A 108,942-nucleotide genomic window follows, 5' to 3' on the forward strand; every position below is an offset into this window, starting at 1 on the left:
GGCGGTACCTAGCTCTTATCCCTCACCGGGCTTAGCAGGCCATTTCTTTGGTTACTTTCTTTGGGCCAGCAAAGAAAGTGACCCGAGCGCCGGTAGGCGATCGGAAGCCCGCGGCAGGCGAGCCAAGCCGCGGGAAGACCACGCAAGAACGACAAGCAAGGCAGCGAGCCCCGAACCCTCACCCGGCCTCTCCCCGCAGGTAGAGCGAGCAGCGCGCTACCGGAAGCTCACCAGCTCCATCGTCAGATTGCCGCCGTCCTTCTGCGACAGCTTCACCGGCAACGGATAGCGGTCCGGCGCATACCATGCGCTGAAGCCGCGATCGGCGTCCGTACGATCCACCCGCACGGCGTCGAAGCCCCCAGCAGGCACGGTCACCTTCTCCTTGCCGGTGACCTTGAACCGCTGCGTCTCCACCTCCTGCTTGACCGCCACCGGCAGCGCAATCTGCGTCTGCCCGTCACGCAGCGCCATCCCGATCGCCAGCGCGGTGGTATTGCGCTCGACCATGCCCGGCTGGGTCGCATACGTGATCGCGCCCTTGCCTTCGTCCACGGTGACCTGGTGCCTGCCCCAGTCCACCGCGACGTGGCGCTGCTTGGACTTGATCGCCGCGTCCAGCCGATAGTCGTAGCTCAAAGCCTCGGGCGCGTCGCCCTTCCAGCGGAAACGCGAGACCTCGTCCAGGTTTGCGCCGAGCAGGGCGGCCAGTCCGGAGGTGCCGCGCACGTGTTTGCTGTATTCCCACTGACCATCGCCAATCGGCTTGAGGCTGACGGTAGCCTCGCCCATCGGCGAGCCGTCCCGCAGCACGCGGTAGGTGGCGGTAAAGGCCTTCGGCGGAGCGGCGAGAGCAAGGCCGCTGGCGCTGGCCAGCAACAGGGCGCCGGCGAGACGCAAGAGGTGGCGGAGGGTCATGCGCCCGAGTGTGCCCGCCGCTGGCTGAACATCGAGTTCAGGCCGGCACGAGCCCGTGTTCGGCAAGCCGCATCGGGGCGGCCAGTGGCGTGCCGTCCAGCCAGGGCGCGCCATTGCGCCAGGCCAGGCGGCCATTGGCGATCAGCGCGACCACCGCCGGCAGCAGGCGGTGTTCCAGCGGCAGCAGCCGCTGCGCCAGGCGGTGTTCGTCCTCGCCTGGTTCGATCGGCAGCACGGCCTGCGCCACCACCGGGCCACCATCGAGTTCGGCGGTGACGAAGTGCACGCTGGCGCCGTGCTCCAGGTCGCCTGCTTCCAGCGCACGCCGGTGCGTGTGCAGGCCGCGGTACCTGGGCAGCAGCGACGGATGGATGTTGAGCATGCGCCCGGCCCAGGGCGCGATCGCCTCGCCATCCAGGATGCGCATGAAGCCGGCGAGCACGATCAGTTCGGCGCCGCTGGCAGCGAGCTGGTCGAACAGGTCCAGGTCGAATGCGCGACGGTCGGGATAGCCCTTCGGATCCAGCACCAGCGTGGGAATGCTCGCGTCGCCGGCCAACTGCAAGGCTCCCGCGGTGGTCTTGTCGCTGGCGACCAGCACGAACTCGGCCGCCAGTTCGCCACGCTCACGCGCGGCCAGCAGCGCGGCAAGGTTGCTGCCGCGTCCGGAGGCGAGGACGGCGATGCGGAGAGGGTGGGGCATGTCTGTCTCGGCTGTTCACCCCGGGGTAGGCCCGTGAGGCCGGCTCGGCACCATGCGCCTACGCTCGGGGTGAATGGATGTCTTGAATCAACCGATGTGGACGCGCTCGTCGCCCTGCGCCTTGACGACCTCGCCGATCACGCGGCTGGCCAGGCCATGCCTGGCCAGTAGCGCCGTGGCAGCGTCGACGGCGTCACGCGGCAGGATCACGGTGAAACCCACGCCGCAGTTGAACGTGCGCCACATCTCCTCGCGCGCGACCTTGCCTTCGCGCATCAGCCAGTCGAACACCGGCGGCAGCACGATGGCGTCGGCGGCGAGCGTCAGCCCCAGGCCGTCGGGCACCACGCGGATGATGTTCTCCTTCAGGCCACCACCGGTGATGTGCGCCATGCCGTGGACGGGCTGGCTCTTGAGCAGCTCCAGCATCGGCTTGATGTAGATCGTGGTCGGCGCCATCAGCGCGTCGGCGAGCGTCACGCCGCCCAGATCGAGATCGAGCGGGCGGCCAGCGCGCTCGACGATCTTGCGGATCAGCGAATAGCCGTTCGAATGCGGACCGGAGGACGCAACGCCGAGGACCACGTCCCCGGCCACGATCGCCTCCCCCGAAAGCAGCTGCGATTTCTCCACCGCGCCGACCGTGAAGCCGGCCAGGTCGTACTCACCCGGCGGATACATGTCCGGCATCTCGGCCGTCTCGCCGCCGATCAGCGCGCAGCCGGCCAGCTCGCAACCCTTCGCGATGCCGCCCACTACCGCCACGGTGGTGTCGACGTCGAGCTTGCCGGTGGCGAAATAGTCCAGGAAGAACAGCGGCTCGGCGCCCTGCACCAGCACGTCGTTGACGCACATGCCGACCAGGTCGATGCCGATCGTGTCGTGGCGGCCCAGTTGCTGCGCGAGCTTGAGCTTGGTGCCCACGCCGTCGGTGCCCGAAACCAGGACCGGCTCCTTGTAGCGGCCGGCCAGGTCGAACAGGCCGCCGAAACCGCCCAGACCGCCCATCACCTCCGGACGGAACGTGCGCTTGACCAATGGCTTGATGCGTTCGACCACGGCATTGCCCGCGTCGATATCGACGCCGGCGGCGCGGTAGGTGAGGGCGTCGGACATGGCGGAGAAGGCCTGGGGGAAAGCGCGCAATTCTACCAGCACGCTTCCCGCGGCGCGGCGCGGCCAGTCTGGATCACGGGGAAATCTCAGAGCCGCGCGCTTGCGCGGCCCCGCGGATGGACGCTGGGAGCGGGATTGGGCAGACTCCCCGGTTATCCGAGCTTCCACGGACGAGCCTTGCCGATGCGCCTGCCACGCCTGCTTTTCGCCTTCCTCCTGCTGGGTCTTCTCGCGCCGGCGGCGTGGTCGCAGGTGCCCGCGGCCGTGCCAGGCTCGCCCTACGCGGTGGTGGTGCCGGTCACCGACACCAGCGAGGCGCAGCGCGATGCGGCATTCGCCACGGCGCTGGCGCAGGTGCTCGAGCGCGTCGCGGGCGGGCAGGACCTGCGCAGCAAGCCCGGTTATGACGACGCGCTGAAGGGTGCGCCGGGCCTGGTGCAACAGTTCCAGTACCAGCGCGCGGGCGCGGGCATCGTGTTGCAGGTGAACTTCGATCCGGGTGCCGTGCGCCGGCTGGTCGCGCAGATCGGTGTGCCGGCCGCGGGCGTCAAGCCGCCGGTGCTGGTGCTGGTGCACGGCAGCGACGGCAGCCTGCTCGGCCAGGACGCGCTGGGCGCGCTGGCGCAGGCCGCCGCGGCGCGCGGCTACCAGTTGGCCTATCCCGACCCGTCGAACGTGCCCGAAGCATCGGCGGTTGCGAACGCCGATCCGACCGCGCTGGCGATGATCACCCAGCACTACCACACCGGGCTGATCCTGGTCGGCAACCTCAGGGGCGGCAGCGCGGACTGGACCCTGGTCTCGGGCGGCAAGCCGCAGCCGTGGAGCGACCAGGCGGTCAGCGCCGACGCCCTGCTGACCGAAGCCGGCAACGGCCTGGCCGACCGCCTGGGCAAACAACTCAACGTGATCGGCGCCGGCATCAGCAGTGGCAAGCTGTGGGTCAGCCGGGTCGAATCGGCGCAGGCCTACGCCAACCTGCTGGCGATGCTGCGCGCCGACCCGTCGGTGCGCGAGGTGAATACGCTCGCCGCCGACAACGATGGCTTCCTGCTCGGCATCAAGGCGAGCACGCCGACGACCGCACTTGCCGCCAGCCTGGCCGCGGGCGGGCGGGTGATCCTGGGCACGCCACACGCAGGGGCGGACGCCAGCCTGCAATGGCTGCATTGAGACGACGCCTGGTGTAGGAGCCCGCTTGCGGGCGATGCTCTCCCCCGCGCATCGCGAGGAGCGTCGCCCGCAAGCGGGCATCTACCCTCGAGGAAAAGGAAACGCCGTGCATCGCTTGAACGAGGCCCATCCGTGACCCACGACCTTTCCCGCCGCTGGCAACTGCTCGCAATCGTGCTGGTGATCGGCTTCCTGATCTGGTTGCTGGCGCCGGTGCTGATGCCGTTCGCGGTCGCCGGCATGCTCGCCTACCTGGGCGATCCGCTGGCCGACCGGCTCGAACGGCTGGGACTGAACCGCACCTGGGCGGTCAGCATCGTGTTCTTCGTGCTGACCCTCTTGCTGGTCGGCGCGCTGGTGCTGCTGGTGCCGCTTATCTCCGACCAGATCGAGAACCTGGTCCACAACCTGCCGCGCTACGTGGACTGGATCCAGAACACCGCGCTGCCCTGGCTGCAACGCAAGCTAAGCCTCGATCCTGACGCATTCGACACCAGCCGGTTGATGGCCGCGATCCGTGCGCATATCGGCTCGATCGGTGCGGTGGCGACGACGGTGCTGGGTACGGTGTCGCGTTCCAGCATCGGCGCGGTCATGTGGCTGACCAACGTAGTGCTGGTGCCGGTGGTGGCGTTCTACCTGCTGCGCGACTGGGACCGCCTGATCGCCTACATCGACAGTGTGCTGCCGCGTTCGGTGCAGCCGACCGTCGCCCACCTGGCGCGCGAGTCCGACGCGGTGTTGGGTGCGTTCGTGCGCGGCCAGCTGCTGGTGATGCTCGCGCTGGGCATCTTCTACGGAGTGGCGCTGACCCTGGTCGGACTGTCGGTCGGCCCGCTGATCGGCATGGTCGCCGGCCTGCTCAGCTTCGTGCCGTACCTGGGCTTCATGGTCGGTTTCGGTGCGGCGATCATCGCGGCGCTGGTGCAGTACGGCGACTGGGCCCATCCGCTGGTGGTCTGCGGCGTGTTCATCGCCGGCCAGTTGCTCGAAGGCTACGCACTGGTGCCCAAGCTGGTCGGCGACAAGATCGGGCTGCATCCGGTGGCGGTGATCTTCGCCGTGCTCGCCGGCGGCTACCTGTTCGGCTTCCTCGGTGTGTTGCTGGCCTTGCCGGCCGCTTCGGTGATCATGGTGCTGTTGCGCTACCTGCTTGAGCGCTACCGCATGAGCGAGCTATACACGGAGGCCGGTGCAGACGACCCGGTGATCGCCGAGGTCGAGGTGACCGTGAATACCGCGGACGGCACCGCGCAAGGCGGTGCGACCGTCCCTGCGCCGCGCGGTCCCGCGGGCGACGGTTCGCCATGATTCCGCAATTGCCGCTCGCGCTGCGTTGGCCGCGCCGGCAGCGTTTCGAGCACTTCCACGCCGGCGCCAATGCCGCCGCCCTGGCGGCGGTGCGAACGCTGGCCGAAGTACCCGGGGCACCCTGGGTGTATCTGCATGGCCCGGCCGGTAGCGGACGCAGCCACTTGTTGGTGGCCGCCTGCCAGGCTGCAAGCGCGGCCGGGCGGCGCGTGCAATACCTGCCGCTGTCGGCCATGCATGAACACATCGGCGCGCTGCGCGGGGTAGGCAGCAGCGAGTTGCTGGCGATTGACGATCTGGGCGTGCTGGCCGGTGAGCGCGCCGCCGAGCACGCCCTGTTCGACCTGTACAACCAGGTGCGTGCGGAAGGTGGGGCGATGTTGTTTGCCGCCGATGCACCCCCGGCGCAACTGGGCGTCGGCCTGCCGGACCTTCGCTCGCGCCTGGGCGCCTGCACGCAGTTCGCGCTCAAGCCTCTGGATGACGCCGAACGGCGCGCCGTACTGCGCGAACAGGCCGCCGCGCGCGGCATTGGCCTGGACGAGCCGGTGCTGGACTGGCTGTTCAGCCACTACGCCCGCGACCTGGCGGCACTGCTGGACCTGCTCGACCGGCTCGACCAGGCCTCGCTGGCCGCCAAGCGGCGCATCACGGTGCCGTTCCTGCGCGACTTCCTGCGCGAGGGCGCTGGGCAGGCGTAGCTGGCGCAGGGTGGCTTCCGCTCGCCATGCTGCATCGCGATGGCGAGCTGAAGCGCACCCATGTGTCATGCCTGGGCTACTTCCTGTTGTGGCCCTCGGCCTGCTTGCCTTCCTCGACCAGTTCGCGCACGCGTTGGCCGCCCTTGTGGCCCAGCTCGGAGTAGCCTTCGGGCCCGAGCTGCTCCTTGCGGATCTCGCCGCCCTTGTGGCCGCCCTTCTGACCGGCCTCGCGGACGGTCATGTCGCCGCTGTCGTGCTGGTTGTCGCTGTGCTTTGCCATAACGATGCTCCTCGGTGGGCGGCCTGAGGCCGCCGTTGATCATTTGCGGCTGTCGCCGCGGCCTTCGGCCTGCTTGCCTTCCTCGATCAGTTCGCGCGTGCGCTGGCCGCCCTTGTGGCCGCCTATCTCGCCGCCCTTGTGACCGGCTTCGCGCACGGTCATGTCGCCTTTGTCGTGCTGGCTGCCGCCGGCGTGCTTGCCGTGGTCGCTCTGGTTTTTCTGGGGTGCCATGTGAAGCCCTCCTCTCGTGGTGTGCCTTCAGTTCGGGCGCTGCTCGCTCTGGCGTGCCTCGACCTGGCGGCCGCGGTTGATCAACTCGCGCACGCGCAAGCCGCCCTTGCGGCCTGCCTCGCGCACGCTGAGCTTCCCGCGTGCCCCGTCGATCGTGCCGTTGGCGGCGTGTGGGGTCTTGTTGCTGTTGGATTGACTGCCTGGGGACTGTTGCCGGCTCATGGGTTATCTCCGTTGGTACATCCGATCGTTCTTGTGCAAGGCTCGGCTGGCCGCCTTCCCGGCGCCCAGCGGAAAACAGCGGGTCCGGCAGGGGTCCACGACCCGCTTCCGCCCATCGGCGCAGGCGTGCCCCGATGGCGACGGACGCTCCCTCGCCCGCAAGGGTGTCGCGACACGTCGCGGGCCCTTCGGACGAGCAGGGGCGTTGCAATGCGGATGCCAGCGCGAGGAGCGTCGCGACGGCGAACCTTGCGTTCGCGCGGCTGGAAAAAACGCCTCGGCTGGAAAGTTCTACAGGGACGTTCGCCTGCTCTGGGGACAGGCAGCGGCCTGCTTGCGTGCGGGCCTGGCATCCGGCCGCACAAACCCGGGTGGCCTTGCGCGCAAAAAAAGAGCGCCACGGGGGCGCTCTTTTTTTCGGACGAGGGCCTTGTTCAGGCCTTGAGCAGCGCCGGTGTCGCCTGTGCCCCGATCGCGTCGGTCATCGCCTTGGCGACGTTGAGGTTGGCGGCGATCAGGTTGCCGCTGGCCGGCAGGCCGTCGCGGCCGGCGAAATCGCCATAGCGCCCACCCGCCTCGTGCACCAGCAGCACACCGGCGGCCATGTCCCAGGGCTTGAGGCCGATCTCGAAATAGCCGTCGTAGCGCGCGGCGGCGGTGTAGGCCAGGTCCAGTGCGGCCGAGCCGGAGCGGCGGATATCCTCGGCCTGGCCGAGCAGGGCGCGGGTCATCGCCAGCTGGGCGTCCAGGTGCTCGCGCTGGCGGTAGGGGAAGCCGGTGGCGATCATCGCGCCGCCCAGGTTATCGCGGCGGGACACGCGGATGCGGCGGTCGTTGAGGTAGGCGCCGTCGCCCTTGCTGGCGGTGAACAGCTCGTCGCGCAGCGGATCGAACACCACGCCATAGATCGGCACGCCCTTTTCGACCAGCGCGATGGACACGGAGAAGTGCGGGATGCCGCGCAGGTAGTTGTGCGTGCCGTCGAGCGGATCGATCACCCAGGTGAGCGGGCTCTTGCCGGTCGCGCCGCCTTCCTCGGCGAGGATCGCGTGGTCCGGATAGGCGCGGCGCAGTTCCTTGACGATCTCGGCCTCGGCCAGCCGGTCGACTTCCGAGGCGAAGTCCATGCGGTGCTTCTCGACCACGTGCAGGCCGTCGATGCGGTTCATGTAGCGCAGGATCACGTTGCCTGCGGCGCGCGCGGCACGTGCCGCGATGGTGACGGCGGGTCTTGGCATGGCTTCGGCTTTGGAAAAAGAGCACAAATGCGGCCGGCGATTCTAGCAGAGCCGGCGTTGGGGCGTCCGAAGGCGGCTATCCTTGACGATCCTGCCTGTTGCCTTAGCCGCCATGACCGACCACGCCGATCTCGCCCGACTGTTCCGCTTCGTGTTGGTGCGCACCTCGCATCCGGGCAACATCGGCAGCGCGGCGCGGGCGATCCGCACGATGGGCTTCACGCGACTGGAACTGGTCGCGCCGGCGGAGTTCCCCAGCCGCGAGGCGGATGCGCTGGCGGCCAACGCGGTGCAGGTGCTGGCCGAAGCGGGCGTGCATGAGTCCCTGGTCGACGGTCTGGCGGGCGCGACCTTCGCGCTGGGCCTGTCGGCGCGCCGGCGCGGCGTCAACCTGCCGGAGCTCACGCCGCGCGAGGGTGCCGCGCAGGCGCTCGCGGCCGCGGCGCGCGGCGAGCAGGTCGCGCTGGTCTTCGGCAACGAACGCACGGGCCTCGAGAACGAGGAACTGGCGCGCTGCCACGCGATGGTGCGCATCCCCAGCGTGGAGGACTACAGCTCGCTCAACCTGGCCCAGGCGGTGCAGGTGATGGCCTACGAGCAGCGCCTGGCGATGTTCGGCGACACGCCGATGACTGCGCCGCCGGAGCATGACGAGCCCCCGGCCGATGCGGCGCACATGGAGCGCTTCTTCGAACATCTCGGGCAGACGCTGGACGACATCGAGTTCCACAAGGGCCGCGAACCGACCACGATCATGTTGCGCCTGCGTCGCCTGTTCCAGCGCGCGCAGCCCGACGAGCGCGAGCTGCGCATCCTGCACGGCGTGCTGGCCGACGCGCAGCGCATGGCCACGCTCGCCAGGCGCCCGTAGGAGCGCACCTTGTGCGCGACCGCGGGCTTCACGGTCGCGCACAGGATGCGCTCCCGCAGGGAGCTCATGGCGCGACCGGCCCCAGTTCCTCCACATACACCAGCTCGCAGGCGCCGTCGCCGGTGTCGTCGCGGCGCAGCGAGGTGCGCCAGTGCCAGCCGTCCGGACGGCTGGCATCGACGAGGAAGCCTTCCAGATGCACCAGCTCGCCCGGGCGCACGTGTTTCATCGCATAGCGCACGCCGTCGTCGGCGGGAATGAGGTGCATGTTGGTCGCCGAGGTCTCGATCTCGCGCCGCGGGATCGGGTAGTCGCGCACGTGCCAGTAGAAGAAACGGCTGGACTGGCGGATATCGATGCTGGCCAGTACCGCACTGTCGGACATGCGGCCCCAGCCCAGCGCCAGGTCGGTCGGCGCAAGCGATGCACCGGCATCCCAGCGGTAGTCCTCGCGCGAAAGCACGCGTGCGGTCAGCGCGATGTGGGCGCGCGTGCGCAGCACGGTGTCGCCACGCTGGAGCAGGGCGCCGTCGTCCAGGTCCACCTGTTCGGGTGCCTGCGCGGCGAGCACGCCCGGCGGCGGGTGCAGCGGGCGTTGCTGCCACCAGCCCAGCGCGCCCCAACCCAGCAGCACTATCAATCCCAGCCACAGCAATCGCTGCATCGGTAATCCCCCTGTGAGAGCGCGTCAGGCGCGCTTGCGCCGCGTGGTGGTGGCGGGCTCGGCAAGTTCCGGCTTGAGCAGCTCGGACGGCAAGCCGCGCACTACCTCGGCGAATCGTTCGAGGAACGGGCCGAGCGATGAACTCTTGCGCCACACCAGTGCGATCCGGCGACTCGGCGCGTGGCCCGAAAATTCCAGCAGCTGCACGTTGTCGGTCCGGGCCACCGGCGGCTTGATCGCCAGCGTCGGCAGCAGCGTGATGCCCACGTTCGCCGCGACCATCTGGCGCAAAGTTTCCAGGCTGGTAGCGCGGAAGCCGACCTTCTCGCCGGCGCCGGCGAGCTGGCACAGCTCCAGCGCCTGGTCGCGCAGGCAGTGGCCGTCTTCGAGCAGCAGCAGGCTTTCGTCCTCCAGGTCGGCCAGCTTCAGGCGGGCCTTTCGGTGGGCCAGGGGATGGTCGTTGGGCACCGCCAGCACGAACGGTTCCTCGAACAGGAACTCCGCATGCAGGCTTTCCTCGTGGATCGGCAGCGCAAGGATGCCCACGTCCAGCGAGCCCTCGCGCAGCATGCGGATGACCTGCTCGGTCTTCTCCTCGATCAGCAGCAGTTCCAGCCGCGGGAAACGCTGGCGCACCACCGGCACCAGGTGCGGCAGCAGGTAGGGCCCGAGCGTGGGGAACACCCCTAGCCGCAGCCGGCCGGCCTCCGGGTCGCGCGTGCGCTGGGCGATGGCGCGGATCTCATCCACTTCGGCCAGCACGCCGCGGGCACGGCGGGCAATCTCGCGGCCGGTCTCGGTGAGCAGCACCTTGCGCGGCGTGCGCTCGACCAGCGCCACGCCGAGCTCGTCCTCGAGCTTCTTGATCTGCGTGGAAAGGGTCGGCTGGCTGACGAAGCTGGCCTCCGCTGCCCGCCCGAAATGGCGGTGCTCGGCCAGCGACACCAGGTAGGCGAGGTCGCGCAGGTTCATGGCTCACTCCGATAGACCATGCCTATGAGTGTGATGGCAACAATCAATTTGAACAATGCCTTGGCGGTGCGTAACCTTGCCCTCATGACGCGCCATCCACGGCGCCCATGATGCTCTCACCGATCGCTCTAACCATCAGTACCTCAAGGAGAAGCCCATGCTCACCATCGGCGACAAGTTCCCCCAGTTCAGCGTCCCGGCCACCGTCTCGATCGAGAACCTGGACACGGCGTTCAGCACGATCGATAACAACACCTACAAGGGCAAGTGGCTGTGCGTGTTCTTCTACCCGAAGGACTTCACCTTCGTCTGCCCGACCGAGATCAAGGGCTTCTCGGACGTCAACGAGCAGTTCGCCGACCGTGACTGCCAGGTCCTGGCCGCCAGCACCGACTCGGAATTCGTGCACCTGGCCTGGCGCAAGGACCACAAGGACCTGCGCGACCTCAAGTTCCCGATGCTGGCGGACATCAAGAAGGATCTCAGCAACGCGCTGGGCATCCTGACCGCCGATGGCGTGGCGCAGCGCGCGACCTTCCTGGTCGACCCGGAAGGCATCATCCGCTTCGTCTACGTGACCGACGGCTCGGTCGGCCGCAACCCGCAGGAAGTGCTGCGCGTACTCGACGCCCTGCAGACCGACGAGCTGTGCCCGTGCAACTGGCACCAGGGCGAAGACACCCTCAAGGTCGCCTGATCGCCTCTGACTTGCAGTAACCGCGCGTCCGGATCCCTCCCCCTCCCCCACGGACGCGCGGTCTCCCCAGCCGGCGGCGAAGCCCGCTTCGCCGCCGGTCTTTTTTTGACTTCAAGAAGGTGTCCCCATGAGTCTTGCCGACCTCAAGAGCCAGCTCCCCGACTACGCCAAGGACCTGCGCCTGAACCTCGATTCGGTGCTGAGCGAGGGCGGTGCGCCGGGGTTGACGCAGAAACAGATCATGGTGGTCGCGCTCGCCGCGGCGATCGCCTCGCGCTACAAGCCGCTGACCAAGGCAGTGGCCGAGGAAGGTGCGCAGCACGCCAGCGCCGAAGAGCTCAACGGCGCCCGCGTGGCCGCGTCCATCATGGGCATGAACACGATCTACTACCGTTTCGTGCACCTGGTCAGCGAGCCCGAATACGGCACGCTGCGCGCGGGGCTTCGCATGAACGCGATGATGAATCCCGGCGGCACGAAGATCGACTTCGAGCTCGCCTCGCTGGCCGTGGCGGCGGTCAACGGTTGCGGCATGTGCGTGGACTCGCACGAGAAGACCCTGCGCAAGCACGGCCTCTCGGCGCAGCCGATCCAGAGCGCGATCCGCATTGCAGCGGTGATCCACGCGGTCGCGGTGGCGCTGGAGCAGGCCGACGTGGCCGGCTGAGTTGCGAGATCGCAGGAAAGTACGGAGCCCGGCCAGTGATGGCCGGGCTTTTTTCTTGCGCGTCGCCCGCCGGAGTCGAGCCTTTCACGTTGCATCGAAGCTGGTCATGCCTTTTGGCACTGTGTCACAAGTCATGCCCGGCCTAGGTTCGGGAAGTTGCCTTCACAGTCCCTGGGGAAAACAAACCATGCGTCGACTCGTCAAACCGCTCGTGCTCACCGCGCTGGCCGCCTGCTGCGGTGCCGCCTTTGCCGCCACGTCCGACCCCGTGCCGCACGGCAAGCTGCCGCGCTGGGCGGTGCCCGAATCCTATGCGCTGTCCTTCAAGGTCGACCCGCGCCAGCAGGATTTCTCCGGTACCACGCGCATCAAGGTGGACCTCAAGCAGGCCTCCGACCATATCTGGCTCCATGGGCACGATCTGAAGGTCTCGAAGGTCACCGTGACCGATGCGGCCGGCAAGACGCACGCCGCCAAGTACGTGGAGGCGGCGCCGAAGGAGGGCGTGGTGCGGGTCGATTTCGCGGACACGCTCAAGCCGCAGGAACTGACCCTGAGCTTCGACTACACCGCGCCGCTCAACCAGCAGCTGCAAGGCCTGTACAAGGTCAGCCACGAGGGCCAGCCGTACGCGATGACGCAGATGGAACCGATCAGCGCGCGCTACGCCTTCCCCGGTTTCGACGAGCCCGATTTCAAGACGCCGTTCGACATCAGCCTGACCATCCCCAGCGACGAGAAGGCGGTGGCCAACACCAAGCAGGTCAAGGAAGTGGCCGCGGGTGAGGGCTGGAAGACGCTGACCTTTTCCACCACCAAGCCGCTGCCGACCTACCTGGTCGCCTTCGGCGTGGGCCCCTGGGACATCGTCGCCGGCCCGGACATCTCGCCGGACGCCTACCGCGCCACCCCGCTGCAGCTGCGCGGCATCGCCGCCAAGGGCGAGGGTCACCGCATGAAACACGTGCTATCGGAAACGCCGAGCATCATCCACACGCTGGAGGACTACTACGCCTTCGGCTACCCGTGGGACAAGCTCGACCTGCTGGCCGCACCGGACTTCTCCGCCGGCGCGATGGAAAACGCCGGCCTGGTGACCTTCCGCGACTGGCTGCTGCTGCTCGATCCGGACTCCCCGGCGCAGTACGTGCGCGGCTCGTTCAACGTCAACGCGCACGAACTGGCCCACCAGTGGACCGGCGACACCGTCACCACCGCCTGGTGGAACGACATCTGGCTCAACGAGGCCTTCGCCACCTGGATGCAGCAGAAGGTGACGATGAAGGTGCATCCGGAGTACCGCGCCGACCTCGACCGCGTGCGCGGCGCGCAGTACGCCATGGACAACGACAGCCTGGTCACCGCACGCAAGATCCGCCAGCCGATCACCGGCAACGGCGACATCGAGACTGCGTTCGATTCGATCACCTACCAGAAGGGCGCCAGCGTGCTCGGCATGTTCGAGGGCTACGTAGGCGAGAAGACCTTCCAGCACGGCATGCGCCAGTACATCCAGGACCACAAGTTCTCCACCGCCACCGCCGATGACCTGGTCGATTCGATCGCCAAGGCCGCCGACAAGGGCGAGGACTTCAAGCAGGCCTTCAAGAGCTTCCTCAACCAGCCCGGCGTGCCCTACGTGCAGACCCAGCTGATGCAGAAGGACGGCCAGACCGTGCTCAAGCTCAGCCAGAGCCGCTACCTGCCGGTGGGCAGCAAGGGCGACGCGAAGCACGTCTGGGGCGTGCCGGTGTGCGTGCGCTACGGCACCGCCGACGGCAGCAAGGTCAACTGCGAACTGCTGGAAAAGGCTGCCGGCACGATCGCGCTGCCGGGCGCTAGCGCCAACACCTGGGTGATGCCCAACGCCAACGCCAGCGGCTACTACCGCTTCGGCATGGACAAGGGCGACCTGGCCCGCCTGGGCGACCAGATCAGCCATCTGACCGACGCCGAACAACTGGCTTATGCCGACGCGGCCGACGCCAGCTTCCAGCATGGCGACATCAACGCGGGCGACCTGCTCGCCGCGCTCAAGCCGCTGACCGCTTCGCGCGTGCGCGCAGTGGCGACCGCGCCGATGGCCAGCTTTGAATGGATCAATCGCCACCTGGCTAGCAACGACGCGCAGCGCAACGCCCTCGATGCCTGGGCCAAGTCCGCCTACCTGCCGCGCATGGAGCTGCTCGGCTACCACCGCAAGGCCAACGAGCCGGACGACGATTCCCTGCTGCGCAGCACGCTGGCCGGTTTCCTCGCGCTCGACGTGAAGCTGCCGCAGGTGCGCGCCGAACTGCTCAAGCAGGGTGATGCGGCGCTCAAGCGCAAGGCCGACGGCCACCTGAACCTCGACGCGGCCGATCCGGATCTGCTCGACACCGCGCTCGCGGTGGCGGTGCAGGAGCACGGCAAGAGTGCGGTCGACGCGCTGATCGCGGAGCTGCCCAAGACCTCCGATCCGGCCCAGCGCAACGCCATGCTGGCCGGCCTAAGCGCGGTCGAGGACCCGGCCCTGGCCGAGCAGGTGCGCAACTTCGCGCTGGACAAGCAGGTCAAGGTCGGCGAGATGTCCGCCCTGCTGCGCGGCAGTCGCGAGACCCGCGCCCAGCGCGACGCCATGTGGAAGTGGGCGGTCGCCAACTACGACCGCATCGTCGAGCGCACCGGCAGCTTCGCCGGTGGCCGCCTGCCGGGACTGATGGGCGGTGGCGGGTGCTCGCAGGAAGAGGCCGATCGCCTGCAGGCGTTCTTCAAGACGCGCGCCAAGGACGTCACCGGCGCCGAGCGTGGCCTGGCGCAAACCACCGAGAACACCTTGCTGTGTACGGCGCTGAAGGCCAAGCAGGACCCGCAGGCAATCCTGCACTGAGGCCAAGGCCTTTTGGCTGAAAGAGACGCCGGGCGGCAACGCCCGGCGTCTTGCTTTGAGCACCTTGCTTTTTGAGCCCTCTCCCCTCCGGGGAGAGGGTTGGGTGAGGGGCCGGGGCTCGCGGGAAGGTTGATCGCAAAAGATTGTTTTCGTATTTGCGTCATTGAACTTGCCGCAAGAGTGACCCCTCACCCCAGCCCTCGCCCCGGAGGGGAGAGGGAGCACACCGCCGCCCCGTTGACGTTCCCCCTAAACTGTCCCGCGCCCACCGGGCGACAGGGAGACCAGGCATGCGTGCTCGATCAGGATGGTTGTTGCTCATGGGTCTGTTGCTGGCCCCACCGTCTGGCGCCCAGCAGGTGCCGCCGACGTTGCGCGACTGGCAGGACTGGGTGCTGCATGAGGTGCCGGCGCATGCCTGTCCGAGGCTGGCGCACGCACCGGGCCAGGGCGAGGCCTGGCAATGCGCCTGGCCGGGGCGGCTGGCGCTGACGGCCGATGCGGCCGGTGGCCGCTTCACGCTCGACGCCCATGCCGACGCGCCGTCGTGGATCGCATTGCCTGGCGACGCACGCCATTGGCCGGTCCAGGTAAGTCTGGACGGTCAGCCGGCCGTGGTGCTGGAGCGCGACGACCAGCCGATGGTGCGCGTATCGCCTGGTGACCATCACCTGCAGGGCGTGCTCCCCTGGTCGACGCGACCGGTGCGCCTGCACGTGCCCGCGGCGATCGGACTGATCGATCTCACCCTGGACGGCAAGCCGGTCGCGCGCCTGCAGCGCGATGGCGACGAGCTGACCCTGGGCGAGGCCGCCGCCGCCCAGCGCGTGGCCGATGCATTGTCGCTGCGTGTCGACCGCCGCCTGGCCGATGGCCTGCCGGCAACACTTCAGACCCGCTTGCGCTTCGACGTGACCGGCAGCGCGCGGGAACTGGTGCTCGGGCCGGCGCTGCCGGACGGCTTCGTGGCCACCGCGCTGGATGGCGAGCTGCCGACCCGCATGGAGAGCGACGGCCGCCTGCGGGTGCAACTGAAGCCCGGTCGCTGGACCGTCACCCTCGATGCCCGCGCCAGCGCGCCGCTCGCGCGTGTTGCGATCACCCTGCCGCCGGCGCCCTGGCTGCGGCAGGAAATCTGGAGCTATGCGGATGATCCGGACCTGCGCGGCAGCCATGCCGAAGGTCAGGCCACCGACGCGGCGCAAGCCGGCGTACCGGAGGACTGGCGCGAACTGCCCGCCTTCATGATGGACGGCCAGGCCACGCTTACCGTGCAGCCGGGCGAGCGTGGGGCAGGGCGGCACGACCGCCTGCGCCTGTCGCGCCGCCTGTGGCTGGACTTCGACGGCCAGGGCCTGGCCGTAGACGACCATCTGCAAGGCGAACTGCACCACCAGCGCCTGGAGGTCGGTGCGCCCTGGCAGCTGCAACGCGCCGAGCAGGACGGCGAGCCGCTGCTGGTCAGCCGCGGCAAGGACGGGCGCAGCGGCGTGGAAGTACGCAGCGAGCAGCTCGACTTCGGCGCGGGCCTGCGCGCGCCCTCCACCGGTACGCTGCAGGTGACCGGGTGGAACGTGCCGCTGGAACGCATCGACGCCATGTTGCAGCTGCCGCCGGGCTATCGCCTGCTCGGCGCGCCCGGCGCGGACAGCTCGCCCGATTCGTGGGTGGCCCGATGGAGCCTGCTGGACGTGTTCGGCGTGGCGCTGATCGCCCTGCTGGCCGGCCGCCTGCTCGGTTGGCCCTGGGCGTTGCTGGCCGCCGGCTTCCTGGCGCTGGCGCAGCACGAGGCGGGCGCGCCGCGCTGGACGCTGGCGTTGTTTTTCGCGTTCGCGCTGCTGTTGCGGGCGTTGCCGGACGGGCGCCTGCGGCGCGTCGCCAACCTTGCGGCCCTGGCCTCGTTCGTACTCGCCGCGCTGTGGACGCTGCCGTTCGTGGCGACGCAGCTTCAGTACGCGCTGCACCCGCAGCTCGAGCCACAGGCTCTTGGCGTCGAATTCGCGGCGGGAACGCTGGATGAGGGGTACAACGTTCCACCTCCCGAACTTGCAGCTCCGCCAGCGCCCTCCGCGGCGGCGCCACAGGTATCGGAAGCGGCGCAAGCGCTGGGAAGCGTGACGGTGAGCGCCGCGAGGCTGTCCTCGATGGATGTGCCGACGGGCGCGCGCAGCGTGGTCCAGGCGGGCCCAGGCACGCCGACCTGGCGCCTGGGCAGCAACTACCGCCTCGGCTGGTCCGGCCCGGTCACGACCCAGCAGACCATGCGCCTGCTGATCGCTCCGGCCTGGCTGGTGAGCCTGTTGCGCGTGCTGATGGTGGGCCTGCTGGCCGCGTTGCTGGCGCGCGTGCTGCCCTCGCTGCTGGCGCCCTGGCGCGGGCGCTGGCAGGGCGGGCGGGGCGCGGCCTCGATGGCGCTGCTGGCGCTGGCGGTGCTGCCCTGGCACGCCCATGCGCAGGCGTTGCCGAGCCAACCGCTGCTCGACCAGTTGCGCCAGCGCCTGGTCGAGGCGCCGGCCTGCGCGCCCGCCTGCGCGAACCTGCCGGAGGCGCGCGCGGTGCTGGCCGGCGATGCGCTGGACCTCACCCTGCAGGCGCACGCCGGCGCCACGGTCGCGCTGCCGCTGCCGGTCACCACGCTGCCACTGGTCGCGGTGACGGTCGATGGGCGTCCGGCCGTACTGGCGCGCCGCGACGACGACCAGTTCTGGCTGCGGCTGGAACCGGGCGTGCACCCACTGGTCCTGCGCTACCGGCTCGGCGGCATCGACAGCGCGCGCCTGCGCTTCCCGCTGGCGCCGCAGCGCGTGGCGCTGCAGATGGACGGCTGGACGGCCGACGGCCTGGACGATGGCCACCTGCTTGGCGACAGCCTCGCTTTCGACCGCCAACAGACCGGCCATGATGGCCAGGTTGCGGCCCCTGCGCAGGACTTCCCGCCTTACGTGCGGCTGACGCGCCGCCTGGTGCTCGGCAACGAATGGACGGTGCAGAACGAAGTCGAGCGCATCGCGCCGCAGGCCGGTGGCTTCAGCATCGCGCTGCCGCTGCTGCCCGGCGAGCATCCGCTGGGCGCCGATGCGCCGGTGCGCGACGGGCGCATCCAGCTCGCCTTCAACGCCGGCACGGACAGCGTCGAATGGACCAGCCGGCTGGACCGCGCCACCCGGCTGCCACTGGTCGCGCCAGCGCTGGCCGAACGCGCCGAGGTGTGGGAGATCGACGCCGAACCGATGTGGCACGTCGATGCCAGCGGCGTGCCGGCGAGCGGCGGCGACGCGCTGCGCTTCCAGCCGCTGCCGGGCGAGCGGCTCACACTGACGCTCACCCAGCCGCCGGCCGTCGCGGGCGGCACCCTGGCGTTCGACCGGGTGGAGTCCCGCAGCACCCTCGGCGAGCGGGCCAGCGAGACTACCCTGCAGTTGCAGGCGCGCAGCACGCGCGGCGGCGAACACGCGCTGGGCCTGCCGGCCGATGCCGAGCTGCTGCAGGCCAGCCGCGACGGCGAACGCCTCCCGCTGGCCGTGCGCAACGGCGCGCTGTCGCTGCCCTTGTTGCCGGGCACGCATAGCTACGAACTGCGCCTGCGTGAACCGGGCGGCGCGGCCATGCGCATCCGCTCGCCGGCCATCGCCCTGCACGCGCCGGCGGCCAACCTCGATACGTTCCTGCAATTGCCGCAGGATCGCTGGGTGCTGTGGACCTGGGGTACGGGTGCTGGCCCGGCCGTGCTGTACTGGGCACAGCTGATCGTGCTGCTGGCCGCGGCCTGGCTGCTCTCCCGTTACGCGCCCACGCCGCTGCGTTTCCGCCACTGGCTGCTGCTGGGACTGGGCTTCTCCGCTTTTGCCTGGAGCGCGTATGCCGTGGTGGTGGCCTGGCTGATCCTGCTCGGACTTCGCGCCCGCGCCGCGGTCGATTCGTGGCGCGCCGGTTTGTTCGACCTGATGCAGGTGGCGCTGGCGCTGCTTACGGCGATCGCGCTCAGTGTATTGGTGGCCGCGGTGCCGGGCGGCCTGCTCGGACAGCCGGACATGCACATCGCCGGCATGGGTTCCAGTGCGCTGCAACTGCACTGGTTCGCCGATCGTAGCGTCGACGCGCTGCCGCGCGCGGGCGTGTTCAGCCTGCCGTTGTGGACCTACAAGCTGGCCATGCTGGCCTGGGCGCTATGGCTGGCCAACGCGCTGATCGGTTGGTTGCGCTGGGGCTTCGAGGCCTGGTCGCGCGGTGGCTACTGGCGCCGCGACCGGCCGACGCCGGCCATGCCGCCGCAACTGCCCGTCGCGGAGACGCCACGCGATGCCTGAAGTGCGCCAACTGCTGGCGGAGGCCGCCGCGCGCCTGGGTGACCGTTCCGAGGCGGCCATCCTGCTCGCGCACGCGCTGGGCAAGTCGCGCACCTGGCTTGTAGCGCACGCGGACGATCCGGCCGACGCGAGCGACGTGGCGGCCGTCGCCGCGCTGGTGGAACGGCGGGCCGCCGGCGAACCGGTGGCCTACCTCACCGGCCATCGCGGCTTCTGGACGCTCGAGCTGGAGGTAACGCCCGCCACGCTGATCCCGCGACCGGAAACCGAACTGCTGGTCGAGCTGGCGCTGGCGAAACTGCCGCGCGAAGGCTCGCCGAGCGTGGCGGACCTGGGCACCGGTAGCGGCGCGATCGCGCTGGCGATCGCACGCGAATGCCCACACGCACGCGTGCTTGCCACCGATGCGAGTGCCGCGGCGCTGGCGGTGGCGCGGCGCAATGCCGCTGCCAACCGCATCGACAATGTGGCCTTCGTCGAGAGCGACTGGTTCGAGGCGCTGGAGGCCAAGCGCCTCGACCTGGTCGTATCCAATCCGCCCTACATCGCGGCGGACGACCCCCATCTGGCGCAGGCTGACCTGCGCTTCGAGCCAGCCAGTGCGCTGGCCTCCGGGCCTGATGGCCTGGATGACATCCGGCGCATCGTCGATGGCGCGCAGGCGCACCTGATCCCGGGCGGGTGGCTGCTTTTCGAGCATGGCTGGGACCAGGGCAATGCGGCGCGCGATCTGCTCGAAGCGGCGGGCTACGACGAGGTGTTCACGGCGCAGGATCTGGAGCAACGCGATCGGGTCAGCGGCGGCCGTAGCCGGTTCATCTAACCCTGACCGCCCGCTTTCGTGGCGCAGTGCCGCGTTCCCGAGCCTTCCTCGCGACCGCTTGGCAAGGTGCCGACAGGCGGAAGGGGGCGCTCTTAGATGCGATGCGCCTGGTCTCCCGCAAGGTCGCCCCCATCCGCCCTTCGGGCACCAAGTGCGGCCGTCTTTGTAGCCGGGCCTTCCCCCGCGGCTGCGGGGGAGGGTGTCGACAGGCGGAAGGGCGCTCTTGGCGGGATGTGTGGGCGGTCTTTCGCAGGTCCTCCCCATCCGGCCTTCGGGCACCTCCCTTGAACGGGGGAAGGACTTGGGGCGAGCCGCTGGGAAAGGGAGGCCGTGATCAGCCCGCGCTGGCGGCAACGCTCGCCAACTGCGGGAAGCGCGCCCGGATCGCATTGCGGATGCCCGGCAGGTCCAGCCCGGCCATGGACAACACCTCTTCGCGGCTGCCGTGTTCCAGATAGACGTCCGGAAGGCCAAGATGGAGCACCGGCTTGACGATGCCGTGTGCGGCCAGGCATTCGGCCACGCCTGAGCCCGCACCGCCGGCGATCGCGTTGTCCTCCAGCGTGACGAACGCATCGTGCGTCCGCGCCAGCTCCAGGATCATCGCCTCGTCCAGCGGCTTGACGAAGCGCATGTTGACCAGCGTGGCATCCAGCTCCGCCGCCACCACCGCTGCCGGTGCCAGCATCGCGCCGAAGGAGAGGATCGCCAGGCCGTGTCCGCGCCGGCGCAGCTCGGCCTTGCCGATCGGCAGGGTGTCGAGTTCCTTGCGCACGGCAGCACCCGGGCCGGTGCCGCGTGGATAACGGATGGCCGCCGGGCCGGCGTACTCGAAGCCGGTCGACAGCATCATGCGGCATTCGTTCTCGTCGGCTGGCGCCATGATGACCATGTTCGGCAGGCAACGCAGGAACGACAGGTCGAAACTGCCGGCGTGGGTGGCACCATCCGGCCCGACGACGCCGGCGCGGTCGATCGCGAAGGTGACGTCCAGGTTCTGCAGCGCCACGTCGTGGATCGCCTGGTCGTAGGCACGCTGCAGGAAGGTCGAGTAGATCGCCACCACCGGTTTGGCGCCTTCGCAGGCCATGCCGGCGGCCAGTGTCACGGCGTGCTGCTCGGCAATTGCCACGTCGAAGTAGCGCTTGGGATATTCCCTGGAGAAGCGCACCAGGCCCGAGCCCTCGCGCATCGCCGGGGTGATCCCCAGCAGCCGCTCATCGGCGGCGGCCATGTCGCAGAGCCAGTCGCCAAAGATGTCGGTGTAGGTCGGCTTGGCCGGCGCGTTCTTCTTCACCACGCCGGCGACCGGGTCGAACGGGCTGACCGCGTGGTACTCGATCTGCGCCTGCTCGGCCGGCGCGTAGCCCTTGCCCTTGGTGGTGATTACGTGCAGCAGCTGCGGGCCGGGCAGGTTCTTGACCGTACGCAGCGCGCGCAGGAGCGCCGGAATGTCGTGGCCGTCGATCGGGCCGGTGTAGTGGAAACCCAGCTCCTCGAACAGCGTCGAGGGCAGGAACATGCCCTTGGCGTGCTCCTCCCAATTCTTGAAGAAGCGGCCGAAGAACGACTGCCGCGGGATCGCCTTCTTGGCCCGCTCGCGCACGGCGTTGAGCCGGCGACTGGCCATCGCGCGCGCCATCATCTTGGTCATCGCGCCGACGTTCTCGCTGATCGACATGCCGTTGTCGTTGAGCACGACCAGCATGTTCGGCTCGACGTCGCCGCCGTGGTTGAGCGCCTCGAAGGCCATGCCGGCGGTCATCGCCCCATCGCCGATCACCGCCACCACCTTGCGGTCGTCGCCCTTGCGCTGGGCGGCGATCGCCATGCCCAGCGCCGCCGAGATCGACGTGGAGGAATGCCCGACGCCGAAGGTGTCGTATTCGCTTTCCTCGCGGCGCGGGAACGGCGCCAGGCCGTCCTTCTTCTTGATCGTGGTGATCCGGTCGCGGCGGCCGGTGAGGATCTTGTGCGGGTAGCACTGGTGGCCCACGTCCCAGACCAGGCGGTCGCGCGGGGTGTCGAAGACGTGGTGCAGCGCCACGGTCAGCTCGACCACGCCCAGGCCCGCGCCGAAATGCCCGCCGGAGCTGGCAACCGACTCGATCAGGTACTGGCGCAGTTCGTCGGCGACGGCCGGCAGCTCGGCATCGGACACGCGGCGCAGGTCGTCCGGCGCGTCGATGCGGGCCAGGTGGGGATAGCGGGTTGGGTCGATCATCCGCATATTGTTGGCCCAGCCGCAGGGCGGGGCAAGGGCGGCGACGTGAACGAAACCGGGCATCGTGCACACCGGGCACACGAAACCGCTCGCAAGCTGGATGCGACCCAAGGCCAGAGATGCCCCCCATGTCCAAGCTATCGCAGGCCTTCCGCAGCTTCGCCGAGGCGACCGCCCGCTATTCGGGCAAGCCCGCTGCCTTCCTGATCGCCGCCGCGGTCATCGTCGTGTGGGCGGTCACCGGGCCGATGTTCGGTTTCAACGACACCTGGCAACTGGTGATCAACACCGGCACGACCATCATTACCTTCCTGATGGTGTTCCTGATCCAGAACAGCCAGAACCGTGACAGTGCGGCGGTCCAGATCAAACTGGACGAACTCATCCGCAGCACGCGCGCGCGCAACAGCCTGCTGGACGTCGACAACCTCGACGAGGAAGCGCTCGAACGCATCCGCGAGAACTACCGCAAGCTGGCCCACAACAAAGAGGAAGAGGCTCGCCAGAGCCGCCGTGCCGGTTCCCGCGCACGCCGCAAGGACGAATCGGAAGAGGCCTGCGAGGAGGTCAAGGAGATCGACCGCGAGCTGGCCAAGGCCAGCGCCGACCACGCCGATGCGGACGAGGCCGCGGAGAAGGACGCCGAGAAGTAGCGGTCAGCTCATTGCCCGCCGCCGGTCGCGCGGCAGGTGGTTGACCAGGAATTCCATCTGGTCGGCCAGGATGTTGCGGTTGGACAGGATCAGGTGTTCCACCCAGCTGGGCCGGTACGGCACGGCCAGCAGCGGCATGTGCGCCTGCTGCGGGGTACGGTTGGCCTTCTTCAGGTTGCAGGCGAGGCAGGCGCTGACCACGTTCTCCCATTCGTCCTTGCCCCCGTGCGAGACCGGTTCGACGTGGTCGCGGGTCAGCTCCCCGCGCGAGTACTGGTTGCCGCAATACAGGCACAGGTGGCGGTCGCGGGCGAACAGCGCGGTGTTGGTCAGTGCCGGCGCCGGGTCGATCGCGTGGTCGCGGCAGTGGCCGGTGCTGGCGATGATCGGGTGAAGGTCCAGCTTGCTGCGTTCGTTGCGGGCACGATTATGGCCGCCGTGGACGGTGAGGCAGGGATCGCCCAGGGTCCAGGCCACCGCCTCGCGCACGTAGAGGCACACGGCGTCCTGCCAGCTGATCCAGTCGAGGATCCGGCCGGCGGCGTCCAGCGAAAGCACCCGGGTCGCGTTGAGGTCCCGGCGTGGCAGATCCATCAGCATGCGGTTTCCTTCAGCCAGTTCATGAGATGCGGCAGAGGTGGTGCAGCGATGCGCTCGTGTTTCGAGCATAGCCCAATTTCGCCGCCCGGCGCGCGGTAAGCATTTGACGCGCTTGGCAGATCGCCGCCGCGAGGGGCCATTCGCCCGGGCGCGTGGCCGCTGATATAGTCACGGATTCGCGACCCGAGCCGGGTTTGGGAGGGGGAGCCATCGGTGGCGACCCCGGCACGGCGGGGCAGAGGTAAGAAGACGTGGCTGAAGTACTTTTCTACGAGCGCCCGGTGCCGCTCAACCGCACCCAGCACAAGGATCTGCGCCTGAAGAGCATCCCCGGCGTGAAGTTCGCCGCCGCGGCGCACTCGGTGCCGCTGACGGCCGCGGAGTTCCCGATGGCCGCGCGCGACGTGCCGATCCTGTTTGCTGGCCAGAGCATCGAAGACGCCGGCCCGATGGCGTTGCTGGGCCTGCGCCAGAACGAGAACCTGCTGGTGGACGAGAACGGCCATTGGGCGCAGGGCATCTACGTGCCGGCCTTCGTGCGCCGCTATCCGTTCATCCTGGCCGAGAAGCCGGCCGGCACCGAGGGCGACGATTTCACCGTGTTCCTGGACGAGTCCTACGAGGGCTTCGGCAGCGAGGAAGGCGAGCGCCTGTTCAAGGAAGACGGCAGCGACAGCGAGATGCTGAGCAACGCCGTCGGTTTCCTGGGCGAGTTCCAGCAGCACGTGGCGCGTACGCATGCGTTCATGGACCTGCTGCGCAAGCACGACCTGCTCGAGCCGCGCAACATCCGCCTGGAGAAGGACGGCAACGCAATCAACCTCAACGGCCTGTTCGTGGTCAACGAGGAAAAGCTGCGCCAGCTCGACGAGAAGACCACGCACGAGTTCCTGAAGGAAGGCGTGATGGGCTGGATCTACGCGCACCTGCTGTCGCTGCCCAACATCGACCGCCTGGCCCAGCGGCTGGACCAGCGCGAGCGCGCCAAGGCCTGAGGCCGGAAAGGCGCCAGGGCCGCCCTCGGGCGGCCTTAGAGAGCGCTAAGCACGTTCTGCAAGGATGGCGCCCATGCGCCATCCTTTTTTTTGCCTGGCCGCCAGCGCCGCCACGCTGGCCATGCTCGGCGGCTGCGCCACCTACCGCCCGGCGCCGGTGGATCCGGCCGCGACGCGAGCGCAGTGGGAGGCGCGCCGGCTGGACGATCCAGCACTGGCGGCACGGTTGCGACCGTGGCTGCCCTCGCGGGATCACGGCCAATGGCCGCCTGAACGCTACGGCCGTGCCGAGCTGGTGCTCGCCGCGCTTGCGCTCAACCCGGACGTGGCCGAGGCGCGCGCGCACCTGGCCGAGGCCAGCGCCGCGGTGCAGACGGCGAAGGCACGCGCCAACCCGACACTGGGCCTGGCGCTGGAGCGCTATACCCAGGCGCAGGTCGACGGCGCGCCGTGGCTGTGGGGCCTGAGCACCGACTTCCTGCTCGATGGCGGCCTGCGCCGGCGCCTGCGCGTGCAACTGGCCGACCAGGGCGTGCGCGCGGCGCGGCTGGACTACGCCGGCAAGCTGTGGAGCGTGCGCAGTGCCGTGCGCGATGCGCTGGAGCAACAGTTGATCGCCCGCCGCCAGGCGGCCCTGGCCGCCCGCACGGTAGCCGCCGCGAGCGCGCTAGAACAGGCCGCCAGCCAGCGCGTGGCGCTGGGCGAGGATGCGCCGCAGATCGCCCTGCAGGCCGTGCAGGCGCTGGCACGGGCGCGCAGCGACCAGGCCGCGGCCGGCCAGCGGGCCGCGGGGGCGCAGGCGCAACTGGCACGTGCGATCGGCCTATCGGTGGCTGCGCTCGCGGGGGTGGACCTGCGCTGGAACGACTTCGACCGGCCCACCGCGCCGCCGCCCGCGCGACTGGATACGCTGGCCGACCACGCCCTGCTGGCCCGCAGCGACCTGGAACGCGCGCTGGTCGACTACGCCAGCCGCGAGACCGAACTGCACCAGCAGGTGCATGCGCAGTACCCGCAGCTCTCGCTGGGGCCGGGTTACACCTATGACCACGGCATCCGCAAACTGACCTTCAACGCCAGCCTCAGCCTGCCCGTGTTCGACCAGAACCAGGGACCGATCGCCGAGGCGCGCGCGCGGCGCGAGGCGGCCGCGGCGCACGTGCGCACAGTGCAGGCAGACATTGCCAGCGCCATCGACGCGGCGCGCGCTCGGTTGGCTGCGGCGCTGCCGGCGCTGGACGCCGCACGGGCGGGGGAGCAGGCGGCCGCCCGCGCGCGCGATCAGGCCGAGCATGCGTTCACGCTCGGCGCCATCGACCGCACCGCCTTGCTGGAACAACGCCTTGCCGCACTCGCCGCAGGCCAGTCGACGCTCACCGCGCTCGATGCCGCGTGGCAGGCCGAGGCCGCGCTCGAAGATGCGCTGCGCACCCCGCTGGATCCGGTCGAGGCCGCGCTCCGGCCCACCGAGGGAGACCGCCCATGAACCGCCTTGCACCGATCGCCCTGCTGTTCGCCCTGTTGGCCGCGAGCGCCGCCGCGACCGAACTGGACGCTGCGTCCCAGGCCCGGCTCGGCCTGCGCGTGGCGAGCCTTGCCCAGGGCGAGATGCCCCCCACGACACGCGCGGTGGCCGACGTGCTCGACCCGGCGCCGCTGGCCAAGGCCATCGACGAACTCGAGGCGGCGCAGGCGGCGGCGCGTGCCTCCCGCGCGGAGCTGGTACGCACGCAGGCCCTGCTCGCCGCGGAGGGCAACGCGTCGCGCAAGGCGCTGGAGGCGGCGCAGGCGCAGGCGGCGGCAGACCAGGCGCGACTGCGCGAGGCGCGCGTGGCGCTGCGCAGCGCCTGGGGCGACGACCTTGCAGACATGGCCCCCGCGCGCCGCGACCGGCTGCTCGACGCGCTGGTGCGCGGCGACCAGGTGCTGCTCCGGGCCGAGCCGCTGGGCCGCCCGGATGCGACCTTGAAGGTGCGTGCCGCCACGCTGCAGATGCCGCATGGGGCCGACGCGCCCGCGCAGGTGCTCGGCCGCCTGCCGCGCAGCACCTCCGGCCTGGCCGCCGGCTGGCTGCTGCAGGCCGATGCCGGCCCGCTGGTGCCGGGCATGGTGCTGACCGCGCAACTGCACGGCGAGGGCAGGCCGGTGCGCGGCGTGTTGCTGCCGCGCGCGGCGATCGTGCGCTGGAACGGGCTGGACTGGGCCTACGTCGCCACCGGGGCCACCCGGTTCGAGCGCCGCGCGGTGCACCCGAGCGCGATGACGCCGGCCGGCTGGCTGGTCGGCACGCCGTTCAGGCCGGGCGAGCGCGTGGTGGTACAGGGCGCCGAGGCACTGATCGCGGTCGATGCCGCGCCCGTGCCCGGCAGCGCCGCCGACGCCTCGGACGACTGACGCCGTGCTCGTCGCGATCGTCCGCAGCGCGTTGCGCGCCGCCGGCTGGGTGGTGCTGCTGGCCGTGCTGCTGCTGGCACTGGGCGTGCAGCGACTGTTCGTCGCGCGCTACGACGTCTTTCCCGATTTCGTGCCGGCGCAGGCCACCGTGCAGGTGGAGGCGCCGGGCTTCACTGCGTTGCAGGTCGAGCAGCGCGTCACCCAGCCGATCGAGAATGCGGTCAACGGCACCACCGCGGTGGACACCGTGCGTTCGCAGTCGATCCAGAGCCTGGCGGTGATCGACGTGGTGTTCAAGGACGGCAGCGATCCCTTCCGCGACCGCCAGCTGCTGGCCGAGCGCGTCAGCGAGGCGGCGGCGAACTTGCCCGCCGGCGTGGACGCGCCGTCGCTCAGCCCGATGACTTCCTCGACCATGGACCTGCTCAAGATCGGCCTGGTCAGCTACAAGCTCGATCCACTGGCGTTGCGCGACCTTGCCGACTGGACCGTCAAGCCGCGCCTGCTGGCCGTGCCCGGCGTGGCCGATGCGATCGTGTTCGGCGGCGGCGTGCGCGAATGGGATGTGCGCGTGCACCCGGACCGCCTGGCAGCCTACGGCCTCACGCTGGAGGACGTGCGCGCGGCGGCCGCCGCGGCCAGCGGCGTGCGTGGCGCCGGCTACATCGACACGCCCAGCCAGCGCGTGGTGCTGGAGGCCGACGGGGCCTTGAGCGACCCGGCTCAACTGGGCCGCACCGTGCTGACCCGCCACGCGGGGCGCAACGTCACGCTGGCGGACGTGGCCAGCGTCGGCGTGGGCGCGGCGCCGGCGTTCGGCGATGCGCGCATCGACGCGCGCCCCGGCATCCTGGTCGCGATGACCAGCCAGTACGGCAGCAACACGCTGGAAGTCACCCGCGCAGTGGAAAAGGCGCTGGACGATCTCAAGCCCATGCTCGCCGCCCAGGGCGTGACGCTGGTGCCCGCGCTGCACCGCCCGGCGACCTTCGTCGAGGTCGCGCTGGCCAACATGCGCGACGCGCTGGCCTTCGGCGCCGCGCTGGTGCTGCTGGTGCTGGTGCTGTTCCTGAAGGACTGGCGCACCGCGTTGATCTCCTTCGTCAGCATCCCGCTGTCGCTGGCGTTGGCCGTGCTCGCGCTGCGCTGGTTCGGCTGGACTATCAACACGATGACGCTGGGTGGCCTGGCGGTGGCGCTGGGCGTGGTGGTGGACGACGCGATCATCGACGTGGAGAACATCGACCGGCGCCTGCGCACGGCCGTCGACGGCATGCCGCGCATCGACACCATCCTGGCCGCCTCGCTCGAAGTGCGCCGGCCGGTGGTGCTGGCCACCGTGGTGGTCGGGCTGGTGTTCGTGCCGATCCTGCTGTTGCCGGGCCTGCAGGGCAGCTTCTTCGCGCCGCTGGCGGGCGCCTTTCTGCTGGCGACCTTCGCCTCGCTGCTGGTGGCGCTGACGGTGACGCCGGCGTTGTGCCTGTGGCTGCTGCGCCCCGGCCGCCGCCATCGCGAACCGCGCTGGCTCAAGCGCATGAAGCTCGCCCAGCACCGCCTGCTCGAGCGCGCGCTGCCGCACGGCCGCGCGCTGCTGGTCGCCGCGCTGGTGGTCGGCGCGCTGGCGGTAGCGGCGCTGCCGTTCTTCGGCGCGGAGCTGCTGCCCGAATTCCGCGAAGGCCACTTCGTACTGCAGATCACCGGCCCGTCGGGCGCCTCGCTGGCGGAAATGGACCGCATCGGCGAGCGGATCAGCCGCGGCGTGCTGGCGATACCCGGCGTCGCCAGCGTGTCGTTGCAGATGGGCCGCGCCGAGGCGGTGCAGGATACCTGGCCGCCCAACCGCGGCGAGCTGCACGTGGAATTGAAGCCCGGCCTCGCGGCGGGCGCCCAGGTGCGTATCGAGAACGCGCTGCGCAAGCTGCTGGACGGCTATCCGGGGCTGGGCTCCGAAGTAGTGACTTTCCTGGGCGACCGCATCAGCGAATCGCTCTCGGGCGAAACCGCGCCGGTCACGCTGAGCCTCTACGGGGCCGACCTCGACCGGCTCGACGCGCTGGCCGCCCGGGCGCAGGCGATCGTGCAGGCGCTGCCCGGGGCCGGCAGCGTGCGGCTGGCCGAATCGCCCAGCGTGCCGACCATGCGGATCGCGCCGGATCCGGACCGGCTGTCCGCGCGCGGCCTGCGCATGACCGACGCGCTCGATGCGATTGCCGCCGCGCACCAGGGCGTGATCGTGGGCGAGGTTTACCGGGGCGTGCAGCCGGTGGCGATCCGGCTCACGCTGGACAACGCGACCGTGCGCGATCCGGAGGCGGTGGGCGCGCTGCTGCTGCCGGCGGCCGACGGCCAGAGCGTGCCGCTGTCGGAGGTCGCCGCCGTGGACCTGGTGAAGGGCAGGGCGAGCGTGCAGCACGAGGGCGGCCGGCGCCGGCTGGTGCTGGCGGTGACCCCGTCCAGTCCGGACGTCGTCGGCTTCGTGGCGCAGGCGCGCGCGGCGCTGCACCGGCAACTGCAACTGCCCGCCGGCTACTACGTGGAGTTCGGCGGCGCCGCCGAGGGCGCGGTGGCCGCGCAGCACGCACTGTTGCTGCACAGCGCGCTGGCCGGCGCGGCGATCATCGTGCTGCTGTTGCTGTCTTTCCCCGACCGGCGCAGCGTGGCGCTGATCCTGGCCAACGTGCCCTTTGCGCTGGTCGGCGGCGTGATCGCCGCGGCACTGGCCGGCGGCGTGCTGTCGATCGGCGCGCTGGTCGGCTTCGTCACCCTGTTCGGCATTGCCGCGCGCAACACCATCCTGCTGATCGCCCACTACGAGCACCTGGTCGCGACCGAAGGGGCGCACTGGAACCGCTTCACCGTGCTGCGCGGCGCGCGCGAGCGGCTGACGCCGATCCTGATGACCGCGCTGGTTACCGCGCTGGGCCTGCTGCCGCTGGTGCTCGGCAGCGGTGAACCCGGGCGCGAAGTCGAGGGGCCGATGGCGATCGTGATCCTCGGTGGCCTGCTCAGCTCCACCGTGCTCAACCTGCTGGTCATGCCGGCGCTCGCCGGGCGCTACCTTCGGTCCGAAACCACCTCGTAGGAGCCCGCTTGCGGGCGATGCTGTTGCCGTGCGAGGGGGGGAGAGCATCGCCCGCAAGCGGGCTCCTACGAAGGGGCTAGCCCTTTATAGTGGCGGCCCGACCAGCGGGAGGACTCCCATGCGCTACCACGGCAGCTGCCATTGCGGCCGCATCGCCTTCGACGTCGAAGGCGAGCTTGACCAAGTGATCGACTGCAACTGCTCGCACTGCAGCCGCAAGGGCTACCTGCTCTGGTTCGTGCCGCGCGAGCGGTTGGATCTGGCCACGCCGGAAGCCGACATGGCGACCTACACCTTCAACAAGCACGCCATCGCGCACCGCTTCTGCCCCGACTGCGGTTGCGCGCCGCTGGCGTTCGGTTCGATGCCGGACGGCACGCCCACTGCGGCTATCAACGTGCGTTGCCTGGAAGATCTCGACGTCGCCGCGGTCAAGCGGGTGCCGGTGGACGGCCGCAGCTTCTAGCGCGCCCGGGCCGGCGCCTTGGCCGGCTCGGCGCGATCACGCGCTGCGCTGGCAGGTTGCGGCGGCCTCTGCGGAAGAGAGTCCTTGCGGTGCAACTGCTCCCGCGCGCGCCGGAGCTCGTTCGCGTGATGGAAGGCCATCAGCCGGGCGCGGATGTCCGGTGGCGCGTAGAGCAGTTCGCAATCAGCGCGTGCCGTGCCGCAGGCAAGCGTGCAGGCCAGGGCAAGCAGCAGGAACGATCGGGGCATGCAATGGCTCCGTGAGGGGAGTCGCCATGCTCCGGCCATCCCTTGCCGCGGCCATCCGCCTCTTGCCCTGTCAGCGGACCGGCTTGACCATCCGAAGCAGGTCGACGCCGTAACCGGCCGCCTCGTAGATCGCCCGGGCGCGTTCGTTGCCCGGGAATACCGCCAGCGTGATCAGCGCACAGCGATGCTCGCGCGCCCAAGCCTCGGCATGCTGCATCAGCGCCTTGCCCACCCCGCGGCCTTCATGCGCGGGCGCCACCGCGATGTTGTTGATGTGGCAGTTAGTGCGGCCGGTGAAGAAATCCTGCGTCTTCTGCAGTTCGATGAAACCGACCACGGTGCCGTCGCCGTCCTCGGCGATGAACAGGAAGTCGTTGGCGGTGCCGTCTTCCAGGTGCCGCAGCAGATCGTTGCGGATGCCCTCGATGCATTCGTGACGCTTGCGCCAGGGTGGCAGCGGGAAGTCCACGAAACGCGGGACCAGTCCCAGGATGAAATCGTCGTCGTCTTCGGCCAGGCGGATCAGCAAGCTCGTGTCGCTCATGCGGCAGTCGTTCGGTTGGCAACGATGGATGCGGTTCTACCACCGAGCAGGTGTGGCGGGGAAGTCCCACCACGTGTCCGGTCGGGCTTTGCTAGGGTGGAAAGCCCCACCATCGCGAAGGAACATCGATGAACGAACGTCCATCCGCTTGGCGCGCCTTCCTGGTCTGCGCAGGGCTGGCCTTTGCCACCACCGCACCGGCCCAGGAAGCGCCGCAGGCGATCAACTCCCCCGCGCTGCCGCCCGCACACGGCTATTCACACGTCATCGTCTCGCCTCCGGGGCGGATGGTGTCGATCTCCGGCCAGGTCGCGATGGACCGCGACGGCAAGGTGGTCGGCGAGGGCGACTTCCGCGCGCAGTGCATGCAGGTGTTCGAGAACCTGCGTGTCGCGCTTAAGAGTGCGGGCCTGGATTACAAGCACGTGGTGCGCACCGACATGTACGTCACCGATCTGAACCATCTGGACGTGCTGCGCGATGTGCGCGCGCACTACCTGCCCGCCGACGCGCCGGCCACCAGCACGCTGGTGAAGGTCGATGCGCTGTTCCGGCCCGAACTGATGATCGAGGTGGCCGCAGAGGCGGTCCTGCCGTCCGGACGAAAACCGCAACGCTGATCACTGTCGTCCGGGGCGCGGGTGGCGCCACTAGAATGCACCGACGCAAACAAGGGACTGACGCGTGGCGAATCTTGCGCTGTTCGACTTCGATGGAACGATAACCACCCGCGAAACCATGGCGGCCTTCATGTACCGCGCCGTGCCTGCACGCCGGCAGGCCTGGGGCAGGCTGCTGCTGGCGCCCTGGGTCGCCGGCTACAAGTGCGGCGTGGTTTCGGGTGTGTCCGTGCGCACCGCCGTGGTGCGCGTCGGCTTTGCCGGCGTGGCGCTCGCGGACGTGCAGGCCCATGGCGCGGCATTTGCCGACGAGGCGCTGCCGCCCCTGCTGCGCCCGAAGGTTATGGCGCGCATCCGCTGGCACCAGCAGCAGGGCGATACCGTGGCCGTGGTCTCCGGCGGGCTCGATGTCTACCTCGCACCGTGGTGCCGCCTGCACGGCCTGGCACTGGTCTGCTCCACGCTGGAACACCGCGACGGTCGCCTGACCGGGCGCTACCAGGGCGCGCAGTGCGTCGGTGAGGAAAAGGCGCGGCGCGTGCGCGCACAGTACGACCTGGCCGACTACGGGCGCGTCTACGCCTATGGCGACACCCACGAGGATCATGCACTACTGGATCTCGCGCACCACCGCTTCTACCGCGGCCAGGAACAGTCGGCGCACGCCTGATCAACCGCCATACATCCCCACCCCGAATCCTTCCCCCGCACGCGGGGAAGGTGCCGACAGGCGGATGGGGGAAGCCTTGCCTCGCCCTGCACCGGCAACGCGGCGATCGAGGATCATGCACTGCTGGATCCCGCGCCCCACCGCTTCTACCGCGGCCAGGAACAGTCGGCGCACACCTGATCAACCGCCATACATCCCCACCCCGAATCCTTCCCCCGCGTGCGGGGGAAGGAACGGGATCAGCGGCTCACTACCGGCAGGGAAGGAACGGGATCAGCGGCTCATGACCGGCAGGCGATGAAGCGGGATCAGCGACTCACGACCGGCAGGGCGATGAAGCTCGCCTTGCCCGGCGCGTGATACACCCGCTGCGTCGCCTTGACGTAATCCGCCGGCTTCGCCTTGAAGATGTTCGGCAGGTAGGTCTGCGGGTTGCGGTCGTACAGCGGGAACCAGCTCGACTGCACCTGCACCATCAGCCGGTGGCCCGGCAGGAACACGTGGTTGGCATTGGGCAGGCTGAAGCGGTAGTCCAGCGGCTGGTTCGCGGCCAGCGGCGCCGGTTTGTCGAAGCCGGTGCGATAACGGCCGCGGAAGATGTCCATCGCCACCGCGAGCTGGTAGCCGCCCATCGCCGGCTGCTCGGCCACCTGGTCGGGGTAGACGTCGATCAGCTTGACCACCCAGTCGCTGTCGGTGCCGCTGGTCGAGGCGACCAGGTGCACTTCCGGCGCCCCGGCGATGGTCAGCGGCGCGGTGAGCGGTTCGGAGACGTAAGTCAGCACGTCGGTGCGGCCGGAGGCCTCGCGCTGGTCGTCGACCAGCCACTCCTGCCAGGTCAGGCCGTTGTCGTAGCCGACCGGTTGGATCGGGCGAGCGCGGAACGGCACCGGATGGCCCGGGTCGGACAGGTATTCGTCGTAGGCAGCATCCTGCGCCGGGGCGACAAAGCCGAGCTTGTTGTCCGGCTCCAGGTACAGCGCGCGGCTGCTCGTGGCGCAGCCCCGTTCACAGGCGAGCGGCCAATGGTCCAGTCGCTGCCAGCGGTTGGTGCCGGTCTGGAACGCGGTGACCGGGGCGATGTCGGCCTTTGGTGCGCCGTCCTTGAGGTACTGCGCCAGGTATGGGCGCAGGATGTGCTCGCGGAAGTACTTCGCCGTGTCGCTGCCGAAGCGGATCGCGCCCAGCGCACTGCCCTCCTCGATCTGTTGTCCGTGGTACCACGGACCCATCACCAGCTTGACCATGTTGCCGCCGGCGTCCTTGGGTTCGATTGCGCGGTACACGGCCAGGGCGCCGTAGATGTCTTCCTGGTCCCACAGCCCGTGCACCAGCATCACCGGCACCTTCAGCGGCTGTTTCGCCAGCAGCGTGTCGACCGCCTGTTGCGACCAGAACGCGTCGTAGGCCGGGTGCGCCACGATCTTGTTCCAGAAGCCCAGCTGGCCCATGCCGTACGCCTCGGCCATCGCGCCGGCCGAGCCGTAGTGCATGAACAGGTCGTACTCGTCGTGGAAGCTGCTCCACCAGCGGATCGAGTTGTCGCGGCTGGCTTCCTGCTCGTAGATGTAGGACAGGTTCTGCTGGCGGAACGCGCCGTTGTGGAACCAGTCGTCGCCCATCCAGCCGTCGACCATCGGGTTCATCGGCACCGAAACCTTCAGCGCCGGGTGCGGGTTGATCAGCGCCATCAGCGGCTCGAAGCCGTCGTAGGAAATGCCCAGCGTGCCCACCTTGCCGTTGGACTCGGGGATGTTCTTCACCAGCCAGTCGATGGTGTCGTAGGTGTCGGTGGCGTCATCCACCGGCGTGGGATTGAGCGGGCCGTGTACCGGGCGGTTCATGACGAAGTCGCCTTCGGAGCCGTACTTGCCGCGCACGTCCTGCACCACGCGGATATAGCCGTCCTCGACGATCACGTCGGTGGCGTTGTCGTAGCCCTGCAGCATCGGCGCCAAGTGGCCGCTCATGGTGTGGCTGGTCAGCGCGTCGGCGTCGTAGGGCGTGCGGGTGAGCAGGATGCCTGCGTGCCTGGCGCCCTTGGGCACCAGGATCACGGTGTGCAGCTTCACGCCGTCGCGCATCGGGATCATCACCTCGCGCCGCTCATAGTCGAAGCTGGCGGTGACGGGGGTGAAGCGCGCCGGTGTTTCGCTTGGATAGCTGGGGTATTTCGCCTGCGGCGCGTCGGCGGCGGACAGTGCGGTGCTGGCGGCCAGCAGCAGGGCCAGCAGGGTGGGGCGAACGGCGAGGCGTGGCGACATGGTGGGCTCCCCTGGGTGAACCGGCCTAGCGTAGTGCGATTGCAGGTTCGAGTGGGCCATCCGGCGCACAAGCCTCTGGCCTCGAGCCAACCAGCCGGACCCCGTCCTCCTCGGTGGGAGGGGGCCGACAGGCGATGAGGTTCCGGACGAGGCGCATACCCGCGGATGCAGTGGCCGCAATCCCCGCCCGGTCAACTCGTCAACGCATGCAGGAACGCATTGCGCCAAGCGGTCAGGTCGTGCCGTTGCAGCACGTCCATCATCGACCGCCAACGCGCGATACGTTCGCGCTGGGGCATGGCCAGCGCCCGCTCCAGTGCATCGGCCACTTCGACGGTATCGGCCGGATTGACCAGCAACGCCTCGGTCAGCTCCTGCGCTGCGCCGGCGAAGCGCGAGAGCACCAGCACGCCGGGGTTCTTCGGATCCTGGCTGGCCACGTACTCCTTGGCGACCAGGTTCATGCCGTCGCGCAACGGCGTGACCAGGCCCACCCGCGCCACGCGGTAGTAGCCCGCCAGCAGGCTGTGCGGAAAGGACTGGTTGACGTAGCGGATCGGCACCCACTCCGGCGTGGCGAACTTGCCGTTGATGTGCCCGGCCATGCGCTCGAGTTCGCGGCGGATCAGGCGGTACTCGGGCACCGCGCCGCGCGAGGGCGGCGCGATCTGCAGCAGGGTGACGTGGCTGTGCAACGCGGGCGAGCGTTCGAGCACGTGGGCAAAGGCTTCGAAGCGTTGCGCCAGGCCCTTGGAGTAATCGAGTCGGTCGACGCCGATGATCAGGTCGCGGCCGTCCAGGCTTTGCTTGAATTCACGCACGGCATCTTCGGACATGGCCTTGCGCGCGACGTCGGCCACTTCCGCGGTGTCGATGCTGATCGGGAATACGCCGGCGCGGAACAGCCGGCCGTTCGCCGCACGCAGTCGCCCGCCTGGCCGCATTGCGCCGCCCACCTCGTGCAGGAAGTAATCCTCCAGCGCGCGCAGGTCGCGCGCGGTGTGCAGGCCGACCAGGTCGTAGCTGGCCATGGTTTCGAGCAACTCGCGATGCTTGGGCAGCGCGATCAGCAGGGCCGCTGCCGGCAACGGCGTGTGCAGGAAGAAGCCGATGCGGTTGCGCACGCCGCGCTCGCGCAGCATCGCCGCCAGCGGAATCAGGTGGTAGTCGTGCACCCAGATGATGTCGTCCGGTTCGAGCAGCTTGGTCAGCTCGTCGGCGAACACCGCGTTGACCCGCAGATAGCCTTCCAGATGGCTGCGCTGGTAGTCGACCAGATCGGGGCGGTAGTGGAACAGCGGCCACAGCGTGCGGTTGGCGAAGCCGGCGTAGAAGTCGTCGTGGTCGGCGCGCGAGAGGTCGATGGTGACGTACTCGATCGCCCCGTCGCTGAGCCGGTGCAGCTCCTCGGCGCTGTGCGTGGCGAGCTTGCCGCTCCAGCCGAACCACAGTCCGCCGCGCTCTTGCAATGCCGCGCGCATGGCCGACGCGAGGCCGCCAGTGGCGGTCTGTTTTGGCATGGCGACGCGGTTGGATACCACCACCAGCCGCCCGGGCTTCTTGCCGGTACGGGTCATCGCTTGTCACCGAGTGGCGCACCATCACACGCGGCCATGCCAGTTCGCTTGCCGGCGGCCGGGTGCAGCTCAAGGTTTGCGGTGTCCTCCACCGTTGTCGGCATCGATCGAAACTCCCTGTGCAAGGTCTTGTCCGTGGCCGAGCGCGTCCCGCACCCGCTCCAGCCAAGCCTGAACGGCGGCCGGGCTAGACAGCGTGAACCGCGCGCGGGTCGGCTCGCGCTGGCCCACCCGCACGCTCGCGCCGCCAGCCTGGTTGACCGCTTCGAAAGCGTGCTCGTCGGTAAGGTCGTCACCCAGGTAAACCGGGGTGCGGCCGGCGAAGGGTGGCAGGCTCATCAGTTCGTCCACGGCGCGGCCCTTGTCCATCCCGACAGGCTTGAACTCCATCACCAGGTTGCCCGGCTGCAGCTCGTAGCCGGACAGGCCGGCGGCGACCGCCTCGGCCGCTTCGCGCAACGCGGGCAGGCGGTCCGGCGCGCGGCGGCAGTGCAGCGCCATGGCGTGCTGCTTGTCTTCCAGTTGCACGCCATCGAGCCGCGCGGCCAAGGCCTGCACGGCCGCACGCATGCGTGCCTGGTCGCCCGGATCGACGGCAAGCTCGCGCTGGCGGCCGTCGCCATAACGCAGTTCGTAGCCGTGCAGGCCGCCGAGCGCCCAGCGCGGGGTGTCGAACAGTCGATCGAGGTCCTTCACCCCGCGACCGCTGACCAAGGCCAGGGCGCCACCAAGCTGGTCGTGCAGGCTTTGCAGCAGCGCGCGCAGCGCGGGCGACACGCGCACCGCCGCCGGGTCGTCGGCGAACTCCAGCAGGCAGCCGTCCACGTCGAGGAACAGGGACCAGCGCTGGTCCGGTCGGGGCAAGGGTGGCGCCGGCAATGGGGCGCTCACGCTGGCGGGCTTGGTTGAAGACATCTGCCCAAGACTAGCAAAGGCGGCGTTAAAGGCCGGACCACGCGAGGGGGAACGTGCGCGCTCCGCTTGCCCCGCCCGCCTGTCGGCACCTTGCCTCCGTAAAAGCAGGAAGGCTCACTCGGAAGGGATGCGTTAGCAATCCTTCCCCGTTCACGGGAGGGTGCCGGAGGGCGGATGGGCGAAGGCTTGCGAAAAAGCCGGCTACTGCTCGTCGTCCGCCGCCTCGATGCGCGGCGCGGGTGTCACCAGCAGCTTGTCGATGCGCGCGCCGTCCAGATCCACGACCTCGAAGCGGATGCCACGCCAGGCGAACACTTCGCCCACTTGCGGGATGTGGCCCAGCGCGGTCATCACCATGCCGGCGGCGGTGCGGAACTCGTGTTCCTCCTCGCCGGGCAGGCGCTCGACGTGCAGCAGTTCGCGCAGGTCCTCGGTGGAGAGCGAACCGTCGATCAACCAGCTGCCGTCCTCGCGCGGCACGATCGGCGGATGTTCCTCGTTGCCTCCGTGGCCGAGCTGGCTGGCGCCGACCACTGCCGCCAGCAGGTCGTTGAGCGTGACCAGCCCCTCGATGTCGCCGTACTCGTCCACCACCAGCGCCATCGGCGTCTCGGCATCGCGGAATTCTTCGAGCAGGTCCATCGCGCGCGCGGTGGCGGGAACGTACAGCGGCTTGGCCAACTGGCGGAACAGCTCAGGCGTGCCCCCGGTCATGCCGCCGATCAGGCTCTTGACCTCCAGCACGCCGAGCACGTCGCTCTCGTCCCCCTGGTACACCGGGTAGCGGGAGTAGGGGGTCTCGCGCATCACGCCGATATTTTCCTCGTGCGGGGCCGACTGATCCAGCCAGGCGATGCGCATGCGCGGGGTCATCACGCTGTCGACCGTGCGGTCGCCCAGGCGCAGCACGCGGTTGACCATGTTGTGCTCGTCGGCGTCGAGCACGCCCTGTTCGGCGCTTTCGGCGACCAGCAGGCGGATTTCCTCTTCGGTGACCCGACCGCTGCCCTGGTCATTCGCCCGCAGCAGCTTGAGCAGCAGCCCGCTGGAGCGGTTGAGCAGCCAGACGAACGGGCCGGTCAATCGCGACAGGAAAAGCATCGGCATGGCCACGAAGCCGGAAAGCCGTTCGGGCGCCGAGAGTGCCAGTCGCTTGGGCAACAACTCGCCGATCACGATCTGGATGTAGGAGATCACCACGAAACCGACGACGATGCCCAGGCCGTGGGCATAGGGCGCCAGCCAGGCCACCTGGCCGCCCTGGAGCAACTGGGCGAAGCGGTCGCCGAGCCGGTCGCCGGCCAGCGCACCGGTGACCAGCATCACCAGCGTGATGCCCACCTGCACGGTCGAGAGGAAGTGTTCGGGCGCCTCGGCATGGCGCAGCGCCACGCGGGCACGCCGGCTGCCCTGGGCCATCTGCTTGAGGCGACTCTTGCGCGAGGCGACCAGCGCCATTTCCGACAACGCAAAGAAGCCGTTGAAAACCGACAGAAGGATGACGAGCGCGATATCGGTCAGCATCGCGGCGGGTGACTTCGGGGTCGCATGGGTGCGCAGTGTACGGGATGGCCGGCAAGCCCGCAGCGGCGCGTGCATGGGTGGTGAAGGCGCCTTTTCTGACGTGGCCGGGGTGGCTCCTGTAACATGTCGCCGGTTTGAACCCACACTCCCGCTTCCAGGCACGCGCATGTTTTCACTGCAGACGATTTTCGGTAAGGGCGACAAGTTCTATGGCCTGCTCGAGCAGAGCGCCGAAGCCGCCCACGGCAGCGCCACGGCGCTGCATCAGATGCTCGCCAACAAGGAGCGGGCACCGGTGATGGCCGATTTCGCCGGCGCCCGTGCCCGCGAGAAGGCGCTTGCCGCCCAGATCAGCGAGGAGTTGGTCAATACGTTCGTCACTGCGCTGGATCGCGAAGACATCGAGGCGCTCAACTCGGCGCTCTACAAGATCCCCAAGACGGTGGAGAAGTTCGCCGAGCGCTACGCCATCGTGGGCGAGCGTGTGGCAGACGTGGATTTTGCCCAGCGCGCATGCGTGCTGGAGGAATCCACCGCGGTGGTCGGCGAGATGATCGGCGAGTTGCGCCGCGGCCTGCGCATCGACCCGGTCAGGAAGCTGCAGGATCGCCTGCAGGCGCTGGAGTCCGAGGGCGATCGCATGCTGCTGGCGCCGTATCGCTCGCTCTACGTCGAAGGCCACGACGCGATGAAGGCGATGCTCGCCAAGGACCTGTTCGAGCTGATCGAGAAGGCGATCGACAAGTGCCGCGACGTCGGCAACATCGTCTACTCGATCGTCCTGAAGAACTCCTAAGGCCTGCGCAGATGAGCCTAGGCCTGGTCTTCGCGGTGGTGCTGATCGCACTCGCCTTCACCTACATCAACGGTTTCCACGACACCGCCAACTCGATCGCCACGGTGGTGGCGACCAAGGTGCTGAGCCCCGGGCAAGCAGTGCTGCTGGCGGCGGTGACCAATCTGATCGGCGCGCTGTGGGGTACCGCGGTGGCCAAGACCATCGCCGCCGGCCTGATCGACACGCACGTGGTCGATGCCGGTCCCCAATTGCTGATCTGCGCGTTGCTGGCCGCCACGGTGTGGAACCTGATCACCTGGTGGCTGGGCCTGCCGTCCAGCTCCAGCCACGCGCTGGTCGGCGCGCTGGTCGGCGCGGCGATCGCGGCGGCGGGCGACAACTTCGGCGCGGTAATCTGGTCCGAGGGCGGTGCGCACTGGTGGGCCGGCAAGGGCGTGATCCCCAAGGTCGTGGTGCCGATGGTGATATCGCCATTGATGGGGTTCGTCATCGGCTTTGTACTGATGGGGGCGCTCTACGCACTGTTCGCCTGGCTGGCTAACCGCAAAGGCGGGTTGCAGCGGCTCGGTCGCACGCCGTTCGTCAACGCATTTTTCGGCAAGGCGCAGATCGTGTCGGCCAGCGCCATGGGCCTGGCGCACGGCATGAACGACGCGCAGAAGAGCATGGGCATCATCGCGCTCGCGCTGGCCGGCGGTACCGCCGCGGGCCAGCTCGACCACCTGCCGCACTGGCTTGGCTTCCTGCGCATCGCCGGTTCCGCCGAAGGCGGCTTCAACGTGCCGGCGTGGGTGGCGGTGGTGTGCGCGCTGACCATGGCGGCGGGTACCGCCGGCGGCGGCTGGCGCATCATCAAGACGCTCGGCCACAAGATGGTCAAGCTGCATCCGATCAACGGTTTCGCGGCCGAGGGCAGTTCGGCGGCCGTCATCCTCACCGCATCGGCGTTCGGCATCCCCGTGTCGACCACGCACAACGTGTCGGCGTCGATCATGGGCGTGGGCGCGGCCAAGCGTTTCAACGCGATCCGCTGGTCGGTGGTCGAGCGCATGGTGTGGGCGTGGATCCTGACGCTGCCGGTCACCGCGTTGCTGGCTTACGGGTTCGTGCGGCTGTTGCACGCCCTCGTCCACTGAGCGGAAGATCGCGCCGTAGGAGCCCGCTTGCGGGCGATGCTCTTCGTCCATGTGCCAAGAGCATCGCCCGCAAGCGGGCTCCTACCAAGAGCCTTCCGTCAGAAGCTGTCGCCACCGCTGGCGATGATCTGCTCGAGCTGATCCCCCAACAGGCCGAGCTCGCCGATCAGCCGCTCGAGCTCGCCGCTGTCGAGGAATTCGTAGGGTCGGTTCTCGCACAGGTGCAGGAAGGGCGAGCCATCCAGGTCCGCCACCGCGAGGAAGCCGGTGCGCTGTTCCCAGTTGAAGCGCAGGCAGCGGCGCGGATCGGTGCCGGCCAGCGGGCCGATCGGCGTGGACAGGCGCAGGTAGCGACGACCGCTTTCGTCCTCCAGCTCGGCCAGGTAGATGCCCTGGTGACGGCCCAGCGGTAGCGCCAGATCGAAGCTGATCAGGTAGGGGTCGTTCTGTCGCAGCGCGTACTGGCTGCCGACGTGGGAACGCACGGCTTCGAAATGGCGCATGGCGGACTCCTTGATGCGGTCCCGATGGTAACCTCCCGCCGCATCGTGCCCAAGTGACGAGCCATGCAGGAAAGCCACGCCCGCGTTTACGCCGCCATTGCCGCCATCCCGCGCGGCCGCGTCGCCAGCTACGGTGCGATCGCTGCCCGCGCAGGCCTGCCGGGACGCGCGCGGCTGGTCGGCAAGCTGTTGGGCGAGACGCCGGAAGGGATGGAGCTGCCGTGGTATCGCGTGCTGCGTGCGAGCGGCCAGGTGGCGTTGCCGCCGGGTAGCCGCGGCTTCCGTGAGCAGTGCCGCCTGCTGCGCGCCGAGGGCATCGAGGTGGTCAACGGCCGCGTGCCGCTGTCGCGCTTCGGGCTGGATGCGGACCTGGACCGCGCGCTGTGGGGCATCCCGATGTAGCGTGGGCTGAAGCCCACCGTCGCCGAACGGAGCGCTGGGCTGAGCTCCATCCGACAGGGCCCGAAACCTACAACTCCCATCCGGCTTTGCCTACCGCTCCCGGCGTGCGTCGCGGACGGGCGCGGAACGCCGCTTTGGTAGCATGTATCCGATGTCCTCCCGCGCCCTCGATCTCCTCCACAGCGTCTTCGGTTACGCCAGCTTCCGCGGCCAGCAACAGGCCATCGTGCACGCGGTGGCCGAAGGCGGCGACGCGCTGGTGCTGATGCCCACCGGTGGCGGCAAGTCGCTGTGCTACCAGATTCCCGCATTGCTGCGACCCGGCACCGCCATCGTCGTCTCGCCGCTGATCGCGCTGATGCAGGACCAGGTCGATGCCTTACGCGAGGCCGGCGTGGCCGCTGCGTACCTCAATTCCAGCCTGGAGGCCGAGGACCAGCGCGAGGTCGAGCGGCGGTTGCTCGCCGGTGGCCTGAAGCTGCTTTACGTGGCGCCGGAGCGGCTGCTCACGGCGCGCTTCCTGGGGTTGCTCGAACGGATCGACGTGGGGTTGTTCGCGATCGACGAGGCGCACTGTGTTTCGCAATGGGGTCACGACTTCCGCCCGGAATACCGCGAGCTGGCGGTGCTGGCCGAACGTTTCCCGCAGATCCCGCGTATTGCGCTCACCGCCACGGCGGACCCGCGCACGCGCGAGGAGATCGTCGAGCGCCTCGGCTTGGGCGGGGCGCACCAGTTCGTCTCCAGTTTCGACCGGCCGAACATCCGTTACCGCGTACAACTCAAGCACAACCCGCGCACGCAGCTGATGCACTTTCTCGATGGCCATCGCGGCGAGGCCGGCATCGTCTACGCGCTGAGCCGCAAGAAGGTCGACGATACCGCCGCCTGGCTGGCCGAGGCGGGCATCGAGGCGCTGCCGTACCACGCGGGCCTGGATGCCCGCACCCGCGCGGCCAACCAGCAGCGCTTCCTGCGCGAGGACGGCGTGGTAATGGTCGCCACGGTCGCCTTTGGCATGGGCATCGACAAGCCGGACGTGCGCTTTGTCGCGCACCTGGACCTGCCCCGTTCGATGGAGGGCTATTACCAGGAGACCGGCCGCGCCGGGCGTGACGGCCTGCCGGCCGAGGCACTGATGCTCTACGGCCTGTCCGACGTGGTCACGATGAGCCAGATGATCGCCCAGTCCGATTCGGCCGACGAGCGCAAGCGCATCGAGCGGCAGAAGCTCGAAGGCCTGCTCTCTTTCGCCGAGGCCACGCGCTGCCGGCGCGAGCTGCTGCTGGGCGCCTTCGGCGAGGACTTCCAGGGACCCTGCGGCCACTGCGACAACTGCCTGGAGCCGCCCAAGACCTGGGACGCCACCGTTCCCGCGCAGAAGGCGCTCTCCGCGGTCTACCGCAGCGGCCAGCGCTTCGGCGCCGGCCACGTGATCGACATCCTGCGTGGCATCGAAGGCGAGCGCATGCGCCAACTGGGACATGAGCGCCTGACCACCTTCGGCATCGGTGCCGACATGGACGAGAAGGGCTGGCGCTCGGTGTTCCGCCAGTTGCTCGCCGCGGGCCTGCTGGAAGCTGACGCCGAGGGCTACGGCACGCTGCGCCTCACGCCCGCCAGCCGGGCGGTGCTGACCGGCGGCCAGCCGGTGCTGCTGCGCGAGGACGCCCGCCCGGTGCGCAGTGCCCGTCGACGCCGTGACAGCCAACTCGTGACGGGTGCCAGCCTTGGCATCGAAGCCTACGAACAGCCGCTGTGGGATGCCCTGCGCGGGCTGCGCACCCGGCTGGCCAAGCAACAGGGCGTGCCGCCGTATGTGGTGTTCCACGACGCCACGCTGCTGGCCATGCTGCGCGCCATGCCCGCCAACGAAGACGAACTGGCGGAAGTCAGCGGCGTGGGCGAGGCCAAGCTCAAACGCTATGGGCGCGATTTCCTCGCGGTCATCAACGCGCCGGAATAGGGCGGCGCTGGAGCTGTAGGCCCAGGCCTACAGTGCGCCGCGCAAGCGGCCTCTACGCCAAATTCACGCGCTGGCGCACAGTTCGCCCGGTCTTTCCCCCGGAACTGCGCGATGGATACCTTGATCTCGCTGGTCGAGTGCGAAGGCGGCGCCTGGAATATCTGCCGTGATTCCGTTGCCCTGTACGGCCAGTTGCGGCTTGGTCCCGCGATCACGCTGGCCAGGCAGCTGGCCCGCGACGAACACGGCCGCACCGGCAGCGACGTCTCGGTGGTGCTCACCGGGTTGCAGGACGGCATCCGGCTGGCCCACTACGGGACCGAGCACGCGGCCGCCTGAGTCGCGGCTGCCCGGCCGGCAGCTCCACGGTCGGACGGCAGAGGGTCGAATCCGGTGTCCACCCGCCGGTATCGCCCACATTTCAGTGGCTTACCGCGCCTGGCAGGCTACGCCAGGCGCTGACGCCACTGTTTCGCCGGGCCGTAGCGGCGCCAGCCAGGCGTCGTGCAGACCCTTGGTCCACCACTGCCAGCCCTCGCCCACATAGCGCGCCCCGCTCGCCGACCTGGCGACCGTGAGCCGGTAGGGAATTCCGTCGATCACCAGCAGGGCGCGGTCGACGTCTCGGTAAGTGGCCTTTACCGCGCGACCGTCGCTGCACTGGTAAGCGACGTCGGTACTGGACCGAACCGGCTGGTAGGCAGCCGGCAGAAGGGCGGCCAGGGCCAGCAGAAGGCGGGAAGGGTGCATCGGCTTCTCCTTCGCTTTGTGAACACGGTCGCGCCCCGGGGGTGTAAAGATGCGGCGCGCTCGTCCCCATGCCTTGATGACAGACGCTTGGTTATAGTGCGCGGATATCCCACCGAGGCATATCGATGGACAGCCCTGGCCAGACTCCCGTTCTTTCCCCCTCCAAGCGATCGTCCGGACCGCAGGGAACCCGGCTGTTCTCCGCCGAGGAACTGCGCCAGGTCGCCCGGGAAGCCGCCCCCGTCCTGCTCGGACGCGCCAGCGCTGCCGCGCCGGTTCTGGAGGGTGCCACCGGCGCGCTCCAGGGCCAGCGGATATCCCTGCGCTCGGGCCGCCAGACGATCGGCCGGCGCGGCGACAACGACATCGTGCTGGACGATTTGAGCGTCTCGGCCTCGCACGCGTGGATCATGAACCAGCAGAACCACTACGTGGTCATGAACACCCTTTCGACCAACGGCACGTTCGTCAACGGCAAGCGCGTCCACGAAGCGACCCTGCGGCACGGCGATCGCCTCCGCTTCGGCCAGGTGGAGTTCACCTTCCTCACCCGCGAGCGCGGTGCCGGTGCTGCAGCCCGGCACGGCTGGGTGGCGCTCGGCGCGGCGGCGCTGGTGGCGATGGGAGTGGCGGCATGGTGGCTGGTCTGACTCCAGCCACGGAGGAGCGCGCGATCCCGCCGACGGTGGGACGCTACCGCATCGAGGGCGTGCTCGGCGCGGGCGCCATGGCAGTCGTCTACGCCGGTTTCGATCCGGAGATCCAGCGCCAGGTCGCCATCAAGTGCCTGCGCAATGCCGTGGCAGCGGACCCGGCCTATCGGGCGCGCTTCGTCACCGAGGCTCGTGCGGTGGGCCACCTGACCCATCCGCACATCGTCACCCTGTTCGACGTGGGCGAGATGGATGACGGCCGGCCCTACATCGCGATGGAACGCCTCTCCGGCGACACCCTCGCCAGCCGCGTGGCGCGTGAGGGTTTTCCTGCGTTGCCGGTGATTCTCGGGCTGGTCGAGCAGATCGCCGGCGCGCTCGATTATGCGCATGCCCAGGGCGTCATCCACCAGGACATCAAGCCGGAGAACATCATGCTCTCCGACGGCTGGCAGCACGCCAAGGTGAGCGACTTTGGCATCGCCGAGCGGCGCGACCCGCGCAGCACCGGCGCGCCCCGGCGCGAGGTCGGCGGTACGCCCGCCTTCATGGCGCCCGAACACCTGCAGGGCGAACGCACCGATGCGCGCAGCGACCTGTTCTCGCTGGGCGTGGTGTTGTTCTGGTTGCTCAGCGGCAAGCTGCCGTGGGAGGAAACCGGCGACGTCCGGCGCCTGCTGGCCGAGCGCCAGCGTGTGCCGCAGCCGGCGCTGCAGCCGCGCGATCCGTTCACGCCCTCGATCCTGCTCGACATCGTGCAGACCCTGCTCGCGCCCGCGCCGCAGGATCGTTACCAGCGCGGCGCCGAGTTGATCGACGACCTGCGCCTGGCCCTGCGCGAATACGAGCGCCTGCACGAAAAGCCGATCGCCACGCGGCTGATCTCGCTGCGCCTGCGCTGGGCAGGCATTCTTGCCTCGGTGCTGAGCCTGACGCTGCTCATCGGCCTGGCGGCGATCTATGCGCGCCAGAACACGGCGGTTACCGGCCTGGCGCAGGACTACGGGCGTTCGCTCGGCCGCATGGTCGCCAGCGAGGCGGCAGAGAACCTGCTGCTGGACGACCGCGCCGCCACGCGCGCGCTGGTGCAGGACATCGCGCGCAACAAGCAGATCTACTACCTGGCCGTGGCCAACCGCTACGGCGAGGTGATCGCGAGCACCCGCGACGACGAGCAGGGGAAGCCGCTGCCGTTGCGGACCAACGAGGCATTCCTGCCGGGCGCGGGCGACATCGCCAGTTACCGGGTGCGGTTGCCCGATGGCGAGGATTCGGGCGAGATGCTGGTGTTCGACGTGCCGGTCAACTACCAGACCGCGCAGGTCGGCCAGTTGCGCCTGGGGATCAGCGATGCTCCCTTGCGAGCCGCGCAGAAGACCACGCTCAAGGCCATCGTCGCGGTCCTGCTGGTGACCCTGGCGGCGGTGACCGGTGCTGCTTACTGGTTGTTCCGTCGCCTGCTCGGCCTGCTGGATGTGCTCGGCGAGGCGCTGCTGCGGGTCGGCCGCGGCGATTTCGGCCACCGCATACGGCTGGTGCGCCATGACGAACTGGGGCGGTTGTTCACCGCCTTCAACCTGATGTGCAACGCCCTGCAGGCGCGCGAGCGACGGCCGCGCCGGCCCACCGCCAAGCCGACCGCACCGCTGGAACTGCCCACCCGCATCCTGCCCACGGCGGAGACGGTTCAGGACAGGGCGTCGCGGGACTAGCGCGGGAGGCCCGCCGTACGACGGGCGGGCTCGAAGGGACCTGGCGCGTCCCTTGACCGGACGCGGCCTGCCCTCTTCAGGAGCAGGCGAGCTGGCGGATGGGTTCCCGCCGCCTCAGAACTGCTTCAACCGCTGCTTGAGCTCGAGCGCCCGTGTGCGATACACCGTGGCCGGCTCGAAATCCGGTTCGATCGCCAGCACGCGATTCCACAGCGAAATGGCCTGGTCCAACTGCTGATCGCGGTAGAGCACGATCGCGCGCTGGTGGTAGACCGACACCAGTTGCTTGCGCAGCGCCCTGGCATCCGCATCCGAAGGAGGCAGCTGCGGGTCGACATCCAGGGCCTGGTCCATCCGTTCCAGCGCCTCGCTGCGCTGACCCTTGTGCAGCAGCGCGAGGCTTTCATTCTGCAGGCGACGCGCCTTGGCCACGCCCGAATCGCCGGCGGCAGGCGTCTCCGGGGCGGTATCACCCGGGGACTGCGCCGGGCCTTCCGGCCGCGAGCCGGCGGCCAGGCGTGAGGCGGGCATGCGCAGCGTCTGGCCCACGCGCAACATCGAGGGGTCGGTCGAATCGTTGTAGCGGGCCAGGATCAGGAACCGCGCGCCGTCGCCCAGGAAGCGTGCGGCCAACGTGCTGTAGGAGTCGCCCGGGCGCACCACGTAGGGGCGCGAGGCATGGCCCAGCGCCTCCTGCGGGTCGACCGTGAGCTGGCGCAGCATCGCCTGCGCGGCAGGGTCGCCCGGGTTTGCCTCCAGATAGCGGCGCAGTTGCCGCTCGCCCTCGGCATAGTGGCCCGACTGCAACTGGCGGTTGATGATCGACGCGAGCGAGGGCGGCGGCGCCTCGTCCGCCGGGGCCGGCGCCGGTGCCGACGCTCGGGCGGGTGTCACCGTGACTGTCGGTTTGCGGTGGCCGGTCATGCGCGCCTTCAATTGCTGCAGTTGGGCACAGCCGCCCAGACCGACGGCCAACAGGCCGACCAGCACCAGTAGTCCCAGTCGCGGGCCCTGCGCGACAAGGCGCGTGTCTTGCGAGTTCTGCACCGATTTCCTCATACCTGTCCGATACCCGTGTCGCCTGCCATGCGATGGCGGGCGAGTCGCTTCCACAGCCGGCGGCCGTGGGCGCGCAACCAGTGGGCCCAGCCTATCCGGGCAAAGATCAAGGAGACATTGTCGCCATCCGCGCCGCCACGCTCTATCGCCCGGGACAGCGCTTCCTTGAGCGCGTGGCGCAAGTTGCTCCGGCGGGCGAACCGGCCGAGTTCCTCGGTCGAGAGCCGCTCCCACACGCCATCGCTGCACAGCACATAGGACTGGCCCGGACGCAATGAAGCGAAGCCGTGCTCGACCTGGGGCGGCTGTGGCCCGCCGAGCCCACGCAGCAGCATGTGCTGGTCGATGTCCTTGCCCATCGCCTCGGCCGCGAGCTCGCCGCGGGCGACTTTCAACTGCGCCACGCTGTGATCCTCGGTGCGTCCGAGGCAGCGCCCACGCTGGAAGCGGTAAAGCCGGCTGTCGCCGACGTGCGCCCAACAGGCGCGCCGCCCGCGAACCAGCAGCGCGACCACCGTCGAGTGTGGCTCGGCGCCCACCAGCCCTTCGCCGCGGCGCCGCAACTCCGCGTGCGCTGACTGGCACAGCGCTTCGAGAAACAGGGGGCCGGGCTGCGCGCGCCACAGGCCTTGCTGCCACAAGCGGCGGGTAATCTCGATCACGCCGGCGGAGGCCAGTTCGCCGGCGCCGTCACCACCCATGCCGTCGGCCAGGACCAGCAGCCGCGCATCGGTGGCCGGATCGTGCAGGCAGATGCAGGCATCCTGCTGCGTGGCGCGCCCGCCGCGCGCGCGGCCAGCCGCGACCGCCGGCACTGCCTGGGCTTCCTCGATCCCCTGATCCATCGTCCGGCCCCCTGCCCGAAGATGCCAAGAGCATAGCGCCTGGATCGCAGCCGTGCCGATGCAGCGAGCGCAGGGAAAAGAGCGCGCCCGGTGCCCTGACCGACACCCAGGGCTCACCCGGGAGATCCGGCGTTGCCGTTCGCGCTACATGTCGAACTTGGCGAGCTCGAAGCCCCGTTGCTGGTATTCGCGCCAGCGATCGCGCGAACCGGTGCGTTCGGCCGGGTCGGCCGCCACCACTTCGAGCACGCGATCGAAGTGGCCGGCCGGGCAGGTCTCGCGCAGGTTTATCAGCAGCGGGCGGTCGGCGGTATCGATGCCCGGCGGCACGATCAGCACCGCGGTGTGCGCGTCATCCTCGTCACCGGCGAGCTGGTGCGGGATGTAGGCATCACTGTCGAAATCCCACAGCAGCTCGTCCACCGCCTCGGCCTGCTCGAAATCGCGGGTGAGGATCAGCGTCGGCTGCTGCGCGGCGTAGGCGCGACGCGCCAACTCGCATACCAGCAGCAGCGGCTGTTCGCGAAAGCGCGGCTTGTCGATCAGGTAGAAGTCGGCGCGGGGCATGGTCGACTCGGCAGGAGGAAGGGAGCACCGGCGCCGCACGCGCGGCGCCGGTGCACGGCGATCAGCCGGCGCGGTCGATCAGCCACTGGGCCAGCAGCGGCACCGGGCGGCCGGTGGCCAGGCCTTTGCGGCCCTCGTCCCAGGCGGTGCCGGCGATGTCCAGATGCGCCCATCGCTGGCCTTCGGTGAAACGCGAGAGGAAGCAGGCCGCGGTGATCGCGCCGGCGCTCTTGCCCCCGATGTTGGCTACGTCGGCGAAGCCCGATTCGAGCTGCACCTGGTAGTCGTCCCACAGCGGCAGGCGCCAGGCGCGGTCGAGCGTGTTTTCGCCCGCGTCCAGTAGTTCGGCGGCCAGGTCGTCGTGCTTGCTCATCAGACCGGTGGCGTGCTTGCCCAGCGCCACGACACAGGCACCGGTGAGCGTGGCGGCATCGACGATCGCCTTGGGCTGGTAGGTCTGCGCGGTCCAGGTCAGCGCGTCGCACAGGATCAGGCGGCCCTCGGCGTCGGTGTTGAGCACCTCGATGGTCAGGCCCGACAGGCTGGTGAGCACGTCGCTGGGGCGGTAGCTGTCGCCGTCGGGCATGTTCTCGGCCGAGGGCACCACGCAGACCAGGTTGAGCTTGAGCTTCATCTTGACCGCGGCGACGAACGCGCCGAGCACGCCGGCCGCGCCGCCCATGTCGAACTTCATCTCTTCCATGCCCGCGCCGGGCTTGAGGCTCAGGCCGCCCGAATCGAAGGTGATGCCCTTGCCGACGAAGGCGTAGGGCTTGTCGCCCTCGGCGCCGCCCTTGTATTCCAGCGCGACCAGGCGTGGCTTGTTGGCCGAGCCGCGGCCGACCGCCAGCAGCGAGCCGAAGCCGAGCTTGTCCATCTCCTCGTGGTCGAGCACGCGGCAGCTGACGCCTTCGTTGCCCTCGGCGAAGGCCTGCGCCCGCGAGGCGATGTAGACCGGGGTGCAGATGTTCGGCGGCAGGTTGGCCAGCTCGCGGGCGAAGCGCACGCCGTCGGCGATCGCCGTGGCCTGGTCGAGGCCGGACTTCGCCTCGTCGCCGGCGGCGAAGGCGACCGACTTCAGCTCCGGCTGCGCGCTCTTCTCGCGCGGCTTGAAGGTAGCGGTGTAGCGGTAGGCCGCGTGGTCGGCGGCCAGCGCCGCGGTGCGCACGCGCCAGGCGGCATCCCGGCCGGGCACGTCCACTTCGGTAAGGAAGGACACGGCCGAATCGACGGGCAGCTTGCCCAACGCGCGGATGGCTTCGAGGGCGACCTTCTGGAAGCGCGCCGCATCGAAACTCTTCTGTGCGCCCAGGCCCACCACCAGCACGCGGCGGGCCGCGATGCCGGCCGGTGCGAACAGCACGCTGACGCTGCCGGCCTTGCCGTTGACGTCGCCGCTTTCGACCTGGCGCTTGATCGCGCCCTCGGCCGCGCCATCCACGCGCGCGGCCGCGCTGGTGAGCAAGCCGTTCTCGTAGACACCCACCACCAGGCAGGGGGTGTCGACGGTTTCGGGCGAGGTGCTGGCGGCGACCAGACTGAACTGAAGCGTCATCGGGAGGGGTCCTGCGAAGTAAGAAAGAGTGCGAACCGTTAGACTTGGCGGTCAGAGCATCCCTAAGCGCCGGCCTGCGGTGCGAGACCTTCAATCCTATCGCATGCTGAGCATCCTCGACCGATACTTCCTGCGCGAGCTGGCCCAGACCGTGGCGGCCACGACCATCGTGCTGGTCGCGATCATCACCGGCACGACGTTCGCCAAGGTCCTGCAACAGGTTGCCGGCGGCAGCTTCCCGGCCAGCGTGATGTTCCCGGTGCTGGGCCTGCGCACGCTGGACGGATTGACCAACCTGCTGCCGCTGGCCGGCTTCCTCGGCGTGATGATGGCGCTGGGCCGCATGTACCGCGAAAGCGAGATGCACGTGCTTGCCTCCTCCGGCATGGGGCCGGGCGGCCTGCTCAAGCCGGTGGCAATCCTGGCCGGCATCATCGTGCTGATCACTGGCGTGGTGTCGCTTTGGCTGGGCCCGTGGGCGGTGCGCACCGCCGATGCGCTGGTGGCCGAGGCCAACCGCTCGGTGATCGCCGCGGGGCTGGATGCCGGCCGCTTCACCGAGCTGCCGGGCAAGGGCGGCATCATCTTCGTCGATCGCTTGAGCCGCGACGGCAGCGTGCTTGGCAAGACCTTCGTCGCCACCGAAAGCACGGACAGCGAGGGCGTCCGCCAGCTCAAGGTGGTCACTGCCGCGGGCGGGCAGCTGTACCAGGAGAGCAACGGCGAAGGCCGCTTCATGGCGCTTCGCGACGGCTGGCAATACAAGATCCCGCTCGGCCGCGACGACTGGTGGCGCATGCAGTACGCGCGCAACGACGTGGCGCTTTCCGACGTGAAGGCCGACGAGGAAGAAGATCCGGCCCACTCGCAGGGCACCTGGGCGCTGGCTACTTCGCCTTCGCCCGACGCGCGAGCCGAGTTCGCCTGGCGCATCCACGCGCCGCCGATGGCATTCGTGCTGCTGATGCTGGCGCTGCCGCTGTCGCGGCAAAGCCCGCGCGAGCCGCGCTACGGGCGCATCCTGCTGGCCCTGCTGGGTTTCTACTTCTACTACCTGTTGCTGGCGCTGGGCCGCGCGCAGATCGGCAAGGGCCACTGGGCCAACTCGCTGCCGCTGCTGCTGGTGCACCTGTTGGCGCTGGCGCTGGCGGGTTGGCTGTTCTGGAAACAGCACGCGCCGCGCAAGCTGCGCGGGCCACGCAAGGCGGTGTGGTGATGGGCCTGACGATCAAGCGGGTCGACCGGCTGGTCGGCCTCACCGTGCTGGGCTCGCTGCTGACCACCTGGCTGGTGCTGACCGGCTTCGACGTGGTCACCCAGTTGCTGCGCCAGCTCGGCTACGTCGGCCGCAACGCCTACACCACGTTCGACGCGATCAGCTTCGTGCTGGTGACCGTGCCGCGGCGTCTGTATGAGTACTTCATCTTCGCCGCGGTGATCGGTGGTTTGATGGGGCTGGGCAGCCTGGCCGGCAACGGCGAGCTGACCGCGCTGCGCGCCGCCGGCATGTCGCGCCTGCGCATCGCCGCCTCGGCGGCCGGCGTGGTGGCGGTGCTGATCGTGGGCGTGACCATCCTGGGCGAGACGGCGGCCCCCTGGGGCGACCAGAAGGCGCAGGTCATCCAGCTGCGCATGAAGGCCAACCACCTGGGCCTGTCCGGCACCACCGGACTGTGGGCACGCGATGGCAACCGCATCGTCAACGCCAAGGCCACGCTGATCAAACAGGTGCAGGGCCACAACGTGGTGCAACTGGCCGACGTGCGCGTGTTCACGCTTACCCCGGACGGCCAGATCGACCGTTTCGACTGGGCGCAGTCGGCGCAGAACGATGGGCGCGAGTGGACCCTCAAGGGCGTGCGCACCACCACGCTCGATGCCGGCGGCACACACACCACCCGCCATGCCAGCGAACACTGGGATACGCAGCTCAATCCGCGCGTGCTCGAGCAATCGGTGACCCAGCCGCAGTACCTGCCGATGCGCGACCTCTACCGCAACATGAGCTATCTGGAGCGCAACGGCCAGAACCCGGGCGTCTATGCAGTGACATTCTGGGGTCGCGTGCTCTATCCGCTCAACACGCTCGTGCTGGTGCTGTGCGCCATGCCGTTCGCCTTCGGCGCGCTTCGCTCCGGCGGCCTGGGCAAGCGCATCTTCGTGGGCATACTGCTGGCGATCGGCTGGTACTTCCTGCAGAAGGCGCTGGTCAACTTCGCCACCATCTACGGCGTGCCGCCGCTGCCGGCCAACCTGCTGCCCGCGGTGGTGCTTGGGTTGGGCGCATGGCTGTACTTCCGCAAGCGGAGCTGATGTTCCTGCAGTGGGGCGGTTTGGACCAAGGGAAAACGCGTATGAGCAAACACATCGCCGAACTGACCTGGGTCCGCGAGGACCAGTCCTTCCTCGACAACCGCTACAGCCGGCGTCACATGGTGCGTTTCGATGGCGGCGAGCAACTGCCGATGTCCTCCTCGCCGGACGTGGTGCCGGCACCCATGTCCGATCCCTCGGCGGTGGACCCGGAGGAGGCCTTCGTCGCCTCGCTGGCAAGCTGCCACATGCTGTGGTTCCTCAGCCTGGCCGCGCGCCGGGGCTTTCGCGTGGACAGCTACCGCGACGCGGCGACCGGCACGATGGGACGCGACGGGCAAGGCCGTACCGTCATGCGCGAGGTGCTGTTGCGCCCGCGCGTGGATTTTTCCGGCGATGACCCGCCCAGCCGCGAGCAGGTCGAGCAACTGCATCGCCAGGCGCACGAAACCTGTTTCCTGGCCAACTCGGTGCGCTGCGACGTGCGCTGCGAACCAGCGTTCGAGTGAACGTTCCACCCGGCCTGGTGATCTTCGACTGCGACGGCGTGCTGGTCGACAGCGAGCCAATCGCCAACCGCGTGTTTGCGCGGATGCTTGCCGAGCAAGGACTGGTTTTCGACGACAGGCAGATGGACGAGCTGTTCCTCGGCCGCACCATGGCGCATTGCCTGGCGCTGGTAGCCGACCGGCTCGGCCGCGCCTTGCCCGACGACTTCGAAGCCAGGCACGACCGGCGTCTGTTCGACGCACTGGCGGCGGAGCTTGCGCCGGTGCCGGGCGTGGTGCAGGTCCTCGATGGCTTGGCGCTGCCGTTCTGCGTGGCCTCCAACGGTGGCCCCGACAAGGTGCGCTTCAGCCTGGAGCGGGTCGGCCTGTTGCCGCGTTTCGAAGGTCGCCTGTTCAGCGCGGCCCAGGTGGCGCGCGGTAAGCCGGCACCGGACCTGTTCCTGCACGCCGCCCGCTGCATGGACGTTGCGCCCGCGGCCTGCGTGGTGGTGGAGGATTCACCGGCCGGTGTTGCTGGCGGCGTAGCGGCGGGCATGAGGGTGCTCGGCTTCGCGTCCCATACGCCGGCGGCGCGCCTGCGTGACGCGGGCGCGCACGACCTGTTCACCGCCATGGACGAACTGCCGACCCTTTTGGCGCAACTGGCGGCTACCGAGCCCTTGTAGGAGCGCACCAGTACGCCACCGCCATCCACCCGGTCGCGCGCAGAGGCACCGGCAGACGACCCGCTAACCTTGCTGCTGTCGCCGGTGGCGCGTAAAGCGGCCGATCAGCAGCGGCACCAGCGCCAGCAGCGCGATGGCAGCCAGCGGCAGCAATACCTCGCGATGCATGAAAAGGCCCAGGCCGATGCGGTCGCTTTCCCTGAGCGCATGGCCCAGGCCGGCGCCGATCGAGGTTTCAAAGATCAGCGCCACGGTGCCGCCGAGCCAGGTGGAGCCGACGAAAAGCCACATCGGGCAACGCAGCCAGGCCAGGCAGACGGTGATCAGCCCGAACGGCGCCACCGGTACGAATCGCAGGAACAGCGTGTAGCTGACCGGATGCCTTTCAAACCCGTGGTGCAACCGCGCCACCAGCGCCGGCGGGTGGCGGCTGCCCGCGCCGAAGGCGTAACGGCTGGCCAGGAACAGGATCAGCGAGCCCAGCGTCAGTCCGATCGACGACCAGGTGGTGCCTTCGAGCACGCCGAAGGCGAAGCCGCCAGCGAAGATGATGATCACCGTCCCGGGGATGCCGGTGGCCATCGCCAGCGTCAGCAGGCCGATGTAGGCCAGCCGGCTGAGCCACGGGTGGGATGCGATCTGCGCGTGCAGCTCACCCTGGTGCGCGACCAGTTGCTCGGGGTTGAGCCGGTCCAGCGCGCCCGAGGCGAACAGCACCACACCGGCGACCACCAGCAGCAGCAACGGCAGGGCGGCGCGCAGCCGGCTCAATAGTGCGCTCCGCCCTGGCCATAGTCGGCGAGCACCGCGCGCGCTTCCTCGCGCAGGATGTCGCGGCGCACGGCAATGCCGCGGCGTTCGAGCTGGCTGACCCAATCGGCGGGCAGCGGGCCTTCGTCGAAGGTGGTAAGCGATTCGACGTCTTCAGCGCGGGCGCCGATAAGCAGCTCGTCGATACCGGCCCACACGGTGGCGCCGTAACACTGGCAGCAGGGCTGCGCGCTGGTCGCCAGGATGAACCGGCCGTTGCCGCCCGCGTTGAGCCGGAAGCTCGCCAGGCGCTGCTGCGCCAGCATGTAGGCCATCATCTCCGCGTGCGCGACCGAGCAGGTCTGCGGCACCACGCGGTTGATGCCGGCGGAAACCAGCCGGCCATCCTCGTGGAACACCGCCGCGCCGAACGGCCCGCCATGGCTGCGCCTGACGTTCTGGCGGGCGAGCTCGATGGCGAGGCCCACGCGCTCCTCGTCGGTGAGGTAGCGCCGGCTCGTATCCGCCACCTCGCCGACCCAGGGCGGCAGGGTGAGATGCAGTTGCAGGGGCAGCAACACGTCAGGCCTGCTTGGCCCAAGTGTCACGCAGCGTCACTGTGCGGTTGAACACCGGCGCGCCCGGGCGGTGGTCGATGCGGTCGGCGACGAAGTAGCCCAGCCGCTCGAACTGGAAACGCTGTTCCGGTTCGGCCTGCGCCGCCGCCGGCTCCAGCCAGCCACGGCCGACGCGCTTGGCGTCCGGGTTGATGTGCTCGATCCAGCTCCTGCCGTCACTCTCGTCGTCCGGCGCCGGTACGTCAAACAGGCGGTCGTACAGGCGTACCTCGGCGGCCACCGCGTGGCGCGCGCTGACCCAGTGGATGGTGCCTTTCACCTTGCGATCGGCACCCGGCAGGCCGGCGCGCGAATCGGGATCGAGCGTGCAACGCAGCTCGATCACGTCGCCGGCCGCGTCCTTGACCACTTCATCGCACTTGATGATGCCTACGCCGCGCAGGCGCACTTCGCCGCCGGAAATCAGGCGCTTGAAGCCCTTGGGTGGCACCTCGGCGAAATCCTCGCGCTCGATCCAGACGGTGCTTCCGAACGGCACCTCGCGGGTGCCGAAGCTCTCGTCCTTCGGATGGTTGGCGAAACGCAGGGTTTCCTCGTGGTTGCCCGTCAGATTCGTGATCGTCAACTTGAGCGGGTCGAGCACGGCCATGCGGCGCGGCGCGGTGGCGTCCAGGTCCTCACGCACGCAGTTCTCGAGGATCGCGTAGTCGATCACGCTGTTCTGCTTGCTGATGCCCAGCCGCTCGATCAGCAGGCGCAGGCCGGCCGGCGTGAAGCCGCGCCGGCGCAGGCCGCGCAGGGTGTTCATGCGCGGGTCGTCCCAGCCGTCGACCAGGCCTTCGTTCACCAGTTGCGCGAGTTTGCGCTTGCTGGTGATGCAGTAGGACAGGTTCAGGCGCGAGAACTCGATCTGCCGCGGCTTGGCGGGCTTCGCTTCAAGCCCAGCGTCGACCACCGACTGCCACAGCGCCGGATGCGCGGTCAGGTCGACGTTGTCCACGCACCAGTCGTAGAGCGGGCGATGGTCCTCGAACTCCAGCGTGCACAGCGAGTGGGTGATGCCTTCCATCGCATCCGACAGCGCGTGGGCGAAGTCGTACATCGGGTAGATCGGCCACGCGTCGCCGGTGTTCTGGTGGGCGATCTTGCGGATGCGGTACAGCGCCGGGTCGCGCAGGTTGATGTTGCCCGAGGCCATGTCGATCTTCGCGCGCAGTGTCTTGCTGCCGTCGGCGAATTCACCGGCGCGCATGCGCTTGAAGAGATCCAGGTTCTCCTCGACCGAACGGTCGCGGTAGGGCGAGTTGCGTCCCGGTTCGGTGAGCGTGCCCCGATATTCGCGCACCTCCTCGGCGGACAGGTCGTCCACGTACGCCTTGCCGTCCTCGATCAGCTTGAGCGCGGCGCGGTAGAACACGTCGAAGTAGTCCGACGCGTGGCGCAGGTCGTGCCAGTCGTAGCCCAGCCAGCGCACGTCGTCCTTGATGCCGGCGACGAATTCGGGGTCTTCCTTGCCCGGGTTGGTGTCATCCAGGCGCAGGTTGCACCAGCCGCCGAACTCGCGCGCAATGCCGAAGTTCAGGCAGATCGCCTTGGCGTGGCCGATGTGCAGGTAGCCGTTGGGCTCGGGCGGAAAGCGGGTGCGGATCGCGGTGTGCTTGCCGCTGGCGAGGTCCTCGCGAATGATCTGGCGCACGAAGTCCCGCGGCATGTTTTCCTGGTTGGCGGCTTCGGCGGCGGGGTTCTCGCTGGACATCGGTGCGGCTCGGGCGGGTACGGGGCGGAAACCGGGGAGTTTACCCTGAGTTGCGAGTGGCCCTGCGTTCTTTTCGTGGGCGGCGGGGAAACCGCTCCCGCGCAACCCTCTCCCGGGAGGAGGGCTTCGTCGGCTTCCCTTCCAGCACCGGGCCTCTTCGCTCGCTCTCCGAGGCGAGGCGGGGCGTTCCGCTTGCCGCTCCGTTCGCCGCGCAGTAGCGTGGCCGCATGCGCATCGCCTACCGAGCCGAAAGCCTGATCGACGCCCATCTGGTGAAGGATGCGCTGGAGCGCGAGGACATTCCCGCGTTCGTGTCCGGCGAGTACCTGACCGGCGCGGTCGGCCAGCTCCCCGCACTCGACTACGTCGCCGTGATGGTGCCCGAGTCCTCCGCCCAGGCGGCCGACGCGGTAGTGCGCCAGGTCGAAGCGCAGCTGGCCGAGGCGCGCGCATCGATCGACGACTGGGACGGCGACGCGCAACTGGCGACCGATACGCCGTGACCGCACAGGCTCCCCTGGCGGCGGCGCCCGGCGCGCCGCCGGCGGCGGTCGGCCGCATGGCGCTGGGCGCGATGCTGCTGTCCACCACCAGCATCTTCGTCGTGCTGGCACAGGTGGCGCCGACCGTCTCGGCGTTCTACCGCATGCTGTTCGGCGGCGCGATGCTTCTCGGCTGGGTGGTGCTGACCCGGCGGTGGGTACGCATCCGCTGGCGCGACCTCACGCTCGCGCTGCTGCCGGCGCTGGGGTTCTCGCTCGACCTGATCTTCTGGCACCGCTCGATCCTCTGGGTCGGCCCCGGCGTCGCCACGCTGCTGACCAACTTCCAGGTCTTCCTGATGGCACTGGTCGGCTGGTGGGTCTACCGCGAGCGGCTGGGGCGATGGTTCGTGCCGGGCTTGGCGGTGGCGCTGGCCGGGTTGTGGCTGCTGGTCGGTGCGCACTGGTCGCTGTTCGACGCGCGGCATCGGCTGGGCGTGTGGTTCGGGCTCGCCAGCGGTGTGGCCTATACGTTGTACCTGCTGAGCTTCCGGCGGGCATTGTCCGGGCACACCGCGCTGTCGGCGGCGCAATTCCTGGGCTTGATGAGTCTGCTGAGCGCGTTGTTGCTCATGGCATGGGGCGCGTTCGAGCGGGACACCTTCGCGCTGGTGACGGCGCGCAGCTGGAGCGCGCTGCTGGCGTTGGGTTTCTTTGGGCAGGTGGTGGCCTGGTTGCTGATGGTGCGCGCGATGCCGCTGCTGCCGGCCTCGATGGTGGGACTGTTGTTGCTGCTGCAGCCGGCGCTGGCGTTCGTGCTGGACGTGCTGTTGTTCAGGCGCCCGACCGGGGCGGGCGACTGGGCGGGGTTGGCGCTGGCGTTGACCGGCATCCTGCTGGGAACCGTGCGCGGCGCCCGGCAAAAAAAGGCGATGCTTTCCCAGTAGGAGCGCACCTGTGCGCGACCGCCATGCATCCCGGTCGCGCACAGGTGCGCTCCTACAAGGGTTACCTCACAGGGGCCACGCAATGCACGACTTCGAAACGCTCATCCGCGCCATACCCCACTTCCCACAGCCCGGCGTCGTGTTCCGCGACGTCACGCCGCTGCTGGCCGATGCGGGCGCCTTCGCGCGCTGCATCGATGCCCTTGCCGAGCCCTGGCTGGGCGAGGGCGTGCGGGTGGTGTGCGGGATCGAGTCGCGCGGCTTCATCTTCGGCGCGGCACTGGCCCAAAAGCTCAACGCGGGCTTCGTGCCGCTGCGCAAGCCGGGCAAGCTGCCGCCGCCGGTGGTCGGCATCGATTACGCGCTGGAGTACGGCCACGACCGGCTGGAAGTGCGCGCCGATGCATTGGCCCACGGCGAACGCGCGCTGCTGGTCGACGACGTGCTCGCCACCGGCGGCACGCTGGCCGCGGCGCAGGCGCTGCTCGAGCGGCTCGGCGTCGAACTGGTGGGGGCGGGCGTGGTGATCGAGCTGGAGGCGCTCGCGGGCAGGGCGCGCTGGCAGGGCAAGGCGCCGCTGCACGCGCTGCTGCGCTACTGAGCAGAGCTTTCGGCCAGCAACGCGACCACCGCCTCGCGCGCCTGCCGGGCCAGCGCACTGCGCTCGGGGGGCACGAGCCCCTGGCTGGAGAGCGGGCTGCCGAACCGCACCACGATCTTTCCAGGGCGCACGTGAAAGCCCGCGGGCGGCAATACCCTGCCGCTGCCTTCGATCGCCACCGGCACCACGGCCACGCCGGCCTCGATCGCCAGCTGGAAGGCGCCGCCCTTGAACGGGCCCACACGGCCGCGGCTGCGCGTGCCTTCCGGGAACGCACAAACGCTGGCCCCGCCACGCACGACCTCGACCGCCGCACGCAGGCGGCGCGCCGAACTGCGTGCGCTGGCGCGCTCGATGAACACCATGCCCATCGCCTGTGCGTACCAGCCGACGAAGGGCACCCTCGCCAGCTCCTGCTTCAGCACGAAGCGCAACGGCACCGGCACGGCGCGGAACAGCGCGCAGATGTCGATCATCGACTGGTGGTTGGCCACGAATACGTGCGGCCGCGACCAGTCGACCCGCTCCAGTCCGTGCACTTCCAGCCGCGCGCCGGCGCCGTGCAGCAGCCCGGGCGCCCAGCAGCGCGAGGCCATCCGCAGCGGCCAGTGGCGTCCGCCGGTGAGCAGGCGCACCAACAGCGCCAGGCAGATCCAGGCGGCGGTCCAGAGCAGGGTGAAAAGCAATTGCAGCGCGTTGAACCACGCCCACGCGAGGCGGCTCATACACGCGATCCGGAAGGTTTCATCACACGGCGTCCCTGCGGGCTGAACCGAAAATGATACGGGTCAGGCCCCTGCGTCGAACAGGCGGTACCGGCCGTCTTGAAGGCCACTGAGACGCCCCTATCTCATGCGCATCGCGGCGGGGGCCGCCCTGTGATTTTCGAAGGATCCACTCATGCGGATGGACAAACTCACCTCGCGTTTCCAGCAGGCCCTGGCCGACGCGCAGTCGCTGGCCGTGGGCCGCGACAACAACATCCTGGAGCCGGCGCACGTGATGGCGGCACTGCTCGACCAGCAGGGCGGCTCGACCGCACCGCTGCTGACCCAGGCGCACGTCAACGTGCCGGCACTGCGCGAACGCGTCGGCGAAATCCTCGGCCGGCTGCCGCAGGTACGCGGGCAGGAAGGCAACATCAGCGTCGGCAACGACCTGACGCGGCTGCTCAACCTGACCGACAAGCTCGCGCAGCAGCGCGGCGACCAGTTCATCGCCAGCGAGCTGTTCGTGCTGGCTGCGCTGGAGGACAAGGGCGAGGTCGGCGCGGCGCTGAAGGCCGCCGGCGCCACCAAGGCCAACCTGGAAGCGGCCATCGACAAGGTGCGTGGCGGCGAGAAGGTGCAGAGCGAGAACGCCGAAGACCAGCGCCAGGCGCTGGAGAAGTACTGCGTCGACCTCACCTCGCGCGCCGAGAGCGGCAAGCTCGACCCGGTGATCGGCCGCGACGAGGAGATCCGCCGCACCATCCAGGTGCTGCAGCGGCGCACCAAGAACAACCCGGTGCTGATCGGCGAGCCGGGCGTGGGCAAGACCGCGATCGTCGAGGGGCTGGCCCAGCGCATCGTCAAGGGCGAGGTACCCGAGGGCCTGCGCGACCGCCGCGTGCTGGCCCTGGACATGGGCGCGCTGATCGCCGGCGCCAAGTTCCGCGGCGAGTTCGAGGAGCGCCTCAAAGCCGTGCTCAACGACCTGGCCAAGCAGGAAGGGCGGGTGATCCTGTTCATCGACGAGCTGCACACCATGGTCGGCGCCGGCAAGGCCGAGGGCGCGATGGACGCAGGCAACATGTTGAAGCCCGCGCTGGCGCGCGGCGAGCTGCACTGCATCGGCGCCACCACGCTGGACGAATACCGCAAGTACATCGAGAAGGACGCGGCCCTGGAGCGTCGCTTCCAGAAGGTATTCGTCGGCGAGCCGAGCGTGGAGGACACCATCGCGATCCTGCGTGGCCTCAAGGAGCGCTATGCGGTTCACCACGGCGTGGAGATCACCGACCCGGCGATCGTCGCCGCGGCCACGCTGTCCAACCGGTACATCACCGACCGCCAGCTGCCTGACAAGGCGATCGACCTGATGGACGAGGCCGCCTCGCGCATCCGCATGGAGATCGACTCCAAGCCGGAGGAACTCGACCGCCTGGAGCGCCGCCTCACGCAGCTGAAGATCCAGCGCGAGATGCTCAAGAAGGAGACCGACGAGGCGTCGAAGAAGCGCCTGGCCGATCTGGAAAGCGACATCGAGAAGCTCGAACGCGAGTTCTCCGACTTGAACGAGGTGTGGAAATCAGAGAAGGCCGCGCTGCAGGGTGCGACCAAGATCAAGGAGCAGATCGAGGCGGCGCGGCTGGAGCTGGAAGCGGCCCAGCGCCGGCAGGACTACGCCCGGATGAGCGAGATCCAGTACGGCCAGTTGCCGGAGCTCGAAAAGCAGCTCGCCGCCGCGCAGGCGGCCGAGAAGCAGGAATTCAAGCTGGTGCAGGACCGCGTCACCGACGAGGAGATCGCCGAGGTCGTCTCGCGCTGGACCGGCATCCCCGTGTCCAAGATGCTCGAGGGTGAGCGGGAGAAGCTGCTGCACATGGAGGAGGCGCTGCACAAGCGCGTGGTCGGCCAGGACGAGGCGGTGCGCGCGGTGTCCGATGCGATCCGCCGCGCCCGTGCAGGCCTGTCCGATCCGAACCGCCCGTACGGCTCGTTCCTGTTCTTAGGTCCCACCGGCGTGGGCAAGACGGAGCTGTGCAAGGCGCTGGCCGAATTCCTGTTCGACACGTCCGAAGCGATGGTGCGCATCGACATGAGCGAGTTCATGGAGAAGCATTCGGTTGCCCGCCTGATCGGCGCACCTCCGGGCTACGTCGGCTACGAGGAGGGCGGTTACCTCACCGAGGCGGTGCGCCGCCGCCCCTACGCGGTGATCCTGCTGGACGAGGTGGAGAAGGCGCACCCGGACGTGTTCAACATCCTGCTGCAGGTGCTGGACGACGGGCGCCTGACCGATGGCCAGGGCCGCACGGTGGACTTCCGCAACACCGTCATCGTGATGACCTCGAACCTGGGCTCGCAGATGATCCAGGACGCGGCCGATTCGGGCGGCGACCCGGAGGAGCAGTACACCAAGATGAAGGCGGCGGTGATGGGCGTGGTGCAGGCGCACTTCCGGCCCGAGTTCATCAACCGCCTGGACGAGCTGGTGGTGTTCCGGCCGCTGGAGAAAGACCAGATCCGTGCCATTGCCAAGATCCAGTTGGCCTACCTGGAGAAGCGGCTGGCCGAGCGCGATCTCAAGCTGGAGATCGGCGACAACGCGCTGGCGCTGCTGGGCAACGTGGGTTTCGACCCCGTGTATGGCGCGCGGCCGCTCAAGCGGGCGATCCAGCAGCAACTGGAGAACCCTTTGGCGAGGGAAATCCTGGAAGGGCGCTTCGCGCCCGGCACCACCATTCACGTCGATGCCGCGGGCGGGCACCTGACCTTCAAGGCCGCCTGACGCCGACCACCACGCCAGGCTCTTGCTCCCTCTTCCCTCCGGGCAGAGGGCCAGGGTGAGGCCCGGGGCTCGCGTGAAAACCTGTCAATGCCAATGTAGGAGCGCCCTTGGGCGCGACCGCGGGCGCGGGCGTGGCATGGCGGTCGCGCCCTAGGGCGCTCCTACACAAGAGCCGCGCGTCGTGGTGGCGCGGACGCGTCGGCAAGCCAGGCGCCTTCCACGAACCGGCGAGGTTCTTCGTCTTTGCGCTCGGCGAAGGTTCGTGGCGAGCCCCGGCCCCCACCCCAACCCTCTCCCCGGAAGGGAGAGGGAGCCGGCTTGAGGCACTACCAGCTGTACCGGATCTTCCCGTACACGTACGCGCCGTTGAACCCGAACGGCGAGAACACGCTGTAGGGCATCGCACCGTTGTTGTCGCTGGCCTCGATCACGCGGTCCGGGTAGCTGTCGAACACGTTGTCCGCGCCCACCGAGAACATCCAGCGGTCCATCGAGTAATTGAGCGCCAGGTCGAACAACCACTTCGAGTCGAACGTCTGGTCCAGTGCAGGGTTGGTCGAGTTGTACGAGGTAAAGCTGCCGTAGCGCGTCAGCGTGCTGTCCAGGCTCCAGCGGCCGTTGGTGTAGAGCCAGTTGAAGATCAGCTTGCTGCGTGGCGTGGTGTCGGCCAGCAGGCCGAACTGGTCACGGCGGTCGATGCGCCTGAAGCTCACCCCCAGGGCGTCCAGCACCGCGGGGTTCGGCCGTACGTCGGTCACCTCGTTCTTGTTGTAGTTGTAGCTGACGGTGGTGTGCAGCGAGGCACCGTCACCCACGTCGAACAGATAGCTGGCGACCAGGTCGATGCCGCGCGTGCGCGTGTTCACCGCATTGGTGAAGTAGGAGATACCGCTGAAGTTGGTGTTGGTGATGCCGTTGGCGGCCAGATAGTCGCGTACCGCGGGGGAGGTGGTGGAGATGGTGCTGGAGAGCGTGACGCGGTCGCGGATCTTGATCTGGTAGAGGTCCGCGCTGAGGTCCAGTCCGTCGACCGGGCTCCACACGGCGCCGAAGGTGAGGTTGCGCGACTTCTCCGGCTTCAGCGGCTCGCCGCCGAGCAGCGTGGCAATGGCGCTGGTGGAGGACACCAGGCCGGTGTTGTAGATGCCTGCAGGCAGGCCCAGCGAGTTGCCTTCGCCGAAATACAGCGAGGAGGTGTACGAGTAGTACTGCTGCGCCAGCGATGGCGCACGGAAGCCGGTCGAGGCGCTGCCGCGCAGGGCGAAGCGGTCGGTGAAGTCGAAGCGGGCCGCCAGCGCACCGGAGGTGGTGGTGCCGAAGTCGGAGTAGTCCTCGTGACGCACGGCCAGCGACGTACCCAGACGGTCGGTGAGATTGGTCTCCACGCTCACGTACTCGGCCACGTCGTGGCGGTCATGCGAGCCGGCGTTGGCCGGCTGGTAGCCACCGAAGCCCTGCGCGCCACCAGAGAAGCCGGACGTGCCGGTGTAGTAGGAGGGCAGGTCGCCGGCGCGGATCTGGTAGCTCTGGCGCAGGTATTCGGCACCGAAGGCGAGCGTCACGTCATTGGGCAGCCAGCCGACCGACAGGTCCTTGGCGATATCCACGTCCAGCGACTGTTGTGCGGCATCCAGGATGCCGTCGTGGAAGCGCGTGGGCGTGCTGCCGAAGTCATTGAGATAGGCGCGGTTGAGCGTGTTGAAGGTGGCGTACGACACCCGGTTGCCGCCGTAGTTGCCGGAGACGTCCCAGCGCCAGCCACCGTCGGTCTTGCCGCGGATGCCCACCACCAGCGAGCGGTCGGTCGCCTGGGCGTTTTCCAGCGGGAGATAACCGTTGGGGTAGAGCGAGGGCACCGCGTTGGCGTTGTCCAGGTTGCGGAAGAACGCCGGCGACACCGAGTCGCGCTTGCCGTAGTGGCCGAACGCGTACAGCTGCGCGCCACCGAGGTCGTACTGCCCGTTGAGCATCAGGTTGCGGTCGGTCACTTCCGGGTCGCCGTAGCGCTGGGTGACGCCTTCCTGGGGACGCGTGCGGTTGGGGCCGGCGCGGTTGGTGTAGTCCTGGTGGCCGGCCTGCGCGGTGAAACGGATCCAGCCGGCGTCGGAAAGCGGGATGCCCGCGTTGGCCGAGCCCTGCCACTTGCGTCCGTCGCCGGCCGAGTACTGGCCGCCGGACAGCGCCACGTCGCCGCCTTCGGCGCCTTTCTTCAGCACGATGTTGATCACGCCGGCGATGGCGTCGGAGCCGTACTGCGCCGAAGCGCCATCGCGCAACACCTCGATATGGTCGATGGCATCGATCGGGATGGTATTGAGGTCGACCGCCTGCGAGCCGCGGCCCAGCACGCCGTTGGTCAGGATGATCGCGCCCGGGTGCCAGCGCTTGCCGTCGACCAGCACCAGCACCTGGTCGGGCGAGAGGCCGCGCAACTGCGCAGGGCGCTGCGAGTCGGCGGTATCGGCAGCCGACGGGCGCGGAAAGGTCAGCGAAGGAATCACCCGCGCCAACGCGGTGGAGAGCTCGGTGGTGCCGGTCTGCTTGAGCAGTTGTGCAGAAACCACGTCGACCGGCGTGAGGGAACTGCTTTCGGTGCGGTTGTCGGCGCGCGTGCCGGTGACGATCACGGTGCCCAGATTCTTCGCGCTCTTGGTGCCCAGGGAGGTGTCCTGCGCGTGGGCTGCGGAGCAGGCGAGCAGCAGTGCCGCGGGGAGCAGCGCCAGGTGGGGGAAACGGTGGGGATGCTTCACGGGGAACTCCTGTCACGGTGTGGCGATGCACAGCCGGCGGTGGCATCGGGATCGACGGACGTATCGACGTCCACAGGGGCGCGCGCAGGCGTGGTGTCGCGTGGAATCCATGCGCGCCTGGGAGGCAGGCTACTCCCGGCGCCGCACCCGCGCCAAGGCGCGCACCATTGAAATCGCGACCGACGACTCGATAATGCGCACCAGCGTTTCAGGGCTGCCTGCCCGGAGTTGTCACCCATGCCCATCTACGAATTCGAGTGCGCCCAGTGCGGGCACCGTTTCGACCGCCTGCAGAAACTGTCCGACCCGGACCCGTCTTCCTGCCCGTCCTGCGAGGCGCCGCGTGTGCAGCGCAAGCTGAGCGCGCCCTCGTTCCGCCTGGCCGGGAGCGGCTGGTACGAGACCGACTTCAAGAAGGATGGCGACAAGAAGCGCAACCTGGCGGGGGACGGCGAGGCCAAGGCTGCTGCGCCTGCGCCCGCGCCGGCAGCCGAGAGCAAGCCTTCCAGCGACTAAGCCAAGCCATTCCTCAGTTGTAGGAGCGCACCCTGTGCGCGACCCGGATGCGTCACGGTCGCGTACAGGGTGCGCTCCTACAGGGGCTGCCTGCCTGCGGCCGACGGGCCGATGCTAAAATCGCCCGTTCGCACGCCTCAATCGGCACCATCCCCGGAGTTCCCGTTCCTATGCGCACGCACTACTGCGGCCTCATCGACGAGTCGCTGGTCGGCCAGACCGTCACCCTGTGCGGCTGGGTCAACACGATCCGCCTGCAGAGCCACGTCGCCTTCATCGACCTGCGTGACCACGAGGGCATCGCCCAGGTGGTCATCGAGCGCGAGAACGCGGACGCCTTCGCGGTGGCGGGCGAGGTCGGCAACGAGTACTGCCTGAAGGTCACCGGCACGATCCGCAAGCGCCTGTCGGTCAACGACAAGCTCAAGACCGGCACGGTCGAGTTGCTGGCCGACACGGTGGAGGTGCTCAACGCGGCGAAGGACCTGCCCTTCGCCATGCACGAGAACCCCAACGAGGACCTGCGGATGACCTACCGCTACCTCGATCTGCGCCGGCCGGAAATGCAGGCGATGATGCGCCGGCGCATCGCGCTGGTGCAGGCGCTGCGCCGTTATCTCGACGCGCGCGGTTTCCAGGACATCGAGACGCCGATCCTGACCAAGGCCACGCCCGAGGGCGCGCGCGACTACCTGGTGCCCAGCCGCGTGCATCCGGGCCAGTTCTACGCGCTGCCGCAGTCGCCGCAGCTGTTCAAGCAGATCCTGATGATGGCGGGCTTCGACCGCTACTACCAGATCGCCCGTTGCTTCCGCGACGAGGACCTGCGCGCCGACCGCCAGCCGGAATTCACCCAGCTCGACCTGGAGTTCGCCTTCGTCCAAGAGCAGGACGTGCAGGACTTCGTCGAGGGGCTGATCCGCCACGTGTTCAAGGAAGTGGTCGACGTCGAGCTGGATGCCACCTTCCCGCGCATGACCTACGCCGAGGCGATGCGCCGTTTTGGCTCGGACAAACCGGACCTGCGCATTGCGCTGGAACTGGCCGACGTCGCCGACGCGCTGAAGGCCGTCGAGTTCAAGGTGTTCGCCGAGCCGGCTAATGACCCAGCCGGCCGCGTGGCCGCGCTGCGCGTGCCTGGTGGTGCGGCACTCTCGCGCAAGGACATCGACGGGCTGACCGAGTACGTCGCGCGCTACGGCGCCAAGGGCCTGGCCTGGATCAAGGTCGAGGACCGCGCCAAGGGCCGCGAGGGCGTCAGCTCGCCGGTCGCCAAGTTCCTCGACGACACGGCGCTGGAGGCGGTGCTCGCTGCCACCGGCGCGCAGACCGGCGACATCGTGTTCGTCGGCGCGGGCAAGTGGAAGACCGTCACCGACTTCATGGGCGCGCTGCGCCTGAAGGTCGGCAAGGACCGCGGGCTGGTCGAGGCGGGCTGGAAGCCGTTGTGGGTCACCGATTTCCCGATGTTCGAGTACGACGACGAGGAACAGCGCTACGTCGCGCTGCATCATCCGTTCACCGCGCCGAAGGTCGACGACATCGCCGATCTCAAGGCCAACGCCGCCACTGCGGTCAGCCGTGGCTACGACATGGTGCTCAACGGCAACGAGATCGGCGGCGGTTCGATCCGTATCCACCGCCCGGAGATGCAGAGCGCGGTGTTCGAACTGCTCGGCATCGGCGCGGAGGAGGCCGAGGCGAAGTTCGGCTTCCTGCTCAAGGCGCTGAAGTTCGGCGCGCCGCCGCACGGCGGCCTGGCCTTCGGCATCGACCGCATCGCTGCGCTGATGGCCGGCACCGAGTCGATCCGCGACGTGATCGCCTTCCCCAAGACCACCAGTGCGCAGGACCTGATGACCGATGCGCCCTCGCCGGTGGCCGAGGCGCAGTTGAAGGAACTGCACGTCAAGGTAGCCGGCTGACGCGGTTGTGTAGGGTGGGCTTGAGCCCACCTTGCCACCTGCCGTAAATCCCCATGGTGGGCTCAAGCCCACCCCACGACGGCTGCCGGATTCTCCATGCCCGACCAGATCATTCTGCTGCACGGCCTGTGGATGCGCGGCTTCGCGCTGGGCCTGCTGCACAAGCGGATGGCCGATGCCGGCTTCGCGGTCGACCGCTTCGACTACATGAGCGTGGTCTCCTCGCAGGAGCGCATCGTCGAGCGCCTGCACCTGCGCATGCAACGCTTTGCGCCCGGGCCGGTGCATCTGGTGGGCCACAGCCTGGGCGGCCTGCTGGCGTTGCAGGCCTGCCGCGAGGCGGCCGACCTGCCGCCGGGCCGGATCGTCTGCCTGGGCTCCCCGCTGCAGGGCAGCGCCGCGGCGCGCGGTTTCGCCGGCTTCGGCCAGGGTGGCGAGGCGCTGCTGGGCCACAACCGCGAACTGCTGGAGCACGGCATGGAACGCTGGGACGGCCCGCGCGAGGTGGGTGTCATCGCCGGCCGCGTGCCGATCGGCCTGGGCGCCATGCTCGCCCACATGGAAGGCGAGCACGATGGCACCGTCGCGGTCGCCGAAACGCGCCTGCCCGGGCTCACCGACCACTGCGTGGTCGAAACCAGCCACACCGGCCTGGTGCTGTCGGCCGACGCTGCCCAGCAGGTGGTGCATTTCCTGCAGCACGGCCGTTTCGCCTCGCTGTAGGGGCGCACCTGTGCGCGAGCGCCAGCTGCCCGGTTGCGGGCGGGTGCGCTCCCGGAGCGGAAATTTGTCGGCGCCACCACGGGTTGGAGTAAAATCGCCCGCTTGTCCATTGTTCAGGTTTCCCGCCATGGGTAGAGGCCCGTCCATCGAAGGCCGCAAGAACGCCGAAGACGCCAAGCGCGCCAAGGTGTTCACCAAGCTGATCCGCGAAATTACCGTCGCCACCCGCGCTGGCGTCGCCGACCCGGCCGCCAACCCGCGCCTGCGCGCGGCGGTGGACAAGGCGCTGTCGGCCAACATGACCAAGGACACGATCGAACGCGCGATCAAGCGCGGCTCGGGTGCCGAGGGCGGCGGGGAGGAGCTGCGCTACGAGGGCTACGGCCCGGGCGGCGTGGCGATGATCATCGAATGCTTCACCGACAACCCCACCCGCACCGTCGCCGACGTGCGCCATGCGCTGACCAGGCATGGCGGCAACCTGGGCACCTCCGGCTCGGTGGCGTTCCAGTTCACCCGCTGCGGCGAGCTCACCTTCGCCACCGGCGGTGACGAGGCGGCCGAGGAAAAGGTGCTGGAGGCGGCGCTGGAAGCCGGCGCCGATGACGTGGTGAACGAGAACGGCGAGAGCACCGTGCTGTGCGCGCCGGAAAATTTCGAAGCGGTGCAACAGGCGCTGGCCGATGCCGGCCTGGAATCGCTGCACGCAGGCGTGGGCATGCGAGCGAACAACCGCGTGGCCGTTCCTGATGACGTGCTCGAACCGCTGACCGACCTGCTCGAGCGCCTCGACGCGCTGGACGACGTGAGCGAGGTCTATCACAACGCACTGCTGCCGGCCGATGGCTGACGACCGGGCCGGCGATGCATGTGCATGCCGCCGGCGGCGTACGTGAGCCGGCGATCGTGTCCCGCATGAACACCCGATCCGAAACCTCAGGCTGCCGCATCCTCGGCATCGATCCCGGCAGCCAGCGCACCGGCTTCGGCATCATCGACGTCGACGCGGTGGGCAAGCTCACGCACGTGCACCACGGCGCACTGGCAGTGGCGGGCGAGGAAACCTTCCCGCTGCGCCTGAAACGCATCTTTGACGAGCTCACCGCCATCATCGGCGATCATCAGCCGGCCGAGTGCGGCATCGAACGCGTGTTCATGGCGCGCAACCCGGATTCGGCGCTGAAGCTCGGCCAGGCGCGCGGCGCGGCGATCTGCGCGGTGGCGGCAAGGGGCCTGGCGGTGCACGAGTATGCGCCCACAGAAATCAAGCAGGCCGTGGTCGGCAGCGGCCGCGGCGACAAGACGCAGGTCCAGCACATGGTGGGCGTCCTGCTCGGCTTGAAGGGCCCGTTGCAGCCGGACGCGGCCGACGCGCTGGCGATCGCGGTCACCCATGCGCACACGCGCGCAAGCCTTGCGCGCGTGGGCATTCCCCGTACGGCCTGGAGGCGGCGATGATCGGACGACTGCGCGGCACCCTGGTTTCCAAGCAGCCGCCCTGGCTGCTGGTGGAGGTCGGCGGCGTCGGCTACGAGCTGGAGGCGCCGATGTCGACCATCTACGACCTGCCGCAGACCGGCAAGGAAGTAACCCTGCTCACCCATTACGCGGTGAAGGAGGACAGCGTTGCGCTGTACGGCTTCCTGCGCGAGGACGAGCGCGCGCTGTTCCGAAACCTGCAGAAGGTCTCGGGCATCGGCGCGAAGATCTCGCTGGCGGTGCTGTCTGGTGTTTCCACTGCCGATTTCGCGCGACTGGTGCAGGCCGGCGACGTGGTCGCGCTGACCAAGATCCCGGGCATTGGCAAGAAAACCGCCGAGCGCATCGTGGTCGAGCTGCGCGACCGGGTCGAAGGCCTCGGTGCGATGCTGCCTGGCCTCTCCGGCAAGGCCTCCGGCGCACCGCTGGATCCGGCAGGCGAAGCCACCGTCGCCCTGCAGCAACTGGGCTACAAACCCGCCGAAGTAACCCGCCTCGTGCAAAAAGTCGCCGCCGAGGGCGACGACGCCGAAGCGATCATCCGCAAGGCGCTGCGCGCCGCACTGGGCCACTGAGCGCAGTGCACGAGCGAGAGACATGAACGACGCATCCCGCAACGCGCCACCGCCGGCCGAGTCCGAATCCGACGAAAAGCTGCACGGCACCAAGGCCGCGCTGATCCTGGGCGCCATCGGCGTGGTGTTCGGCGACATCGGCACCAGCCCGCTGTACACGCTGGCCGAAGTGTTCCGCCCCGAGTACGGCCTGCATCCGTCCGAAAGTACCGTGCTGGGTGTGCTGTCGCTGGTCACCTGGGCGTTGATCATCGTGGTGGCGATCAAGTACGTCACCCTGGTGATGCGCGCGGACAACCGCGGCGAAGGCGGCATCATGGCGCTGATGACCCTGGCCCAGCGCGCGGTCGGCGGCTCGCCGATGGCGCGGCGGGTGGTGATGCTGATGGCGCTGCTCGGCGCAGCGCTGTTCTTCGGCGATGGCGTGATCACGCCGTCGATCTCGGTGTTGTCCGCGGTGGAGGGCCTTGAAGTGATGGCGCCATCGCTGAGCAATTGGGTCGTGCCGCTGGCGGTGCTGGTCCTGCTGTTCCTCTTCTGGCTGCAGAAACACGGCACGGCGAAAGTCGGGGCGTTGTTCGGCCCGGTGATGGGCATCTGGTTCCTGGCCCTGGCGGTGATCGGTGTGTGGAACATCCTGCAGGCGCCCGAGGTGCTCAAGGCGCTCTCGCCCTGGTACGCCGTGCGCTTCTTTGCCTCGCATGGGGTGATCTCGTTCGTCGCCCTGGGTGCCGTGGTGCTGTGCGTGACTGGCGCCGAGGCGCTGTACACCGACATGGGCCATTTCGGCCGCTTCCCGATCCGCGCCGCCTGGTTCTTCTTCGTGCTGCCCTCGTTGCTGCTCAACTACTACGGCCAGGGCGGACTGCTGTTGCACGAGCCGGAAGCGGCGGTCAATCCGTTCTTCCATGCGGTGCCGGACTGGGCCGGCTATCCGATGATCGTGCTCGCCACCGCAGCGGCGGTGATCGCTTCGCAGGCGGTGATTTCCGGGGCCTTCTCGGTGACCCGTCAGGCGATCCAGCTCGGCTTCGTCCCGCGCATGCAGGTGGTGCACACCTCGCGCGAGGCGATCGGCCACATCTTCCTGCCGTGGGTGAACCGCGCGCTGATGGTGATGGTGATCCTGACCGTGGTCGGCTTCCAATCGTCCAAAGCGCTGGGCGGCGCCTACGGCATCGCGGTGACCGGCACCATGGCGATCGACACGCTGCTGGTGATGCTGGTGGCCTGGCGCCGCTGGAACTGGAGCCTGGCGGCGGTGATTCCGCTGACCATCGGCCTGTTGTGCGTGGACCTGTCCTTCTTTGGCGCGAACACGCTGAAGATTCCCGACGGCGGCTGGTTCCCGCTGGTGCTTGGCCTGTTCCTGTTCGCCGTGATGACTACCTGGCGCCGCGGCCGTGAGCTGGTGGTGCGCGAGATCAAGCAGGGCGGGTTGGCGCTGGCGCCGTTCATCGAGAACATGGCCGAGCACCCGCCGTTGCGCGTGCCCGGTACGGCGGTGTTCCTCACTGCCAACCAGTACGCCGTGCCGCACGCGCTGCTGCACAATCTCAAGCACAACAAGGTGCTGCACGAGCGCAACGTGATGCTCACCGTGCAGATCCTGGAAACGCCGGTGGCCGAAGCCGACGAACGCATCGAGATCACGCCGATGGACGGTGGCTTCTACGGGCTGGAGCTGCGCTTCGGCTTCGCGGAAGACCCGAACATCCCGCACGCGCTATCGCTGTGTGGCCGCGAGGGGCTCACTTTCGATCTGATGGACACGACCTTCTTCCTCTCGCGCGAGACCATCGTCGCGGATGCGCGCCGCCCCGGCATGGCGCTTTGGCGCGACAAGCTGTTCGCCTTCCTCGCCCGCAACGCATTGCCGGCGACGGCGTTCTTCCAGATTCCGGGCAACCGCCTGATCGAGTTGGGTGCGCAGGTCGAAATCTAGCGGCATTCGATCGTTTTTCTTTGCCAGTGGAGGAGCGTGATGGAGGTGGATCTGGCTCGGATGGAAGGTGGACTGGCAAATTGTCCGTTGGCCGTTCGCGTGGGGGTGATCGTGCTTGCGTCGTCGGTTGTGTTTGCGATGGCCCTGCTCGCAGGTACGAGCATGGGGCGGGCGCTCTACTACCTGTCCCACTGAAGGGAGCCCGATCGCGCGGCAAGGCGAACAGGGGGAAGATGCCGACGCCGGTTAAAGACGGCTCTTCCGGCGGCCTGCCATAATGGCTGCATGACCGAAGCCCGCATCATCACCTCCGCCGCCCAGCTCGACGACGAGGCGCTGGAGGCCTCGATCCGCCCGAAGCGCCTGGACGACTACCTGGGCCAGCAGGCGGTGCGCGAGCAGCTTTCGATCTACATCGAGGCGGCCAGGAAGCGCGGCGGCGCGCTCGACCACGTGCTGATCTTCGGGCCGCCGGGCCTGGGCAAGACCACGCTCTCCCACGTGATCGCCAACGAGCTGGGCGTCAACGTGCGCTCCACCTCGGGCCCGGTGCTGGAGCGGGCCGGCGACCTGGCCGCATTGCTGACCAATCTCGAGAAGAACGACGTGCTGTTCGTCGACGAGATCCATCGCCTCTCGCCCGTGGTCGAGGAAGTGCTGTACCCGGCGATGGAGGACTTCCAGATCGACATCATGATCGGCGAGGGCCCGGCCGCGCGCTCGATCAAGCTGGACCTGCCCCCGTTCACGCTGATTGGCGCGACCACGCGCGCCGGCCTGCTCACCGCGCCGCTGCGCGACCGCTTCGGCATCGTGCAGCGGCTGGAGTTCTATTCGCCCGAGGAGCTGACCGCGATCGTGCGTCGCTCGGCGCGGATCCTCGGGATCGAGTGCGAGGTCGAGGGCGCGGCGGAGATCGCCCGCCGCTCGCGCGGCACGCCGCGCATCGCCAACCGCCTGTTGCGCCGCGTGCGTGATTACGCCGAGGTTCGCGCGGGCGGAAAGATCACGCGCGAGGCGGCGCAGGCGGCGATGGACATGCTCAAGGTCGACGCCCAGGGCTTCGACGAACTGGATCGCCGGCTGCTCGCCACCATCATCGAAAGTTTCGATGGCGGCCCGGTCGGCGTCGAGTCGCTGGCCGCCGCGCTTTCCGAAGACCGTGGCACGCTGGAAGACGTGGTCGAGCCCTACCTCATCCAGCAGGGTTTCCTGATCCGCACCGCGCGCGGACGCATGGCTGCCGCCAAGGCCTGGCGGCACCTGGGCCGCAATCCGCCGCCGCGGCAGGCGGTGGTGGGCGACATGTTCGACGCTGCGCCCGAGGGCTGAGGCACGTCTCCCCCATCCGCCCTGCGGGCACCTTCCCCCGTGGAACGGGGGAAGGACCAAGGTGCCGCATCCCGAGCCTTCCCCGCGTGCGGGAAGGATCAGGGTGCCGCATCCCCCGAGCCTTCCCCCGCGCGCGGGGGAAGGTGCCCGAAGGGCGGATGGGGGAGGCCTTGCGATCCACTCACACACATTCGGATATCCATCATGCCCCCCTTCATTTGGCCCGTCCGCGTCTATTGGGAAGACACCGATGCCGGCGGCGTGGTCTACCACGTCAGTTACCTGCGTTTCCTGGAGCGTGCCCGCAGCGAGTGGCTGCGCGCGCAGGGCGTGGACCAGTCGGCCTTGCGCGCGGCCACCGGCCTGGCCTTCATGGTGCGCGCGATGGAGCTGGATTTCCTGCGCCCGGCCCTGCTGGATGATGAACTGTCGGTGACGGTGACCGTCAAAGCGTGGCGTTCAGCCAGTATCCTGTTCGATCAAGCGATCGGCCGTGCGGACGGCACGGAGCTGGTCCGCGCCCAGGTGCGGGTCGCCTGCGTGGACTTGAACCGCATGCGCCCGGCGCCGATCCCGGCCGACCTCATCCCCGGCCTTGCCCCCTGATGCTTCGCCCTTTGAAAAGCACGCCCCGGAGAACCCCCAAGCCATGAACGGTGGATTGAACATTTTCAAGCTGGTCGCCGAGGCCAGCCTGCCCGTGCAGCTGGTGATGCTGCTGCTGCTGGTGTTCTCCTTCCTGTCCTGGGTCATCATCCTTCGCAAGTACTCGCAGATGAAGGCGGCGATGGAGAACGCCGAGGCGTTCGAGGAGCGCTTCTGGTCCGGTGGCGACCTGGCCGGCCTGTTCCGCGAGGTCAGCGGGCGCAACGCCGACAACGGCGGCATGGAGACGATCTTTGAATCGGGCTTCCGCGAGTTCGCCCGCCAGCGCCAGCGCAAGACGCACGACATGCGCGTGGTGATGGAAGGCACCGAACGCGCCATGCGCGTGGCTGGAACCCGCGAGATCGGCGGGCTCGAACGCAACCTGGAGTTCCTCGCCAACGTCGGTTCGATCAGCCCGTACATCGGCCTGTTCGGCACCGTGTGGGGCATCATGGGCGCGTTCCAGGGCCTGGGCGAGGTCAAGGACGTCACCATTGCCGTGGTCGCGCCGCACATCTCCGAAGCGCTGATCGCCACCGCCATGGGCCTGTTCGCCGCCATTCCAGCGGTGTGGGCGTACAACCGCTACGCCAACAAGGTCGAGCGCGTGGCTTCGCGCTACGAGGTGTTCCAGGAAGAGTTCTCCTCGGTCCTGCAGCGGCAGATCCAGACCGACGAAGTGGCCTGACGAGGGCAAGCCCATGGCCATGCGAAACGCTGCGCGCCACAAGCGCATGAAGCTCAAGTCCGAGATCAACGTCGTGCCGTATATCGACGTGATGCTGGTGCTGCTGATCATCTTCATGGTCACCGCGCCGATGATGAACGCGAACGTCGACGTCAACCTGCCGCAGGCCAACGCCAAGTCGCTGGCCGACAAGAAGAACCCGGTGATCGTTTCGGTCGACGCCGACGGCAGCCTGTTCCTGAGCCTTGAGGGGGCCAAGAAGGAGCCGGTCGATGTCGCCACCATGCAGGCCAAGGTCGGCGCGTTCGTCAAGGCCAACCCGGACATCAGCGTGCTGGTGGCCGGCGATCGCGAAGGCAAGTATGAGGGCGTCTACCAGGTGCTGGCCGATCTGCAGCAGGCCGGCGTCAGCAAGGTCGGCCTGATGAGCCAGCCGCAGGGGTCGGGCGCGGGCAATGCGGGAAAATAAGGGCACCTCCACGGCGGTCCTGCTTTCCGCCGTCCTGCACCTTGGCATCGTCGGCTTCCTCGCGCTGGCGATCGTGCCGTGCTCGTTCTATGAAAGCCTGTTCAGCACCCTGCACCTGCCGGCGAGCTGGAACCCGATCACCTGCTCGAAGCCGCTCGAACTGCAAGGCCCCGTGATCGAGGCCACGCTGATCGGCCCCACCGGCGCGCCGCCACCCAAAGCGGTAAAGAAGGCCAAGCCGGTGCCGACCATCCCGCCGCCGCCCACGGTGACCCCTCCGGACGTGAAAACGCCGCCGCCGGAGATCAAGACCCTGCCGCCGCCGCCGGAACATCCGGATGTGGTCGACCAGGAAAAGATCGTCGCCGACGCGCTGGAAAAGGCGGAGGAGGCCAAGAAGGAACAGGAAGAGAAACAGCGCCAACGCCAGGCCGAGCTGGACGCCCAGGCGGCCAAGAAGAAGGAAGAGCAGAAGAAGCAGCTGGACGAGCTGTTCGCCAAGATGGACGCGGCCGCCGCGGCGCGCCAGAAGGCCGAGAACCGCGCCAAACAGGCCAAGCAGCAACTGGAAGACCTCAAGGACGCCAAGGACGAGGGCCTGTCCGACGTGCCGCACGCGGCCCAGCGCCAGACCGGCAACAACGCCCAGAACAGCTCCCTGGCCGACCAGTATGCAGCGGCCATTCAGAATGCGGTCACGCCCAACTGGTTACGTCCGGATAACATGCCGGATGTTCCGTGCAAGGTGCATATCGTCCAGTTGGTAGGGGGCGATGTGATGAGTGCGAAGGTCGATTCGAGCTGCCCGTACGATGACGCGGGCAAGCGCTCGATCGAAAACGCCGTACTCAGGACCAAGACCTTGCCGTACAAGGGGTTCGAGAGCGTCTTCAGCCGCGAACTGACCCTTACCTTCAGGCCGCAGTGAGACGTTCATGCCCAACTTGAAATCGCTCTTCGCCCTTGCCGTGCTGTGTCTGGCCGCCCTCGTCGCCGGACCCGCGGGTGCGCAGGCGCTCAACGTGGACATTGTCGGCGGCGTCAAGACGGCGACCCCGATCGTGGTCGTGCCGTTCGCCCAGAACGGTGGCGCGCCGCTGCCGACCGACGTGGCGGACGTCATCCGCAACGATTTCAACCGCTCGGGCAAGTTCCGCGCGCTGGCCAAGAGCGAGATCGTCGAGTCGCCCTCGCGCGGCGCCGACATCAAGTTCGCGACCTGGCGCCTGCTCAAGCAGGACTACATCACGGTCGGGCGCATCAGCGACGCCGGCGGTGGCTTGCTGCGCGTCGAGTACGAGTTGTGGGACGTCAACAAGCAGCAGAGCCTGCTGGCCCAGGCGTTCACCGCGCCGGCCGGGGACCTGCGCGGCGTGGCCCACCAGATCGCCGACCAGATCTACGAGAAGATCACCGGCGTGCGCGGCGCGTTCTGGACCCGCATCGCCTACATCACGGCCGTGGGCCTGGGCAACAACACCACCTATTCGCTGATCGTGGCCGATTCGGACGGCTACAACCCGCAGGTGGTGGCCCGCTCGCGCGAGTCGCTGCTGTCCCCCTCGTGGTCGCCGGACGGCACCAAGATCGCCTACGTCTCCTTCGAGAGCGGCAACTCGCAGGTCTACGTGCAGGACATCACCACCGGCTCGCGCCAGCTGGTTGCGGCGCACAAGAAGGGCATCAACGGCGCGCCGGCCTGGTCGCCGGACGGCCGCAAGCTGGCGGTGTCGCTGTCGTTCGTGGGCAACCCCGAGATCTTCGTGATCGACATGGCTTCGCGTCATGAGACGCGTCTGACCAACAGCCTGTCGATCGATACCGAGCCGACCTGGGCGGCCGATGGCCAGAGCCTCTATTTCACCTCCGACCGCTCGGGCCGGCCGCAGATCTACCAGATGTCCGCTAGCGGCGGCTCGCCCACGCGCATCAGCTTCGACGGGCAGAACAACGCCAACGCCGACGTCAGCTTCGACGGCAAGCTGATCGCGATGGTGCAGGGCAATGGGAACGTGTATCGTATTGCCATCATGGATCGCAGTCTGGGTGGGCAGGTGCGTTTCATCTCCCCCGGCCCGATTGACGACTCCCCGAGTTTCGCACCGAACGCCAGCATGCTGTTGTACGCGGCCACGGAAGGGCGCCGCGGCGTGCTGTATGCCGTTTCGGCCGATGGCCAGGTCCGCCAGCGCCTCGTGCTGTCCGACGGGGACGTCCGCGAACCGGCCTGGGGGCCGTACCGGAAGCGTTGATTTTTTGTCCGTTGGGGCGCGTGAGCGCTCCGGCGGAATGCCCATGGAATGGGCCGAAACGGCGCCTTGGCGCCATTTCGCTTAGGGCAGGGCGCAGTCAAACGCGTCCAGCCAACGGTTGCCAGGCGCGACGAGTGACTGGCCCGCGGTAGCACCAAGCGTCACACAACAAGCCGGACCACCGGCGATCACTGTCCCAACACCGCAATCGTCATTGACTGTCGGAACTCAAACCCGTTTTGAAGGAACGTCACCCATGAATAAGACCGCACGCGTCGCCCTGGTCGCCCTGCTGTGCATCGGCGCAGCCGCTTGCTCGAAGAAGCAGGAAGTCAAGCCGCAGCCCCAGCCGGAGCCGCAGCCGACGACCCAGCCGGCCCCGGAGAGCAACAAGTACACCCCGGCCGACCTCGACACCGACGCCTGCCTGCGCCAGCGCGTCGTGTACTTCGACTTCGACAAGACCGAGATCAAGCCGGAATTCCAGCAGATCATGGCTTGCCACGCCAAGTACCTGCAGGACCGTCCGGAATCGCACGTCCGCCTGGAAGGCAACACCGACGAGCGCGGCACCCGCGAGTACAACCTGGGCCTGGGCGAGCGCCGCGGCAATGCCGTGTCCGACGCCCTGCAGGCCAACGGTGGCTCGGCCAGCCAGATCGAAGTGATCTCCTACGGCAAGGAAAAGCCGGTGTGCCGTGAGCACAACGAGGACTGCTGGAGCAAGAACCGCCGCGTCGAGATCGTCTACACGGCGAAGTAATGAAGAGCGCACTGGCTAAGCGTTTTTCGGCCAGGCTCGGCATGGCGGGCGCGTTTGCGTCCGCCATGCTCATTGCCGTTCCGGCCTTCGCGCAAAACTCCCGCCTCAGCCTCGCCGACCGCGTGTCGCGGCTGGAGCAGCAGGCACAGGCCCAGAACCAGGGCGGTACCAGCCTGGTCAACCAGGTCCAGCAGTTGCAATCCCAAGTGCAGCAGTTGCAAGGCCAGGTCGAGGAGCTGCAACACACCATCGGGCAGCTCGAAGAAAAGAACAAGGCGCAGTACATCGATCTCGACTCGCGGCTCGGCCGCCTCGAGGGCAATGGCGCCGGCACGAATTCCACGCCCGCGGGCAATGCCCCGGCCTCCGCCGGCTCGGCCGCTGCCGCGGCGACCCCGGTCACTCCGGCGCAGGCGCCCACCGCCGCACCGGCCAGCGGCAGCAGCGCGCCCGCCGCGGCACCCGACGCCAACGCGCAGGCCGCCTACGACACCGCCTTCCAGGCGCTGCGTGGGGGCGACTACGCACAGGCCTCGCGCGGCTTCCGCAGCTTCATCCAGCAGTACCCGGACAACGCGCTCACGCCCAATGCCTGGTACTGGCTCGGCGAGTCCTACTACGTGACCATGAACTACCCGGTGGCGCTGGAAGCTTTCCAGCGGCTGTTGAGCCAGTTCCCGCAGAGCGAGAAGGCGGCCGACGCGCTGCTCAAGGTCGGCTACAGCCAGCTCGAGCTCAAGCAGACCGACGCCGGCAAGGCCACGCTGCAGCAGGTCACCAGCAAGTACCCCAATTCCCGCGCCGCCAGCCTGGCGCAGGAACGCCTGCGCCGACTGCAGCTGCAATCGGCGATCCGCTGAGGATCGTGTGATGGGCAGTGACGCGGGCGAGGCGCCCGTCGCGCCGGTGCCGGCCGAACGCCTGCGCATCACCGAGATCTTCCACTCGATCCAGGGCGAGGCCGACGCGATCGGCTGGCGCACCGTGTTCGTGCGCCTGACCGGCTGCCCGCTGCGCTGTGTCTGGTGCGACACCGAGTATTCCTTCCACGGCGGGCAGTGGCATGCGATCGACGACATCCTCGCCGAAGTCGCCCGCCACGGCGCGCACCACGTCTGCGTCACCGGTGGCGAGCCGCTGGCGCAGAAGCGCTGCTTGATCCTGCTGCGTCGCCTGTGCGATGCCGGTTACGACGTCTCGCTGGAAACCTCCGGCGCGCTGGACGTGTCGGCGGTCGATCCGCGCGTGCGCAAGGTGATGGATCTGAAGGCCCCCGACTCGGGCGAGAGCGCGCGCAACCTGTGGAGCAACCTCGACCATCTGCTGCCGCACGACCAGGTCAAGATCATCATCGCCAGTCGCGCCGACTACGAATGGGCACGCGGCGTGGTCGCCGAGCACGCGCTGGACCGCCGCTGCATGGTGCTGTTCTCGCCCGTGCATGGCGCGGTGCAGCCGCGCGAGCTGGCCGAGTGGATCATCGCCGATCGCCTGCCGGTACGGTTCCAGTTGCAGTTGCACAAGCTGCTCTGGAACGACGCGCCGGGGCACTGAGCGCTTCGCCGTCCCTGCTTGCAGGGTCAGGCCTGGGGATGTTCGCGCAAGCGCGGGCAACTCCTCCCCAACCCTCCCTGCAGGCAGGGAAGGGAACCCACGCCGTGGCCTGTGATGCCGCGAGCGTTTTCCGGCCGGTGACCGGCTGTACGCAAGGAACCGATCCATGTCCCAAATCACTCCACGCAACGCCGTCGTGCTCGTCTCCGGCGGCATGGACTCGGCCGTCGTTCTCGCCATCGCCCGCGAGCAGGGCTTTGCCGTGCATGCGCTCAGCGTCGCTTATGGCCAGCGCCATGGCTCCGAGCTGGAGGCCGCCGGGCGCGTTGCCCATGCGCTTGGCGCCGTCGAACACAAGACCGTGCAGATCGACCTGCGCAGCATCGGCGGCTCGGCACTGACCGCCGATATCGACGTACCCGAGCAAGGTGGCGAGGGCATTCCCGTGACCTACGTGCCGGCGCGCAACACGATCATGCTGTCGATCGCGCTGGGCTGGGCCGAGGTGCTCGGCGCCAACGACATATTCTGCGGCGTCAACGCGGTCGACTATTCCGGTTACCCGGACTGCCGGCCTGCCTTCATCGACGCCTTCGAGCAATTGGCCAACGTCGCCACCAAAGCCGGCGTGGAAGGCGCAGGCCTGCGCATCCACGCGCCGCTGATGCGCATGAGCAAGGCCGACATCGCCCGCGAGGGCCAGCGCCTTGGGGTGGATTTCGCCCAGACCGTGAGCTGCTACCAGGCCGACGCGCAGGGCCGCGCCTGCGGCCACTGCGACGCCTGCCACCTGCGCGCCGAGGGCTTCCGCGCCGCAGGCCTGGTCGACCCCACCCGTTACGCCTGATCCGTAGGGTGAGCTTCAGCCCACCATGCCGCCCGGGTGCGGTGGGCTGAAGCCCACCCTACGTGAGCCGTCGGTCTATTGCGCTTGCTTGTGCGACCCGCACGCAAACCTTAAAATCGCCCGTTCGCCTGATGGGTCGTTAGCTCAGTTGGTAGAGCAGTAGACTTTTAATCTATTGGTCCCGAGTTCGAGTCTCGGACGACCCACCATCTTCACCCGCGCCCGTCGCGGGTTTTTTGTGCCCGCTTGCTTCAGGCCAGGTCGCGCGCGAAGCTGCTTCCTTTGCCGGGAGCACAACGTGGACTGGGTCGACCTGCGCAGCGATACGGTAACCAGGCCCACGCCCGCCATGCGCGCGGTCATGCTGGACGCCCCGGTGGGGGACGACGTTTACGGCGAGGATCCCACCGTAAATGTCCTGCAGCAGCGCCTGGCCGACGAGCTCGGCTTCGAGGCTGCGTTGTTCGTGCCCAGCGGCACGCAATCGAACCTGCTGGCGCTGATGTCGCATTGCGAACGCGGCGACGAGTACATCGTCGGCATGGACGCGCACACCTACAAGTTCGAGGGCGGTGGTGCGGCGGTGCTCGGTTCGATCCAGCCCCAGCCGATCGTTCAGGACGCCGACGGTTCGCTGCCGCTGGACCGGGTGGCGGCCGCGATCAAGCCGGTCGACCCGCACTTCGCCCGCACGCGCCTGCTGGCGCTGGAGAACACGTGGCATGGCCGCGTGTTGCCGATGGACTACCTGCAGGCCGCGCGTGATTTCGCGCGCGAGCGCGGCCTTGCGCTCCACCTGGACGGCGCCCGCCTGTACAACGCGTCGGTGGCGGCGGGCGTGCCCGCGCGCGACATCGCGCGGCACTTCGACAGCGTGTCGGTGTGCCTCTCCAAGGGGCTCGGCGCACCGGTGGGTTCGGTGCTGGTGGGCTCCGCGGCGCTGATCGACAAGGCGCGGCGCTGGCGCAAGGTTACCGGTGGCGGCTGGCGCCAGGCCGGCATGCTGGCGGCGGCTGGCCTGTACGCCCTCGATCACCACGTCGCGCGGCTGGCCGACGACCACGCCCGCGCCGTCACCCTGGCACGGCAGATCGAAGCCGTGCCGGGCCTGCGCCTGCTCGGCCAGCACACCAACATGGTCTTCGTCGAGGTGCCCGCCGAGCGGCTGCGCGAGCTGGACGTGCATCTGCGCGAGGCCGGCATCCGCATCAGCATCGGCTATCTGCCGACGCTGCGGTTGGTGACCCACCTGGACATCGACGACGCCGGTATCTCCCGCACGGTCGAGGCGTTTGCCCGTTTCTTCGGCGGGCAGGCAGCGTGATCGGTCGGAGGGCGACGGCTCGCCTGCGGGGCACGAGGCTGCTGATTGCAGCCTTGCTGGCCCTCGTGCCGGCCTGCCCGGTTGTTGCGGCTGAAGTGGCCCGGGACGCCCGGATGCACGCCGGCAACCCGGTCATCCCGGGCTGGTACGCGGACCCGGAGGCGGCGATCTTCGGCAAGACCTACTGGATCTACCCTACCTGGTCCGACAACTACGATCGCCAGCTCTTCATCGATGCCTTCTCCTCGCCGGACCTGGTGACATGGACGCGCCATCCGCACGTGCTCGACGTGCGCGCGATCCATTGGGCCAGACGCGCGATGTGGGCGCCGGCCGTGGTCGCCAAGGGCGGGCGCTACTACCTCTTCTTCGCTGCCAACGACATCCAGAGCGACCGCGAGGTAGGCGGCATCGGCGTGGCGGTGGCCGACCACCCGCAGGGCCCGTTCCGCGACCTGCTGGGCAAGCCGCTGGTCGGCGCCTTCCACAACGGCGCGCAGCCGATCGACCAGTCGGTATTCCGCGACGACGACGGCCAGTACTACCTGATCTACGGTGGCTGGAAGCACGCCAACATCGCGCGGCTGAAGGACGACTTCACCGGCTTCATGCCCTTCGCGGACGGCACGGTGTTCAAGGAGATCACGCCCGAGCACTACGTCGAAGGCCCGATGATGTTCAAGCGCGACGGCCGCTATTACCTGATGTGGTCGGAGGGCGGCTGGACCGGGCCGGATTACTCGGTGGCCTATGCGATCGGCGATTCGCCACTAGGTCCGTTCCGCCGCATCGGCAAGATCCTCGAACATGACCCCTCCATCGCCACCGGCGCCGGCCACCACTCGCTGCTGCACACGCCCGATGGTCGTTGGTACATCGTCTACCACCGGCGCCCCAGGGGCGAAACGGTCGCCAACCACCGCGTAGTCTGTATCGATCGGCTGGAGTTCGACGCCCGCGGCCGCATCCTGCCGGTGAGGATGACGCGGCAGGGCGTCGAGGCTCACCCCTTGCGCTGAGGCGTCCGGCGCGGTGGCCGTGCCGCGTGGTGACGGATGAAGTCGCGCACCTGTGGATACACCGTTTCGCGCCAGCGCCGGCCGCTGAAGATGCCGTAGTGGCCGGCGCCTTCGATCACGCGGTGCGCGTGCCGCTTCGCCGGGATGCCGGTGCACAGCGCGTGCGCCGCCTCGGTCTGGCCCAGACCGGAGATGTCGTCCAGCTCGCCCTCGATGGTGAGCAGCGCGCTGCGCGTGATGGCGCCCGGATCCACGCGCTCGCCGGCCACGTCCCACAGGCCGCGCGGCAGCAGGCATTGCTGGAACACCGTGCCGATGGTGTCCAGGTAATACCCGGCCGGCATGTCCAGCACGGCGTTGTATTCGTCGTAGAAGCGCCGGTGTGCCTCGGCGTCGTCCAGATCGCCGCGCAGCAGATCGAGATAGAAATCCCAGTGCGATGACAGATGGCGGCCCGGATTCATCGCCACGAAACCGGCGTGCTGCAGGAAGCCCGGGTAGACCTTGCGCCCGCGCCCCGGATAGTTGGCCGGCACGGTGTGGATCAGGTTGGCCTCGAACCAGGACAACGGCTGGGTGGTGGCCAGGTCGTTGACGCTGGTGGGGCTGCGGCGCGGGTCGATCGGGCCGCCCATCATGACCAGGCTGCGTGGCGTCTCCTCCCCGCGCGCGGCCATGAGCGACACCGCGGCCAGCACCGGCACGGTCGGCTGGCACACCGAGACCACGTGCAGATCGCTCGCGCCGATGTGGCGGATGAAGCGCTCGACGTAGGCGACGTAGTCGTCCAGCCGGAACATGCCCGCCTCGGCCGGCACCATCCGCGCGTCGACCCAGTCGGTGACGTAGACCTTGTGGTCGCGCAGCAGCGTTCGCACGGTGTCGCGCAGCAGCGTCGCGTGGTGGCCCGAGAGCGGCGCCACCACCAGCACTACCGGCTGGCGGCGCATCGCCTCGATCACCTCGGGGTTGTCGCTGTAGCGCTTGAACCGCCTCAACCGGCAGAACGGCAGTTCCAGCGCGGCCTGTTCCACCACCGCGACGGTGTGGCCATGGGCCTGGATCTCGTGGATGCCGAACGCCGGCTTCTCGTAATCCTTGCCCAGCCGGTACATCAGCTCGCAGCCGGCTGCCCAGCGCGCCGCCCCCGGCCACTGCGCAAGCAGGCTGCCCGGCTCGCTGAACATCTTCGCGCTGGCCTGCGCGAAGTAGCTCATCGGGCCCATGAAGGCGCGCTGCCATTCGTGGAGTTGGTAGAGCATGGCGACCGGGTCATGCAGGACAAAGCAGCATTCTAGTGGCTTTGTCCCGCGGATGCTGCACTGCGGCAGACGGCCCGAAGTCGTACGTCTGCCTCAGCCGCCGCGCCGACGGCAAATCAGCAGAACTTCGTCCACGCCGTCCACCTGGGGCAACCCTTCGCGCCACTGCAGCGGCTTCTGGAACTTGAGTCCCAGCGGCATGAACACATGGTTGTACCACCACATCGCGCGCTCGCGCCGATGGGTCAGGAACCACTGCCCCAGGTCGAGCAAGCGCGAGGATTTGGGCTGCATGCCATAGATCGCACTGCGTTCCAGCGCAAACCCGTGTGCCGCAAGCTTGGCCTCGATCGCCTCCGGCTCGTAACGCCGGCAGTGCCCGACGAACTCGTCGAACGCCGTCCAGGCATCGGCGTGCAGGGGCACCGACAGCAACAGCTTCGCCCCCGGCGCCGCCACGCGCGCGAGCTCGCGCAAGGCGCCTTCGTCGTCGGCGACGTGCTCGAGGATGTCGAAGGCGCACACCAGGTCGAATCGGGCATCGGCGCAGGGCAGCGCACCGATCATGCCGTGCATGGCGCTGGCCCCGCGCGCGCGCAACTGGCGCAGCGCCGCGTGGCTCAGGTCAACGAAGCAGGTGCCATCCAGCGGCAGGCGCGGACGCAGGCCGGGGGCGACCTCGAGCCGGCGCGGCGCCGCCGCGGCCAGCTCGCGCAACAGCGGCCAGGTGTTGAAACGCTCGGGATCGACAAGCCACGCCTGCGCCCACAGCGCTTCGTAGAAGCCGCGGTTGACGCGGAGCAGCTCGGCATCGCTGCGGATGGGGGCGGAAGTGGCCATGGGGCTTTGTACAGCAAGCGCGGCCGCGACGGATGTGAAGCGCCAATCGCTTTGTAGGAGCCCGCGTGCGGGCGATGCCCTGAAGGTACGCGCCCAGAGCATCGCCCGCACGCGCTCCTACAGGGGCGTCAGGTCCGGCGCATTTCGGTACCGGCAGCAATATCGTGAAGGGCTCGCCGCCGCCGGTCGATCAACGCCGGCGCGAACCACACCGCCCAGCCGGCCAGCACCACCCATACCGCACCGCGCAGCCCCAGCCACGGGGCCAGGCCCAGCAACAGCAGCGGCAAGGCCGCGACGATCACCCGCCGCAGCGCCTGTCCCCACAGCACCTTGCCGCCATTGGCACCGACCACGCGGATGCGCCACGGCCGCATGCCGAGCGTCTGCCCGCCGCGCAGCCACGAGATCACGAAATACGCGCCCACCACCAGGCCCTGCAGCGGCTGGTACCACCACGCGATCGCCGGATGCGTGCCAGCGGCCACCACCTGGCCGCCGGTGGCGAGCTGGCACAGCAGCCCCACCACCATCACGATCGCCACCACCGCGAGCAGGTCGTAGACCAGGGCGGCGAGGCGGCGCCACATCGGGCAGGGAAGGGCGGCGGGGTCGTGCGATCGGGTCATCGGCGTTTCGCTTGCGCCCGCCGCGAACCGCGGCGAGCATCTGCGCATGCAGGAAAAGAGCGCAAGTATCGCCGAAGCCGACCAGCGCAGCATCGCCGCGTTCCTTGAACGGGTCTGGTCCGAAGACGGCCTGGCCGACCGCACCCTGGAAGCCTATCGGCAGGACCTTGAGGGACTGGCGCGCTGGCTCGCCTCGCGCGGACGCGGTCTGCAGACGGCGCGCCGCGAGGACCTGTCGGCGTTCCACGGCAGCCAGCCGGCGGCGGTCCGTTCGATGGCGCGGCGCCAGTCGGCGTTCCGGCGCTATTACGGCCAGCTCGCGCGCGACACCCCGGGTTACGAGGACCCCACGCTGCTGATCGAGCGCCCGCGCATGCCACGCAGTCTGCCCAAGGCGCTGGCCGAGCGCGAGATCGAGGCGCTCCTCGCCGCACCGGACGTGGATTCCACCCTCGGCCTGCGCGATCGCGCGATGCTCGAGCTGATGTACGCCTCCGGCCTGCGCGTGTCGGAGCTGGTCGAGCTCCCGCTGGCCGCGCTCAACACGCGCCAGGGCGTGCTGCGGATTACCGGCAAGGGCGGCAAGGACCGCCTGGTGCCGGTCGGCGAAGTCGCGCTTGAGCGCATCGAGGCCTATCTCGCGGATGCACGGCCGCAGCTCGCAAAAGGCCGCCAGCCGGCGGCGCTGTTCCTCAGCCGGCGCGGCGAGGGCATGACGCGGCAGATGTTCTGGACGCTGGTCAAGCGGCACGCGCTGGCGGTCGGCATCGAGGGCAAACGCATCTCGCCGCATGTGCTGCGCCACTCCTTCGCCACCCATCTGCTCAACCACGGCGCCGACCTGCGCGCGCTGCAGTTGCTGCTGGGGCATGCCTCGCTCAGCACCACGCAGATCTACACGCTGGTGGCGAAGGAAGGCCTGAAGCGCCTGCACGCGAAACACCACCCTCGCGGCTGACGCAGACGGTCCGGCCAGGCTGAAGCCAGGCCTGTGGGGTTCCGGGGCTCGTAAGCTCCCGCTTATCCCCGCTGTGCCAGAATCGGCCGATCGCCGCTTTCCCCCACGCGGCCGCGAGGTTCCGATGTTCAAGAAACTCTCCGTCGCGCTGCTCGCCAGCGCCTTCGCGCTCGCCGCCTGCGCGGCCGACCGCCAGGACGCCGCCGCCACCGGCAGCGCGCCCGATCCGGCCCTCGCCGCCGGCAGCACGATCGATCCGGCTGCCGGGGAGGTGGTCCGCGCAGCGCTGAAGAAGCTCGCCCCTGGCGTGCAGATCGACCAGATCACGGCCTCGCCGCTGCCGGGCTTTTACCAGGTGATTGCCTCCGGACAACTGGTCTATGTCAGTGCCGACGGCAAGTACATGATCAATGGCGACGTGGTCGACCTGGCCGCCAGGGAGAACCTGAGCGAACGCGCCTGGGCAGGCTTCCGCAAGGCCGAACTGGCCAAGGTGCCGGCGTCCCAGCGCATCGTGTTCGCGCCGCCGCACCCGAAGTACACGGTGACCGTGTTCTCCGACGTCAACTGCGGCTACTGCCGCATGTTCCATTCGCACATCAAGCAGTTCAACGACGAAGGCATCGCGGTGGAATACCTGGCCTGGCCGCGCGAGGGCGTGACCGATACCGCTGGCGCCCCCACCGACACGTACAAGGAAATGGTCTCGGTCTGGTGCGCCGCCGACCGCAAGGCCGCGTTCACCGCCGCCAAGCAGGGCAAGGCGCCCAAGCCCGCCGAGTGCGCCAATCCCGTCAAGGACGAGTTCGACCTCGGCGTCAAGCTCGGCGTCACCGGCACGCCGATGGTGCTGGGACCCGACGGGACGGTGCTGGGCGGCTACGTCACGCCCGACAAGCTATTGAAGATGCTAGAAAAAGGCGGCTGATCCCTGTAGGAGCGCCCTTGGGCGCGACCGGGATGGCGGTCGCGCCCAAGGGCGCTCCTACACTCAAGGATCGGTCTGCTTGGATTGGTGGGCTGGATGGGCCGCCCGGTCGCATCGGGTAGAATAGGGCGCTTCCCTTCAGCGCCGAATCCCCCCGCATGATCGCTTTCGACGGGCAGAGCGCCCTTTCGCCGTTTCGCCTTGAACGCCTGAACGCCCGCCTCGACGCGGTGCACCGCGGCGCGCGCGTGCAGGCTGTCTGGTTCGTCTACGTGCTCGATGCCGGCCACGCGCCCGAAGGCGCCGAGCGCAAGCGCCTGCTCGAAGTGCTGGAAGCCAAGGACGCCACGGCCGAGTCCGCCACCCTGTGGACGGTGCCACGGCTGGGCACCATCTCGCCCTGGTCGAGCAAGGCCACCGACATCCTGCACGGCGCCGGCTTCGACGTACGCCGCGTCGAGCGCGGCGTGGCCTGGCAGGTCGCCGGCCTGCCGGCTGCGGGTACGCCCGATTACGTGGCGGTGCTGACCGTGCTGCACGATCCGATGACCGAATCGGTGCTGACCGACCTGGCACAAGCGCAGGGCCTGTTCCTGGCCGGCACGCCGGGCGACCTGGTGCACGTCGAGCTCGGCGGCGCGCCGCGCGAGGCGCTGGCCGCCGCCAACGCGCGCCTGGGCCTGGCGCTGGCCGACGACGAGATCGACTACCTCGCCGAGCGCTACGCGGAACTGGGCCGCGACCCGACCGACGCCGAGCTGTTCATGTTCGCGCAGGCCAACTCCGAGCATTGCCGCCACAAGGTGTTCAACGCGAGCTGGACGATCGACGGCGAAGCACAGGACAAGAGCCTGTTCGCCATGATCAAGCACACCCACCAGTGCTCCCCGGCGCATACGCTCTCGGCCTACAAGGACAACGCGGCGGTCATCGAGGGCCACACGGCCCATCGCTTCCTCACCGATGGCGAAGGCACCTGGCGCGCGCACGACGAACAGGTCGACTACGCAATCAAGGTCGAGACGCACAACCACCCGACCGCGATCGCGCCCTGGCCGGGTGCGGCCACCGGCGCCGGCGGCGAGATCCGCGACGAGGGCGCCACCGGCCGCGGCGCCAAGCCCAAGGCCGGCCTGACCGGCTTCTCGGTGTCGGACCTGCGCATCCCGGGCGCGCCGCAGCCGTGGGAAGTCGATCGCCCGTTGCCGCCGCGCATGGCCAGCGCTTTCGAGATCATGCGCGACGGCCCGCTCGGCGCTGCCGCGTTCAACAACGAATTCGGCCGACCCTGCCTGGGCGGCTACTTCCGCACCTACGAGCACGAAACCGGCGAAGCCGGCGTGCGCCGCGGCTACGACAAGCCGATCATGATCGCCGGCGGCCTGGCCAATATCCGCCACGACCACGTGCAGAAGCGCGACATCCAGCCGGGCCACGCGGTGATCGTGCTGGGCGGCCCGGCGATGCTGATCGGCCTGGGCGGCGGCGCGGCCTCGTCGGTCGCCTCCGGCGCCTCCAGCGCCGAGCTCGACTTCGCTTCGGTGCAGCGCGACAACGCCGAGATGGAGCGGCGCTGCCAGCAGGTGATCGACAGTTGCTGGATGCGGGGCGAGCACAACCCGATCGTCAGCATCCACGACGTCGGCGCCGGTGGCCTGTCCAACGCCATTCCCGAATTGCTCAACGACGCCGGCGTCGGCGGCGAGATCGACCTCTCCAGGGTGCCCTGCGACGACCCGTCGCTCTCGCCCATGCAGGTGTGGAGCAACGAGTCGCAGGAGCGCTACGTGCTCGGCATCGCGCAGGAAAACCTCGCCGAGTTCGAGGCCTACTGCAAGCGCGAGCGCTGCCCGTACGCGGTGGTCGGCACCGCCACCGCCGAGCGCACGTTGCGGGTGACCGACCCGCGCCGCAACCTCACCGTGATCGATCTGCCGATGGACGTGCTGTTCGGCAAGCCGCCGCGCATGCACCGCGACGCGCAGCGGATCAAGCCGCGCGTGGACCTGCTGCCGGACCTCTCCGGCATCGGCATGGACGAGGCGGTGCAGCGCGTGCTGCGCCTGCCCACCGTGGGCAGCAAGAACTTCCTGATCACCATCGGCGACCGCACCGTCGGCGGCCTCAACCATCGTGACCCGATGGTCGGCCCGTGGCAGGTGCCGGTGGCGGACTGCGCCGTCACGCTCACCGACTTCGACGGCTACCAGGGCGAGGCGATGGCGATGGCCGAGCGCGCCCCGGTGGCGCTGCTCAACAGCGCCGATGCCGCGCGGCTGGCCGTGGGCGAGGCGATCACCAACCTGGCCGCCGCGCCGATCGCCTCGCTGGGCGAGATCCGCCTGTCGGCCAACTGGATGGCCGCGGTCAACCACGCAGGTGAGGATGCCGCGCTATTTGACGCGGTCAAGGCGGTCGGCATGGAGCTGTGCCCCGCGCTCGACATCGCCATCCCGGTCGGCAAGGACTCGCTCTCCATGCAGACCGTGTGGCAGGACGGCGACCAGCCGCAGCGCACGGTCGCGCCGGTGTCGCTGGTCATTACCGGCTTTGCCCGCGTCGACGACGTACGCCGCACGCTCACGCCGCAGCTCAAGCTCGACCGTGGCGATTCCGAGTTGTGGCTGATCGACCTCGGCGCCGGGCGCGACCGCCTGGGCGGTTCCGCGCTGACCCAGGTGTTCAATCGCGCCGGCGGCGTGCCGCCGGACCTGGACGATCCCAAGCGCCTGCGCGCGCTGTTCGAGCTGGTGCAGGAGGCCAACCGCGCCGGCCTGGTGCTCGCCTACCACGACCGATCCGACGGCGGCGTGCTGGTGACGCTGCTGGAGATGGCTTTCGCCGGCCACTGCGGCCTGCAGATTCATCTTGACGGCTGGGCCGAAGCCACGCTGCGCGCGCTGTTCAACGAGGAACTGGGCGCCGTGTTGCAGGTGGCCAGCGCCAATCGCGAAGCTTTCGAAGCGCTGCTGGTCAAGCACGGCCTGGCCGGCATGAGCCACCGCATCGGCCGTCCGAAGGAGAAGCTCGGCATCAAGCTTTACCTGGGCGACGATGCCGTCTTCAAGTGGAACTGGACGCAATTGCTCGGCGCCTGGAACCAGACCAGCCACGCCATGCAGCGCCTGCGCGACAATCCCGCCAGCGCCGATGCCGAGTGCGAATGGCGGCTGGATGACGCCGACCCGGGCGTAAGCCCCAAGCTCACGTTCAATCCGGGCGAGGACATCGCCGCGCCGTACATCGCCCGCGGCGCCCGTCCGCGCGTGGCGATCCTGCGCGAGCAGGGCGTCAACGGCCAGGTCGAGATGGCCGCGGCGTTCACCCGCGCCGGCTTCGACGCGGTGGACGTGCACATGTCCGACCTCGCCGCCGGCCGCCACAAGCTGGCCGACTTCCGCGGCTTCGCCGCCTGCGGCGGTTTCTCCTACGGCGACGTGCTCGGCGCCGGCCGCGGCTGGGCCACCTCGATCCTCTACAACGAGGCGATGCGCGCGCAGTTCGAGGCGTTCTTCAACGATCCGTCGAAGTTCGCACTGGGTGCCTGCAACGGCTGCCAGATGCTGTCGCAGCTGAAGGACATCATCCCGGGCGCCAAGCACTGGCCGAAGTTCGTACGCAACGCCTCCGAGCAGTACGAGGCGCGCCTGGCCACGCTCGAAGTGCTCGACTCACCCAGCCTGTTCTTCAAGGGCATGGCCGGCTCGCGCATCCCGGTGGCGGTGGCGCACGGCGAGGGGCGGGTCAGCTTCCCCTACGCCTGCAGCCCGTCCAAGGCGCAGGCGGCGGTGCGCTTCGTGGACAACCGCGGCAAGCCGACCGAGAACTACCCGCTCAACCCGAACGGCTCGCCCGGCGGCCTGGCCGGCTTTACCGCCGCCGACGGCCGCGTGACCATCCTGATGCCGCATCCGGAGCGCGTGTTCCGCAGCGTGCAGTTGAGCTGGCATCCGGAGAACTGGGGCGAGGATTCGCCGTGGATGCGCATGTTCCGCAACGCGCGGGTGTGGTGCGGCTGAGGGGCGCGGTTCGCGTAGTCAACCGCTGACGTTGCGGCTCCCTCGCGCGCGGTAAGGTCGGCGCATGTCAGGTACGGCGGGCCTTTTTCCGATCCCTCTCTCTCCCGGCACTGCCGGGGGAGCGGTGGTGGCGTGACCGGGGTGCCCACACGTTGGCTCCTCGCGCCGGCCTGGCTGTTCCTGCTGGCGCTGCAGCCGTGGTGGCTGGGGCTGCCGTTGTTGCTGTCGGTGGCGGCGGTGCTGCTGTTCGCCAGCGATCGACTGGAAGGTCACGCGCCCGTGTTGCGCCTGGCGTTGAGCTGGGGTTTGCCGGGCGTGCTGTTTGCAGGGCAACGCGCTCTCGGCGGCAATGCCTTCGCCTGGGCGATGGCATTGCTGGGGGCACTGGCGGGTTTCACCTTGCTGGCCGGGCTGGAGGCATGGCTCGATCGTGGGCGGCGCGAGCAGGTTGCGCAGCCGGAGTTGCGCGACTGGCCGAGCCTGGCGTTGGCGCCGATCGGGCCGGGGGCGGTGGTGGTCGAGTTGGTGCCGCCCGCGTGGTCGGAAGGTACGTGCCCGGATCCGCGCGGGGGCGAGGTGCGCTGGGAGGCGGGGCGCTTCGTGCTGGCCGATGCGACGGTGGAGCGGGTGCAGGCGCACGCGTCGTTCAGTCCCGATGGTCGCTGGTTCGTTGCACGCACGTCGCGCGGTCTTGTGCTGCTCGACCGTGACCATGGACGTCTTTATCGCCTGCGTGGCTGGGAGTTGTGCGGCTGGCATGACGGCCCGTGGCTCGCCCGAGAGGCGGGGCCGGCGATGGCTTGGCGTGAGGTGCTTGGTCGCCACTGATCCTGCTCCCTCTCCCCTCCGGGGAGAGGGTTGGGGTGAGGGGCGGGGGCTCGCCTTGAGGTTTCCTTCAGAGCAAGAGCTTTCGGACGCCTTTGGCGCCCGAGTCACTTTCTCTTGCTTGCCCAAGAGAAAGTAACCAAAGAGAAGGGCACCCCGATGGCGCGCCCTTCGGGTACGCGTGCGGGCGGCGGGGTTTTTCGACGGGGCTTCCTGCCCCGACGAAAAACTGGCCGGCGTCCTGCCGGCCACCCTGCGGGCTGATCCGCCACCCGCCCGCCGCGCCATAGGGGACCCGGGTAGAGCAGCGCGCTTCCTGCGCGCACTTTTCAGAGGAGCCAAGGCCAAGGCGAAAAGCCGGAGCGGAAGGCCGGAGCGGAAGGCATGGACGTGCGGCGAACGGGCTCCCTCTCCCCTCCGGGGAGAGGGCTGGGGTGAGGGGCCGGGGCTCGCGGGAAACTGCAGGCAGTTCTCCGCACCCCCGCCCCTCACGCATACTTGCCGGGTGTCTACTCCCATTCCCCTCGCAAGGACGCTTCCGGTCAGCGTGATCGTGGTGTGCGCCGACAGCGGCTCCTCGCTGCGCGACTGCGCGCAGCGGGTGCTCGAAAGCGCGGTGCCGCTCGAGTTGATCCTGATCGACAACGGCTCGACCGACGGCGTGCCGCAGTCGATCGAAAGCGCGCACCCCGAGGAGCCGCGACTGAAGGTGATCTACAACCACGCCAACCTCGGCTTCGGCCCGGCGGTGAACCGTGCCGCCGCGGTGGCGAAGGGCGAGCACCTGCTGGTGCTCAACCCCGACTGCCTGCTCGAGCCGGACACCCTGACCCGCATGCTCGACACCCTCGACGAGCATCCCCAGGCCGGCATCGTCGGTGCCGTGGTGTGCGCGGCCGACGGCACGCCGGACCCGGCCTCGTACCGGCGCGATCCGCTGCTGCGCCACGCGCTGGCGACGTTGCTGGGCACGCGGGGCGGCATGAACATCGACGGCGAGATACCCAGGCACGTGGTCAGCGCCGAAGCGGTGTCCGGTGCGCTCATGTTGCTGCCGCGCAAGGTGTTCGAGCAGTTGGGCGGTTTCGATGAGGCGTACTTCCTGCATTGCGAGGACCTGGACCTGTGCCGGCGCGCCCGCGATGCGGGTTACTCGGTCCTGCTCGCCGGCGACGTGCGCGTGCTGCACGGCAAGGGCGGTTCGAGCCGGCACCGGCCGGTATTCGTCAGCCGGCACAAGCATCGCGGCATGTGGCGCTGGTTCCGCAAGTTCGATCCGGCCGCGCGCCATCCCCTGGTGGCGGGACTTGTCTGGCTGGGCATCTGGACGCACTTCGCCATGCGGGTGCCCGGCCAGTTGTGGCGGTTGTCAAAAGCCTCGCGCCGCTCCCTGTAAGAGCCCGCGTGCGGGTGATGCCCTTTCCCCACCTGCTGCAAGAGCATCGCCCGCACGCGGGCTCCTACGGAAGAACTGTCGACTGCGCATGACCACCCGCCCCCGCACTTTCGCCGCCACCCTCGGCCTGCTCGCCCTCACTGCCGTGTGGGGCTCGACCTTCGTGCTGATCAAAGATGTGGTCGAGCGCATGCGCGTGGTGGATTTCCTTGCCGTGCGCTTCGCCATTGCAGCGCTCTCGATGCTGGTGCTGTTCGCGCGTCCGGTGTGGCGCTTGCCGCGCGGGCAGGCGGGCCGTGCGTTGCTGTTGGGTGTCGTCTACGGGCTCGCCCAGTTGCTGCAGACATGGGGATTGAAACTGATCGCGCCCAGCGTCAGCGGCTTTGCCACCGGCATGTATGTGGTGTTCACGCCGCTCCTGGCCTGGCTGCTGCTGCGTGAGCGCATCGCGGGCGTCGTCTGGCTGGCCGTCGCGCTGGCGACCGGGGGGCTGGCGCTACTGTCCCTGCACGGCGTGTCCATCGACCTGGGCGTGTGGCTGACGCTGGCCTCGGCGGCGCTTTACGCGTTGCACATCGTCGGCCTGGGCCGCTGGTCGCGCGAGCAGGACGCGGTCGGCATGTCGGCGGTGCAGGTCGTGGCGATCGCGCTGATCTGCCTGCTGGCCACTGCGCCGCAAGGGCCGGCGCTGCCTCCCGACGGCTCGACGTGGCTGGCGGTGCTGTACATGGCGCTGGTCGCCGGCGCGGGTGCGATGCTGATGCAGACTTGGGCGCAGGCGCACCTGCCGCCCGCGCGCGCGGCGATCGTGATGACCACCGAGCCGGTGTTCGCCGCGGGCTTCGCGGTGGCGCTGGGCGTGGATGCGCTGAGCTGGCGCATGCTCGCCGGCGGCGCGCTGGTGCTGGGGGCGATGTATCTGGTGGAGCTGGCCCCCAGGCGCAGCGTGGCGCTGGAGGCCGAGGCGCGACACCACGAGGTCTAGCATGTGTAGGAGCGCACCCTGCGACCGCGGTGCATCCCGGTCGCGCACAGGGTGCGCTCCTGCAGGGAGAGCATGCGGCCGAGCTGAAACCCTTGACTGGGCTCAGCAGCAACGCCCGCCGGTGCCCTTGTAGCGTGCTTCCTGCCGCTCGCGGAAGAACGTCTCGTAGCTCGGCACCACGCGCTCGGGATGATGCTCGCGCAGGTGGCGCACGTACGCGTCGTAGTCGGGCACGCCACAGCACAGCCTCGCCGTCTGCACCGCGCGCGACCACGCCGTGCGGAGCCAGCGCTTCATGGTGCGTTCCCCGCAACGGCATCGAGCGCCACGTAGGGTTCCTCATGCGCCGTCGGATGGTTCGTGCGCCAAGCGCGCAGCATGGTCTGCAGGGTGAAGGCGACCATTGCCAGCACCAGCAGCATGAACAGCCCCGTCAGCGCGGCATCGACGTAATTGTTGGTGACGATGCGCTGCATCTCCGCGACGTTTTTCGCAGGTGCGAGCAGCCGCCCCTCGGCGGCGGCCGCCGCGTACCTCTGCGCTGCGGCCGTAAAGCTGATCGGCCCAACCAGCTTTTCGTAACCGGCCGCCAGCGTGCACACGATCAGCCAGACCGCCGGGATGCCCGGCACCCAGACGAACCGCTCGCGCTTGAGCTTCACCACCACCACCGTCGCCAGCAGCAACGCGATCGCCGCCAGCATCTGGTTGGCGATGCCGAACAGCGGCCACAGCGTGTTGATGCCGCCCAGCGGATCGACCGCGCCCTGGTAGAGGAAGTAGCCCCATAGCCCCACGCAGATCGCCGTGGCGAGCAGGTTACCCGTCCACGATTCGGTCTGCTGCAGCGGCTTGTGGATGAGGCCGGCGATCTCCTGGATCATGAAGCGGCCCACGCGCGTGCCGGCGTCCACCGTGGTGAGGATGAACAGCGCCTCGAACAGGATCGCGTAGTGATACCAGAACGCCATCATGCCGCCGCCGGGCAGGATCTCGTGCAGCAGCCGCGCCATGCCCACCGCGAGCGTGGGCGCGCCGCCGGCGCGTGAGAGCACGCTCGCTTCGCCGATGTCGCGCGCGGTCTGCGTAAGCTGGTCGGGCGTGACCACGAAGCCCCACTGGCTGATGGTTTGCGCGGCGTGCTCGGCGGTGGTGCCGATCAGCGCCGCCGGCGAATTCATCGCGAAGTACACGCCCGGATGCAGCGACGCGGCCGCCACCAGCGCCATGATCGCCACGAACGCCTCCATCAGCATGCCGCCGTAGCCGACCAGGCGCGCCTCGCCTTCATTGGCGAGCAGCTTCGGCGTGGTGCCCGAGGCGATGATCGAGTGCCAGCCCGACACCGCGCCGCAGGCGATGGTGATGAACAGGAACGGGAACAGGTCACCCTGGAACACCGGCCCGGTGCCGCCGATGAAGCGCGTGACCGCGGCCATCTGCAGCGTCGGCGCAGCAAGGAAGATCGCCAGCGCCAGCAGCGCGATGGTGCCGATCTTGAGGAACGTCGACAGGTAATCGCGCGGCGCCAGCAGCAGCCACACCGGCAGCACCGAGGCGCAGAAGCCGTACGCGATCAGCAGCCACGCCAGCGCCTTCGCGTCGAAGTCGAACAGCGGCGCCAGCGTGGCCGATTCGGCGACGAAGCGACCCAGCCAGATCGAGCCGAGCAGCAGCACCAGCCCGATGATCGACACCTCCAGAATGCGGCCCGGCCGCAGCCAGCGCAGGTACACGCCCATCAGCAGCGCGATCGGGATCGTCGCGGCCACGGTGAAGGTGCCCCACGGGCTGTGCGTGAGCGCCTTGACCACCACCAGCGCGAGCACCGCCAGCACGATCATCATCAGCACCAGCACGCCGAACATGGCCACCACGCCGGGCAGCGGCCCCAGTTCCTCGCGCAGCATGTGGCCGAGCGAACGGCCATCGCGGCGCAGCGACAGCGCCAAAATCATGAAGTCCTGCACCGCGCCGGCGAACACCACGCCGAACAGGATCCACAACGTGCCCGGCAGGTAGCCCATCTGCGCCGCCAGCACCGGACCCACCAGCGGACCGGCGCCGGCAATGGCGGCGAAGTGGTGACCGAACACCACCCACTTGTCGGTCGGAACGTAGTCGAGTCCGTCCGGATGGCGCATCGCCGGCGTGGCGCGGCTGGCGTCGAGCTGCAGCACGTGCCGTTCGACGAAGCGGCCGTAGAAGCGGTAGCCGATCACGAACACCGCGATCGCTGCGGCGACCAGCCAGATCGCGTTGATCGGTTCGCCCCGGCGCAGCGCGACCACGCCCAAACAGAACGCGCCGACGAGGGCGATCGCGGCCCACAGGATCTTCGCCGCAGGGCTGCTCGGAACGGAGGCGCGGGTGTGCATGGGCTTCTCCTCGACGGTCGGGCAAGAGTCGTCCCGGGAAGGGCGGTGGGTCAAATGCCGGATGCTGTGTTGCTTCTCTACTCGGTCCGCCGTGAAAGGGAATGGCCCTCGCAGGAAACCGACGAATTCCCCGCGAGCCCGGGGAAGGATCTCTGTGCGAGGGGACTCAACAAAGGAAGCGATCACGACGCGCGCGCCATGGCGCGCGTAAACTCGCCCCGCATCCCCACGGAGTCCTGCCATGCGTCTGCGACCTGCCTGCCTCGGCTTCCTGCTGGCGATCGCCGCGCTGCCTGCTGCCGCCGGCGGCCAGCTCGACGACCTGCTCAAGCAACTGAAACAGGGTACCCACGCCAGCAGTACCGCGCGCGGCGCCAACCTGCCCGGCAGCGACATCGCCGCGGGCCTCAAGGAGGCGCTCGCCAAAGGCACCACCCACGCGATCAACACGCTCGGACGCACCGACGGCTTCTGGGGCAACGCCAAGGTGCGCATCCCGCTGCCGGGCAAGCTCAAGCAGGTGGGCGACCTGGCCCGGAAGCTCGGGCAGGGCGAGAAGGTCGATGCCTTCGAGCTCAGCATGAACCGCGCCGCCGAAAAGGCCGTGCCGCAGGTGGCCGACATCTTCGGCGACGCCATCCGCAAGATGACCCTGCAGGACGCGCGCGGCATCCTCACCGGCGGCGACCATGCCGCCACCGACTTCTTCCGCCGCGTCGCTGGCGACGCGCTGACCGCGCGCATCCATCCGATCGTCGCCCAGGCGACCGACCGCGTCGGTGTCACGCAGAAATACAAGGCGCTCACCGCGGCCGGCGGGGGCGCCGGACTGGGCGACGTGCTCGGCGCGCTGGGCGGCAACGACGGCAAGCGCAACCCGCTCGACCTGGACGACTACGTCACCCAGCAGACGCTCGACGGCCTGTTCACCATGATCGGCGAACAGGAGCAGGCGATCCGCAGGAATCCCGCCGCACGCACCACCGACCTGCTGAAGAAGGTCTTCGGCAGCCGCTAGTGGCGTTTGGGTGGGCTTCGGCCCGCCACGGCGCGCGCCGGGTAATGGGATGAGCCCGCCTGCGAGGCTCGATCTTGCAATCGACCTGCCGCGCCCGCAGACCTGTACCGTTACCACGCGAGGCCCCGATGATCCGCGACATCCTCAAGATGGGCGACCCCCGCCTGACGCGCATTGCTTCCCCGGTGTCCGCGGCGATGATCGGCAGCGCCGAGCTGGATCAGCTCATCCAGGACATGTTCGACACCATGGAAGCCGCCGGCGGCGTCGGCCTGGCCGCACCGCAGATCGGCGTGGACCTGCAACTGGTGATCTTCGGCTTCGACCGATCCGATCGCTACCCGGACGCCCCGGCGGTCCCGCGCACGATCCTGCTCAACCCGCTGGTGACGCCAGCCTCGCAGGACATGGAGGAGGGCTGGGAAGGCTGCCTGTCGGTCCCCGGCCTGCGCGGCGCGGTGAACCGCTTCACGCTGATCCGCTACCAGGGCATCGACCCGAAGGGCCAGCCGATCGACCGCACGGCCGAGGGCTTCCACGCCCGCGTGGTACAGCACGAATGCGACCACCTGATCGGGCGCCTGTATCCCTCGCGCATTACCGACTTCGCCAAGTTCGGCTTCACCGACGTGCTGTTCCCCGGCCAGGGCGAACACGAGGACTGACCCGCCATAATGGCCCGGCGTCGGCGTCGGCGCGCTGCAAGGGAATGCGCATGCGAGTGAGCCTGGCCCTCCTGTGCTTCATCGTGGCGACCGCGTCGTGGGCCCACGCGGCGCCAGCCGCGGCCCCACTGGACCCCGTCATCCACGCGCTGTGCTCGAAAGACGTGGTGCTCCTCGGCGAGGACGCCAACCACGCCGCCGCCACTACGCTCCAGGTGAAGTCCCGACTGGTTGAGCGACTGGTCGCCCGGTGCGGGTTCCGGGGCGTGGTGTTCGAGAGCCAGTTCTACGACATGCTCGCTGCACAGCGCCACCTGGCCGCGGGCTCGGGAACCCGCCAGCAACTCACCGACGCGATCGGGGCGCTCTGGTCGCGCTATCCATCCTTCGCGCCGCTGGCGGATTGGCTGTTCAAGGAGACCAGGGCGGGCCGCATCTACGTCGCTGGCATGGACCCCCAGGTCGGCGGCATCACGGCGTACTACACGCAGCAACGGTTGCCCGGTGTGCTGGCGGGCGTACTGGCCGGCGGACGCCGGCGCACCTGCGAGCAGGTCATCGGGCGCCATGACCGCTGGACGTATGACGACACCCATCCGTTCGATAGCCGCGCCCTGGACCAGTTGCGTGGCTGCCTCCGCGACATCCGCGCGGGGCTCGATGCACGGCCCGCCGGCGTCTCGCCCGACGTGCGGGCGATGGCCGATTCGTACACCGACTACCTGGCGTTCGCCGACGGTGACCCCGGCGGCCTTCGCGACCGCGCGATGTACGCCAACCTGAAGCGCATACGCGCAAGCTGGCCGGCAGGCACCCGCGTCATCGTCTGGTGTGCAAGCGTGCACGCGGCCCGATCGCTGGAGGGGGCAAGGCCCGGCGTGCGACCGTTCGGCAGCTATGTGCACGCCAGTCTCGGCGATCACGCCGCTGCCGTGGGCTTCAGCGCCTTGTCGGGCAGCTACGGTCAGGTCGGCGGCCGCGGCCCGGCGCACACCTTGGTTCCTGCAGCGCCCGGTAGCCTGGAAGCGGTGGCGTATGCGCATGCGGAGCGGGCCCCGCTGCGCTTTCTCGACCGCGGCCAGCTGCGGGCCTTGGGCAAGGTTTCCGGGCGTGCCCTGGTCTACGGCACGCCGTATACGCTCGACTGGTCGAAGGTGCTGGACGGGGTGATCGTGCTGCGCGAGGAATCAGCCGCCGTTGCGAGGCCCTGAGTTCCGCACCGCAGCGGCCAAGGCCCGCTTGACGCTATCCTGCGCCGTTGCCACACGCCAGGGGGCCCGATGGACGCATCCACATCCGCCGCACCGATGCGCGGCTTCCGCTACTACGACCTGCTGGTCGGCGGCATGATCGCCGTGTTGCTGTGTTCCAACCTGATCGGTCCGGCCAAGGTCTGCACGATCACGTTGCCGGTGCTTGGGGCGTTGTCGTTCGGCGCCGGCAACCTGTTCTTCCCGGCGAGCTACATCTTCGGCGACGTGCTCACCGAGGTTTACGGCTATGCCCGCGCGCGGCGCGCGATCTGGGCGGGCTTCGGCGCCATGCTGTTCGCCACGGCGATGTCGCAGGCGATCATCCACATGCCGCCGAGCCCGAGCGAGCCGTTCAACGCGCAACTGCAGCCGGCGCTGGAGATCGTGTTCGGCGGCACCTGGCGCATCGCGCTTGCCTCCATCGTCGCCTACTGGCTGGGCGACTTCGCCAACTCCTTCGTGCTGGCGCGCATGAAGATCTGGACCCGCGGCCGCATGCTGTGGACGCGCACCATCGGCTCGACGCTGGTGGGGCAGGGCGTGGACAGCCTGACTTTCTACCCGATCGCCTTCATCGGCATCTGGGAGGGCCAGACCATCTTCAAGGTGATCGCCTTCAACTGGGCGATGAAGGTGCTGGTGGAGGTGGTGTTCACGCCGCTGACCTACGCGGTGGTCGGCTTCCTCAAGTCGCGCGAGGGCGTGGACACCTACGACGAGCACACCCACTTCACCCCGTTCAGCCTCAAGGACGAGGGCGAGCTCAAGCGCTATGGCTGAGGCAGGCGGGGCGCCTACCGCACGCAACGCCGGCATCGACCTGCTGCGCGGGCTGGCCATCGTGTTCGTGCTGCTCAACCACCTGGGCCTGCCGATGCGCATCCCGCTGAAGGCCACGGCGCTGGTAGACGTGCTGCCGGTGCGGTTGCTGCAGGCGCTCAACTACAACGGCTACGAAGCGGTGTTCGTGTTCTTCGTGATCTCCGGCTTCCTGATTGCCGGCAACGTGCTGGAGCGCTGGGGCAGCCTGGCACGGATCGACGTGAAGGCCTTCTACGCCCGCCGCTTTGCCCGCATCGTGCCGTGCCTGGTCGCGCTGCTGGCGGTGCTGGCCGTGCTGCACGGATTGGGCGTGGCGGATTACACCATCCATCGCCCGGGTCAATCGCTGGGCGGCGCGCTGCTCGCCGCGCTCGGCCTTCACCTGAACTGGTACGAAGGCCACACCGGCTACCTGCCGGGCAACTGGGACGTGCTCTGGTCGCTGTCGATCGAGGAGGCGTTCTACCTGGGCTTTCCGCTGGCCTGCCTGCTCATCCGGCGCACCTGGGTGCTGGTGCCGCTGCTGCTGATACTGGCGCTGTCGCTGCCGTGGACCCGCACGGCGCTGGACGGCAACGAGATCTGGCAGGAGAAGGCGTACCTGCCGGGCATGGCGGCGATCGCCACCGGCGTGCTCGGCGCGTTGTGGTCCGCCCGTCTCGCTTCCATCCCGCCTCGCGCGGCCCGACTGCTGCGCTGGGGCGGCGCGCTCGGGCTGCTCGGCGCGACGCTGGGCGGCCACTGGCTGTGGCCGCTGCTGCACGAGGGCGTGATGCTGCTGCTCACCGGCTCCACGCTGGTGCTGCTGCTCGCCTTTCGCGGCGCGCCGCCGCGCGTGCCGCGCGGCCTGCGCTGGCTATGCAGCTGGGGCCGGCTCAGCTACGAGATCTACCTCAGCCACATGTTCGTGGTGTTCGTGCTCGTACGGCTGTTCCGCTGGAGCGGTGCCGACGCGCGCAGCGGCTACCTCTGGTATGTGCCGGCGTTCGTGGCGTGCTGGGCGCTCGGCGTGCTGATTGCACGTTGTTGGTCGACGCCGTGCGACCGCTGGCTGCGCGACCGCTGGTTGCGTCGCATGCCCGAGCACGTCGAGGCCGTCTCGCCGGTGGGCTGACCATCTTTCCACGCGGGCGGGTGCAGGCTTGTGGCACGCCGCAGCCGGTGCCCCTGCAAAGGAGGCAGGGTGCGCGAGGAAGCTGCCCATGCCCAACACCCTCATCGATCGAGCCATCCGCGAAAGAAGGTCCTTGCGCTTCGTCTACCAGGGCAAGCTGCGTGTCGTGGAACCGCAATGCCACGGCCGTGGGACCCGCGGCACCGAGCTGCTACGTGGCCGGCAAGTCAACGGGGACGAACCGTCCGAGCGTTTGTTCGACGTCGCACACATGGTCGACCTTGCCTTGCTGGACGGGCACTTCGACGGCCCCGGTCCGCACTACCGGCGCAACGACTCGGCCATGGCGGAAGTGTTCTGCCAGTTGTGAAGACGCTGCGCCCGCTCTGCCGACCCCGACTAGACAAGGCCAGGCGCAGACTGCAGGACCCGCTTCGCCAAGGAGCCGCCATGCTCTCCGCCTTCGGCCTCAACTGCACGCTCAAGCGCGACAACCAGCCGTCCTCGACCCAGAAACTGCTCGACCAGGTGTTGCGCGCACTCGATGGCCATGGCGTCAGCACCTCGTACGAGCGCGCGGTCGACCATGACATCAAGCCCGGCGTGAAAACCGACGAAGGCCCGGGCGATGCGTGGCCGGCGATCCGCAAGCGCATCGACCAGGCCAACATCTTCGTGCTTGCCACCCCGATCTGGATGGGCCAGCCCTGCAGCGTCGCCAAGCGGGTGCTGGAACGGCTTGACGCGGTTTTCGGCGAGATCGACGAGCACGGCGTCTATCCCACCTTCGGCAAGGTCGCCATCGTCAGCGTGGTGGGTAACGAGGACGGAGCCCACCACGTCACTGCCGAGCTTTACCAAGCGTTGGCAGACGTCGGCTTCAGCATCCCGGGCGGCAGCTCCACCTACTGGGTCGGCGAGGCGATGCACAAGAAGAACTACATCGACCTCGACCAGACGCCCAAGGCGCTGGCCGGCGCCATCCAGACCCAGGCATCCAACGCCGCCCATCTGGCGGCGCTGTTGCGTGACAAGCCCTATCCCCCCACGCGATAGGGCCAGCGCGCGCGACCCGGGTTCAGCCGTCCGCTGGCGCGGGGCGCACCCGCTGGCCTGCGACGGCAGCACACCGCAGCACGTCCACGTATGACGCCAGCGACGCGGCGAGCACGTGGAGCGCGTGTTCCTCGGGCGCCATGCAGCGCTGCTGGAACGCCAAGGCCGGGCTGGCGCAGCGCACGACACAATCAGTCAGGCCGAGCCCGGGCTCCAATGATTCGCATCGGTAAAGCGATCCAGGCATTCGCGCTTGCGACCGCTGAAGGCATCGAAGATCTGCCGGTGCGCATGGTAGGACCACGGATCCTTCCGTTCGTAGTAGTCCGTAACCCAGGCCTGCAGATTCTCGAGCATGGCGTCCTGCGCTTCCTTTGATGCGTACTTGTGCGGCTCCCAAGGGCGCTGGCGGTTGTGCGCCAGGCAGGTTTCCAGCCCCGGATTGAGGAACACCAACTCCGTGCAGTGGCCCGACGCGGCGCGCACCAGTTCGCCGTAGCAGCCCTCGATGACCCACCGGTCATGCGCGTGAAGAAAGGCTTCGAGCGAAGCCGAGATGGCCTGCGCATCGCGCTGGACCGCGATCTGGTCAGGCTCCCAGACGATGGAATCGAGATCGAGGTGGACCAGGCCATGCTCCCGGGCCAACCGCCTGGCCAGCGTGCTCTTGCCCGAACCCGAATTTCCAAAAAGAAGGACTCGCATGCGGTCTCAAAACTCCCTGTTCGTGTCGGGCTTCAACCGCCGCTCGTGCAGCGGGGCGCAGCCAATGTCGAAAAACCGCAGACCGTCGCTGGCGCAGGAACATACCGTCGACACGGGTGCGGGTTAACCGAATGGCTAGTCGTGTGTGCCACTCATGATGGCCGGAGGCGATGCAGTGATGGAACCGAGCAGGAACATATAGCCATAGCCACCCAAGGTCGCGCCCTTCTTGAAGCCGGGCGGGCCTGGCACGGGCGTTCGTGGTGAAAGGTCGTGAATGCGGCAGTCAGGCATGCACGCCCAGATCGATCCCTTGGGATAGGTCACGAGGATCGAGACCGGCTCCAGGTCCGCGAGCAGGTAGCCGGAAGGACGCAGCGCGGCGTACTGGTGAAAAATCCGGCCGGGCGCGCAAGCGTGCATCCAGAACAGATGCCAACGGGAGCACAAGCCACGCTCATGCCCCGAAGACGCCCCGGCCTGAGGAGTCGTTCGGCCGTTGCACAGCGACCACGGAAATGGGTACGGATTACCTTTCGAGCTCGCGGGACACGTGGGCGGCGATCTCTCGGGTGTTCCTGACGAACTCGGCCTCAAGATCGATGCCGCACTTGTTTGCCAGGACCATGATCGACCACAGACAGTCCGACAGTTCGTGACCAAGCCTGGCCTTGCAGTCATCGATATTTCGCACGCCGGCGTGTGCCTGGACGAGTTTTGCCAGATCCCCTACGTCTCCCATGAAACCAAGCGCAAGTTCCTGTGTAGTCCAGACACGGCCATACGTCTTCGTCTCGAGCTTCTCGTAGAGCGCGTTTAGCTGCAGTGCTGATTGTTCGAGATTGCTGAAGTCCATCTTTTGCCCGCTGAGGTCTGAGCCAGGCGGAGGCCAGAGGTGCAGGCCTGCGGACATCCGCTTACGGCGAAGGATCAGGTGCCATCCTCGACGAACGGCTTGATCATGTTGAAGCTGGAAACCTTATATCCGACCGACTCGTACAAGGCCTGCGCGCCGGGGTTGTGGGCGAAGACCTGAAGCGCCAGGCCGGCCAGCCCAAGACGCCGAGCGTATCGCTCGATGCTGCCAAGCGCTGCGCGAGCGTGCCCCCGGCGCCGTGACTCGGGATGGATTTTCAACTGAATGACGAATGCCACCTTGGCATGGCCCATCGGCATCGCAGCGACCCACGCGTAACCAATCGGCTCCTTCCCGTTAGCTGCGAAGATCTCGAAGAGGTGCTGATCGGGAGTTTCAAGCCCTCGCCAAAGCATGCGCTCCGTTTCGGATCTAGAAAGGTCGAGCGCTTCCGCCGCCCGCCAGCAACCGGCCGTGACGTTCTCTTCTGCATAGAACGCGACGGCTTCCTCGAAGAAGGCCGGGTACGCTTCGGCACGCATTGGGGCAAGAGTTGTCATCAGATCGTCGCAACGCCTGGCGCGGGGGTGAAGCGGCACCGCGAGGCGGCGTCGGCTTGGATGGATGTCAGATGCCGGACCCATGCGCCAGCCGAATTGGCCGAGGCGCCCGAGCCATCGTGCTCAACGAGCGGGAAGTCACTGGGGGCCAGCAAGTGGCGTGGCGGGATCGGCGAGTTGTAACGACGCCTTCGGTACATGGAGCGGTTAGCGCTCCGGTTCCTTGAGCGCAGGATCCTTCCGGCAGACGCTCAAGGGCCGCGCGTGCGCGGAAAGGATGCTGACGATCCGCTGCGTCTTCGTGTCCACGACAGCCTTCATGCAGGCACATCCATACCCGTGCGACCAACCGACGGGCACCCATTGGGAGTCTTTGAACTGGGGCCAATCACCTTGGGCCTCGTAGTCGCCCTGGATGGCAATCGTCCACTCTCCATCGCGATCATGGAGCCAGGCGTTGCCTGGCGTCGGGTTATCGAACCAGCCGCATCGGGTTTGCGGCTTCGCGGCTGCCGCTGCGGAACATCCGCTTGCGAGCATCCACAGAACGCAGATCGTCAACAAAGTGGTTCTATGCATATGTATAACTCGCGTCGAGAGTGCAAGAACTCGTCAGGGTCTTGGCCATGCGGTCTAACGCTGGAGTTAAGCGGCGGCGCAGCCGTCCGCCTCGAACAACCTGTTAGGCAGCGGCACCCGAGTGGCGATACTACACACCAGCAGCGCCATCGAAGAAGCCGGCAAAGAAGCTGCTTACGTTTTCGGCTCCTAACCAAATAACTGCGAACGCGAGGAGGAATAGCGCAATCCGCATCTCTTTCCGATGCCGGGTAACGTAGTTGGCGACAGTAGTTCGGGTTGTGTTGTTCATATTCACTCCTGTGATAATGGAGCGCCGGACTTGCGGCCTAACGCTGGAGTTAAGCGGCGGCGAAGCCGTCCGCCTTGAACGAGTTGTTAGGGCAATAGCTACAAGCCAATGTCCTTCCATGAGTTGGCAGCGCCGGCATACTTGCCGCTAGATTTTGGATTGATTGCAATTGTTGCAGGGAGCAAATGGACAGTAGTAAAGATGTACCAGGTACCCTCGACGCATGAAACCAGTGCATCAACAGCGCCATTTTTATAGGGAGAAGCCTTTGAAGTCATTTTGCCATTGCTACCGACGCAAGGGACTCTGGGTTGGCATGGAATGTTGTATACGCCCGTCGTTGTCTTAGATGCAGTCTTAACCTGAATTCTCTTAAATCCGACATTTGGCACGTCGAGGACAAGGTCATACGGCGAGTCGTCGCCGATGGGGTCGCAGACTGTAGCGCCCCGAGTTGCTGCCTCGGCAGCAAACTGAAGGACAGTTATAGCGCCTCTGCTCTTAGTACCCATCAAAATCCCCAATGAATTTGTTTCATCACCCTAACGCTCAAGTTAAGCCGAATTGCAGCGCGTAGCTGACAACATGGCAAGCTTTTTCTGCCATGTTGTTGGCGTGGCGATGCAATTTCGGCTTGAATGCATTGTTAGGCCGCATGCAAATATACCCCGGCGCCCCGATAGCCCCGAAAATCTTCAATGCGCCCGGCGCGATCTGGATTTGGATCGAGAAGAACATGTTCTCCACCCCGAGACACCAACACTACCCAATGCCAGTATTTTCCGTCCTTGGTTGGGTTCACCTTAACGATGGAAGGTGTTGGTGTTTCTCGAAGAGACCGAAACCGACGTCGCACACAGGACACGCCGAAGTCTTTTAGTAGACGCGTCAGATCCGCGTGAGATGTGAAGTACGAACCATCGGCCTTTTTGAGCCCACGTTTTAGGGCCTGCGCATGGGCAGTGTCATAATCGACGCCGGCGATCATTGCCACGCAGGCAACGCCGCAGTCACCGTCCTCGTAGTTCTTTTGTACGACACGCCTCATAGTGATCCCCTGCCGCCTAACGCTGGAGTTAAGCGGCGGCGAAGCCGTCCGCCTTGAACGCACTGTTAGGCGCGTGGAGCATGGTTACGGAGTCTGTAGCTTTACGGCAGACTCCCTTTGCGTGACGCCAAAGAAGTTGCCAGAATTTAGGTACGTAACGTTGACCACGACGCCATCTTTAACGATGTAGGTGTACTCGATGACGCCGCTACCGCTCTTCGGCTCGATGTCGTACGTAAGGTAGTCTGAGCCAGCGATGTTCATGGATTTATCTGGCGTGCCGACGTACTGAACAATCTCGTCCACCGCCACCTTGTTGAGTGGAAATTTCTTGAGATACGACTTTGCGCGAGTAGCTAGCGTCGGGCGATAGACACCGTTCGGACTCTTGTCCGCTGCGCTTGCACTGCCTATGCCGAGGAAAACTAGCGCGAAAATTAGTACGAGCTTCTTCATGGATGTGCCCCCTGTTTGATGCCTAACGCTGGAGTTAAGCGGCGGCGAAGCCGTCCGCCTTGAACGAGTTGTTAGCGCTGCGAGAGTGCTGCACGAAGGGCCTTCTCGTAGTCGGGCGAGAGGAAAGGAACAAGATGATAGCCATACTGTTGGCTATGCAGGACTATGACGCGCTCCCGCGCCTCGGGGGCTGGTGAGGAGCAGGGAACGACGATCTCTTGTGGCGCGGTAAGACGGCCCTTGAGCACCTCTGTAAAGACAACCCGCACTATCCGGCGATCAGGCACAACGAAGCCAGATTTGCCGGATAGGAGATGCCTCTCATAGTCAGGCCAGCGGTCTGCGACGACGTAACCGGCTTCGATATTGTCTGCGTTCCTGGCATCGGCCCTTGGATCAGGCAGGTCCATAGGGCATGCGATCGTCTCTTGGCTGAAAGCTGCAAGGAAGATCAGGATGGCGATATTTTTCATGCGCTAACGCTGGAGTTAAGCGGCGCGCGGTACGCGCGTCCGCCTTGAACGAGTTGTTAGGCCACGCTACCAGAGCCGCCAAGTAGGCACCAAAGGGTGCGCAAACCAGTGAAGTGCAAGACCTGCGACTGCCCCGCCAGCTAGAGCCAGAGCGAGGCCGAAACGCCTAGGTACTTTAGTGACGACCCAAGCGGCGGCAGCGAACGCAGCAGCAGCACCGAGCATGGTTGCACCGAACAGGACAAGTTCGACAAGGTCGGAGGCACCGTACGGTTCGCCCGGGGCCGAGCCCCAGCCTTGCCACACAAACCGACGTCCCCCCAGTTTTGAGTAGCACCTCGGTTTGGAGTCCAATCCCCCATCTGAAGGAGATTGGACGTGAAGAAACGCTTTTCCGAAGAACAGATCATCGGCTTCCTGCGTGAGGCGGAGGCTGG

The 108,942-nt window shown here is 68.4% G+C and carries 108 protein-coding genes and 1 tRNA gene; 65 read left to right on the forward strand and 44 right to left on the reverse strand.

Translation table 11 applies throughout. The features are described 5' to 3' along the window. Nucleotides 1–216 precede the first annotated feature (216 nt). The 3 genes from ACFWZ3_RS14655 to purM all read right to left on the reverse strand — a co-directional run bounded on the left by ACFWZ3_RS14655 (nucleotide 217) and on the right by purM (nucleotide 2,737). Nucleotides 217–918: a DUF3108 domain-containing protein gene (locus tag ACFWZ3_RS14655; protein WP_439708421.1), complete on the reverse strand. Its 702-nt coding sequence runs from the start codon at nucleotides 916–918 to the stop codon at nucleotides 217–219. A 37-nt stretch (nucleotides 919–955) separates the two neighbouring features. Beyond that, the gene (gene purN, locus ACFWZ3_RS14660; RefSeq protein ID WP_439708422.1) at nucleotides 956–1,621 is read right to left on the reverse strand and encodes a phosphoribosylglycinamide formyltransferase; all 666 of its coding nucleotides are present in this window, start codon (nucleotides 1,619–1,621) and stop codon (nucleotides 956–958) included. An 87-nt stretch (nucleotides 1,622–1,708) separates the two neighbouring features. Continuing rightward, the gene (gene purM, locus ACFWZ3_RS14665; RefSeq protein ID WP_439708423.1) at nucleotides 1,709–2,737 is read right to left on the reverse strand and encodes a phosphoribosylformylglycinamidine cyclo-ligase; all 1,029 of its coding nucleotides are present in this window, start codon (nucleotides 2,735–2,737) and stop codon (nucleotides 1,709–1,711) included. A gap of 183 nt (nucleotides 2,738–2,920) precedes the next feature. Between purM and ACFWZ3_RS14670 the strand changes: the two genes are divergently transcribed. The 3 genes from ACFWZ3_RS14670 to hda all read left to right on the forward strand — a co-directional run bounded on the left by ACFWZ3_RS14670 (nucleotide 2,921) and on the right by hda (nucleotide 5,922). After that, on the forward strand, nucleotides 2,921–3,910 hold the full coding sequence (locus ACFWZ3_RS14670) for a DUF2066 domain-containing protein (RefSeq protein ID WP_439708424.1): 990 nt from the start codon (nucleotides 2,921–2,923) through the stop codon (nucleotides 3,908–3,910). A gap of 132 nt (nucleotides 3,911–4,042) precedes the next feature. Next, a complete protein-coding gene (locus ACFWZ3_RS14675; protein ID WP_439708425.1) occupies nucleotides 4,043–5,221 on the forward strand; it encodes an AI-2E family transporter in 1,179 nt (392 codons plus the stop codon). Beyond that, on the forward strand, nucleotides 5,218–5,922 hold the full coding sequence (hda, locus tag ACFWZ3_RS14680) for a DnaA regulatory inactivator Hda (protein ID WP_439708426.1): 705 nt from the start codon (nucleotides 5,218–5,220) through the stop codon (nucleotides 5,920–5,922). Before ACFWZ3_RS14675 ends, hda begins: the two co-directional genes overlap by 4 nt. Nucleotides 5,923–5,998: 76 nt before the next feature. Here the strand turns inward: hda and ACFWZ3_RS14685 are convergent, their stop codons facing one another. The 4 genes from ACFWZ3_RS14685 to ACFWZ3_RS14700 all read right to left on the reverse strand — a co-directional run bounded on the left by ACFWZ3_RS14685 (nucleotide 5,999) and on the right by ACFWZ3_RS14700 (nucleotide 7,893). Beyond that, the gene (locus tag ACFWZ3_RS14685; protein ID WP_439708427.1) at nucleotides 5,999–6,202 is read right to left on the reverse strand and encodes a hypothetical protein; all 204 of its coding nucleotides are present in this window, start codon (nucleotides 6,200–6,202) and stop codon (nucleotides 5,999–6,001) included. Between the two features lie 39 nt (nucleotides 6,203–6,241). After that, nucleotides 6,242–6,433, reverse strand: coding sequence for a hypothetical protein (locus ACFWZ3_RS14690; RefSeq protein ID WP_439708428.1), 192 nt, complete (start codon nucleotides 6,431–6,433; stop codon nucleotides 6,242–6,244). A gap of 27 nt (nucleotides 6,434–6,460) precedes the next feature. Beyond that, nucleotides 6,461–6,655, reverse strand: a complete 195-nt coding sequence (locus ACFWZ3_RS14695; protein WP_439708429.1) for a hypothetical protein — start codon at nucleotides 6,653–6,655, stop codon at nucleotides 6,461–6,463. A gap of 434 nt (nucleotides 6,656–7,089) precedes the next feature. Continuing rightward, complete coding sequence (locus ACFWZ3_RS14700) at nucleotides 7,090–7,893, reverse strand: inositol monophosphatase family protein (RefSeq protein WP_439708430.1); 804 nt, start codon at nucleotides 7,891–7,893, stop codon at nucleotides 7,090–7,092. Nucleotides 7,894–8,005: 112 nt separating this feature from the next. Here ACFWZ3_RS14700 and ACFWZ3_RS14705 point away from each other — a divergent pair, with 112 nt between their 5' ends. Continuing rightward, nucleotides 8,006–8,764, forward strand: coding sequence for an RNA methyltransferase (locus ACFWZ3_RS14705; RefSeq protein WP_439708523.1), 759 nt, complete (start codon nucleotides 8,006–8,008; stop codon nucleotides 8,762–8,764). A gap of 64 nt (nucleotides 8,765–8,828) precedes the next feature. Here ACFWZ3_RS14705 and ACFWZ3_RS14710 read toward each other — a convergent pair whose 3' ends face one another. Beyond that, entirely contained in the window at nucleotides 8,829–9,428 is a 600-nt protein-coding gene (locus ACFWZ3_RS14710; protein ID WP_439708431.1) for a hypothetical protein, read from the reverse strand. A 24-nt stretch (nucleotides 9,429–9,452) separates the two neighbouring features. Continuing rightward, nucleotides 9,453–10,400, reverse strand: a complete 948-nt coding sequence (oxyR, locus tag ACFWZ3_RS14715) for a DNA-binding transcriptional regulator OxyR (RefSeq protein ID WP_439708432.1) — start codon at nucleotides 10,398–10,400, stop codon at nucleotides 9,453–9,455. 157 nt (nucleotides 10,401–10,557) lie between these two features. Here oxyR and ACFWZ3_RS14720 point away from each other — a divergent pair, with 157 nt between their 5' ends. The 5 genes from ACFWZ3_RS14720 (at nucleotide 10,558) to prmC (ending at nucleotide 19,763) form a co-directional block, all read left to right on the forward strand. Next, nucleotides 10,558–11,097: a peroxiredoxin gene (locus tag ACFWZ3_RS14720; protein ID WP_439708433.1), complete on the forward strand. Its 540-nt coding sequence runs from the start codon at nucleotides 10,558–10,560 to the stop codon at nucleotides 11,095–11,097. 127 nt (nucleotides 11,098–11,224) lie between these two features. Beyond that, a complete protein-coding gene (locus ACFWZ3_RS14725; protein WP_439708434.1) occupies nucleotides 11,225–11,764 on the forward strand; it encodes a carboxymuconolactone decarboxylase family protein in 540 nt (179 codons plus the stop codon). A gap of 187 nt (nucleotides 11,765–11,951) precedes the next feature. Continuing rightward, nucleotides 11,952–14,633, forward strand: coding sequence for a M1 family metallopeptidase (locus ACFWZ3_RS14730; RefSeq protein ID WP_439708435.1), 2,682 nt, complete (start codon nucleotides 11,952–11,954; stop codon nucleotides 14,631–14,633). Nucleotides 14,634–14,953: 320 nt separating this feature from the next. After that, nucleotides 14,954–18,940, forward strand: a complete 3,987-nt coding sequence (locus tag ACFWZ3_RS14735; protein ID WP_439708436.1) for a hypothetical protein — start codon at nucleotides 14,954–14,956, stop codon at nucleotides 18,938–18,940. Beyond that, a complete protein-coding gene (gene prmC, locus ACFWZ3_RS14740; protein ID WP_439708437.1) occupies nucleotides 18,933–19,763 on the forward strand; it encodes a peptide chain release factor N(5)-glutamine methyltransferase in 831 nt (276 codons plus the stop codon). Before ACFWZ3_RS14735 ends, prmC begins: the two co-directional genes overlap by 8 nt. Before the next feature lie 334 nt (nucleotides 19,764–20,097). On the opposite strand, the gene dxs is transcribed toward prmC, so the two are convergent. Beyond that, nucleotides 20,098–21,987 carry a 1-deoxy-D-xylulose-5-phosphate synthase gene (gene dxs, locus ACFWZ3_RS14745; protein WP_439708438.1) on the reverse strand — a complete coding sequence of 630 codons (1,890 nt, stop codon included), beginning with the start codon at nucleotides 21,985–21,987 and terminating at the stop codon, nucleotides 20,098–20,100. 128 nt (nucleotides 21,988–22,115) lie between these two features. On the opposite strand from dxs, the gene ACFWZ3_RS14750 reads away from it, so the two are divergent. Further along, nucleotides 22,116–22,640, forward strand: coding sequence for a low affinity iron permease family protein (locus ACFWZ3_RS14750; protein WP_439708439.1), 525 nt, complete (start codon nucleotides 22,116–22,118; stop codon nucleotides 22,638–22,640). A gap of 3 nt (nucleotides 22,641–22,643) precedes the next feature. Here ACFWZ3_RS14750 and ACFWZ3_RS14755 read toward each other — a convergent pair whose 3' ends face one another. After that, nucleotides 22,644–23,240, reverse strand: a complete 597-nt coding sequence (locus tag ACFWZ3_RS14755; RefSeq protein ID WP_439708440.1) for an HNH endonuclease — start codon at nucleotides 23,238–23,240, stop codon at nucleotides 22,644–22,646. A 251-nt stretch (nucleotides 23,241–23,491) separates the two neighbouring features. On the opposite strand from ACFWZ3_RS14755, the gene ACFWZ3_RS14760 reads away from it, so the two are divergent. The 5 genes from ACFWZ3_RS14760 to ACFWZ3_RS14780 all read left to right on the forward strand — a co-directional run bounded on the left by ACFWZ3_RS14760 (nucleotide 23,492) and on the right by ACFWZ3_RS14780 (nucleotide 30,177). Beyond that, on the forward strand, nucleotides 23,492–24,235 hold the full coding sequence (locus tag ACFWZ3_RS14760) for a SapC family protein (RefSeq protein WP_439708441.1): 744 nt from the start codon (nucleotides 23,492–23,494) through the stop codon (nucleotides 24,233–24,235). A 73-nt stretch (nucleotides 24,236–24,308) separates the two neighbouring features. Next, nucleotides 24,309–25,721 (forward strand): TolC family protein, encoded by a 1,413-nt coding sequence (locus ACFWZ3_RS14765; protein WP_439708442.1) that lies wholly within the window; start codon nucleotides 24,309–24,311, stop codon nucleotides 25,719–25,721. Continuing rightward, the gene (locus ACFWZ3_RS14770; protein WP_439708443.1) at nucleotides 25,718–26,629 is read left to right on the forward strand and encodes a hypothetical protein; all 912 of its coding nucleotides are present in this window, start codon (nucleotides 25,718–25,720) and stop codon (nucleotides 26,627–26,629) included. Before ACFWZ3_RS14765 ends, ACFWZ3_RS14770 begins: the two co-directional genes overlap by 4 nt. A gap of 4 nt (nucleotides 26,630–26,633) precedes the next feature. Continuing rightward, nucleotides 26,634–29,711, forward strand: coding sequence for an efflux RND transporter permease subunit (locus ACFWZ3_RS14775; RefSeq protein WP_439708444.1), 3,078 nt, complete (start codon nucleotides 26,634–26,636; stop codon nucleotides 29,709–29,711). A gap of 118 nt (nucleotides 29,712–29,829) precedes the next feature. Continuing rightward, nucleotides 29,830–30,177, forward strand: coding sequence for a GFA family protein (locus ACFWZ3_RS14780; protein ID WP_439708445.1), 348 nt, complete (start codon nucleotides 29,830–29,832; stop codon nucleotides 30,175–30,177). On the opposite strand, the gene ACFWZ3_RS14785 is transcribed toward ACFWZ3_RS14780, so the two are convergent. Next, on the reverse strand, nucleotides 30,174–30,425 hold the full coding sequence (locus tag ACFWZ3_RS14785; protein ID WP_439708446.1) for a hypothetical protein: 252 nt from the start codon (nucleotides 30,423–30,425) through the stop codon (nucleotides 30,174–30,176). The genes ACFWZ3_RS14780 and ACFWZ3_RS14785 overlap by 4 nt on opposite strands. 70 nt (nucleotides 30,426–30,495) lie before the next feature. Then, on the reverse strand, nucleotides 30,496–30,969 hold the full coding sequence (locus ACFWZ3_RS14790; protein ID WP_439708447.1) for a GNAT family N-acetyltransferase: 474 nt from the start codon (nucleotides 30,967–30,969) through the stop codon (nucleotides 30,496–30,498). Nucleotides 30,970–31,097: 128 nt separating this feature from the next. Here ACFWZ3_RS14790 and ACFWZ3_RS14795 point away from each other — a divergent pair, with 128 nt between their 5' ends. Both ACFWZ3_RS14795 and ACFWZ3_RS14800 read left to right on the forward strand, forming a co-directional pair. Further along, complete coding sequence (locus ACFWZ3_RS14795) at nucleotides 31,098–31,589, forward strand: RidA family protein (protein ID WP_439708448.1); 492 nt, start codon at nucleotides 31,098–31,100, stop codon at nucleotides 31,587–31,589. A gap of 64 nt (nucleotides 31,590–31,653) precedes the next feature. Next, a complete protein-coding gene (locus tag ACFWZ3_RS14800) occupies nucleotides 31,654–32,259 on the forward strand; it encodes an HAD family hydrolase (RefSeq protein ID WP_439708449.1) in 606 nt (201 codons plus the stop codon). 308 nt (nucleotides 32,260–32,567) lie between these two features. Here ACFWZ3_RS14800 and ACFWZ3_RS14805 read toward each other — a convergent pair whose 3' ends face one another. The 4 genes from ACFWZ3_RS14805 to ACFWZ3_RS14820 all read right to left on the reverse strand — a co-directional run bounded on the left by ACFWZ3_RS14805 (nucleotide 32,568) and on the right by ACFWZ3_RS14820 (nucleotide 38,539). Then, nucleotides 32,568–34,523, reverse strand: a complete 1,956-nt coding sequence (locus ACFWZ3_RS14805; RefSeq protein WP_439708450.1) for a CocE/NonD family hydrolase — start codon at nucleotides 34,521–34,523, stop codon at nucleotides 32,568–32,570. A 191-nt stretch (nucleotides 34,524–34,714) separates the two neighbouring features. Continuing rightward, nucleotides 34,715–36,100, reverse strand: a complete 1,386-nt coding sequence (gene otsA, locus ACFWZ3_RS14810) for an alpha,alpha-trehalose-phosphate synthase (UDP-forming) (protein WP_439708451.1) — start codon at nucleotides 36,098–36,100, stop codon at nucleotides 34,715–34,717. Nucleotides 36,101–36,169: 69 nt separating this feature from the next. Further along, nucleotides 36,170–36,964 carry a trehalose-phosphatase gene (otsB, locus tag ACFWZ3_RS14815; protein WP_439708452.1) on the reverse strand — a complete coding sequence of 265 codons (795 nt, stop codon included), beginning with the start codon at nucleotides 36,962–36,964 and terminating at the stop codon, nucleotides 36,170–36,172. Nucleotides 36,965–37,216: 252 nt separating this feature from the next. Continuing rightward, nucleotides 37,217–38,539, reverse strand: coding sequence for a hemolysin family protein (locus tag ACFWZ3_RS14820; RefSeq protein ID WP_439708453.1), 1,323 nt, complete (start codon nucleotides 38,537–38,539; stop codon nucleotides 37,217–37,219). 166 nt (nucleotides 38,540–38,705) lie between these two features. Between ACFWZ3_RS14820 and ACFWZ3_RS14825 the strand changes: the two genes are divergently transcribed. Continuing rightward, nucleotides 38,706–39,335 carry a DUF47 domain-containing protein gene (locus ACFWZ3_RS14825; RefSeq protein ID WP_439708454.1) on the forward strand — a complete coding sequence of 210 codons (630 nt, stop codon included), beginning with the start codon at nucleotides 38,706–38,708 and terminating at the stop codon, nucleotides 39,333–39,335. 11 nt (nucleotides 39,336–39,346) lie between these two features. Continuing rightward, nucleotides 39,347–40,474, forward strand: a complete 1,128-nt coding sequence (locus ACFWZ3_RS14830; protein WP_439708455.1) for an inorganic phosphate transporter — start codon at nucleotides 39,347–39,349, stop codon at nucleotides 40,472–40,474. 98 nt (nucleotides 40,475–40,572) lie between these two features. Here the strand turns inward: ACFWZ3_RS14830 and ACFWZ3_RS14835 are convergent, their stop codons facing one another. After that, complete coding sequence (locus ACFWZ3_RS14835; protein ID WP_209616526.1) at nucleotides 40,573–40,977, reverse strand: hypothetical protein; 405 nt, start codon at nucleotides 40,975–40,977, stop codon at nucleotides 40,573–40,575. Nucleotides 40,978–41,040: 63 nt separating this feature from the next. Here ACFWZ3_RS14835 and ACFWZ3_RS14840 point away from each other — a divergent pair, with 63 nt between their 5' ends. The 3 genes from ACFWZ3_RS14840 (at nucleotide 41,041) to ACFWZ3_RS14850 (ending at nucleotide 43,684) form a co-directional block, all read left to right on the forward strand. Continuing rightward, nucleotides 41,041–41,379 carry an MGMT family protein gene (locus ACFWZ3_RS14840; protein ID WP_439708456.1) on the forward strand — a complete coding sequence of 113 codons (339 nt, stop codon included), beginning with the start codon at nucleotides 41,041–41,043 and terminating at the stop codon, nucleotides 41,377–41,379. A 151-nt stretch (nucleotides 41,380–41,530) separates the two neighbouring features. Next, on the forward strand, nucleotides 41,531–43,345 hold the full coding sequence (gene recQ / locus ACFWZ3_RS14845; protein WP_439708457.1) for a DNA helicase RecQ: 1,815 nt from the start codon (nucleotides 41,531–41,533) through the stop codon (nucleotides 43,343–43,345). Between the two features lie 111 nt (nucleotides 43,346–43,456). Continuing rightward, nucleotides 43,457–43,684 (forward strand): hypothetical protein, encoded by a 228-nt coding sequence (locus ACFWZ3_RS14850; RefSeq protein WP_439708458.1) that lies wholly within the window; start codon nucleotides 43,457–43,459, stop codon nucleotides 43,682–43,684. A 90-nt stretch (nucleotides 43,685–43,774) separates the two neighbouring features. On the opposite strand, the gene ACFWZ3_RS14855 is transcribed toward ACFWZ3_RS14850, so the two are convergent. Further along, the gene (locus ACFWZ3_RS14855) at nucleotides 43,775–44,095 is read right to left on the reverse strand and encodes an MliC family protein (protein ID WP_439708459.1); all 321 of its coding nucleotides are present in this window, start codon (nucleotides 44,093–44,095) and stop codon (nucleotides 43,775–43,777) included. Between the two features lie 125 nt (nucleotides 44,096–44,220). Between ACFWZ3_RS14855 and ACFWZ3_RS14860 the strand changes: the two genes are divergently transcribed. Both ACFWZ3_RS14860 and ACFWZ3_RS14865 read left to right on the forward strand, forming a co-directional pair. Then, nucleotides 44,221–44,745, forward strand: coding sequence for an FHA domain-containing protein (locus ACFWZ3_RS14860; protein WP_439708460.1), 525 nt, complete (start codon nucleotides 44,221–44,223; stop codon nucleotides 44,743–44,745). Continuing rightward, nucleotides 44,730–46,460, forward strand: a complete 1,731-nt coding sequence (locus tag ACFWZ3_RS14865; RefSeq protein WP_439708461.1) for a protein kinase domain-containing protein — start codon at nucleotides 44,730–44,732, stop codon at nucleotides 46,458–46,460. The genes ACFWZ3_RS14860 and ACFWZ3_RS14865 overlap by 16 nt, the downstream gene beginning before the upstream one ends. Nucleotides 46,461–46,574: 114 nt before the next feature. Here ACFWZ3_RS14865 and ACFWZ3_RS14870 read toward each other — a convergent pair whose 3' ends face one another. From ACFWZ3_RS14870 to ACFWZ3_RS14885, 4 genes are all read right to left on the reverse strand, one after another. Beyond that, complete coding sequence (locus tag ACFWZ3_RS14870; protein WP_439708462.1) at nucleotides 46,575–47,507, reverse strand: LysM peptidoglycan-binding domain-containing protein; 933 nt, start codon at nucleotides 47,505–47,507, stop codon at nucleotides 46,575–46,577. An 8-nt stretch (nucleotides 47,508–47,515) separates the two neighbouring features. Then, nucleotides 47,516–48,364: a PP2C family protein-serine/threonine phosphatase gene (locus ACFWZ3_RS14875; protein WP_439708463.1), complete on the reverse strand. Its 849-nt coding sequence runs from the start codon at nucleotides 48,362–48,364 to the stop codon at nucleotides 47,516–47,518. A gap of 144 nt (nucleotides 48,365–48,508) precedes the next feature. Continuing rightward, the gene (locus ACFWZ3_RS14880) at nucleotides 48,509–48,931 is read right to left on the reverse strand and encodes a DNA polymerase III subunit chi (protein ID WP_439708464.1); all 423 of its coding nucleotides are present in this window, start codon (nucleotides 48,929–48,931) and stop codon (nucleotides 48,509–48,511) included. Between the two features lie 61 nt (nucleotides 48,932–48,992). After that, complete coding sequence (locus ACFWZ3_RS14885; RefSeq protein ID WP_439708465.1) at nucleotides 48,993–50,486, reverse strand: leucyl aminopeptidase; 1,494 nt, start codon at nucleotides 50,484–50,486, stop codon at nucleotides 48,993–48,995. Between the two features lie 103 nt (nucleotides 50,487–50,589). Between ACFWZ3_RS14885 and lptF the strand changes: the two genes are divergently transcribed. The 4 genes from lptF to ACFWZ3_RS14905 are packed head-to-tail and all read left to right on the forward strand — an operon-like array spanning nucleotide 50,590 to nucleotide 53,973. Next, nucleotides 50,590–51,702 carry an LPS export ABC transporter permease LptF gene (lptF, locus tag ACFWZ3_RS14890; protein WP_439708466.1) on the forward strand — a complete coding sequence of 371 codons (1,113 nt, stop codon included), beginning with the start codon at nucleotides 50,590–50,592 and terminating at the stop codon, nucleotides 51,700–51,702. Further along, a complete protein-coding gene (lptG, locus tag ACFWZ3_RS14895) occupies nucleotides 51,702–52,799 on the forward strand; it encodes an LPS export ABC transporter permease LptG (RefSeq protein WP_439708467.1) in 1,098 nt (365 codons plus the stop codon). Before lptF ends, lptG begins: the two co-directional genes overlap by 1 nt. A 41-nt stretch (nucleotides 52,800–52,840) precedes the next feature. After that, nucleotides 52,841–53,308, forward strand: a complete 468-nt coding sequence (locus tag ACFWZ3_RS14900; protein WP_439708468.1) for an OsmC family protein — start codon at nucleotides 52,841–52,843, stop codon at nucleotides 53,306–53,308. Further along, nucleotides 53,305–53,973, forward strand: a complete 669-nt coding sequence (locus tag ACFWZ3_RS14905; protein WP_439708469.1) for an HAD family hydrolase — start codon at nucleotides 53,305–53,307, stop codon at nucleotides 53,971–53,973. Before ACFWZ3_RS14900 ends, ACFWZ3_RS14905 begins: the two co-directional genes overlap by 4 nt. Before the next feature lie 63 nt (nucleotides 53,974–54,036). Here ACFWZ3_RS14905 and ACFWZ3_RS14910 read toward each other — a convergent pair whose 3' ends face one another. Genes ACFWZ3_RS14910 through ACFWZ3_RS14920 form a run of 3 tightly spaced genes read right to left on the reverse strand, consistent with a single transcriptional unit; the run spans nucleotide 54,037 to nucleotide 57,057 of the window. Next, the gene (locus ACFWZ3_RS14910) at nucleotides 54,037–54,744 is read right to left on the reverse strand and encodes a TVP38/TMEM64 family protein (RefSeq protein ID WP_439708470.1); all 708 of its coding nucleotides are present in this window, start codon (nucleotides 54,742–54,744) and stop codon (nucleotides 54,037–54,039) included. Beyond that, nucleotides 54,741–55,301, reverse strand: coding sequence for a nucleoside deaminase (locus tag ACFWZ3_RS14915; RefSeq protein ID WP_439708524.1), 561 nt, complete (start codon nucleotides 55,299–55,301; stop codon nucleotides 54,741–54,743). The genes ACFWZ3_RS14910 and ACFWZ3_RS14915 overlap by 4 nt, the downstream gene beginning before the upstream one ends. 4 nt (nucleotides 55,302–55,305) lie before the next feature. After that, complete coding sequence (locus ACFWZ3_RS14920) at nucleotides 55,306–57,057, reverse strand: glutamine--tRNA ligase/YqeY domain fusion protein (protein ID WP_439708471.1); 1,752 nt, start codon at nucleotides 57,055–57,057, stop codon at nucleotides 55,306–55,308. 227 nt (nucleotides 57,058–57,284) lie between these two features. Between ACFWZ3_RS14920 and ACFWZ3_RS14925 the strand changes: the two genes are divergently transcribed. The 3 genes from ACFWZ3_RS14925 to ACFWZ3_RS14935 all read left to right on the forward strand — a co-directional run bounded on the left by ACFWZ3_RS14925 (nucleotide 57,285) and on the right by ACFWZ3_RS14935 (nucleotide 59,087). Next, a complete protein-coding gene (locus tag ACFWZ3_RS14925) occupies nucleotides 57,285–57,560 on the forward strand; it encodes a putative signal transducing protein (protein WP_439708472.1) in 276 nt (91 codons plus the stop codon). Beyond that, nucleotides 57,557–58,486 carry a DMT family transporter gene (locus ACFWZ3_RS14930; protein WP_439708473.1) on the forward strand — a complete coding sequence of 310 codons (930 nt, stop codon included), beginning with the start codon at nucleotides 57,557–57,559 and terminating at the stop codon, nucleotides 58,484–58,486. Before ACFWZ3_RS14925 ends, ACFWZ3_RS14930 begins: the two co-directional genes overlap by 4 nt. Nucleotides 58,487–58,568: 82 nt before the next feature. After that, the gene (locus ACFWZ3_RS14935) at nucleotides 58,569–59,087 is read left to right on the forward strand and encodes an adenine phosphoribosyltransferase (RefSeq protein WP_439708474.1); all 519 of its coding nucleotides are present in this window, start codon (nucleotides 58,569–58,571) and stop codon (nucleotides 59,085–59,087) included. Here ACFWZ3_RS14935 and ACFWZ3_RS14940 read toward each other — a convergent pair. Further along, nucleotides 59,081–59,812 (reverse strand): lysophospholipid acyltransferase family protein, encoded by a 732-nt coding sequence (locus ACFWZ3_RS14940; RefSeq protein WP_439708475.1) that lies wholly within the window; start codon nucleotides 59,810–59,812, stop codon nucleotides 59,081–59,083. The two genes, ACFWZ3_RS14935 and ACFWZ3_RS14940, sit on opposite strands and share 7 nt — an antisense overlap. Before the next feature lie 175 nt (nucleotides 59,813–59,987). On the opposite strand from ACFWZ3_RS14940, the gene clpB reads away from it, so the two are divergent. Then, nucleotides 59,988–62,579 carry an ATP-dependent chaperone ClpB gene (clpB, locus tag ACFWZ3_RS14945; protein ID WP_439708476.1) on the forward strand — a complete coding sequence of 864 codons (2,592 nt, stop codon included), beginning with the start codon at nucleotides 59,988–59,990 and terminating at the stop codon, nucleotides 62,577–62,579. 326 nt (nucleotides 62,580–62,905) lie between these two features. Here clpB and ACFWZ3_RS14950 read toward each other — a convergent pair whose 3' ends face one another. Then, nucleotides 62,906–65,329, reverse strand: coding sequence for a TonB-dependent receptor plug domain-containing protein (locus ACFWZ3_RS14950; RefSeq protein WP_439708477.1), 2,424 nt, complete (start codon nucleotides 65,327–65,329; stop codon nucleotides 62,906–62,908). 237 nt (nucleotides 65,330–65,566) lie between these two features. Between ACFWZ3_RS14950 and ACFWZ3_RS14955 the strand changes: the two genes are divergently transcribed. The 20 genes from ACFWZ3_RS14955 (at nucleotide 65,567) to ACFWZ3_RS15050 (ending at nucleotide 83,388) form a co-directional block, all read left to right on the forward strand. Next, the gene (locus ACFWZ3_RS14955) at nucleotides 65,567–65,845 is read left to right on the forward strand and encodes an FmdB family zinc ribbon protein (RefSeq protein WP_439708478.1); all 279 of its coding nucleotides are present in this window, start codon (nucleotides 65,567–65,569) and stop codon (nucleotides 65,843–65,845) included. A 170-nt stretch (nucleotides 65,846–66,015) separates the two neighbouring features. Beyond that, complete coding sequence (gene aspS, locus ACFWZ3_RS14960) at nucleotides 66,016–67,770, forward strand: aspartate--tRNA ligase (protein WP_439708479.1); 1,755 nt, start codon at nucleotides 66,016–66,018, stop codon at nucleotides 67,768–67,770. Nucleotides 67,771–67,866: 96 nt separating this feature from the next. Continuing rightward, nucleotides 67,867–68,493 (forward strand): esterase/lipase family protein, encoded by a 627-nt coding sequence (locus tag ACFWZ3_RS14965; RefSeq protein ID WP_439708480.1) that lies wholly within the window; start codon nucleotides 67,867–67,869, stop codon nucleotides 68,491–68,493. A 127-nt stretch (nucleotides 68,494–68,620) separates the two neighbouring features. Next, nucleotides 68,621–69,343, forward strand: coding sequence for a YebC/PmpR family DNA-binding transcriptional regulator (locus ACFWZ3_RS14970; RefSeq protein ID WP_439708481.1), 723 nt, complete (start codon nucleotides 68,621–68,623; stop codon nucleotides 69,341–69,343). 65 nt (nucleotides 69,344–69,408) lie between these two features. Then, entirely contained in the window at nucleotides 69,409–69,951 is a 543-nt protein-coding gene (gene ruvC / locus ACFWZ3_RS14975) for a crossover junction endodeoxyribonuclease RuvC (RefSeq protein ID WP_439708482.1), read from the forward strand. Beyond that, nucleotides 69,948–70,547, forward strand: a complete 600-nt coding sequence (gene ruvA, locus ACFWZ3_RS14980; RefSeq protein WP_439708483.1) for a Holliday junction branch migration protein RuvA — start codon at nucleotides 69,948–69,950, stop codon at nucleotides 70,545–70,547. The genes ruvC and ruvA overlap by 4 nt, the downstream gene beginning before the upstream one ends. A gap of 22 nt (nucleotides 70,548–70,569) precedes the next feature. Next, nucleotides 70,570–72,492, forward strand: a complete 1,923-nt coding sequence (locus ACFWZ3_RS14985; protein ID WP_439708484.1) for a potassium transporter Kup — start codon at nucleotides 70,570–70,572, stop codon at nucleotides 72,490–72,492. A 285-nt stretch (nucleotides 72,493–72,777) separates the two neighbouring features. Further along, the gene (ruvB, locus tag ACFWZ3_RS14990) at nucleotides 72,778–73,824 is read left to right on the forward strand and encodes a Holliday junction branch migration DNA helicase RuvB (protein ID WP_439708485.1); all 1,047 of its coding nucleotides are present in this window, start codon (nucleotides 72,778–72,780) and stop codon (nucleotides 73,822–73,824) included. 204 nt (nucleotides 73,825–74,028) lie between these two features. Further along, complete coding sequence (gene ybgC / locus ACFWZ3_RS14995) at nucleotides 74,029–74,430, forward strand: tol-pal system-associated acyl-CoA thioesterase (protein ID WP_439708486.1); 402 nt, start codon at nucleotides 74,029–74,031, stop codon at nucleotides 74,428–74,430. Nucleotides 74,431–74,473: 43 nt separating this feature from the next. Beyond that, nucleotides 74,474–75,160 (forward strand): protein TolQ, encoded by a 687-nt coding sequence (tolQ, locus tag ACFWZ3_RS15000; RefSeq protein ID WP_439708487.1) that lies wholly within the window; start codon nucleotides 74,474–74,476, stop codon nucleotides 75,158–75,160. Nucleotides 75,161–75,179: 19 nt separating this feature from the next. Further along, nucleotides 75,180–75,629, forward strand: a complete 450-nt coding sequence (gene tolR / locus ACFWZ3_RS15005) for a protein TolR (protein ID WP_439708525.1) — start codon at nucleotides 75,180–75,182, stop codon at nucleotides 75,627–75,629. Then, a complete protein-coding gene (gene tolA / locus ACFWZ3_RS15010; RefSeq protein ID WP_439708488.1) occupies nucleotides 75,616–76,557 on the forward strand; it encodes a cell envelope integrity protein TolA in 942 nt (313 codons plus the stop codon). Before tolR ends, tolA begins: the two co-directional genes overlap by 14 nt. A gap of 7 nt (nucleotides 76,558–76,564) precedes the next feature. Continuing rightward, on the forward strand, nucleotides 76,565–77,881 hold the full coding sequence (gene tolB, locus ACFWZ3_RS15015) for a Tol-Pal system beta propeller repeat protein TolB (protein WP_439708489.1): 1,317 nt from the start codon (nucleotides 76,565–76,567) through the stop codon (nucleotides 77,879–77,881). 256 nt (nucleotides 77,882–78,137) lie between these two features. Then, nucleotides 78,138–78,644 (forward strand): peptidoglycan-associated lipoprotein Pal, encoded by a 507-nt coding sequence (gene pal, locus ACFWZ3_RS15020; protein ID WP_209616636.1) that lies wholly within the window; start codon nucleotides 78,138–78,140, stop codon nucleotides 78,642–78,644. Continuing rightward, nucleotides 78,644–79,504 carry a tol-pal system protein YbgF gene (gene ybgF, locus ACFWZ3_RS15025; protein WP_439708490.1) on the forward strand — a complete coding sequence of 287 codons (861 nt, stop codon included), beginning with the start codon at nucleotides 78,644–78,646 and terminating at the stop codon, nucleotides 79,502–79,504. The genes pal and ybgF overlap by 1 nt, the downstream gene beginning before the upstream one ends. A 10-nt stretch (nucleotides 79,505–79,514) precedes the next feature. After that, complete coding sequence (gene queE, locus ACFWZ3_RS15030) at nucleotides 79,515–80,198, forward strand: 7-carboxy-7-deazaguanine synthase QueE (protein WP_439708491.1); 684 nt, start codon at nucleotides 79,515–79,517, stop codon at nucleotides 80,196–80,198. Nucleotides 80,199–80,364: 166 nt separating this feature from the next. Continuing rightward, entirely contained in the window at nucleotides 80,365–81,045 is a 681-nt protein-coding gene (gene queC, locus ACFWZ3_RS15035) for a 7-cyano-7-deazaguanine synthase QueC (protein ID WP_439708492.1), read from the forward strand. 133 nt (nucleotides 81,046–81,178) lie between these two features. Then, nucleotides 81,179–81,254: transfer RNA gene (locus tag ACFWZ3_RS15040), tRNA-Lys, on the forward strand. 89 nt (nucleotides 81,255–81,343) lie between these two features. Further along, on the forward strand, nucleotides 81,344–82,369 hold the full coding sequence (gene ltaE, locus ACFWZ3_RS15045; RefSeq protein ID WP_439708493.1) for a low-specificity L-threonine aldolase: 1,026 nt from the start codon (nucleotides 81,344–81,346) through the stop codon (nucleotides 82,367–82,369). Nucleotides 82,370–82,482: 113 nt separating this feature from the next. Then, complete coding sequence (locus ACFWZ3_RS15050; RefSeq protein ID WP_439708494.1) at nucleotides 82,483–83,388, forward strand: glycoside hydrolase family 43 protein; 906 nt, start codon at nucleotides 82,483–82,485, stop codon at nucleotides 83,386–83,388. Here the strand turns inward: ACFWZ3_RS15050 and ACFWZ3_RS15055 are convergent. The 3 genes from ACFWZ3_RS15055 to ACFWZ3_RS15065 all read right to left on the reverse strand — a co-directional run bounded on the left by ACFWZ3_RS15055 (nucleotide 83,373) and on the right by ACFWZ3_RS15065 (nucleotide 86,119). Continuing rightward, nucleotides 83,373–84,650, reverse strand: a complete 1,278-nt coding sequence (locus tag ACFWZ3_RS15055; RefSeq protein ID WP_439708495.1) for a polyhydroxyalkanoate depolymerase — start codon at nucleotides 84,648–84,650, stop codon at nucleotides 83,373–83,375. The two genes, ACFWZ3_RS15050 and ACFWZ3_RS15055, sit on opposite strands and share 16 nt — an antisense overlap. A gap of 93 nt (nucleotides 84,651–84,743) precedes the next feature. Beyond that, a complete protein-coding gene (locus ACFWZ3_RS15060) occupies nucleotides 84,744–85,490 on the reverse strand; it encodes a class I SAM-dependent methyltransferase (RefSeq protein WP_439708496.1) in 747 nt (248 codons plus the stop codon). A gap of 128 nt (nucleotides 85,491–85,618) precedes the next feature. Then, a complete protein-coding gene (locus ACFWZ3_RS15065) occupies nucleotides 85,619–86,119 on the reverse strand; it encodes an RDD family protein (protein ID WP_439708497.1) in 501 nt (166 codons plus the stop codon). Between the two features lie 46 nt (nucleotides 86,120–86,165). Between ACFWZ3_RS15065 and xerD the strand changes: the two genes are divergently transcribed. From xerD to ACFWZ3_RS15095, 6 genes are all read left to right on the forward strand, one after another. Next, nucleotides 86,166–87,077 (forward strand): site-specific tyrosine recombinase XerD, encoded by a 912-nt coding sequence (gene xerD, locus ACFWZ3_RS15070; protein ID WP_439708498.1) that lies wholly within the window; start codon nucleotides 86,166–86,168, stop codon nucleotides 87,075–87,077. 124 nt (nucleotides 87,078–87,201) lie between these two features. Further along, the gene (locus tag ACFWZ3_RS15075) at nucleotides 87,202–88,005 is read left to right on the forward strand and encodes a disulfide isomerase DsbC N-terminal domain-containing protein (RefSeq protein ID WP_439708499.1); all 804 of its coding nucleotides are present in this window, start codon (nucleotides 87,202–87,204) and stop codon (nucleotides 88,003–88,005) included. A 158-nt stretch (nucleotides 88,006–88,163) separates the two neighbouring features. Beyond that, entirely contained in the window at nucleotides 88,164–92,024 is a 3,861-nt protein-coding gene (gene purL, locus ACFWZ3_RS15080; RefSeq protein WP_439708500.1) for a phosphoribosylformylglycinamidine synthase, read from the forward strand. A gap of 141 nt (nucleotides 92,025–92,165) precedes the next feature. Further along, the gene (locus tag ACFWZ3_RS15085; RefSeq protein WP_439708501.1) at nucleotides 92,166–92,852 is read left to right on the forward strand and encodes a hypothetical protein; all 687 of its coding nucleotides are present in this window, start codon (nucleotides 92,166–92,168) and stop codon (nucleotides 92,850–92,852) included. 544 nt (nucleotides 92,853–93,396) lie between these two features. Next, a complete protein-coding gene (locus ACFWZ3_RS15090) occupies nucleotides 93,397–94,245 on the forward strand; it encodes a glycosyltransferase family 2 protein (RefSeq protein WP_439708502.1) in 849 nt (282 codons plus the stop codon). 88 nt (nucleotides 94,246–94,333) lie between these two features. After that, entirely contained in the window at nucleotides 94,334–95,230 is an 897-nt protein-coding gene (locus ACFWZ3_RS15095; protein ID WP_439708503.1) for a DMT family transporter, read from the forward strand. A gap of 102 nt (nucleotides 95,231–95,332) precedes the next feature. Here the strand turns inward: ACFWZ3_RS15095 and ACFWZ3_RS15100 are convergent, their stop codons facing one another. Continuing rightward, on the reverse strand, nucleotides 95,333–95,527 hold the full coding sequence (locus tag ACFWZ3_RS15100) for a YbdD/YjiX family protein (RefSeq protein WP_439708504.1): 195 nt from the start codon (nucleotides 95,525–95,527) through the stop codon (nucleotides 95,333–95,335). Beyond that, nucleotides 95,524–97,608: a carbon starvation CstA family protein gene (locus tag ACFWZ3_RS15105; protein WP_439708505.1), complete on the reverse strand. Its 2,085-nt coding sequence runs from the start codon at nucleotides 97,606–97,608 to the stop codon at nucleotides 95,524–95,526. The genes ACFWZ3_RS15100 and ACFWZ3_RS15105 overlap by 4 nt, the downstream gene beginning before the upstream one ends. Nucleotides 97,609–97,849: 241 nt before the next feature. Here ACFWZ3_RS15105 and ACFWZ3_RS15110 point away from each other — a divergent pair, with 241 nt between their 5' ends. The 7 genes from ACFWZ3_RS15110 (at nucleotide 97,850) to ACFWZ3_RS15140 (ending at nucleotide 103,536) form a co-directional block, all read left to right on the forward strand. Next, nucleotides 97,850–98,626: a DUF4197 domain-containing protein gene (locus ACFWZ3_RS15110; RefSeq protein WP_439708506.1), complete on the forward strand. Its 777-nt coding sequence runs from the start codon at nucleotides 97,850–97,852 to the stop codon at nucleotides 98,624–98,626. A gap of 128 nt (nucleotides 98,627–98,754) precedes the next feature. Beyond that, nucleotides 98,755–99,291: a peptide deformylase gene (gene def, locus ACFWZ3_RS15115; protein ID WP_439708507.1), complete on the forward strand. Its 537-nt coding sequence runs from the start codon at nucleotides 98,755–98,757 to the stop codon at nucleotides 99,289–99,291. Nucleotides 99,292–99,341: 50 nt separating this feature from the next. Then, entirely contained in the window at nucleotides 99,342–100,502 is a 1,161-nt protein-coding gene (locus ACFWZ3_RS15120; protein ID WP_439708508.1) for an erythromycin esterase family protein, read from the forward strand. A 69-nt stretch (nucleotides 100,503–100,571) separates the two neighbouring features. After that, nucleotides 100,572–101,324 carry a queuosine precursor transporter gene (locus ACFWZ3_RS15125; protein WP_439708509.1) on the forward strand — a complete coding sequence of 251 codons (753 nt, stop codon included), beginning with the start codon at nucleotides 100,572–100,574 and terminating at the stop codon, nucleotides 101,322–101,324. Further along, complete coding sequence (locus ACFWZ3_RS15130; protein WP_439708510.1) at nucleotides 101,317–102,480, forward strand: acyltransferase family protein; 1,164 nt, start codon at nucleotides 101,317–101,319, stop codon at nucleotides 102,478–102,480. The genes ACFWZ3_RS15125 and ACFWZ3_RS15130 overlap by 8 nt, the downstream gene beginning before the upstream one ends. 88 nt (nucleotides 102,481–102,568) lie before the next feature. Beyond that, nucleotides 102,569–102,850: a hypothetical protein gene (locus ACFWZ3_RS15135; protein WP_439708511.1), complete on the forward strand. Its 282-nt coding sequence runs from the start codon at nucleotides 102,569–102,571 to the stop codon at nucleotides 102,848–102,850. Between the two features lie 80 nt (nucleotides 102,851–102,930). Next, nucleotides 102,931–103,536, forward strand: a complete 606-nt coding sequence (locus ACFWZ3_RS15140) for a flavodoxin family protein (protein ID WP_439708512.1) — start codon at nucleotides 102,931–102,933, stop codon at nucleotides 103,534–103,536. Nucleotides 103,537–103,731: 195 nt separating this feature from the next. Here ACFWZ3_RS15140 and ACFWZ3_RS15145 read toward each other — a convergent pair whose 3' ends face one another. From ACFWZ3_RS15145 to ACFWZ3_RS15195, 11 genes are all read right to left on the reverse strand, one after another. Further along, nucleotides 103,732–104,241, reverse strand: coding sequence for an AAA family ATPase (locus tag ACFWZ3_RS15145; RefSeq protein ID WP_439708513.1), 510 nt, complete (start codon nucleotides 104,239–104,241; stop codon nucleotides 103,732–103,734). Between the two features lie 135 nt (nucleotides 104,242–104,376). Continuing rightward, nucleotides 104,377–104,691: a hypothetical protein gene (locus ACFWZ3_RS15150; RefSeq protein ID WP_439708514.1), complete on the reverse strand. Its 315-nt coding sequence runs from the start codon at nucleotides 104,689–104,691 to the stop codon at nucleotides 104,377–104,379. A gap of 79 nt (nucleotides 104,692–104,770) precedes the next feature. Continuing rightward, nucleotides 104,771–105,097, reverse strand: coding sequence for a nucleotide pyrophosphohydrolase (locus ACFWZ3_RS15155; RefSeq protein ID WP_439708515.1), 327 nt, complete (start codon nucleotides 105,095–105,097; stop codon nucleotides 104,771–104,773). Between the two features lie 74 nt (nucleotides 105,098–105,171). Further along, nucleotides 105,172–105,657, reverse strand: coding sequence for a GNAT family N-acetyltransferase (locus tag ACFWZ3_RS15160; protein WP_439708516.1), 486 nt, complete (start codon nucleotides 105,655–105,657; stop codon nucleotides 105,172–105,174). Between the two features lie 207 nt (nucleotides 105,658–105,864). Next, complete coding sequence (locus tag ACFWZ3_RS15165; RefSeq protein WP_439708517.1) at nucleotides 105,865–106,236, reverse strand: DUF4087 domain-containing protein; 372 nt, start codon at nucleotides 106,234–106,236, stop codon at nucleotides 105,865–105,867. Between the two features lie 130 nt (nucleotides 106,237–106,366). Continuing rightward, complete coding sequence (locus ACFWZ3_RS15170; RefSeq protein ID WP_439708518.1) at nucleotides 106,367–106,528, reverse strand: hypothetical protein; 162 nt, start codon at nucleotides 106,526–106,528, stop codon at nucleotides 106,367–106,369. 98 nt (nucleotides 106,529–106,626) lie between these two features. Then, nucleotides 106,627–107,040, reverse strand: coding sequence for a group I intron-associated PD-(D/E)XK endonuclease (locus ACFWZ3_RS15175; protein ID WP_439708519.1), 414 nt, complete (start codon nucleotides 107,038–107,040; stop codon nucleotides 106,627–106,629). A gap of 37 nt (nucleotides 107,041–107,077) precedes the next feature. Further along, nucleotides 107,078–107,266, reverse strand: coding sequence for a hypothetical protein (locus tag ACFWZ3_RS15180; protein ID WP_439708526.1), 189 nt, complete (start codon nucleotides 107,264–107,266; stop codon nucleotides 107,078–107,080). Then, entirely contained in the window at nucleotides 107,175–107,576 is a 402-nt protein-coding gene (locus tag ACFWZ3_RS15185) for a cysteine peptidase family C39 domain-containing protein (RefSeq protein WP_439708520.1), read from the reverse strand. Before ACFWZ3_RS15185 ends, ACFWZ3_RS15180 begins: the two co-directional genes overlap by 92 nt. Before the next feature lie 84 nt (nucleotides 107,577–107,660). After that, nucleotides 107,661–108,032: a hypothetical protein gene (locus ACFWZ3_RS15190; protein WP_439708521.1), complete on the reverse strand. Its 372-nt coding sequence runs from the start codon at nucleotides 108,030–108,032 to the stop codon at nucleotides 107,661–107,663. Between the two features lie 71 nt (nucleotides 108,033–108,103). Continuing rightward, nucleotides 108,104–108,505, reverse strand: coding sequence for a hypothetical protein (locus ACFWZ3_RS15195; RefSeq protein ID WP_439708522.1), 402 nt, complete (start codon nucleotides 108,503–108,505; stop codon nucleotides 108,104–108,106). Nucleotides 108,506–108,942: the final 437 nt, after the last annotated feature.

The organism is Frateuria sp. GZRR35, assembly GCF_051900415.1.
In the GTDB taxonomy this organism is placed as follows: domain Bacteria; phylum Pseudomonadota; class Gammaproteobacteria; order Xanthomonadales; family Rhodanobacteraceae; genus Frateuria_A.

Coding starts and splice junctions, on each gene's coding strand:
- def (WP_439708507.1), top strand. CDS start 98,755: ATGATCCGCGACATCCTCAAGATGGGCGACCCCCGCCTGACGCGCATT.
- ACFWZ3_RS14700 (WP_439708430.1), bottom strand. CDS start 7,893: ATGCCAAGACCCGCCGTCACCATCGCGGCACGTGCCGCGCGCGCCGCA.
- ruvC (WP_439708482.1), top strand. CDS start 69,409: ATGAACACCCGATCCGAAACCTCAGGCTGCCGCATCCTCGGCATCGAT.
- ACFWZ3_RS14830 (WP_439708455.1), top strand. CDS start 39,347: ATGAGCCTAGGCCTGGTCTTCGCGGTGGTGCTGATCGCACTCGCCTTC.
- ACFWZ3_RS15195 (WP_439708522.1), bottom strand. CDS start 108,505: ATGAAAAATATCGCCATCCTGATCTTCCTTGCAGCTTTCAGCCAAGAG.
- recQ (WP_439708457.1), top strand. CDS start 41,531: ATGTCCTCCCGCGCCCTCGATCTCCTCCACAGCGTCTTCGGTTACGCC.
- prmC (WP_439708437.1), top strand. CDS start 18,933: ATGCCTGAAGTGCGCCAACTGCTGGCGGAGGCCGCCGCGCGCCTGGGT.
- ACFWZ3_RS15120 (WP_439708508.1), top strand. CDS start 99,342: ATGCGAGTGAGCCTGGCCCTCCTGTGCTTCATCGTGGCGACCGCGTCG.
- queC (WP_439708492.1), top strand. CDS start 80,365: ATGTCCCAAATCACTCCACGCAACGCCGTCGTGCTCGTCTCCGGCGGC.
- pal (WP_209616636.1), top strand. CDS start 78,138: ATGAATAAGACCGCACGCGTCGCCCTGGTCGCCCTGCTGTGCATCGGC.
- ACFWZ3_RS14790 (WP_439708447.1), bottom strand. CDS start 30,969: ATGAGCGACACGAGCTTGCTGATCCGCCTGGCCGAAGACGACGACGAT.
- ACFWZ3_RS14785 (WP_439708446.1), bottom strand. CDS start 30,425: ATGCCCCGATCGTTCCTGCTGCTTGCCCTGGCCTGCACGCTTGCCTGC.
- ACFWZ3_RS14855 (WP_439708459.1), bottom strand. CDS start 44,095: ATGCACCCTTCCCGCCTTCTGCTGGCCCTGGCCGCCCTTCTGCCGGCT.
- ACFWZ3_RS14720 (WP_439708433.1), top strand. CDS start 10,558: ATGCTCACCATCGGCGACAAGTTCCCCCAGTTCAGCGTCCCGGCCACC.
- ACFWZ3_RS14655 (WP_439708421.1), bottom strand. CDS start 918: ATGACCCTCCGCCACCTCTTGCGTCTCGCCGGCGCCCTGTTGCTGGCC.
- ACFWZ3_RS14805 (WP_439708450.1), bottom strand. CDS start 34,523: ATGTCGCCACGCCTCGCCGTTCGCCCCACCCTGCTGGCCCTGCTGCTG.
- otsA (WP_439708451.1), bottom strand. CDS start 36,100: ATGACCCGTACCGGCAAGAAGCCCGGGCGGCTGGTGGTGGTATCCAAC.
- ACFWZ3_RS14780 (WP_439708445.1), top strand. CDS start 29,830: ATGCGCTACCACGGCAGCTGCCATTGCGGCCGCATCGCCTTCGACGTC.
- hda (WP_439708426.1), top strand. CDS start 5,218: ATGATTCCGCAATTGCCGCTCGCGCTGCGTTGGCCGCGCCGGCAGCGT.
- purL (WP_439708500.1), top strand. CDS start 88,164: ATGATCGCTTTCGACGGGCAGAGCGCCCTTTCGCCGTTTCGCCTTGAA.
- ACFWZ3_RS14730 (WP_439708435.1), top strand. CDS start 11,952: ATGCGTCGACTCGTCAAACCGCTCGTGCTCACCGCGCTGGCCGCCTGC.
- ACFWZ3_RS14670 (WP_439708424.1), top strand. CDS start 2,921: ATGCGCCTGCCACGCCTGCTTTTCGCCTTCCTCCTGCTGGGTCTTCTC.
- ACFWZ3_RS14900 (WP_439708468.1), top strand. CDS start 52,841: ATGAGCAAACACATCGCCGAACTGACCTGGGTCCGCGAGGACCAGTCC.
- ACFWZ3_RS14970 (WP_439708481.1), top strand. CDS start 68,621: ATGGGTAGAGGCCCGTCCATCGAAGGCCGCAAGAACGCCGAAGACGCC.
- ACFWZ3_RS14955 (WP_439708478.1), top strand. CDS start 65,567: ATGCCCATCTACGAATTCGAGTGCGCCCAGTGCGGGCACCGTTTCGAC.
- ACFWZ3_RS14750 (WP_439708439.1), top strand. CDS start 22,116: ATGTCCAAGCTATCGCAGGCCTTCCGCAGCTTCGCCGAGGCGACCGCC.
- ACFWZ3_RS14840 (WP_439708456.1), top strand. CDS start 41,041: ATGCAGGAAAGCCACGCCCGCGTTTACGCCGCCATTGCCGCCATCCCG.
- ACFWZ3_RS15060 (WP_439708496.1), bottom strand. CDS start 85,490: ATGGCCACTTCCGCCCCCATCCGCAGCGATGCCGAGCTGCTCCGCGTC.
- ACFWZ3_RS15175 (WP_439708519.1), bottom strand. CDS start 107,040: ATGGGTACTAAGAGCAGAGGCGCTATAACTGTCCTTCAGTTTGCTGCC.
- ACFWZ3_RS15185 (WP_439708520.1), bottom strand. CDS start 107,576: ATGAGGCGTGTCGTACAAAAGAACTACGAGGACGGTGACTGCGGCGTT.
- ACFWZ3_RS14925 (WP_439708472.1), top strand. CDS start 57,285: ATGCGCATCGCCTACCGAGCCGAAAGCCTGATCGACGCCCATCTGGTG.
- ACFWZ3_RS14705 (WP_439708523.1), top strand. CDS start 8,006: ATGACCGACCACGCCGATCTCGCCCGACTGTTCCGCTTCGTGTTGGTG.
- ACFWZ3_RS14825 (WP_439708454.1), top strand. CDS start 38,706: ATGTTTTCACTGCAGACGATTTTCGGTAAGGGCGACAAGTTCTATGGC.
- ruvA (WP_439708483.1), top strand. CDS start 69,948: ATGATCGGACGACTGCGCGGCACCCTGGTTTCCAAGCAGCCGCCCTGG.
- ACFWZ3_RS15050 (WP_439708494.1), top strand. CDS start 82,483: ATGCACGCCGGCAACCCGGTCATCCCGGGCTGGTACGCGGACCCGGAG.
- ACFWZ3_RS14725 (WP_439708434.1), top strand. CDS start 11,225: ATGAGTCTTGCCGACCTCAAGAGCCAGCTCCCCGACTACGCCAAGGAC.
- ACFWZ3_RS14860 (WP_439708460.1), top strand. CDS start 44,221: ATGGACAGCCCTGGCCAGACTCCCGTTCTTTCCCCCTCCAAGCGATCG.
- tolR (WP_439708525.1), top strand. CDS start 75,180: ATGCGAAACGCTGCGCGCCACAAGCGCATGAAGCTCAAGTCCGAGATC.
- ACFWZ3_RS15180 (WP_439708526.1), bottom strand. CDS start 107,266: ATGTTCTTCTCGATCCAAATCCAGATCGCGCCGGGCGCATTGAAGATT.
- ACFWZ3_RS14935 (WP_439708474.1), top strand. CDS start 58,569: ATGCACGACTTCGAAACGCTCATCCGCGCCATACCCCACTTCCCACAG.
- ruvB (WP_439708485.1), top strand. CDS start 72,778: ATGACCGAAGCCCGCATCATCACCTCCGCCGCCCAGCTCGACGACGAG.
- ACFWZ3_RS15130 (WP_439708510.1), top strand. CDS start 101,317: ATGGCTGAGGCAGGCGGGGCGCCTACCGCACGCAACGCCGGCATCGAC.
- queE (WP_439708491.1), top strand. CDS start 79,515: ATGGGCAGTGACGCGGGCGAGGCGCCCGTCGCGCCGGTGCCGGCCGAA.
- tolB (WP_439708489.1), top strand. CDS start 76,565: ATGCCCAACTTGAAATCGCTCTTCGCCCTTGCCGTGCTGTGTCTGGCC.
- ybgC (WP_439708486.1), top strand. CDS start 74,029: ATGCCCCCCTTCATTTGGCCCGTCCGCGTCTATTGGGAAGACACCGAT.
- ACFWZ3_RS15075 (WP_439708499.1), top strand. CDS start 87,202: ATGTTCAAGAAACTCTCCGTCGCGCTGCTCGCCAGCGCCTTCGCGCTC.
- ACFWZ3_RS15155 (WP_439708515.1), bottom strand. CDS start 105,097: ATGGACTTCAGCAATCTCGAACAATCAGCACTGCAGCTAAACGCGCTC.
- ACFWZ3_RS14795 (WP_439708448.1), top strand. CDS start 31,098: ATGAACGAACGTCCATCCGCTTGGCGCGCCTTCCTGGTCTGCGCAGGG.
- ACFWZ3_RS15190 (WP_439708521.1), bottom strand. CDS start 108,032: ATGAAGAAGCTCGTACTAATTTTCGCGCTAGTTTTCCTCGGCATAGGC.
- oxyR (WP_439708432.1), bottom strand. CDS start 10,400: ATGAACCTGCGCGACCTCGCCTACCTGGTGTCGCTGGCCGAGCACCGC.
- ACFWZ3_RS14710 (WP_439708431.1), bottom strand. CDS start 9,428: ATGCAGCGATTGCTGTGGCTGGGATTGATAGTGCTGCTGGGTTGGGGC.
- tolA (WP_439708488.1), top strand. CDS start 75,616: ATGCGGGAAAATAAGGGCACCTCCACGGCGGTCCTGCTTTCCGCCGTC.
- ACFWZ3_RS15170 (WP_439708518.1), bottom strand. CDS start 106,528: ATGAACAACACAACCCGAACTACTGTCGCCAACTACGTTACCCGGCAT.
- purN (WP_439708422.1), bottom strand. CDS start 1,621: ATGCCCCACCCTCTCCGCATCGCCGTCCTCGCCTCCGGACGCGGCAGC.
- ACFWZ3_RS14920 (WP_439708471.1), bottom strand. CDS start 57,057: ATGTCCAGCGAGAACCCCGCCGCCGAAGCCGCCAACCAGGAAAACATG.
- ACFWZ3_RS15160 (WP_439708516.1), bottom strand. CDS start 105,657: ATGACAACTCTTGCCCCAATGCGTGCCGAAGCGTACCCGGCCTTCTTC.
- lptG (WP_439708467.1), top strand. CDS start 51,702: ATGGGCCTGACGATCAAGCGGGTCGACCGGCTGGTCGGCCTCACCGTG.
- ACFWZ3_RS15165 (WP_439708517.1), bottom strand. CDS start 106,236: ATGCATAGAACCACTTTGTTGACGATCTGCGTTCTGTGGATGCTCGCA.
- ACFWZ3_RS14940 (WP_439708475.1), bottom strand. CDS start 59,812: ATGAGCCGCCTCGCGTGGGCGTGGTTCAACGCGCTGCAATTGCTTTTC.
- ACFWZ3_RS14965 (WP_439708480.1), top strand. CDS start 67,867: ATGCCCGACCAGATCATTCTGCTGCACGGCCTGTGGATGCGCGGCTTC.
- ACFWZ3_RS15105 (WP_439708505.1), bottom strand. CDS start 97,608: ATGCACACCCGCGCCTCCGTTCCGAGCAGCCCTGCGGCGAAGATCCTG.
- ACFWZ3_RS15065 (WP_439708497.1), bottom strand. CDS start 86,119: ATGACCCGATCGCACGACCCCGCCGCCCTTCCCTGCCCGATGTGGCGC.
- ACFWZ3_RS14755 (WP_439708440.1), bottom strand. CDS start 23,240: ATGCTGATGGATCTGCCACGCCGGGACCTCAACGCGACCCGGGTGCTT.
- ACFWZ3_RS14985 (WP_439708484.1), top strand. CDS start 70,570: ATGAACGACGCATCCCGCAACGCGCCACCGCCGGCCGAGTCCGAATCC.
- ACFWZ3_RS14695 (WP_439708429.1), bottom strand. CDS start 6,655: ATGAGCCGGCAACAGTCCCCAGGCAGTCAATCCAACAGCAACAAGACC.
- ACFWZ3_RS15095 (WP_439708503.1), top strand. CDS start 94,334: ATGACCACCCGCCCCCGCACTTTCGCCGCCACCCTCGGCCTGCTCGCC.
- ACFWZ3_RS14850 (WP_439708458.1), top strand. CDS start 43,457: ATGGATACCTTGATCTCGCTGGTCGAGTGCGAAGGCGGCGCCTGGAAT.
- ACFWZ3_RS14885 (WP_439708465.1), bottom strand. CDS start 50,486: ATGACGCTTCAGTTCAGTCTGGTCGCCGCCAGCACCTCGCCCGAAACC.
- ACFWZ3_RS14770 (WP_439708443.1), top strand. CDS start 25,718: ATGAACCGCCTTGCACCGATCGCCCTGCTGTTCGCCCTGTTGGCCGCG.
- clpB (WP_439708476.1), top strand. CDS start 59,988: ATGCGGATGGACAAACTCACCTCGCGTTTCCAGCAGGCCCTGGCCGAC.
- lptF (WP_439708466.1), top strand. CDS start 50,590: ATGCTGAGCATCCTCGACCGATACTTCCTGCGCGAGCTGGCCCAGACC.
- purM (WP_439708423.1), bottom strand. CDS start 2,737: ATGTCCGACGCCCTCACCTACCGCGCCGCCGGCGTCGATATCGACGCG.
- ACFWZ3_RS15100 (WP_439708504.1), bottom strand. CDS start 95,527: ATGAAGCGCTGGCTCCGCACGGCGTGGTCGCGCGCGGTGCAGACGGCG.
- ACFWZ3_RS14765 (WP_439708442.1), top strand. CDS start 24,309: ATGCGCCATCCTTTTTTTTGCCTGGCCGCCAGCGCCGCCACGCTGGCC.
- ACFWZ3_RS14880 (WP_439708464.1), bottom strand. CDS start 48,931: ATGCCCCGCGCCGACTTCTACCTGATCGACAAGCCGCGCTTTCGCGAA.
- ACFWZ3_RS15145 (WP_439708513.1), bottom strand. CDS start 104,241: ATGCGAGTCCTTCTTTTTGGAAATTCGGGTTCGGGCAAGAGCACGCTG.
- ACFWZ3_RS14835 (WP_209616526.1), bottom strand. CDS start 40,977: ATGCGCCATTTCGAAGCCGTGCGTTCCCACGTCGGCAGCCAGTACGCG.
- dxs (WP_439708438.1), bottom strand. CDS start 21,987: ATGATCGACCCAACCCGCTATCCCCACCTGGCCCGCATCGACGCGCCG.
- ACFWZ3_RS15110 (WP_439708506.1), top strand. CDS start 97,850: ATGCGTCTGCGACCTGCCTGCCTCGGCTTCCTGCTGGCGATCGCCGCG.
- ACFWZ3_RS15055 (WP_439708495.1), bottom strand. CDS start 84,650: ATGCTCTACCAACTCCACGAATGGCAGCGCGCCTTCATGGGCCCGATG.
- ybgF (WP_439708490.1), top strand. CDS start 78,644: ATGAAGAGCGCACTGGCTAAGCGTTTTTCGGCCAGGCTCGGCATGGCG.
- ACFWZ3_RS14685 (WP_439708427.1), bottom strand. CDS start 6,202: ATGGCAAAGCACAGCGACAACCAGCACGACAGCGGCGACATGACCGTC.
- ACFWZ3_RS14735 (WP_439708436.1), top strand. CDS start 14,954: ATGGGTCTGTTGCTGGCCCCACCGTCTGGCGCCCAGCAGGTGCCGCCG.
- ACFWZ3_RS14820 (WP_439708453.1), bottom strand. CDS start 38,539: ATGCTGACCGATATCGCGCTCGTCATCCTTCTGTCGGTTTTCAACGGC.
- ACFWZ3_RS15140 (WP_439708512.1), top strand. CDS start 102,931: ATGCTCTCCGCCTTCGGCCTCAACTGCACGCTCAAGCGCGACAACCAG.
- ACFWZ3_RS14690 (WP_439708428.1), bottom strand. CDS start 6,433: ATGGCACCCCAGAAAAACCAGAGCGACCACGGCAAGCACGCCGGCGGC.
- xerD (WP_439708498.1), top strand. CDS start 86,166: ATGCAGGAAAAGAGCGCAAGTATCGCCGAAGCCGACCAGCGCAGCATC.
- ACFWZ3_RS15125 (WP_439708509.1), top strand. CDS start 100,572: ATGGACGCATCCACATCCGCCGCACCGATGCGCGGCTTCCGCTACTAC.
- ACFWZ3_RS14865 (WP_439708461.1), top strand. CDS start 44,730: ATGGTGGCTGGTCTGACTCCAGCCACGGAGGAGCGCGCGATCCCGCCG.
- aspS (WP_439708479.1), top strand. CDS start 66,016: ATGCGCACGCACTACTGCGGCCTCATCGACGAGTCGCTGGTCGGCCAG.
- ACFWZ3_RS14875 (WP_439708463.1), bottom strand. CDS start 48,364: ATGGATCAGGGGATCGAGGAAGCCCAGGCAGTGCCGGCGGTCGCGGCT.
- tolQ (WP_439708487.1), top strand. CDS start 74,474: ATGAACGGTGGATTGAACATTTTCAAGCTGGTCGCCGAGGCCAGCCTG.
- ACFWZ3_RS15135 (WP_439708511.1), top strand. CDS start 102,569: ATGCCCAACACCCTCATCGATCGAGCCATCCGCGAAAGAAGGTCCTTG.